The 115,343-nt window shown below is 61.8% G+C and carries 90 protein-coding genes, 16 pseudogenes and 1 riboswitch (2 of these 107 running past the window's edge); of the genes and pseudogenes, 35 read left to right on the top strand and 71 right to left on the bottom strand.

Going from position 1 to position 115,343, the window contains the following annotated elements; translation table 11 throughout:
* The 8 genes and pseudogenes from OMP40_RS21270 to OMP40_RS21235 all read right to left on the bottom strand — a co-directional run.
* Positions 1-153 carry the 5' end (the start) of an alpha-L-rhamnosidase-related protein gene (locus tag OMP40_RS21270; RefSeq protein ID WP_277534354.1) on the bottom strand. The gene continues 1,119 nt to the left of window position 1, outside the view, so the window shows 153 of its 1,272 coding nt (coding positions 1-153); the start codon lies at positions 151-153; its stop codon lies beyond the left edge, outside the window.
* Positions 154-169: 16 nt separating this feature from the next.
* A pseudogene (locus OMP40_RS21265) lies at positions 170-1,054 on the bottom strand (family 78 glycoside hydrolase catalytic domain); the annotation flags it as partial.
* Positions 1,047-1,649 (bottom strand): annotated as a pseudogene (locus OMP40_RS21260) (glycoside hydrolase family 78 protein); the annotation flags it as partial. The pseudogenes OMP40_RS21265 and OMP40_RS21260, both read right to left, overlap by 8 nt.
* 1,288 nt (positions 1,650-2,937) lie before the next feature.
* The gene (locus OMP40_RS21255) at positions 2,938-3,762 is read right to left on the bottom strand and encodes a carbohydrate ABC transporter permease (protein WP_277534352.1); all 825 of its coding nucleotides are present in this window, start codon (positions 3,760-3,762) and stop codon (positions 2,938-2,940) included.
* Position 3,763: 1 nt separating this feature from the next.
* Positions 3,764-4,684 (bottom strand): carbohydrate ABC transporter permease, encoded by a 921-nt coding sequence (locus OMP40_RS21250; protein WP_277534350.1) that lies wholly within the window; start codon positions 4,682-4,684, stop codon positions 3,764-3,766.
* A gap of 87 nt (positions 4,685-4,771) precedes the next feature.
* A complete protein-coding gene (locus tag OMP40_RS21245; RefSeq protein ID WP_277534348.1) occupies positions 4,772-6,028 on the bottom strand; it encodes an ABC transporter substrate-binding protein in 1,257 nt (418 codons plus the stop codon).
* Between the two features lie 276 nt (positions 6,029-6,304).
* Positions 6,305-8,047, bottom strand: a complete 1,743-nt coding sequence (locus OMP40_RS21240) for a response regulator (protein WP_277534346.1) — start codon at positions 8,045-8,047, stop codon at positions 6,305-6,307.
* Complete coding sequence (locus OMP40_RS21235) at positions 8,022-8,777, bottom strand: sensor histidine kinase (RefSeq protein WP_277534344.1); 756 nt, start codon at positions 8,775-8,777, stop codon at positions 8,022-8,024. Before OMP40_RS21235 ends, OMP40_RS21240 begins: the two co-directional genes overlap by 26 nt.
* Here OMP40_RS21235 and OMP40_RS21230 point away from each other — a divergent pair.
* The gene (locus OMP40_RS21230) at positions 8,731-9,816 is read left to right on the top strand and encodes a hypothetical protein (RefSeq protein ID WP_277534341.1); all 1,086 of its coding nucleotides are present in this window, start codon (positions 8,731-8,733) and stop codon (positions 9,814-9,816) included. The two genes, OMP40_RS21235 and OMP40_RS21230, sit on opposite strands and share 47 nt — an antisense overlap.
* Before the next feature lie 110 nt (positions 9,817-9,926).
* On the opposite strand, the gene OMP40_RS21225 is transcribed toward OMP40_RS21230, so the two are convergent.
* The 15 genes and pseudogenes from OMP40_RS21225 to OMP40_RS43150 form a co-directional block, all read right to left on the bottom strand.
* Positions 9,927-10,928, bottom strand: coding sequence for a Gfo/Idh/MocA family protein (locus tag OMP40_RS21225; RefSeq protein ID WP_277534340.1), 1,002 nt, complete (start codon positions 10,926-10,928; stop codon positions 9,927-9,929).
* 52 nt (positions 10,929-10,980) lie between these two features.
* Complete coding sequence (locus OMP40_RS21220; RefSeq protein ID WP_277534339.1) at positions 10,981-12,690, bottom strand: hypothetical protein; 1,710 nt, start codon at positions 12,688-12,690, stop codon at positions 10,981-10,983.
* Between the two features lie 93 nt (positions 12,691-12,783).
* Positions 12,784-14,256, bottom strand: coding sequence for an extracellular solute-binding protein (locus OMP40_RS21215; RefSeq protein WP_277534337.1), 1,473 nt, complete (start codon positions 14,254-14,256; stop codon positions 12,784-12,786).
* A 340-nt stretch (positions 14,257-14,596) separates the two neighbouring features.
* Positions 14,597-15,205: pseudogene (locus tag OMP40_RS21210) on the bottom strand (carbohydrate ABC transporter permease); the annotation flags it as partial.
* A gap of 282 nt (positions 15,206-15,487) precedes the next feature.
* Positions 15,488-16,339, bottom strand: coding sequence for an ABC transporter permease (locus OMP40_RS21205; protein WP_277534335.1), 852 nt, complete (start codon positions 16,337-16,339; stop codon positions 15,488-15,490).
* 201 nt (positions 16,340-16,540) lie between these two features.
* A complete protein-coding gene (gene bglB, locus OMP40_RS21200; protein WP_277534333.1) occupies positions 16,541-17,632 on the bottom strand; it encodes a beta-galactosidase BglB in 1,092 nt (363 codons plus the stop codon).
* 53 nt (positions 17,633-17,685) lie between these two features.
* Positions 17,686-17,820 carry a PLP-dependent transferase gene (locus OMP40_RS42080; protein WP_420872029.1) on the bottom strand — a complete coding sequence of 45 codons (135 nt, stop codon included), beginning with the start codon at positions 17,818-17,820 and terminating at the stop codon, positions 17,686-17,688.
* Between the two features lie 52 nt (positions 17,821-17,872).
* A pseudogene (locus OMP40_RS21195) lies at positions 17,873-19,003 on the bottom strand (trans-sulfuration enzyme family protein); the annotation flags it as partial.
* A gap of 375 nt (positions 19,004-19,378) precedes the next feature.
* The gene (locus tag OMP40_RS21190) at positions 19,379-20,149 is read right to left on the bottom strand and encodes a heparinase II/III domain-containing protein (RefSeq protein WP_277534933.1); all 771 of its coding nucleotides are present in this window, start codon (positions 20,147-20,149) and stop codon (positions 19,379-19,381) included.
* A 127-nt stretch (positions 20,150-20,276) separates the two neighbouring features.
* Complete coding sequence (locus OMP40_RS21185) at positions 20,277-21,272, bottom strand: hypothetical protein (protein ID WP_277534329.1); 996 nt, start codon at positions 21,270-21,272, stop codon at positions 20,277-20,279.
* A gap of 520 nt (positions 21,273-21,792) precedes the next feature.
* Positions 21,793-23,571, bottom strand: a complete 1,779-nt coding sequence (locus OMP40_RS21180; protein ID WP_277534327.1) for a sensor histidine kinase — start codon at positions 23,569-23,571, stop codon at positions 21,793-21,795.
* Between the two features lie 21 nt (positions 23,572-23,592).
* A pseudogene (locus OMP40_RS42075) lies at positions 23,593-24,513 on the bottom strand (glycoside hydrolase family 88/105 protein); the annotation flags it as partial.
* 200 nt (positions 24,514-24,713) lie between these two features.
* Complete coding sequence (locus OMP40_RS42070) at positions 24,714-25,109, bottom strand: helix-turn-helix domain-containing protein (protein ID WP_420872028.1); 396 nt, start codon at positions 25,107-25,109, stop codon at positions 24,714-24,716.
* A gap of 910 nt (positions 25,110-26,019) precedes the next feature.
* Positions 26,020-26,349 (bottom strand): annotated as a pseudogene (locus tag OMP40_RS42065) (response regulator); the annotation flags it as partial.
* A gap of 33 nt (positions 26,350-26,382) precedes the next feature.
* Positions 26,383-27,288: a helix-turn-helix transcriptional regulator gene (locus tag OMP40_RS43150; protein ID WP_277534326.1), complete on the bottom strand. Its 906-nt coding sequence runs from the start codon at positions 27,286-27,288 to the stop codon at positions 26,383-26,385.
* Positions 27,289-27,491: 203 nt separating this feature from the next.
* Here OMP40_RS43150 and OMP40_RS21165 point away from each other — a divergent pair, with 203 nt between their 5' ends.
* Positions 27,492-28,322, top strand: coding sequence for a phytanoyl-CoA dioxygenase family protein (locus OMP40_RS21165; RefSeq protein WP_277534325.1), 831 nt, complete (start codon positions 27,492-27,494; stop codon positions 28,320-28,322).
* 264 nt (positions 28,323-28,586) lie between these two features.
* On the opposite strand, the gene OMP40_RS21160 is transcribed toward OMP40_RS21165, so the two are convergent.
* Positions 28,587-29,429 carry a phytanoyl-CoA dioxygenase family protein gene (locus tag OMP40_RS21160; RefSeq protein ID WP_277534323.1) on the bottom strand — a complete coding sequence of 281 codons (843 nt, stop codon included), beginning with the start codon at positions 29,427-29,429 and terminating at the stop codon, positions 28,587-28,589.
* Between the two features lie 191 nt (positions 29,430-29,620).
* Between OMP40_RS21160 and OMP40_RS21155 the strand changes: the two genes are divergently transcribed.
* On the top strand, positions 29,621-30,517 hold the full coding sequence (locus OMP40_RS21155) for an AraC family transcriptional regulator (RefSeq protein ID WP_277534322.1): 897 nt from the start codon (positions 29,621-29,623) through the stop codon (positions 30,515-30,517).
* 697 nt (positions 30,518-31,214) lie between these two features.
* Here the strand turns inward: OMP40_RS21155 and OMP40_RS21150 are convergent.
* Positions 31,215-32,003, bottom strand: a complete 789-nt coding sequence (locus OMP40_RS21150) for an HNH endonuclease (RefSeq protein ID WP_277534320.1) — start codon at positions 32,001-32,003, stop codon at positions 31,215-31,217.
* The gene (locus tag OMP40_RS21145; RefSeq protein ID WP_277534319.1) at positions 31,987-32,571 is read right to left on the bottom strand and encodes a hypothetical protein; all 585 of its coding nucleotides are present in this window, start codon (positions 32,569-32,571) and stop codon (positions 31,987-31,989) included. Before OMP40_RS21145 ends, OMP40_RS21150 begins: the two co-directional genes overlap by 17 nt.
* 430 nt (positions 32,572-33,001) lie before the next feature.
* On the opposite strand from OMP40_RS21145, the gene OMP40_RS21140 reads away from it, so the two are divergent.
* Positions 33,002-33,490 carry a hypothetical protein gene (locus OMP40_RS21140; RefSeq protein WP_277534318.1) on the top strand — a complete coding sequence of 163 codons (489 nt, stop codon included), beginning with the start codon at positions 33,002-33,004 and terminating at the stop codon, positions 33,488-33,490.
* Here the strand turns inward: OMP40_RS21140 and OMP40_RS21135 are convergent.
* From OMP40_RS21135 to OMP40_RS21120, 4 genes and pseudogenes are all read right to left on the bottom strand, one after another.
* A complete protein-coding gene (locus OMP40_RS21135) occupies positions 33,487-34,656 on the bottom strand; it encodes an ATP-dependent DNA helicase (protein ID WP_277534316.1) in 1,170 nt (389 codons plus the stop codon). The two genes, OMP40_RS21140 and OMP40_RS21135, sit on opposite strands and share 4 nt — an antisense overlap.
* 193 nt (positions 34,657-34,849) lie before the next feature.
* A pseudogene (locus OMP40_RS21130) lies at positions 34,850-35,104 on the bottom strand (ATP-dependent DNA helicase); the annotation flags it as partial.
* A 1,061-nt stretch (positions 35,105-36,165) separates the two neighbouring features.
* Complete coding sequence (locus tag OMP40_RS21125; protein WP_217593482.1) at positions 36,166-36,450, bottom strand: alpha/beta-type small acid-soluble spore protein; 285 nt, start codon at positions 36,448-36,450, stop codon at positions 36,166-36,168.
* A gap of 125 nt (positions 36,451-36,575) precedes the next feature.
* Complete coding sequence (locus OMP40_RS21120) at positions 36,576-37,568, bottom strand: ABC transporter substrate-binding protein (protein ID WP_277534314.1); 993 nt, start codon at positions 37,566-37,568, stop codon at positions 36,576-36,578.
* Positions 37,569-37,904: 336 nt separating this feature from the next.
* On the opposite strand from OMP40_RS21120, the gene OMP40_RS21115 reads away from it, so the two are divergent.
* Positions 37,905-38,294, top strand: a complete 390-nt coding sequence (locus tag OMP40_RS21115) for a hypothetical protein (RefSeq protein WP_277534312.1) — start codon at positions 37,905-37,907, stop codon at positions 38,292-38,294.
* 23 nt (positions 38,295-38,317) lie between these two features.
* Positions 38,318-38,662 (top strand): hypothetical protein, encoded by a 345-nt coding sequence (locus OMP40_RS21110; RefSeq protein WP_277534311.1) that lies wholly within the window; start codon positions 38,318-38,320, stop codon positions 38,660-38,662.
* A gap of 272 nt (positions 38,663-38,934) precedes the next feature.
* On the opposite strand, the gene OMP40_RS21105 is transcribed toward OMP40_RS21110, so the two are convergent.
* The 3 genes from OMP40_RS21105 to OMP40_RS21095 all read right to left on the bottom strand — a co-directional run bounded on the left by OMP40_RS21105 (position 38,935) and on the right by OMP40_RS21095 (position 42,179).
* Positions 38,935-40,116, bottom strand: a complete 1,182-nt coding sequence (locus OMP40_RS21105) for an NAD(P)/FAD-dependent oxidoreductase (RefSeq protein WP_277534309.1) — start codon at positions 40,114-40,116, stop codon at positions 38,935-38,937.
* 36 nt (positions 40,117-40,152) lie between these two features.
* Positions 40,153-40,584, bottom strand: a complete 432-nt coding sequence (locus OMP40_RS21100; protein WP_090117143.1) for a DUF1641 domain-containing protein — start codon at positions 40,582-40,584, stop codon at positions 40,153-40,155.
* A 236-nt stretch (positions 40,585-40,820) separates the two neighbouring features.
* Positions 40,821-42,179 (bottom strand): CynX/NimT family MFS transporter, encoded by a 1,359-nt coding sequence (locus OMP40_RS21095; RefSeq protein WP_277534303.1) that lies wholly within the window; start codon positions 42,177-42,179, stop codon positions 40,821-40,823.
* Between the two features lie 261 nt (positions 42,180-42,440).
* On the opposite strand from OMP40_RS21095, the gene OMP40_RS21090 reads away from it, so the two are divergent.
* From OMP40_RS21090 to OMP40_RS21055, 8 genes and pseudogenes are all read left to right on the top strand, one after another.
* On the top strand, positions 42,441-42,734 hold the full coding sequence (locus OMP40_RS21090; protein ID WP_277534301.1) for a carbohydrate ABC transporter permease: 294 nt from the start codon (positions 42,441-42,443) through the stop codon (positions 42,732-42,734).
* Entirely contained in the window at positions 42,661-43,335 is a 675-nt protein-coding gene (locus OMP40_RS21085) for a carbohydrate ABC transporter permease (RefSeq protein WP_338131220.1), read from the top strand. Before OMP40_RS21090 ends, OMP40_RS21085 begins: the two co-directional genes overlap by 74 nt.
* A gap of 184 nt (positions 43,336-43,519) precedes the next feature.
* Positions 43,520-44,164 (top strand): carbohydrate ABC transporter permease, encoded by a 645-nt coding sequence (locus OMP40_RS21080; RefSeq protein WP_277534299.1) that lies wholly within the window; start codon positions 43,520-43,522, stop codon positions 44,162-44,164.
* A 54-nt stretch (positions 44,165-44,218) separates the two neighbouring features.
* A complete protein-coding gene (locus OMP40_RS21075) occupies positions 44,219-45,196 on the top strand; it encodes a cache domain-containing protein (protein WP_277534296.1) in 978 nt (325 codons plus the stop codon).
* A 17-nt stretch (positions 45,197-45,213) separates the two neighbouring features.
* Positions 45,214-45,585 (top strand): annotated as a pseudogene (locus OMP40_RS21070) (sensor histidine kinase); the annotation flags it as partial.
* A 16-nt stretch (positions 45,586-45,601) separates the two neighbouring features.
* Positions 45,602-46,015, top strand: coding sequence for a sensor histidine kinase (locus OMP40_RS21065; protein WP_277534295.1), 414 nt, complete (start codon positions 45,602-45,604; stop codon positions 46,013-46,015).
* A complete protein-coding gene (locus OMP40_RS21060; RefSeq protein WP_277534294.1) occupies positions 46,008-47,543 on the top strand; it encodes a response regulator transcription factor in 1,536 nt (511 codons plus the stop codon). The genes OMP40_RS21065 and OMP40_RS21060 overlap by 8 nt, the downstream gene beginning before the upstream one ends.
* 306 nt (positions 47,544-47,849) lie before the next feature.
* Positions 47,850-49,196, top strand: a complete 1,347-nt coding sequence (locus OMP40_RS21055; RefSeq protein WP_277534292.1) for an ABC transporter substrate-binding protein — start codon at positions 47,850-47,852, stop codon at positions 49,194-49,196.
* A 209-nt stretch (positions 49,197-49,405) separates the two neighbouring features.
* On the opposite strand, the gene OMP40_RS21050 is transcribed toward OMP40_RS21055, so the two are convergent.
* Positions 49,406-49,546: a hypothetical protein gene (locus OMP40_RS21050; protein WP_277534291.1), complete on the bottom strand. Its 141-nt coding sequence runs from the start codon at positions 49,544-49,546 to the stop codon at positions 49,406-49,408.
* Positions 49,547-49,548: 2 nt separating this feature from the next.
* On the opposite strand from OMP40_RS21050, the pseudogene OMP40_RS21045 reads away from it, so the two are divergent.
* From OMP40_RS21045 to OMP40_RS21020, 6 genes and pseudogenes are all read left to right on the top strand, one after another.
* A pseudogene (locus OMP40_RS21045) lies at positions 49,549-50,088 on the top strand (immunoglobulin-like domain-containing protein); the annotation flags it as partial.
* Between the two features lie 40 nt (positions 50,089-50,128).
* On the top strand, positions 50,129-51,982 hold the full coding sequence (locus OMP40_RS40290) for a discoidin domain-containing protein (protein ID WP_420872004.1): 1,854 nt from the start codon (positions 50,129-50,131) through the stop codon (positions 51,980-51,982).
* A complete protein-coding gene (locus tag OMP40_RS21035) occupies positions 51,969-53,027 on the top strand; it encodes an immunoglobulin-like domain-containing protein (protein ID WP_277534289.1) in 1,059 nt (352 codons plus the stop codon). Before OMP40_RS40290 ends, OMP40_RS21035 begins: the two co-directional genes overlap by 14 nt.
* Entirely contained in the window at positions 53,011-53,643 is a 633-nt protein-coding gene (locus OMP40_RS21030) for an S-layer homology domain-containing protein (RefSeq protein WP_277534288.1), read from the top strand. Before OMP40_RS21035 ends, OMP40_RS21030 begins: the two co-directional genes overlap by 17 nt.
* Positions 53,644-53,775: 132 nt before the next feature.
* Positions 53,776-53,946, top strand: coding sequence for a hypothetical protein (locus OMP40_RS21025; protein WP_277534286.1), 171 nt, complete (start codon positions 53,776-53,778; stop codon positions 53,944-53,946).
* A gap of 74 nt (positions 53,947-54,020) precedes the next feature.
* Positions 54,021-54,152 (top strand): DUF4023 family protein, encoded by a 132-nt coding sequence (locus OMP40_RS21020; RefSeq protein ID WP_277534284.1) that lies wholly within the window; start codon positions 54,021-54,023, stop codon positions 54,150-54,152.
* Between the two features lie 106 nt (positions 54,153-54,258).
* On the opposite strand, the pseudogene OMP40_RS21015 reads toward OMP40_RS21020, so the two are convergent.
* The 5 genes and pseudogenes from OMP40_RS21015 to OMP40_RS21000 all read right to left on the bottom strand — a co-directional run.
* Positions 54,259-54,994 (bottom strand): annotated as a pseudogene (locus OMP40_RS21015) (ChbG/HpnK family deacetylase); the annotation flags it as partial.
* A 109-nt stretch (positions 54,995-55,103) separates the two neighbouring features.
* A pseudogene (locus OMP40_RS40285) lies at positions 55,104-55,169 on the bottom strand (hypothetical protein); the annotation flags it as partial.
* Positions 55,169-56,476: an MFS transporter gene (locus tag OMP40_RS21010; protein WP_277534282.1), complete on the bottom strand. Its 1,308-nt coding sequence runs from the start codon at positions 56,474-56,476 to the stop codon at positions 55,169-55,171. The gene OMP40_RS21010 and the pseudogene OMP40_RS40285, both read right to left, overlap by 1 nt.
* A gap of 255 nt (positions 56,477-56,731) precedes the next feature.
* The gene (locus OMP40_RS21005; protein ID WP_277534281.1) at positions 56,732-57,199 is read right to left on the bottom strand and encodes a MarR family winged helix-turn-helix transcriptional regulator; all 468 of its coding nucleotides are present in this window, start codon (positions 57,197-57,199) and stop codon (positions 56,732-56,734) included.
* A gap of 185 nt (positions 57,200-57,384) precedes the next feature.
* Positions 57,385-57,894 (bottom strand): ester cyclase, encoded by a 510-nt coding sequence (locus OMP40_RS21000; protein WP_277534279.1) that lies wholly within the window; start codon positions 57,892-57,894, stop codon positions 57,385-57,387.
* A 950-nt stretch (positions 57,895-58,844) separates the two neighbouring features.
* Between OMP40_RS21000 and OMP40_RS42050 the strand changes: the two are divergent.
* Positions 58,845-59,271: pseudogene (locus OMP40_RS42050) on the top strand (DUF1284 domain-containing protein).
* A gap of 5 nt (positions 59,272-59,276) precedes the next feature.
* Here the strand turns inward: OMP40_RS42050 and OMP40_RS20985 are convergent.
* From OMP40_RS20985 to OMP40_RS20975, 3 genes are read right to left on the bottom strand one after another with little or no spacing between them, the layout of a single operon-like run.
* A complete protein-coding gene (locus tag OMP40_RS20985; protein ID WP_277534274.1) occupies positions 59,277-59,975 on the bottom strand; it encodes a hypothetical protein in 699 nt (232 codons plus the stop codon).
* A complete protein-coding gene (locus OMP40_RS20980) occupies positions 59,972-60,868 on the bottom strand; it encodes an ABC transporter ATP-binding protein (RefSeq protein WP_277534272.1) in 897 nt (298 codons plus the stop codon). Before OMP40_RS20980 ends, OMP40_RS20985 begins: the two co-directional genes overlap by 4 nt.
* Positions 60,865-61,236: a GntR family transcriptional regulator gene (locus OMP40_RS20975; protein WP_277534270.1), complete on the bottom strand. Its 372-nt coding sequence runs from the start codon at positions 61,234-61,236 to the stop codon at positions 60,865-60,867. Before OMP40_RS20975 ends, OMP40_RS20980 begins: the two co-directional genes overlap by 4 nt.
* A gap of 149 nt (positions 61,237-61,385) precedes the next feature.
* Here OMP40_RS20975 and OMP40_RS20970 point away from each other — a divergent pair, with 149 nt between their 5' ends.
* A complete protein-coding gene (locus OMP40_RS20970; RefSeq protein ID WP_338131196.1) occupies positions 61,386-61,877 on the top strand; it encodes a VOC family protein in 492 nt (163 codons plus the stop codon).
* A 96-nt stretch (positions 61,878-61,973) separates the two neighbouring features.
* Here OMP40_RS20970 and OMP40_RS20965 read toward each other — a convergent pair whose 3' ends face one another.
* Positions 61,974-63,467: an HD domain-containing phosphohydrolase gene (locus OMP40_RS20965; RefSeq protein WP_277534268.1), complete on the bottom strand. Its 1,494-nt coding sequence runs from the start codon at positions 63,465-63,467 to the stop codon at positions 61,974-61,976.
* Positions 63,468-63,693: 226 nt separating this feature from the next.
* Here OMP40_RS20965 and pepT point away from each other — a divergent pair.
* From pepT to OMP40_RS40275, 3 genes and pseudogenes are all read left to right on the top strand, one after another.
* Positions 63,694-64,933 (top strand): annotated as a pseudogene (gene pepT / locus OMP40_RS20960) (peptidase T).
* The gene (locus tag OMP40_RS20955; RefSeq protein WP_338131195.1) at positions 64,926-65,723 is read left to right on the top strand and encodes a lipoyl protein ligase domain-containing protein; all 798 of its coding nucleotides are present in this window, start codon (positions 64,926-64,928) and stop codon (positions 65,721-65,723) included. The pseudogene pepT and the gene OMP40_RS20955 overlap by 8 nt, the downstream one beginning before the upstream one ends.
* Positions 65,698-65,937, top strand: a complete 240-nt coding sequence (locus OMP40_RS40275) for a hypothetical protein (RefSeq protein ID WP_338131194.1) — start codon at positions 65,698-65,700, stop codon at positions 65,935-65,937. The genes OMP40_RS20955 and OMP40_RS40275 overlap by 26 nt, the downstream gene beginning before the upstream one ends.
* Before the next feature lie 159 nt (positions 65,938-66,096).
* Here OMP40_RS40275 and OMP40_RS20950 read toward each other — a convergent pair whose 3' ends face one another.
* Positions 66,097-66,972, bottom strand: a complete 876-nt coding sequence (locus OMP40_RS20950; protein ID WP_338131193.1) for an NAD(P)/FAD-dependent oxidoreductase — start codon at positions 66,970-66,972, stop codon at positions 66,097-66,099.
* Between the two features lie 147 nt (positions 66,973-67,119).
* Positions 67,120-68,160: an HD domain-containing phosphohydrolase gene (locus OMP40_RS20945; protein ID WP_277534265.1), complete on the bottom strand. Its 1,041-nt coding sequence runs from the start codon at positions 68,158-68,160 to the stop codon at positions 67,120-67,122.
* Positions 68,161-68,399: 239 nt separating this feature from the next.
* Between OMP40_RS20945 and OMP40_RS20940 the strand changes: the two genes are divergently transcribed.
* Positions 68,400-69,092 carry a class I SAM-dependent methyltransferase gene (locus tag OMP40_RS20940; protein WP_277534263.1) on the top strand — a complete coding sequence of 231 codons (693 nt, stop codon included), beginning with the start codon at positions 68,400-68,402 and terminating at the stop codon, positions 69,090-69,092.
* A gap of 59 nt (positions 69,093-69,151) precedes the next feature.
* On the opposite strand, the gene OMP40_RS20935 is transcribed toward OMP40_RS20940, so the two are convergent.
* The 15 genes and pseudogenes from OMP40_RS20935 to OMP40_RS42040 all read right to left on the bottom strand — a co-directional run bounded on the left by OMP40_RS20935 (position 69,152) and on the right by OMP40_RS42040 (position 92,032).
* Positions 69,152-69,622, bottom strand: coding sequence for a 2-thiouracil desulfurase family protein (locus OMP40_RS20935; RefSeq protein ID WP_277534261.1), 471 nt, complete (start codon positions 69,620-69,622; stop codon positions 69,152-69,154).
* A gap of 3 nt (positions 69,623-69,625) precedes the next feature.
* A complete protein-coding gene (locus tag OMP40_RS20930) occupies positions 69,626-69,952 on the bottom strand; it encodes an MGMT family protein (protein WP_277534259.1) in 327 nt (108 codons plus the stop codon).
* A gap of 120 nt (positions 69,953-70,072) precedes the next feature.
* Positions 70,073-73,618 (bottom strand): 5'-nucleotidase C-terminal domain-containing protein, encoded by a 3,546-nt coding sequence (locus OMP40_RS20925; RefSeq protein ID WP_277534257.1) that lies wholly within the window; start codon positions 73,616-73,618, stop codon positions 70,073-70,075.
* A 463-nt stretch (positions 73,619-74,081) separates the two neighbouring features.
* A pseudogene (locus OMP40_RS20920) lies at positions 74,082-74,777 on the bottom strand (metallophosphoesterase); the annotation flags it as partial.
* 491 nt (positions 74,778-75,268) lie between these two features.
* Positions 75,269-75,760, bottom strand: a complete 492-nt coding sequence (locus tag OMP40_RS20915) for a hypothetical protein (RefSeq protein ID WP_277534256.1) — start codon at positions 75,758-75,760, stop codon at positions 75,269-75,271.
* Positions 75,761-76,753: 993 nt separating this feature from the next.
* A complete protein-coding gene (locus tag OMP40_RS20910; protein WP_277534254.1) occupies positions 76,754-78,391 on the bottom strand; it encodes an O-antigen ligase family protein in 1,638 nt (545 codons plus the stop codon).
* A 69-nt stretch (positions 78,392-78,460) separates the two neighbouring features.
* Positions 78,461-79,054, bottom strand: a complete 594-nt coding sequence (locus OMP40_RS20905; RefSeq protein ID WP_277534252.1) for an S-layer homology domain-containing protein — start codon at positions 79,052-79,054, stop codon at positions 78,461-78,463.
* Positions 79,014-79,700 carry a hypothetical protein gene (locus tag OMP40_RS20900; protein ID WP_277534251.1) on the bottom strand — a complete coding sequence of 229 codons (687 nt, stop codon included), beginning with the start codon at positions 79,698-79,700 and terminating at the stop codon, positions 79,014-79,016. The genes OMP40_RS20905 and OMP40_RS20900 overlap by 41 nt, the downstream gene beginning before the upstream one ends.
* 131 nt (positions 79,701-79,831) lie before the next feature.
* The gene (locus tag OMP40_RS20895) at positions 79,832-80,728 is read right to left on the bottom strand and encodes a hypothetical protein (RefSeq protein ID WP_277534250.1); all 897 of its coding nucleotides are present in this window, start codon (positions 80,726-80,728) and stop codon (positions 79,832-79,834) included.
* Positions 80,718-83,072: a hypothetical protein gene (locus tag OMP40_RS20890; protein ID WP_277534249.1), complete on the bottom strand. Its 2,355-nt coding sequence runs from the start codon at positions 83,070-83,072 to the stop codon at positions 80,718-80,720. Before OMP40_RS20890 ends, OMP40_RS20895 begins: the two co-directional genes overlap by 11 nt.
* A gap of 504 nt (positions 83,073-83,576) precedes the next feature.
* The gene (locus tag OMP40_RS20885; protein ID WP_277534247.1) at positions 83,577-85,718 is read right to left on the bottom strand and encodes an alpha-galactosidase; all 2,142 of its coding nucleotides are present in this window, start codon (positions 85,716-85,718) and stop codon (positions 83,577-83,579) included.
* A gap of 109 nt (positions 85,719-85,827) precedes the next feature.
* The gene (locus tag OMP40_RS20880) at positions 85,828-87,171 is read right to left on the bottom strand and encodes an extracellular solute-binding protein (protein WP_277534245.1); all 1,344 of its coding nucleotides are present in this window, start codon (positions 87,169-87,171) and stop codon (positions 85,828-85,830) included.
* Positions 87,172-88,122: 951 nt separating this feature from the next.
* On the bottom strand, positions 88,123-89,937 hold the full coding sequence (locus OMP40_RS20875; RefSeq protein ID WP_277534244.1) for a response regulator transcription factor: 1,815 nt from the start codon (positions 89,935-89,937) through the stop codon (positions 88,123-88,125).
* Between the two features lie 263 nt (positions 89,938-90,200).
* Complete coding sequence (locus OMP40_RS42045) at positions 90,201-90,974, bottom strand: sensor histidine kinase (protein ID WP_420872026.1); 774 nt, start codon at positions 90,972-90,974, stop codon at positions 90,201-90,203.
* A gap of 113 nt (positions 90,975-91,087) precedes the next feature.
* Positions 91,088-92,032, bottom strand: a complete 945-nt coding sequence (locus tag OMP40_RS42040; RefSeq protein ID WP_277534242.1) for a hypothetical protein — start codon at positions 92,030-92,032, stop codon at positions 91,088-91,090.
* Between the two features lie 132 nt (positions 92,033-92,164).
* On the opposite strand from OMP40_RS42040, the gene OMP40_RS20860 reads away from it, so the two are divergent.
* Both OMP40_RS20860 and OMP40_RS20855 read left to right on the top strand, forming a co-directional pair.
* The gene (locus OMP40_RS20860; RefSeq protein WP_277534240.1) at positions 92,165-93,052 is read left to right on the top strand and encodes a carbohydrate ABC transporter permease; all 888 of its coding nucleotides are present in this window, start codon (positions 92,165-92,167) and stop codon (positions 93,050-93,052) included.
* Complete coding sequence (locus OMP40_RS20855) at positions 93,052-93,885, top strand: carbohydrate ABC transporter permease (RefSeq protein WP_277534238.1); 834 nt, start codon at positions 93,052-93,054, stop codon at positions 93,883-93,885. The genes OMP40_RS20860 and OMP40_RS20855 overlap by 1 nt, the downstream gene beginning before the upstream one ends.
* Positions 93,886-94,288: 403 nt before the next feature.
* Here OMP40_RS20855 and OMP40_RS20850 read toward each other — a convergent pair whose 3' ends face one another.
* The 11 genes and pseudogenes from OMP40_RS20850 to OMP40_RS20800 form a co-directional block, all read right to left on the bottom strand.
* Positions 94,289-94,654 carry a hypothetical protein gene (locus tag OMP40_RS20850; protein WP_277534237.1) on the bottom strand — a complete coding sequence of 122 codons (366 nt, stop codon included), beginning with the start codon at positions 94,652-94,654 and terminating at the stop codon, positions 94,289-94,291.
* A gap of 1,285 nt (positions 94,655-95,939) precedes the next feature.
* Positions 95,940-96,272 carry a DUF3502 domain-containing protein gene (locus tag OMP40_RS20845; protein WP_277534236.1) on the bottom strand — a complete coding sequence of 111 codons (333 nt, stop codon included), beginning with the start codon at positions 96,270-96,272 and terminating at the stop codon, positions 95,940-95,942.
* A gap of 68 nt (positions 96,273-96,340) precedes the next feature.
* Complete coding sequence (locus OMP40_RS20840; protein WP_277534234.1) at positions 96,341-97,129, bottom strand: hypothetical protein; 789 nt, start codon at positions 97,127-97,129, stop codon at positions 96,341-96,343.
* Positions 97,130-97,468: 339 nt separating this feature from the next.
* Positions 97,469-98,230 (bottom strand): response regulator transcription factor, encoded by a 762-nt coding sequence (locus OMP40_RS20835; RefSeq protein ID WP_277534232.1) that lies wholly within the window; start codon positions 98,228-98,230, stop codon positions 97,469-97,471.
* Between the two features lie 3 nt (positions 98,231-98,233).
* Positions 98,234-99,964, bottom strand: a complete 1,731-nt coding sequence (locus tag OMP40_RS20830) for a sensor histidine kinase (protein ID WP_277534229.1) — start codon at positions 99,962-99,964, stop codon at positions 98,234-98,236.
* A 155-nt stretch (positions 99,965-100,119) separates the two neighbouring features.
* On the bottom strand, positions 100,120-101,619 hold the full coding sequence (locus tag OMP40_RS20825) for an ABC transporter substrate-binding protein (protein WP_277534227.1): 1,500 nt from the start codon (positions 101,617-101,619) through the stop codon (positions 100,120-100,122).
* A gap of 108 nt (positions 101,620-101,727) precedes the next feature.
* Positions 101,728-102,657, bottom strand: a complete 930-nt coding sequence (locus OMP40_RS20820; RefSeq protein WP_277534226.1) for a carbohydrate ABC transporter permease — start codon at positions 102,655-102,657, stop codon at positions 101,728-101,730.
* A gap of 14 nt (positions 102,658-102,671) precedes the next feature.
* Positions 102,672-103,618 (bottom strand): annotated as a pseudogene (locus OMP40_RS20815) (ABC transporter permease).
* Between the two features lie 213 nt (positions 103,619-103,831).
* Positions 103,832-104,734, bottom strand: coding sequence for a DMT family transporter (locus tag OMP40_RS20810; protein ID WP_277534224.1), 903 nt, complete (start codon positions 104,732-104,734; stop codon positions 103,832-103,834).
* A complete protein-coding gene (locus OMP40_RS20805) occupies positions 104,664-105,866 on the bottom strand; it encodes an MBL fold metallo-hydrolase (protein WP_277534222.1) in 1,203 nt (400 codons plus the stop codon). The genes OMP40_RS20810 and OMP40_RS20805 overlap by 71 nt, the downstream gene beginning before the upstream one ends.
* Before the next feature lie 157 nt (positions 105,867-106,023).
* Positions 106,024-107,241 (bottom strand): branched-chain amino acid aminotransferase, encoded by a 1,218-nt coding sequence (locus tag OMP40_RS20800; protein ID WP_420872003.1) that lies wholly within the window; start codon positions 107,239-107,241, stop codon positions 106,024-106,026.
* 173 nt (positions 107,242-107,414) lie between these two features.
* Between OMP40_RS20800 and OMP40_RS20795 the strand changes: the two are divergent.
* The 7 genes and pseudogenes from OMP40_RS20795 to OMP40_RS20765 form a co-directional block, all read left to right on the top strand.
* A pseudogene (locus OMP40_RS20795) lies at positions 107,415-107,937 on the top strand (LysR family transcriptional regulator); the annotation flags it as partial.
* 57 nt (positions 107,938-107,994) lie between these two features.
* Positions 107,995-108,561 carry a LysR family transcriptional regulator substrate-binding protein gene (locus tag OMP40_RS20790; RefSeq protein WP_277534924.1) on the top strand — a complete coding sequence of 189 codons (567 nt, stop codon included), beginning with the start codon at positions 107,995-107,997 and terminating at the stop codon, positions 108,559-108,561.
* A gap of 12 nt (positions 108,562-108,573) precedes the next feature.
* Positions 108,574-108,766: riboswitch (cobalamin riboswitch) on the top strand.
* A gap of 871 nt (positions 108,767-109,637) precedes the next feature.
* Complete coding sequence (locus tag OMP40_RS20785; protein ID WP_277534219.1) at positions 109,638-111,743, top strand: S-layer homology domain-containing protein; 2,106 nt, start codon at positions 109,638-109,640, stop codon at positions 111,741-111,743.
* A gap of 37 nt (positions 111,744-111,780) precedes the next feature.
* Positions 111,781-112,722: a DUF4430 domain-containing protein gene (locus tag OMP40_RS20780; RefSeq protein WP_277534217.1), complete on the top strand. Its 942-nt coding sequence runs from the start codon at positions 111,781-111,783 to the stop codon at positions 112,720-112,722.
* Entirely contained in the window at positions 112,719-113,609 is an 891-nt protein-coding gene (locus tag OMP40_RS20775; protein WP_277534215.1) for an energy-coupling factor transporter transmembrane component T, read from the top strand. The genes OMP40_RS20780 and OMP40_RS20775 overlap by 4 nt, the downstream gene beginning before the upstream one ends.
* Positions 113,582-114,349, top strand: coding sequence for an ABC transporter ATP-binding protein (locus tag OMP40_RS20770; protein ID WP_420872002.1), 768 nt, complete (start codon positions 113,582-113,584; stop codon positions 114,347-114,349). The genes OMP40_RS20775 and OMP40_RS20770 overlap by 28 nt, the downstream gene beginning before the upstream one ends.
* Positions 114,315-115,343: the 5' portion of an ABC transporter ATP-binding protein gene (locus OMP40_RS20765; RefSeq protein WP_277534922.1), read on the top strand. It continues 48 nt past the right edge of the window; 1,029 of the gene's 1,077 nt are visible here — the first part of the coding sequence; it begins with the start codon at positions 114,315-114,317; its stop codon lies off the right edge, out of view. The genes OMP40_RS20770 and OMP40_RS20765 overlap by 35 nt, the downstream gene beginning before the upstream one ends.

Below are 115,343 nucleotides of genomic sequence, written 5' to 3'. Positions count from 1 at the left end.
CGGCGGCGCGTCCGCCCAACCGGACGAGGCCGTGTGCGTGTAGGTGAAGTCGTTGTCGAACTCCGTCTTCGGCCCGAAGATGAACGGCGCGAAGTCGGTGTACGCCCCGGTCGGCCGCTGGCCGTCGTCGAGGTCGGTCAGCCACTTGGCCAAAAAAAGCGGACACGTCCATGTTGTACGCCGCCGTCCGCGCGAAAATTTGCGCGTCGCCCGTCCAGCCGTGGCGCTCGTCGCGCTGCGGGCAGTCGGTCGGCACGCTCATGTAGTTGGCCCGCTGCGTCCAGCGGATGTTGGAGAGCAGCCGGTTCACGAGCGGGTCGGACGTCTCGAGCGATCCGGTCTCGGGCAGCGCGGAATGCACGACGACGCCGACGATGTCCTCGGACTTTGGCGTCGGGCCGCCCGAGATCTCGACGTAGCGATAACCGTGATAGGTAAACAGCGGCTCGAACGTCTCGCGCCCGCCGCCTGCGCAGACGTAGGCGTCCGTCTGCCTTGCATAGCGAAGGTTGGCGGTGTACAGCTCGCCTTGCTCGTCCAGCGCTTCCGCGTAGCGCAGCGTATACTGAACGCCCTGCGCCGCTTCGAAAACGACGCGCAGGTAGCCGCTCGTCATCTGGCCCATGTCCACGAGCGCGCGGCCTTCGGACAGTTGCCGCACCTCCCGCGGCGCAAGCTCCTGCGTGACGCGAATCGGCGGCGACATCTGCGCGACGACCAGGCCGCGGTAGTCGTACATGCGCGTCGCCGGGGACCAGGCCTCGTCTACGAACGCCGGCTCCTGCCACTGCGGCTCCGCCAGCCGGGCGTCATGCGTCTCGCCCATCTGAATGTCCGCGGCGACGATCGGACCGTAGCTCGCGCGCCATGTTTCGTCGGTGCATACGGACTGCGTCGTCCCGTCCTCGTACTCGATGTTCAGCCGGAGCAAGAAGGACGGGTCCATCCCGTACTTCTGATAGCCGTACATGCCGATGTAGCCGGTGTACCAGCCATGCCCGAGCGCGACGGCCAGCGCATTGTCCCCCCTCGTGCAGCAGCTCCGTGACGTCATACGTCTGGTATTGCACGCGGACGTGATAGTCGGTCCATTCCGGCGCCAGCGCGTCTTGGCCGACGCGCGTTCCGTTCAGGCGCAGCCGGTACAGCCCGAGCGCCGTCGCGTACACGGTCGCGCGCCGCACCCCCGCGCGCGATGCGAAACGGCGACGCAAATAAACCGCGGGCAGCGGCTGCTCGCGGGTCGGCTTGCGGCCGATCTTGCGGCCGATCCAGATGCCTCCCCATTCGCTTCGGCTCAGCAGGCCGACCGACCAGCGCGCGCTGGCGCTCCACGCTCCCCAGTCGCCGCGCTCGTCCCGGATTCGCACCTTCCACCAGACCTGCTGTTCGGCGCGCAGCGCAGCGCCATCGTAGCGGATATGAGCGGCGGCCTCGGAAGTCACAATGCCGCTGTCCCATAGATCTCCTTCGCCGGCCGCGAGCGTCTCCTGCGAAGAGGCGGCCAGTATGCGGTAGGCCGTCTGCGCAGCCCCGCGCCTGCCGTCCCCGTCCGTCAACGTCCATCCGAGCCGCGGCGCGAGCGTATCGATGCCGAGCGGGTCCTCCAAATATTCCGTTCGAAGACGTACGGCTTGCAGCGTCGTCATGATTGATCCTCCTTTGGAGCTTTTGATTTATAATGCTGGCGACGCTCCTGGGCGCGCTCCTTGCCGCGCCCGGCAAGCGGACTCAGCGGGCGCTATTTTAGCGATCGTCCTTCCTTTTTCACACACACCGGACTCCAGTGCCGTTATTCCTCCAAAACCGCCCGTTTCCACGTCGCAAATCGAGTAATAGCGGCCACTGGGTCCGCTAGAAGCTCTAAAAGTACATAGTTTGTTAAAATAGCGGCGCTGGAGTCCGTTCGGGCAACGGGCGTGCAGGCGACGATCCTTGCGCATGTCTTGGCGCGCCCGGCAAGCGGACTCAGCGGGCGCTATTTTAGCGATCGCCCTTCGTTTTTCACACATGCCGGACTCCAGTGCCGTTATTCCTCCAAAATCGCCCGTTTCCACGTCGCAAACCGAGCAATAGCGGCCCTTGGGTCCGCTCGAAGCTCTAAAAGTACATAGTTTGTTAAAATAGCGGCGCTGGGGTCCGTTCGGCCAACGGGCGTGCAGGCGACGATCCTTGCGCGTGTCTTGGCGCGCCCGGCAAGCGGACTCAGAGGCCGCTATTTTAGCGATCGTCCTTCCTTTTTCACACACACCGGACTCCAGTGCCGTTATTCCTCCAAAATCGCCCGTTTCCACGCTGCAAATCGAGTAATAGCGGCCCCTGGGTCCGCTCGAAGCATCAAAACAACCTTGTTTGTTAAAATAGCGACGCTGGAGTCCGTTCGGCCAACGGGCGTGCAAGCGACGATCCTTGCGCGTGTCTTGGCGCGCCCGGCAAGCGGACTCAGGGGCCGCTATTTTAGCGATCGCCCTTTGTTTTTCACACACACCGGACTCCAGTGCCGTTATTCCTCCAAAACCGCCCGTTTCCACGTCGCAAACCGAGCAATAGCGGCCTCTGGGTCCGCTAGAAGCATCAAAACAACCTTGTTTGTTAAAATAGCGACGCTGGGGTCCGTTCGGCCAACGGGCGTGCAGGCGACGATCCTTGCGCGTGCCTTGGCGCGCCCGGCAAGCGGACTCAGGGGCCGCTATTTTAGCGATCGCCCTTCGTTTTTCACTCATGCCGGACTCCAGTGCCGTTATTCCTCCAAAATCGCCCGTTTCCACGTCGCAAACCGAGCAATAGCGGCCACTGGGTCCGCTCGAAGCTCTAAAAGTACATAGTTTGTTAAAATAGCGGCGCTGGGGTCCGTTCGGCAGCCCAGCTCTCAACCAAAGCAGGTAGCAGAAGGGTTTGCCGGGTTTGCCGTAAATGCGTTCCCGCCGCTCCCCGCCATCAACCCTTCACGCCGCCCGCCGCCACGCCCTCGATGACGCGGCCGGAGAAGAAGAAGAACAGGATGAGCAGCGGCACCGTCGCCATGACCGAGCCGACCAGCGCGAGATCCATGTTGTACAGCACGTTGGTCGTGAACTTCATGATCATGAGCGGGATCGTCTTGCGGCTCTCGCTCTGCAGGAAGATGAGCGGCACGAAGAACTGGTTCCAGATCTGCATGGACATGATGATGCAGACGCTGAAGGTGACGGGACTCGCCAGCGGGAACATGACGCGCGTAAAGGTCGTCCACTCCCCGGCGCCGTCGATTTTGGCCGATTCGTACAGGTCGTGCGGCAGTTTGGCGAAAAAGGTGGTCAGCAGAAATACGGGCATCGACAGCCCCGAGGCGAGCACCAGGATGACGGCCCACTGGCTGTTCAGCAGATGCATGTCGCGAATGAGCAGGAAAATCGGGACGATGCCGAGCTGCACGGGGAACATGAGGCCGATCAGAAAGTAGAGCAGCAGCCCGCTTTTAAAGCGGAAATTGAACTTGCCGATCCCGTACGCGACCATCGTGGACAGCAGCACGACGAGGACGAGCGAGCCGAACAAGATGAGCGCGCTGTTGAGCAGGTAAGTGAAGAACCCCGCCTCCGCGAACAGCTTGCGGAAATTGCCGAAGCCCAAATGCTTCGGCATGCCGAAGGTGGCGGAGAGCAGCTCCTTTTTGGGGCGCAACGACTGGTAAGTCATATAGCAGAGCAGCAGCAGCGTCAGCAGCGCGTAAATCCAGAGGAAAGCCGCGCTGACGGGCGTACGCTTCGGTCGCAGTCTCATGTCAATCCTCCGCTCTGCGGTAAGTGAGGGCCACCTGGACGAGCGCGACGGCGAAAACGATGACGAACATCACGCAGGCGATCGTCGTCCCCATGCCCATCGCGTTCACGTTGGTCGTGCCGCCCACCGCGCTGTTGTCGCCGAACGAGATCCGGTAGAAAAACAAGGCCATCACGTCGACGCTCCGATTGATGCCGCCCGACGCGCCGCCGAGAATGAAGCTGTAGTCGAACAGCGTCATGGCGAAAATGTACGTCAGAATCAGCATGTTGAGAATCGTCGTCTTGATCTGCGGCAGCACGATGCGGAAGAACCGTCCCCAGTAGGAAGCTCCGTCGAGCAGCGCGGCCTCGATGATCTCGCCGGAGATCATTTTCATCGCGCCGAGGAAAAAAATCATGCCGACGCCGATGCCCGACCAGGCGACGAGCAGCCAGACGATGTAGATGCCGAGCTCGGGCAGGCCCATCCACGGCCGCGTCCAACCGCCCAGACCGACCGTCTCCAGCAGCTTGTTGAACACGCCGATGTTGCCGTCGAACACGAGCGTGCCCATGAACACGATGACCGGCGTCGCTATGAATTGCGGGGAGAAGATCATCGCCTGAAAAAAGCGGTGTCCCCGGATTTTGCCGTAGATAAGATAAGCCAGGTAGAGCTGCGCGGGAAGCACGACAAGCGCGTTCAGCGCGAAGATCGTGGCGCTGTGTCCCAGAGCGTTCGTCAATTGGCGGAACAGCTCGGGGTTCGAGAACAGCTCGCCGTAATTGCCGAAGCCGACAAACTTCTTTTTGCCGATGCCGTCCCAGCGGGTCAGGCTGATCTGGATCGCCGAGAAGATCGGATAGACGGAAAAGAGCGAATAAAGCAGGAAGCCCGGCAGAATGAACCAGATAAACGGCTTGCTGCGGATCCAGGCCATGGCGGCCACCTTCCTTCATGCGCGGGACGCGCGGGCGGCGATGCGCCGCCGCCCGGACGTGCCCGGATTTCGTGGAGAATCGTGCCCTTACTGACCTGGATACTTGGCTGCTTTGTCGAGGATGGCCGCGCCTTCTTCGCCCGTGATCGCCCCGGTCATCAGCTTCGGAATGACGTCCTTCATCATGATGTCCGCCGGGTTGGACTCCGGCGTGGACAACGCGGTCAGCACGGAGTAAATGTTGAGGCCGGCTTCGTCGAATACGGCGAGCTCCTTGACGCCTTCATCCTTCGGCGTAATGTCCTTGATCGTCGGCACGAGGCCCGTCGCGTCCTCCATGATCTGCTGCGCTTCCTGGCTGCTGAGGAACGCCAGGTACTTGACCGCTTCGTCCGGATGCGCGGACTTGGAGGATACCGCGTAGGTCATAAAGTTGCTGTAGCTCGACTGCACGACGCGTTTGCCGTCCTTGTTGGGCACCGGGAAACGGCCGAGGTTAATGCCCGACGCCACGTAGGTGGCGTTGTTCCAGGTGCCGTCGATGATGGCCGCCGCCTTGCCGTTCGTGAAGGCGAACTGCGCGCCCGCCATGTCCTGGGCCAGGAAGTCTTTGCCGAAATACCCTTTGTCGGCGAAGTCGCGGAACGCCTGCAGCGTCTCGGCGACGGTCGGATCGGTCAGCTTGCCTTGTCCGGCCTGCGCCTTCTGCAGCGCGGCGTTCGCGAACGCCGGGGCGAAGGCGAAGATCGGCCAGGCGCGGTCCCACTCGCTCTTGCCCGCCAGCGCGATCGGCGTGACGCCCGCCGCCTTCAGCTTGTCGAGGCCCTGGACGAATTCGTCCCAGTTGGCAGGTACGCTCAAGCCGTTTTTATCGAACAAGTCCTTGTTGTAGTACACGACGTTCGTATCGAAAAAGGACGGGAGCGAGCAGTAGAGCTTGCCGTCTACGGTGCAGTAGGCTTTTTCCGGGTCGGCATTGCGGCTGAGGTCCATGTTGTAGGACGTCAGGTCGAGCAGAAATCCGTTTTTGACCATCTCGCCCATCTTCGACGTCTTGTCGCCCTGCACCCAGAACAGGTCGGGCAGCTCGTTGGCCTGGAGAGCCACGTTCAGGCTCTGGTCGTTTTGCGCGAAATCGTAGGTCAGCTTGATGTTCGGGTACTTTTGCTCGAAGGCCGCATTGATCTTTTTGAACGGCTCCTCCAGCACGGCCTGGTTGCCCAGGTCGCCCCATACCTTGAGCGTGACGTTCTCCCCCGGACGAGGCGGCGGCGCTCGGCGATGCCGATGCGGACGAGCCGGAGGAGGAGGATGCAGGCGCGCCGGAAGACGCGCTGCCTTCATTGCCGTCGTTGCCTCCGCAGGCTTGCAGCGTCAACGCGAGCAGGGCGGTTGCGGCGAGGACGGCGAACGGTTTGTTTTTTTGCAAGATGAACCCCTCCTGAATAAACGAATCCTTGGATTGTGGCGCAAGGTAGAGCGGATCGCGATCTGGCTTTATTGTAAGCGTTACCACGTTATCCGTTCCATGCACGCCGCCCCGCGTTCCATGCCATAAAAAACGGAACCCGCCGTGCCGGATTCCGCGCGATGCCAAATTCAACGAATCTCGTTCCACGATCAACGCCTGCCCTTGAAATGGCTGATGGTCTGGCCCGTGGCCCGCTTGAACACCTTGACGAAGTAATTCGGATTGGCGTAGCCGACGCGCGACGCGATCTCCTCCGTCGACAGCTCCGTCTCGCGGAACAGCCGGACCGCCTCCTTGATGCGCACGTCCGTCAGATGGTCCGAAAAGGACTTGCCCGTCTCCTGCCTGAACCGCTGGCCGAAGTGGTTCTCGCTGAACCCGGCCAGCTGGGCCATGTCCTCCAGGCGGATCGGATCGGCATAATGCGCCTCGACGTAGTCCCGCACCCGCGCGACCCAGCCGTCGCGCGCCTGCTTGCGCGCGACCAGCTCCGCGGACTTCGCCGCGATGGCGCCGATCGTCCGGCGCCATTCTTCCGCCGTGCGGACGCTTCCCGCCGCCTCCGCGAAGGGCCACAGGGGGCCGAACCGCTCGCGCAGCTCCTCCGGCGCCGGATTGTACCGCTCGATCAGGAAGTCCGCGAGCTGAGAGACCGCCGCCACGCCGAGCCGGATCCACTCGGCCGGCTTGTAGCGCTCGCCGCGCTCCGCGCGAAGCGCGAGCAGATCGTCCGCGAGCGCGCCCGGCTGCAGCAGCCGCAGACGCTGCTTGAAGCTCTTGTACAGCGCCAGCCATTCGGCATCCGGGATCGCGCCTAGCTCTCCCGCCGTCTCGCGGAAGCGGACGCCGCCCTCGAACAGCGCGACGGCCGCTGCGGCCTCGGCGCCGCGCCTCGCAGCGGTCCAGTCGCCGCCGATATCCTGCGGCGCGGAAAACCCGATGGCCAGCGTCACGTTGAGCTTCTGCTGGAAGGCGGCCGCCCACTCCCGCGCCATTCTGGCCGCGGACTCGCGGTCGGCCGCCAAATCCGCGGCAACCGGGACCGCCTTCACGCCCCCCTTCACGACCGCCTTTACATCGGCAGCCTTCTTAAGGTCCGCATTCGCGTCGACGGACATGGATGCAGTCGCGCCCCCGGCCTCGGGCGAAGCGGGAACGGCTGCGGCCTCCTCGCAAGCATAGCCGCCGTGCAGCATGTCCTCGCTCTCGCCGAACAGCACGGGAAGGCGCAGCCGCGCGAACAGCTCCTCCGCCAGATGCAGCATCGCCCGCCGCTCCGCCGCGGCATAGCCGCCCTCGCGCGGGACGGGCTTCAGCGCCGCCCAGCGGAAAAGACGGCCGCGGCCGGCCAGCGCGACCGCGAGCGCCGGGCACGCCGCCGCATCCGCCGGCGGCGCCTCTACGGCTGCCGCAGCGCGGACGTCCGTGCGCTCCAGCAGCAGCCGGGACTCGTTGGCGAGCGCGGCCTCTCCGCCGCCGTCAGGCTCGCCGACGTTGCCGCGCGCCTCCGTTTCTTCCGCCGCTTCGAATTCGAGTCCGCCCAGCACCCGCAGCAGCTCCTCCGGCTCCATTTCATACTTGGAGATGTAATCTTGCACCCCGAGCCGGATCGCCTGGCGCGTATGCTCGAAATCGTTGTAGCTGCTCAAGATGACGACCCGCGCGGCAGGCGCGGCCGTCCGCAGCCCGCGGATCAGCTCGAAGCCGTCCATGCCGGGCATCCGGATGTCCGTGAGCACGACGTCGAAAGCTTGCTGCGCGCATGCAGCCAACGCCTCCTCGCCGTTTTTGAATACGCCCGCGATCCGGAATCCATGCGCCTCCCAGTCGATCATCGACTGCAGGCCGATCCGGACGAGCGATTCGTCATCCACGATCATGACGCTGCGCATCGGCTTCTCCCCCTTCCTCCCGCAGCAGCGGCAGCCTGACCGTCAGCGTCGTACCTTCGCCCGGCGCGCTCGCGACGCGCAGCCCGTACTGCGCCCCGTAGTGCAACTGCACCCGCTCGTGCACGCTCCGCAGCCCGATCCGCGCGCCGCCCTCCTCGGGCCGCTGCCGCCCGTCGCCGCCATCCAGGCTCGCGACCACCGCCGCGTGCCGCTCGGGCGGCATGCCGACGCCGTTGTCCGACACCGTCAGCACGAGCGTCCTGCCCGCAGCCGCGGCCGCGACCGAGATTTCTCCCGGCCGGTCGGCGTCCGCCAGCCCGTGCAGCAGCGCGTTCTCGATCAGCGGCTGCAGCAGAAACTTCGGCACGAGGGCATCCTCGAGCGCCTGCGGAACCCGCGACTCGAAGCCGAAGTGCTGATACCGCACCTTCTGGATGGTGACGTAGCTCTGCAGCATCGCCACCTCCGTCCCGAGCGGCACCGGCCCGCCGCCGCCGCGGAGCGCGTACGTCAGCAGCCGGTTCAAGGAGTCGACCGTCTCCTTGATATTGTCCTGCTTCTGGATCATCGCCATCCAGCGGATCGAGTTCAGCGTATTGTGCAGAAAGTGAGGAGACAGCTGATTTTGCAGCACGCGGATCTCCGCATCCTTTTTCTGCCGTTCCTGCCGGGACGCTTCCTCGATGAGCCGCTCGATCTCGTACATGACGGAGATAAACGTATCGTTCATCTCCACGATCTCGATCGCGCCCCCCGAACCGATTAAGCCGGCCGGGCCGCACGCCTTTGATCCCTTGCTTCATGTTGACCATGAGCCGACGGATCGGGATGACCAGGTCGATGACGAGCAGCTGCGTCAGGACGAGACCCAGGACGATGCAGCCCAGCACGATAAACGTCGCCATGCGGGCCGTGCGGTAGATCGGCTCGTACAGCTGGTTGAGCGGGAGCTGCGCGGACAGCTGCCAGCCGTTGCGGATGCTGTCCCGCGAGTAGGTGAGCAGCTGCCGTTCGCCCGCCTGCGCCGTTTTCCCGTTGCCCAGAATCTCCTCGCCTTTATCCGTCAGCAAGCGGATCGCGGCGTTTTCCCTGAACTTCGTCTGGCTGAAAATATCCGTGACCGCGTCGGTCCTAATGACGATCGTGAGCGTACCGAGCGCATTCAGCTTCTTGTCCCGGATCGACCGGCCAAGCCGGAACGCGTCGAACGATGCATAGCCGTCGCTGTAAGCTTCCGGGCGGAACCAAACGGCCCCGCCCTTCATCTCGGCCACGCGCGCCCGATAATCGGCGTCGTCCGCGCCGAAGCCGTCGATCGCGTCGGTGCCGTACGTATACTCGGCGTCCGGCGTCGTCAGCTTGATGGCGCGGATATAGGCGTTCTGGTCCGAGCCGAGCCAGAACACGTTGAGACGCTCGTTGATCGCGTTCTGGATCTCAAAGCGCTCGTACACCGAAGCGGGCTTCACCGCAAGGCGCGACAGCAGCTCGTCGTCCGTCATGATCTGCTTGCTCAGCTGTTCGTAGCTGCCCAGCCGGTCGTCGATCTTTTGCGCCATGAGCGCGAGCAGGTCGGTCGCATACTCGGCGGTCCGCGCCTTGGACGAAGCCGTATAGCTGTCGGTCAGAATATAGATGCCCGCCAGGGCGGGCAGCAGGATCAAGGGCATATAGACGAGCGGCAGCTTGAAAGGCAGGCGAATGCGGCGCCATCCCGGCGGGCGCAGCTTGAAGATGTTCATGGCGACTCTCCCGTCCGATCGCGCTAGTCTCTCTTGTAAGCGCTATCGCCAACATTCTAACATAATGTTCGATCGCAGGGCGCGCCGCCTTCGCCGCTGTTTCCAGCAGTGCCTTCGATCCCCTTATCAGGGTCCTTTTACAACCGGATCGCCCGCCTCTCGTCAGCCGACTCGTTCGCCCGCACGACCAGCTCCAGGGATTTGGCCGCATCCGCGTATGAAGACCGGATGCCGGAAGGATCGCCCGAGCGCACCGCTTCGAGGAAAGCCGCCGCCTCGTCCACGTACATGTTCTCCTCCGGAAAATGCGCGGACACCTCTTCGCCGCGGAAGTCCCCGTACAGCCGGCTGCCCAGTCGGGATAGATCGACCGTGAGCCGATAATCCCGGCCCAGCAGCTCGATCTCGACCCGCGGCCGCTCCACGCCCCACGAATGCGTATGCGTCTGGACCGTGCCATGCGCGTAAGCCAGATTGACGACGAAATTATCCTCGACCGTATAGTCCCCGCTCTTGGGCCGCTGTACGTTGGCGCCGAAAGCGTGGATCGCCTCGACCTCGCCGCCTTGCGCGCCCGCGATATACCTGGCGGCGTCGATCAGGTGGATCGCCTGGTCGAACATCGGCCCGCCGGACTTGGCCTTGTCGAGCAGCCAGCGCGGCGTCGGCGCTTCGGGCAGGCCGGCTGCGCAGGCATGCACGCTGCGCACGATCGGCACCGGCGCGCCGCTGCTCCGGATCAGTTCTCTAGCCATCGCTACGGCGCCTGCGTAGCGGTACATGAAGCCCACCGCGCATACGATGCCGCTCTCGCGGACGATCGCCGCGATCTCCTCCGCCTCGCTTACCGACCGCGCGGGCGGCTTCTCGACGAAGCAGGCGATGCCGCGCCGCGCGGCTTCGAGGATCGGTCCCTTGCGCACGCCCGGCGGCGTGCAGACGAACACCGCGTCGAGCGGCGTGCGCTCGAACAGCAGCCGGTAATCCGTAAAGGACTCGGCTCCGTATTCTCCCGCGATCCTGGCCGTCTTGCCGGCGTCCGTACCGCAGACGGCGGCGATGCGGACGTCGTCCCTTTTGATCAGATTGCCGATATGCCTTAAGCCGATTACGCCAATGCCGATGATGCCGATATTCATGGTAAAGCGCTCCCTTCTTGTCATGCCAAGCCGTGTTCATTCAAGCCGCTCGTTACCGTTCCTTGCCGTCCGCCTCTTCGAATACGATGCCGCGCACGCGAAGCGTCGCGTCGGTCGGCGTGCTCCAGTTGACCATCACGGCGCGCGTGCGCGCGTCGGGCGGATCGTTGCGCATCGCGATCTCGTCATGCTCGGACGCGCCGCCTTCGATTCGAATGGCGTACCGTCCGGCGCTGTATAGGGCCGCGCCGCTCGACAGACGCATCGTCAAAGGCCCCGTCGCTTCGAGTCCTTCCCCGCTTAGTTCTCCATCCTCCGGCGGGAACAGACAGACGGCCTGCAGGTAGATGCCGCGCGGATCGTCCGAGGCGACCCGCAGGTCCAGCCCGTCCTCCAGCAGCGTCAGCTCGATGTCGACGGCCGTGCGCACGGTGCCGATCCGGCGGCGCAGATGATTCGGCATGTCGACGTAGCGGCCGCCGGCGTGCAGCGTATGCTCGTCCGCGAGCGGACCGAAGTAGCAGCCCTCCAACTCCGCGCGGAGCAGGTAGCGGTCGCCGCCGAGCGGCTCGATGCCCGGAAAAGAGACCGCGCCGGCGCCGAACCAGCCGATGCCCAGCTTCAGCCCGAGCATTCGCGCCTCGCCGTACTGGACGTACAGGCATTCCGGCTGTCCCGCCATCGCGGTGACGCTCAGCGGTCCTCGCCGGTGACGCAGGACGGGCGCGCCGTGCGGATGCTTGACGACCGGGCCGAGATAGGGCACGCGGTCGGGGACGGGCGCGCGATTTCCTTCGCCGAACAGCACGGTGTACCGTTCGCTTGGCGGGGCAGGCGCAACCGTCGGCGTCATCCGCTCGGGCGTGAGCATCCAGTGCAGCAGCGCCACGCTCCCGCGCGGCGCCGTCCGTTCCGCGACCGCCGCAAGCGCGGCCAGCTCGGGGTCGCGCTCGCGCGCGGCAATCAGGTGGAACGCCGCGTAGTAGCGGTCGTCCATGCGGGCGACCTGCCCGAGATCCTGGCGTCCGGAATATTCGGTCGCGATCGTGTCTCCCGGATGCAGCATGTAGCGCATCATCCGCAGCGTGCTCGCCGCAGCGTCCAGCGCAGGCGCATAGCCGAACACCGTACCGACGTCATAGAGGTAGTAAGCGCAAATCGCGTTGTAGATCGAATTGCTCCGCTCGGTCCATTCGCCGTAGTCGGTAATGTCCAGGCCCTCGTTCAAAAACTCGAACGCCCGCTCGCGGTAGGCCGCCCCGCCGAACAGCTCCTCCATTTTGGCCAGCGCCGACGCCATCACCCAGCGGTGGTTCGGCGTATGAATGCCGCCCTCCAGCAGCGCCGGAGAGGCGCGACGCAGAAACGTCAGCACGGCGTTCGTCGCCTTCGCCGCTTCCTGCCCCGCGTCCCGCAGCAGCAGCTGCGCGACAAGCGCGACCAGATGCGACGTAAACGCCGTGTCGGGGGGCGAATCGATGTTGCAGTTGTAGAGCGATACGTTGCCGCTCGGCAGTTGGATGCCGAGCAGCTCCTCCGCCGTCTCCTCCAGCGCGGCCAATAGCGCCGGATCGCGGAAATACCGCGACCGCGGCTGACAGTAGAGCACCGCCAGCAGCGTCAGCCGGCTCAGCTCCCGTCCCTGCACCTTTATCCGGCGGACACTCCGCTTCTCGGCCTCCATCCGCTTCCATTCCTCCGCGAGCCTCGCCTCCTGCAGCCGGACGAGCTCGCCGATTCGCGCTTCGACAGTCGTTTGCACAAGCATCCTCCTCTCCGCCCCGGACAGGCCGAAGGACGGACGGTTCGCGGACCGGTCCGTCCTTCGGCCTGCCAGGGCGTGCGCCCCGAGCGTTTATTCGTTCGTCGTCTTCCAGTTCATGGCGACCAGGTTCTGCGTCACTTCGGCGTCGTATTCTTCGCCGCCGTTCTTCTTCCAGCCGGACACGACGTTCTCCCATTCCGCGTCGAAGTCCTTGGCGATGACCGCCTTGGAGAGCGCGTCGTACAGGAACTTCGTGATGTTGGCCACGCTCTTGTCCGATACCGGACGCGGCGTGTCGATGAGCGGCCCTTGCTTGCCGAACTTCTCGAACGATTTGAAGTAGGGGTCAAGAATATCGGCGATCTCGTCGGGATTCGGCTCGTTGGCGAACTGCTTCTTCATCTGATCCTTCGTCGGATTGCCCATGTAGCCTTGGGTGAGCAGATTCAAGTCCTTGAAGTACCAGTCGATCTCCTCCGCGTTTTTGACCGGATCGATCGCCACGTACAGGCCGTCTTCCTCCTTGAAGTGCACGCCTTCGATGCCCGCCTGGACGAGCTTGATGTTTTTCGCCAGGACGTTCAGGTACTTGACCGCGGCCGCCGGATTTTTGGACGACTTCGGAATCATGTTGAGCAGTCCGTATACGTTGGCCTCGGTCATCGCCTGCGTGCCGTTCGGCCGCACGAGGGGATCGAGCGTTACCCACTTCGCTTCGGGCACCGTTTTGCGCGTTTCCTTGGTGACGGTCCACGGATCTTCGTTCGAGTCCATGAAGCCGGATACGCCGGACGTGTAGTTCTGGATGAACTGCTGCGAGTTGACGTCGGTGACGAATTCCTTGGAAATGAGCCCTTCTTTGTACATCTTGTTCAGGAAGCGGAAAAATTCCTTGCCCTCGTTCAGCGCGACCGCGGAGTGGAATACGCCGTCCGTGAAGTTGCCGCTCGGCATATACATCTCGGTAGCCGGCCCGTCGATCGCCACGCCCGCGCCCCACATCGGGCCGAAGAAGAACCCCTTCATGCCCTGCGAGATCGCCGGCAGCGCCCACGGCACGACATTGTCCTTGCCGACGCCGCCCGGGTCCTTTTCCTTGAACGCCTTGAGCGTCTCGTACAGCTCGTCGAGCGTCGTCGGCGCCTTCATGCCGAGCTTGTCGAGCCAGTCCTGGCGAATCTTCATGTTGGAAGCCGCCGCCGTGCTCATCCGCATCGCCGGAATCGCGTAGCGCTTACCCTTGTACGTGCCGGCCGCCTCGAGCGACGGGCCGATCAGCTTTTTGATGTCCGGGCCGTACTGCTCGAGCAGATCGTCCAGCTCCCACAGGCCGCCCTGCTCCGCCCACTTGAACATCGCGTTCATATCGTACGTGATAATAATGTCGGGACCGCCGCCGGACGCCATCCAAATGTTGTTTTTCTCGCTTTCCTGCGAGCGCGGCAGAACGACGTATTCGACGTCGAGGCCTTCCTTGCGGGCTTCCTCCTGCAGCTTTTTGACGATGACGGTGTCCTCGAGCTTCTGGCCGTTGGGCGAATTCGAGCGGTCCCACAGCGACACGCGCACCTTTTCCAGCTTGCCGTTCCCCCGCTTGCGTCGCGCCGGCGGTTCCGCCGGTAGGAGCAGCGCTCGATGCGCCGCTATTGTCGTTATTGCCTCCGCATGCCGCGAGCGGCAGCGTGACCAGCGCGATCGCCAGCGCCGTCTGCAATCCTTTTTTCCAACTCCCCATCATTCCGGTTGCCTCCTTGGTAATCAAGACTGAAGTAGCGCTATCGTGAACCCGAACGGCGCGGCGCCGCGCAATCCGGACGTTCAACCTTTTACGGAGCCGAGCATCGAGCCTTTGACGAAGTACTTTTGCAAAAAAAGGGTATACGATCAGGATCGGCACGGTAGCGACCACGATGACGGCGGCCTTGAGCGATTCCTGGATGACCGTGAACTTGCTCTCCATCGTCATCTGCTCCAGCGACGTATCCATTTGCGACAGCAGCAGGATGTTGCGAAGCTTCGCCTGCAGCGTGAGCAGATCGGGATTGTCGATATAGAGCACCGCGCCGAAGTAGGCGTTCCAGTGGCCGACCGCGTAGAACAGGCCGATCGTCGCCAGCGACGCCCCCGAGAGAGGGAGCACGATCCGGATCAGATAACGCATGTTGCCGCAGCCGTCCATGACCGATGCCTCCCGCAGCTCGTCGGGAATCGTCTGGAAAAAGCTTTTCATAATAATGACGTTAAACGCGCTGATCAGTCCCGGGATAATGAGCGCCCACAGCGTATTTAGCAGATGGAGCGACTTCACGACGAGGAACAGCGGGATCATGCCGCCGCTGAACAGCATCGTGATCACCATGAACCGCATGAAGATCCCGCGTCCCTTGAGATCCCGGCGCGACAGCGGATAAGCCGTAATGATCGTGAACAGCAGGTTCAGCGTCGTGCCGACGACCGTCAGGAAGACGGTGACGAGCAGCGACCGAATGACCGAGCTGTCGGCCAGAATCATCTTCATCGAACCGACCTGAAACTCGACCGGCCACAAGAGTACTTTGCCCGTCTGGATCGCGGTGCTGCTGCTAAATGCATTTGCAAGCGTATTCAGAAAGGGAAACAGACAGATGAACGTGAACACGATGAGCGCGCTGTAAACGAGGGTGTCAAAGACGACTTCCCCCCGGCGTGCGCTTGGCCCTCCTCGGACGCGTCGCGGGAGCGGGCCGGGCGCGTTCGCCCGTCGGCTTCGCCTCGCCCTTTGCGGAGCTGCTTGCCGGGCTGCTTGCGGTGCCGCTTACCATAGTCCCTCGCCTCCCGCCCTTTTCGCAAAATGATTGGCCGCGACGACAAGACACAGATTAATGACCGACTGCACCATGCCGACCGCCGTCGTCAGCCCGAATTCGCCCTGCTTGATGCCGACGCGGTAGACGTACGTGCTGATGACCTCGGAGACGTCGCTGACGACCGAATTCGCCAGCGCGAGCGGCTGCTCGATACCGATCGACACCATGTGGCCGACCGCGAGGATGAACAGAATGACGATCGTCGGCATGATGCTCGGCAGCGTGACGCTCGCAATCTTGCGGATGCGGCCCGCGCCGTCGATGGACGCGGCCTCGTACAGCGCCGGATCGATCGCCGTGATCGCCGCCAGATAGATGATCGTCCCCCAGCCCGCACTCTGCCAGACAGCCGACAGCGTGTAGGTGATCACCCACCACGTCTGATCCGCCATGAAGTAGATTTCTTTCAAGCCCAGCCAGCGAAGAATCTGGTTGACGACGCCGTACTTCGGCGACAGCACCGCGTACACGATGCCCCCGAGCACGATCCAGGACATGAAGTGGGGCAGGTAGAGCATCGACTGCGAGATTTTCTTCAGATAGCGGGATCGCACCTCATTCAGCATGAGCGCGAGCAGAATCGGCGCCGGGAAGCAGACGAGCAGCCCGAGCAGATTCAGCAGCAGCGTGTTGCGCGTGATCCGGAAAAACTCGGGAATCGAAAACATCTCCCGGAAATTGGCGAGCCCGGCCCAATCGCTGCCCCAAAGGCCCCGGAACAGGTTGTAGTCCTTGAACGCAATGACGAGCCCGCCCATCGGGATGTAGGCGAAAACGATGAAAAAGACGACGGCCGGCACGAGGAGCAAGTAGAGATCATAGTTTTTTTTTCCATTCCTTCACGGTCCGCTCCCTCCTTGCGTAATGCCGAAGCGTTCGGCGGCTTGAGATGTGGCTGTCGGTAAGGCTGGTCATGTCGATGTTGCTGATTTTGTCGATGTTGCTGAGTTTAGTGTAGAGGGATTTGTAAGCGTTTTAAATGCGGAAAATTGGACGTTTTATTAGATTTCTTGCACCGGTTCGGCCGCATGCTTGAGACTCTCCGCCAGCATGAGCAGCGCCATCGATTGGCCGTAAGGCATCGGACAGCGGGGAATCTGCCTGTAAAAGTCCAGCGTGTGCCCCATCCGCGTGCCGTAGGACACGTCCTGCACGGCGCCGTCCGCGTCGATCCGTCCGACGACGGCTTGGAGCGCGCGCAGGCCCGGCTCTCTGTACCGCGCGTCCAGATACCCTTTGCGCACCGCCTTGAGCAGCCCGTAGGCGAAGCCCGCCGTCGCCGACGTCTCCTCGTACGAGGACGGATCGTCGAGCAGCGTGCGCCACATGCCGGAAGGCTCCTGAAGCTCGGCCAGCTTGGCCGCCTGCCGCTCCAGCGACGACAGGAGGAAGCGCCGTACGCCCGGCGATACGTCCACGATGTCCAGGTAGTCGACCAGGCCGGCCGTGTACCAGGCGTTGCCGCGCCCCCATCGCGCCCGGGCGAAGTTGTGATTCTCCTTGAACGTCCAGCCGTGGAAAAACAGGCCGGTCTCGGTATCCGTCAAATATTTCAGATGCACGAGAAACTGGCGCACGCTCTCCTCCACGTAGTCTTCGCGGTTCAGCAGGACGCCCATGCGCCCGAGGAACAGCACCGTCATGTACAGCGTGTCGTCCCACAGCTCGCCCTCGTTCGGGCTGTCCACCGCCGTATGGGCGATGCCGGACTCCGGCGTGCGGGGCATATGAACGGCCGCATAGTCTGCCCATTCCTGGCAAACTTTGAGGTAATCCTGCTTGCCGGTCTCCTCGTACAGGTAACTCAGCGTGAGCAGCGGGCACATCGTATTGACGTTTTTGCCGGGCAGCCCGCATTCGAGATGGCGGTCGAACCAGGACGTCAGATAATTCAGGAGGTCGGGATCGCCGGTTTCCTTGTAATAGAGATACAGGGAAAACAAGCCCACGCCCTGCGACCAGTCCCACACGTCCATCGAGATGATGCTGTCGGCCGTATCCTCCCGGATCGCGACCTTCAGTCCCCGCATGCCCGCGATGACCCGCTCGATCAGCGCTTGCGCCTCCTGCCTCTCCAGCTGTCGTACGCTCATGGCTTCCACTCCCGTTTTGTATGTTTGTAGGTCTGTATGTCTGAAATTAGGGCTTAGGCCCGCCCGCGGCGCATACCCGCCAACGCTTGATCGATATCAGCCGTCAATGCGTCCGCATCCTCCAGCCCGATCGAGAGACGGACGAGCCGCTGCGGCATCCCCGTCCGCCGCGACGTCTCCTCGTCGATGCCGAGTCCCGGCGTGTTGACCAGGCTCTCGAAGCCCCCCCCAGCTCGGCCCCTCCTCGAACAGCGCCAACCCCTTGACGAAGCCGACGATCTGCTCCGGCGTGCCGCGAGGCACGAAGCTGAGCAAGCCGGTGCAGCCGCTCATCTGGCTGCGGGCCAGCGCATGCTGCGGGTGGCTCGGCAGGCCCGGGTAGAGCACGCGCTCCACGAGCGGGTGCGTCTCGAGATGCGCGGCGATCCGCATCGCGCTCTCCTGATGCTGCCGCATTCGCAGCGGCAGCGTGCGCAGACCCCGGATCAGCAGCCACGCCTGATGCGGATCCATCGCCGCGCCGAACAGCCCGCGCTCTTCGTGCGTCACGCGCTCCATCCGCGCCAGGCTACCGACCATGACGCCCGCCAGTATATCGCTGTGCCCGCCCATATACTTGGTCGCGGAGTGCACGACGATATCGATTCCGAAGGCGATCGGATTCTGGTAAAGCGGCGTCGCCCACGTGTTGTCCGCGATCGTCGTCACGCCATGCGCCTTCGCCAGCGCCGCGATCGCGCGCAGGTCCTGCAGCGTGAACACGTTCGACAGCGGCGTCTCCAGGTAGATCGCCCGCGTATTCGGGCGGAGCGCGGCTTCGATCTCGGCGACGTCCGTACCCGACACGAACGTCGTCTCCACGCCGAACCGCCGCATATAGACGTCGAGGAAACCCTTCACCGGCGGATAGACGTTCAGCGGGCAGACAATATGGCAATCTTTCTCCATGACGCTCATGAGCGCCGCGGAGATCGCCGCCATCCCGGAGGAAAAGCAGCGTGCCGCCTCCGCCCCTTCCAGCGCCGCGATCTTCCGCTCCGCGATCTCGGTCGTCGGATTGGCGATCCGAGTGTAGGTATAGCCGTGATTCGTCGTCTTGCGGGTGAACAGCGTATTCTGAAATATCGGCGGCACGATCGCGCCGAGATGGCGGTCGTAATCGTCGCCGAGTTGCAGGCAGATGTCCTGCTTGCTGAGCGGCGGCTTGAGTGAGGACGACTTGGCCGGAAGCGGCTCGCCGGAGGCAAGCGACTCGTTTAAGCCCGGTCCGCCGGCGCCTGCCACGTGCGTATCCCGCTCGCTCAGGTGCTGTCGCTCGTCCGTTCCGGCGTTCGCCTCCGTCCCACGCCCGCCTAAGGTAGCCTCGTCCATTTTCTTCGCCTCCCGTCTCGGTCAGTTAGAGTAACCACGCATCGCATCGCCGCGCACGCTTGACTGGACGCCTTTGCGGCAAGCCATTGCCGCATGCCATGCCAAACGCCTTGCCCAACTCCTTGCCCAACTCCGTACCGCATTCCGTTTTAACGGTATCCCCCTTCGCACAGGTACGGGCATTTTCGCACTGCCGGACGCCAGCAGCTCACTGCCAGATCTGTAATCTCAATTTGCGGTTAGCGCGATTCAAGGAAGGCTGAAGCGGACACGCCGCCCCGTCCGCCCCCCTGGGTTCCTGTTCGAAGGGGATATTGTTCAAACGCCGCGGAATGCCCCTTTGTGCACGCATAAGCGGCGCTGCGGGAGGTTACTTCAACCCTCCGTCTGCCAACTATAGGTCGCCAGATACTTCGCTTCCCGGCCCGTCCGCCGGACCAGCACGCCCCAACGCAGCTTGTCGAGCCGATGCTCGTAGCCCTTGAACAGATAGACGACGGTGCCGGCCTCTCCCGTCATCCGGAGCGTGACCCGCTTGTCGGCGAGCGTCCAGACCGCCTCCCAGTCGCCGTCGACGTCGCAGCGCGCCGTCTCCAGCATGAGCGAATAGCCGTCCTCGACGCCCGGCGGATCGCAAGGTTCGAAGGCAAGCGCAGAGCTGAACGCGCCCGCGCAGTGGAACAGCCAGTCGAATTCGTGCACGCCTTCGTGCCCGGCAGCGGGCCTGACCTCGAACGCGTCGTGCAGCCTGTCCGCCTCCAGCCGCAGCGTACGCGCAAATCCGATGCCCGGATACACGTCGTCCGCGGATACCGCGCACAGGTTGCGCTGCGCATCGAACCGGTCCATGCGGCCGTTCGGACGGTTCGGTTGGTTGCGCCGGTCGACCATCAGCGAGTTGTGCGCGATCGTTTTGCGCTGCCACTCCCTGAAGAGTGCCGATCCGTACCCGCTGTTGGAAGGGTCCCGCGACACGATCTCGTCTTTTACGAACAGCTCGAAGTCCATGATATCCGCGTGCGCATGCCCCTCGATGACATAGCCGTACTTGAGAAAAACCGACGCCTCCCCGGCATGCAGCTGCGCGAAGTAAATATCCTTGTCGTAGCGGGACGTTCCGTCCGGAAGACCGCTTCCGGCCCGCACGTCGTCGAAGCGCTCGTTTTCCCAATCCCGGCCGAACAGCAGCCGCGCGAGACCGCCGATATTGGCGCCCGGATGCGCCTTGTTCGGCTCGTCGTAGCTGCGCGACAACGCGTAGCGGAACGGCGCTTCATCCTGCACGGCGCGGATCCACTCGTATTGGTGGGCGTAGTTGCCGAACCGCAGCAGCGGCCAGCCGTCGTTCGGATTCGGAAATTCGCCGCTCGCGAAGGCGTACTTGACCGGGTACCGGTACATCCGCAGCAGCGCGTCCTCGAGGATCGGGAAGTCGTAGCCGTACAATTTGCAAAACGCGAGGTAATAGGTCATTCCTTCGGCGCAGTAGAAATGGTAGTGGAAGGAAGCTTCGTACCAGAAACCCTCCGGCAGCAGGCCCTCCGCCAGCTTGCGCTTGATGCCGTGCTCGCCTTCGGCGGCCCGTTCGCACCAGATCGTTTCGCCGAAAAACAGGCCGATCATGCCCGCCGCCGCTTTCATCCAGCAGATGATGTTGGGCGTAACCCCCCACCTTCTCGATGAGAAAGGCCGCCTCCGGAATGAAGAAGGTCTGCTTGTAATGCTCCATCTCTTCGTCCGTGAACGATCCCTTGACCAGCTCCATGCCGTTAAGCAGCCAGATGACGGCCACGCCGTCCGTCAAGTCGCAACCCGTGAATTTGCCCTCCTGGCCGGGAGGCGTGCGCACTTCGAAGCTGCCGTAGTGATCGCACAGGAAGCCGAGGACTTTGCCGATAAACGAAAGATAGGCCGGGTCGCCGTACAGGTTGTAGAGCACGGCCGCGTGAAACACTTGGGTGCAAGCCGAAGTTCTGTATATATAGCACCAGGCGTCGTCGGCTTCCTGAGCGATCCGGAGCTCGCCGCAGCCGCTGCAGCGGTGCTCGCCGGGCTTGCCGGGATCGAATATCAGCGCGGCGAAGCATTTGTCGCAAAAATAATGATGTCCCCAGCCCGCGACGCGCGAGGCATCGTCGGCATAGTTTGCAACCCACCAGTCGGTATCCGGCTTGAAGCCGTCGACGATTCCGCGTGCCCAGTCGAAGCTCGCGATCTTTTCCCTTACCGCCTGCCAATCCTCCACCATCTTCTTCGTGCGGTTCGTCATCGGCTGCACTCCTTCGGATAGCCTTGCGCCGGCAAGGCGATTCGACGGGCGCGGCCCCGGGCCGCTCCGCGGCGGTCGGCGGGGCGGGCTCGGGGCCGCGTCTGTCGCATGTTTATTGTCGCAATTGGCGGAAGCGCTTACTATGGGGTGATTTTGCGATTATATTAGCTATTTTGACTTCGGGGCGGCGGGCGGGGAACATGGAAACGGGAGCGTGGCGGGACGATAGTGCCCAAATGCGCTTATCTCCGGGGCTTTGAGCGGTTTGATGGATGCGATGGTGCCAAAATGCGCTTATCTCCTGGCAATCGGGCGGTTTGATGGGTGCGATAATGCCCAAATGCGCTTATCTCCTGGCAATTGAGCGGTTAGAGGGGTGCGATAGTGCCCAAATGCGCTTATCTCCTGGCAATTGAGCGGTTTGATAGGGACGATAATGCCCAAATGAGCTTATCTCCTGGCAATTGAGCGGTTAGATGGGGTCGATAGTGCCCTAATGCACTTATCTCCCCGTCTCTGCCTACTCGTCCCGCCTTACGGCCGGCAGCCTGACGGTCACGGTCGTTCCTTCACCGGGGCGGCTCGCGATGGACAGTCCGTAGGCGTCGCCGTGCAGGATGCGGATGCGCTTGTGCACGCTGATGACGCCCACGTTGGTATGCTTGCCCGAGCTCTCTCCCGTATCGCCGTACAGCTCGGGCCGTAGCAGCCGCTCCACCTTTTCCCGCTCCATGCCTACGCCGTTGTCCGACACTTCGAGCACGAGGTCCCCGTTCTCCGCCCGGCAGGCGATGCGAATCAGCGCCTTGCCCGGCTTTTCCTCGATGCCGTGCACGATCGCGTTCTCGGCAAGCGGCTGGAGGATGAACTTCGGGACGCGGCACTCGGCCAGCGCCGGGTCGTCGTCGATCCGCACCTCGATGCGATCGCCGTATATGATCTGATGGATGGCGAGGTACCTGCCGACGAATTCGAGCTCCTCGCCGAGCGTGATATCGTCGCCCTTTTTGCCGAGACTCTCGCGCAGCAGCCTGCCGAGCAGGTAGATCAGCTCGCCGATCTCCTCCTCGCCTTTGAGCTTGGCCATGCTGTAGATCGTCTCGAGCGTGTTGTACAGAAAGTGAGGGTTCATCTGCGCCTGCAGCGCTTTGTAGTCGAGCTGCAGCGAACGGTATTCGGCCTGCTGGACGAGCATCTTCTCGCGATAGACGGAGTGGAACAGATCGTCGATCTTCTCGGCCATCGAGTTGAACCTGGCGGCCAGCATGCCGACCTCGTCGCGGCTGCGGGGGACGATGATCTCGTGCTTGGAGTCGAGCGTGAACTTGGACATGCTGTGGAGCAGCAAGCGGATGTTCGCGGTGATGCTTTTGGAGATTCGGGCGGCCATGAGAAAGGCCAGCAGCAGCGCGGCCAGCAGCGTGCCGATCGTCCAGTACTTGAGACTCTCGGTCCCGCGCGTAAGACGGCCTACGTCGATAATCTGCACGATTTTCCACTTGTCGTAATCCGTGGACAGGACGCTCGAGATATAATGCTTGCCGGCGTACTCGAAGTCGCTCTTCGCCTTGCCGGACAAGTACAAGTGCTGATCCAGATAATGCTCGGCCGCGCCGCTAAGCGCGCCCGAGACGAACAGCTGGTCGAACTCGTTCAGGATGAGGACGTCCCCATCCATCAGATTCTGGACGTTCGCCAGGATATCGCCGACGTAGTCGCTCTCCAGGCCGATCGCGATGACCCCGACATAGCGCGACGTCTCGATATCGTACAGCGCCTTCGCCATATACAGGGTATCCTCTCCGTCCCTGACCCAGAGCGCCCGCCCGCGCATCTCCCGGACCTGCGCCAGATCGATCCGCGCCATCAGGTCCTCGTTGTCCTTCACGGCCTTGCGCTTGATGGAATACGGCCGGCCCGCGGCATCCAGAATGGAGACGGACCGGTAGTAGTCTTCAAAGAACAAGAGATCGCTCAAAAAGTCGCTGATGTACCGGTTCCGCGCGTACGCCTCCGCTTCGCTGTCCGGCTCCCGGCTGAGCGTCTGGCTGAGCGAGGAGTTGCGGAACTGCTGGAAGGCCGCCTGCTCGACGTCCGTCGTCAGCTTGTCGACGTTGATGCCGATCTGGCCGATCAGATATTGCGAAAATTCGCCGGAATTGCGCTTGATGACGCCGAGCGATACGAAATAGTTGATGCCGCTGATGAGCGATACCGTGATCATGACGATAACCGTGAACGCCAGCAGGAACTTCGTCCTGAGCTTCGCGTCCGCATACAGGCGCCTGATGCTGCGCATCGCGTTCACCGTCCCCCGTCGTTATTGCGGATCGTCGACATGGTGAAGCCCTTCCACCAGCATGAGCAGCGCCATCGACTGGCCGTAGGGCATCGGGCATCGCGGTACGGTCCGGTAAAAAGACTTGGTCGTCCCGAGCCGCGTACCGTAAGACACGCCCTGCACCCGCCCCACGGCATCGATCTGCCGGATGACGGCACGCATCGCGGCCATGCCGGCGGCGCGGTATTCTTCGCTGATATAACCTTTGCGCGCTGCCTTCAAAATGCCGTAAGCGAAGCCGGCCGACGCCGACGTCTCTTCGTAGCTGTCCGGATCGTCGAGCAGCGTGCGCCACATGCCGCCGTCGGTCTGCCATTTTACGAGCTGGCGGACTTGCTGCTCCATCGACGCGATCAGGTACATCTCGATGCCGAGCGGAAGCTCGACGATATCGAGATAATCGACCAGGCCCGCCATGTACCAAGCGTTGCCCCTTCCCCAGAGCGCGCCCGCGTAGTGGTCCCGTCGTTCGAACGACCAACCGTGATAAAACAGCCCCGTCTCCCGGTCGGTCAGATACTTCAGATGGACGAGAAACTGGCGTACGCTCTCCTGCACGTAATGCTCCTGCTTCATCGCCATCCCCATGCGCCCCAGGAACAGCACGGTCATATACAACGTCTCGCTCCGCAGCTCCTCGGCGTTCAGCCCGTCCAGCGTCGAGTGGGCGATGCCGAACTCCCGCGTGCGCGGCATCTCCTCGGCCGCATAGCTGGCCCATTCCTCGCAGACGGCCAGATATTCGGGATTGCGCGTCTCCTCGTACAGGTAGCTCAGCGTCAGCAGCGGACACATCGTATTGACGTTTTTGGGCGGCAGCCCTTCCCGGATGCGATCGTCGAACCACCTTGTCAGATAAGCCAGCATGCTGTCGTCGCCCGTATTTTTGTAATACAAGTAAAGCGAGAACAAGCCGACTCCCTGCGACCAGTCCCACTCCTCCATCGAAATGATGCTGACCGGCGTATCCTCCTCGATCGCGATCTCCAGCCGCTGCATGCCCGCGACGACCTTGCCGATCAGGTCCTCGAGCTCCGCTCTCTCCGGTTGCACGGACGCCATCGCCTTTCCTCCCCCCGACTGTGCGGCTTCTAAACGAATCATTCGCTGCGGTTCTTGTACTCTTTGGGCGATACGCCCTCGACCTTCTTGAACACTTGGTAAAAGTAGGCGTACTCCTTGTACCCGACCATCTCGCCGACCTCGTTCACCTTGAGCCTCGGATCGCGCAGCAGGCGCTTGGCCGCCTCGATCCTCGCCTTCACCACCAGATCGACGAAGTTGATCCCGGTCTCCGCCCGCAGCAGGCGGCTGAGATACCCCGAGCTGAGACCGAAGTGGTCGGCGAGCGAGGTCAGGCTGATCGTCTCGGCGAAATGCGCGTTGATGTAGTCGATCGACTTCTTCACGACGAGGCTGTAGTCCTTGTCTCCGCCGTCCAGCTTGTCCTTGACCGTCCGGATCAGGGCCGCCACGTACTCGGAGGCTTCCTTCATGTCCGACAGCCGGTACACGTCCTCCAGCATCTCGTCGATGCTCTTGCCGAAGCCGAGCTCGTCCCCCCGTCGTCCGGTAATAGTAGCGCGCGGCGGCCAGGCAGATCTCGGACAGCAAGCCCTTCGCGACCCGGATATTGCCCTCGCTGTACAGCTGGACGCGCGCCAGAAACCGCTCCAGGTGTCCGCCCATCTCCTCGGCCGTCGATTGCTCCAGCATCCGGTTGAATGTCTCCAGGTCCCGGACGATCGCGAACCTGCCGCCTTCCGTCCCCGATTCCTCTGGAGCCGGCAGCAGGACGGGCTCCTCGGTGCGGAAGAAGCTCGTCTCCATCAGCGCCGAGGCTTCGGCGAACGCTTCGCCGAGCTCCTCCAGCCGCTTGTACGTCTGGCTGACCGCCATGCAGCACGACAAGCCGCGGCGCTCTCTGGCCAGCTCGATCAGGTCGTGGCAAAAGCTCTGCAGCTTCATCCGCAGCTCCCGCGGCGTGAGCGGCTTCGGGAACAGGCAGGCGAGCGCGAGGTCGTCGCGCACCCCGCCGTCGATCGTCTCGAAGTCGCGCCTCTCCGCGGCCGCCCTCGCCAGCGCCGCCACTTCGTCCCGCAGGCGCGGATCGATGCGCTGGCTGCGGTCCCCCCGCGCGGCGTCGGAAGCGCGCTTCGAACGGACGATGACGACGGCGCAGCGGCTGCAGGCCACGCCGAGCTCCGCCGCGTTGTTCGCGAGCTCGTCCCGGTCCGGCCCGCCGCCCGCGATCAGCTCGGACACCAGCTTGCTGCGCAACGTGGGCAGCGTGCTCTGATGCCGCTCCGACAGCCGGCTGTACGCCTCCTCGCGTTCGGCCCGCCGGGACAGTTCCTCCCGCTCTCCGGCGATCTCGTCCACCGCCTGTCCGATGACGCGCTCCAGCTCGTCGTTGCGGATCGGCTTCACCACGATCTCCTTCACGCCGATGCTGACCGCCCGCTTGGCGAACTCGAAGTCCTGGTAGCCGGTGATGAGGATCGTCTTGGAGAGCGGCAGCTCCGCATGCATGTGCGCGGCGAGCTCCAGTCCGCTGACGCCCGGAATCTTGATGTCCGTAATCAACAGATCGGGACGGCACTCGTCGATCACCCGCTTGCCTTCGACGCCGTCCATCGCCTGCCCGACGACGGTGCAGCCCAGGCGCTCCCAGTTCACGGTACGCACGATCGATTGCAAGATCAGTGGCTTGTCGTCGATGACCACGACCGTCATTTTCACGGCCTATTCCTCCTTCCCGGCTACGTCCTATGAACTGCAACCGCTTGCAAATAGGGCGACGCTCGCTATTCCAACGGCACGGCCGCCGGGGCGCGCTTGCGGTAGCCGCTCGGCGATGTCCCGGCGTAAGCCTTGAACAGCTTGCTGAACGAATACAAATCGGCATAGCCCAGCGCCTCCGCGATCCGCGTGACCGGCATGTCGGACTCCGCCAGCAGCAAGCCGTGCCCGTTCCATGCGCAGCGCCGCCGCATAGGACTTCAGCGTCCGGCCGGTGTGACGTTTGAACAGCTGGCTCAAGTATCGCTGCGAGACGCCGGCCTCCGCGGCCACCGCCTCAAGATCGGCCTCCGCCCATGCGCCTTGCCGGAGCGAATCGCTGGCTCTCCGCACCAGTTCCCGATGGCGAACGGACGCCCTGCCGGCGGGCTGCGTCTCCCGCTCGCTCCGGTACAGCTCCAGCAGGAGCAGCTTGACCGTATAGTCGAATTCGACCTCCGACCAGAGCGGCGGCATGTCGCGCAGCTCCAGCAATCTGCCCATGAGCGCCTCGAAGCGCGCCCCGTCGCGTACATCCACCCGCCGGCGCGGGGGCGGGAAGCTGCCGGCCTTCTCGTCGTCGACAGCCACGCGAAAATGGCAATAGATGACCGTCAGCCGGTCGTCCGGGTGCTGCTCCACGTCGATCCGATCGCCCGGGCGCAGCGTGAAGCAACATCCGGGGACAACCGGGTATCGGATGCCGTTGACGGTCATGCTGCCCGTTCCCGCGAGCACATGCCAAAAATCGTAATCCGGCATCGCCTGCACGTGCCAGCTCCAGCCCGGCTCGCAGCGCGCCTTGCCCATGATCCGGCCCGGTTCGAACGCGACGCCGTGCAGCGGACGGGCGTCCCGGAATGCCGGCTGTTCCTCGTTGGCTCCCCATTCCATGGCGCCGCTCCTTTCCGCGCCGCCATTGGGCGTGCGAGGTTCGTCCTTTGCCTAACATTATACCGAAGCCCGCGAGAACGTGAAGACCTCCCGCGGAATAATTTCATGCGTCGCGTTTTCATACAAATCGGCTCCGCTCGCTCCATTCCGGCGTTTCCGGCGAGCCGCTATACTGGCTGCAAAGACCAAAAGGAGTGATCGCGATGAGCCTCAAACCGCTCGATCCGCAGGAAATCAACGAAAAGCTGTACAAGCACCGCGGGATTCACGCCGCGCTGCAGGGAATCGATAGCCTTCTCGACGAAGATTATCTTCATTACCGCACGCAAGGCTTCATCGCCGTATCCGACATCCTGAGCGCCGCCGAGGTGTTGGCATCGTCCGATGCCATCGAGCGCATTATTTTTGATCCGGACACGCAGGCGAAGGTCCAATTCACGAAACCGCAGCGCGAGCTGAAGGATGACACAGAGCGGGAGCTCGCCGTCCGGAAGGTATACGAGTTCGTCGGACACGACGAACAGCTGCGCGCCATGGCTTACCATCCCAACATCCTGTCCGTCGTCGAGAAGCTGCTCGGGGGCAAAGCGAAGCTTGTGCAGGATATGGCGCTGCTGAAGCCGCCCACGGGCGGCGGGGAAAAGCCGTGGCACCAGGACATGGCGTACGGCCCGCTGGCGTTCCACCAGGCGGTCGTCGGCGTCTGGATCGCGCTCGATGCGGCCGGATTGGACAACGGCTGCATGCACGTCATCCCGCGCTCGCAAATGTCCGGCGCCGTGCCGCATTACGCCGTTCGCGACTGGCAGCTCTGCGACGAGGCGGTGCCCGTCGAGCGCGATGTCGCCGTGCCCCTCGCGCCGGGCGGCGCCCTCTTTTTCCACGGCCTGCTCTTCCACGGCACCCCCAACAACACGTCCGACAAGCGCAGGCGCGCCCTCCAGTTCCACTACGCCCTGGAGACGTCCGATAAGATGTCGCCGCAGGAGTACAAGCGCGTCTTCACCAACGAGCTGACCGGAGCGGAGTGCTGATCGGCAAGCGCCGGGACGCTCGTGAGGCTGACGGCCAGTTTGAGCCGGGACGCTTGTGAGGCTGACGGCCGACATGCGGCGCCGCGCCTCGCGCGTGAAGTTGCGCGAGGCACGGCAGCCAATCGATAAAACGAACGCGACAGCCGTGCGCCGGTATCGCCCATTGCGGCGAAAGACCGTTGCACGGCTGTTGGACTGTCGGGCTGTTCGTCGGCTAAGCGCCGGGACGCGCATTCGCCTGCCGCCGCTCGTTTCGCCGGAGTCCTATTGGGTCTGCTTGACCTCCGGCGCCTCTTCCGTTTCGAATGCCCCATGCATGTGATACTGCTGCGACGACGGATCGATCGGGTCCTCCGCGCGTTGGTACCTGAATTCGAGCGAGACGCGCAGCCGGTCCTCGGTCCGGTTGTCCAGCGCCTTGTGCAAGGTCAGCCCGTGGAAAAGGAGCAGGTCGCCGGTCTTGAAGTCGGTCGTCAGCCAGGGCAGTCCGAGCGCTTCGCATTTGTCGTGCGGTACGCCGTGGCCGCCGGTGCCCGGCATCGGCTCGTGCTCGATATAGCCCAGATGGTTCGTGCGCGGCATGACCGCAAGGCCGCCCAGCTCGGCAGGACAGTCGCCTGCGGCGATCCAGCAGGTGTACGTATCGGGCGTTCCTTTAATATAAAAGTAGTCCTGGTGCGGAGGCGTCGTGTTTTTGAAGCTCTGCGGGAACGTAATGCGGCCGATCCGCCTACGGTGCTCCAGGATGGGGCCGTCCAGCAGGCCACCGTACAGCAGCGTCAGCACGGGGTTGCGGCCGAAGGCATTGAACCGGGGCAGCTCCAAGATCTTGCGGTAGAGCGGCGACGTCTCGAACTTGCGGGAAGCCGGGAACGTTTGCCCCGAATAGATGCCCGCCGGCAGCGGTCTGTCGCGGTTCACGAAGCCGGCTTCGTCGGCCAGCTTCAGCATGTCCTCGCGAATGGCGAGCAGCTCGTCCGCGTCCAGCAGGCCTCTGAAAAACAAATATCCCTCCTCGTGCAGCCGCCTCCGCAGCGCGACGATATCGTGCAGCAGTCCCATCGAATCCACCAGTTCTCCAAGCGCTTTTTGGTTGTCGTCCGGCATTTCCGAATCCTCCTCCTGTTCGCGGCGGACACGCCGGCGTTCGGCCTTTGACGCGTGCCGCTTCTGGACATTGACTTGTTCAACGATGTACAGGATCATCATAGTACGTCGATTCAAACGCGTATTTGATGCAAGTTTACGAAAATTGATCTTTGCAAAGACGTTTTTGAACGCGGGCGGGGGGATGAAAGATGGAGCTGAGAATCGGCTGGGAGGCGCTGAATCCGGTCGTCTCCTATGCCAACAGGCTGGCCTGCGGGCCCGGTTTCGCCTTCGGACCGCGCTTCGTGAGGGATCACCAGTTCATCTATACGGCCGAGGGGAAAGGAAAGGCCGAGATCGGCGGAAGCGTCTACGGTGCGGGACCCGGCGATCTGTTTTACTACGGGCCCGGGGTGCCCCACCGGTTCGAGGCAGACGACGAAACGCCTTTCGTCCTGTACGGGCTCCACTTCGCGCCGGTCGGCGAGCTGCCCGCGACGGGGGCCGTCCCCTACGAGCTGCCCGTCGACATAAGGCGTGGATCGGACTTGCCGCCCGTCGCCGAGGCGCGGCTCGTATTGGGCGATGCCGCCGGCGGGTTCGCGGTCCCCGAACACATCGCGCTGCCTCCTGCGTTCGCCGAGCCCTTCTTCGCGTCGGCCGCGCAGTATTTCCGCATGGCGGACGCCTTGCATCATCTGCGCGGGAGAGCGCTGCTCGTCCGCTTCCTGACCGAGCTGCACGAGCGCATCAGGCAGGCCCGCGCCGAGCAGGACCCGGCCGCTTCGCTGCTCGAGACCGTCAGGACCAGACTTCGGGAGCAGGCCGGGGAATCCTACCGGAGGGAATGGCTGTCTGCGTGGACCCACTATCACGAAAACCACGCTGCCGCCCTGTTTGGGAGACTGTACGGCCAATCGCCGCACGAATACTTTCTCGGCTGCAAGCTGGAGCTCGCCAAGCAACTGCTGGCGGACGAGAACCTGAGCGTCCTCGAGACGTCAGAACGGCTGCACTTCGGCTCCGTCCACCACTTCACGCGGCTGTTCAAGCGCCGGGTCGGCTGCGCGCCGGGCGCCTACAGGCGGATGGGGAGGATGGTATAGAAGCGGGCCAGCCTTGCTGGGGGGGATGGATGCGAGTCTGGCGATGTGGCGCGGTAGGGCGTGACTTCGGGCCGCTAGTGCAGCACGGCGCAAATCAAACACGCTCATCAGCGTCGCTGACCGGTCCAAATGGTGCTGGAAGGGAAAAAAGTTACTCTACAGCTTCGCGGACCGGTCCAAATGATGCTGGAAGGGCAAAAAAGTTACTCTACAGCCTCGCGGACCGGTCCAAATGATGCTGGAAGGGCAAAAAAGTTACTCTACAGCCTCGCGGACCGGTCCATAGGGGGGCTGTAGAGGCAAAAAGTTACTCTACAGCGTCGCTGACCGGTCCAAATGGTGCTGGAAGGGCAAAAAAGTTACTCTACAGCCTCGCGGACCGGTCCAAAAGTTGCCGTAAGGGCAAAAAGTTACGCTACAGCTTCGCGGACCGGTCCAGCAGGTACTTCATACCCAAACTTCTTATTTGATAGATCAATGATTTAAGCATGCATGTACTAGGTGGTGCGGGGCGGCCATGTGGCGTTGTACGGCGTTACTTTAGCCGGTAGGTGGTGTGGGGCGGGCGAAGTAACGCTGTATGGCGTTTCTTTGTGCCGCTGGGAATCGTCCGTCGAGTCGCTAACGATAAATAACCGCCGGGGCTTTTGCCCGACGGTTGTTTATCATGGTCCGATGCGTTGTCGCTTCCTATTCGTTACTCAAGGGGTTTGACCGGAATACCCGCCGCCACGAACTCGTCCAGGTCGCGGTTCGCCTTGGTCTGGTTGCACAGGTTGCAGGCGCAGACGCAGTTGTCCGGCGTCGTGTGCCCGCCCTTGGAGCGAGGCAGCAGATGGTCGATCGTGTCGCCGTAGTCGCCACAGAAATAGCAGGTATACTTGTCCCGGTTCAGGATCATCATCCGAAAATCGCGATTGCTCAGCAGTCTGCGGATCGTATGGCGGTTGACGACGACGGCCGCATGCTCGCGCACCAAGGTAACCGCCATCTCCAGGTCGATCTCCTGGTACCAGCCGCGTCCTTTGTCGGTCCTGCCGCGCATGCGGACGAAACCTTCGCGCGTCGCCTGGAGCTGCGACGCATCGTGCGGGTCGATGCCGCGCGCCGAGCCGCCCGGCGCCGTCGCGCGGGCGCGGGCCGAGCCGCGAGGCGGCACCCGCGGCGCAGCCTCGCCGGCCGGCGCTGCCTGGCGCGCCTTTTGCGTCCTCGCGGCGGCCGCCTTCGGCTGCGGCGAGGACGCCCGGGCGGGCGCCGGCTGCGCAGCCGGCAGCACGGCGGCCTGCGCCGCGGGCCGCGCCGGCTCCGGCGCCGCAATCGCGCCGGCGCCCGCTGCGGCCGACGTGCCCGCGCTCGCGCCGGCCGCGAGCGACGCGCCGCGTTTGCGCCGGCCGCGCCGCTTGCGCTTCGGCGCCCCCGCTGCTGCGGGCGCAGCCGGCTCCTCCGCCGGCGCCGCTGGCGCGTCCCGCTCAGGCGCGGAGGCCACGCCCGCGCCCCCCCGCGCCTGCCGCGGCGCGCTTGCGCCGGCCGCGCCGCTTACGCTTCGGCGCGCCGCCGGCCGCGGGCGCCGCAGGCTCTTCCGCAGGCGCAGCCGTCGCAGCCGGCACCGGTTGCGGCGCATCGCCGGCCGCGGCGTTCGCGCCCCCGCGCCGACGCCGCCGCTTGCGCGCGGGCCGCGGCGCCTCCTCGGGCGCGACCGCGAGCGCAGCCGCCTCGTCGAGCGCCGCCTCGGGCGCAGCCGCCGGCAGTCCGCGCCGACGCCTGCCCCGCTTGCCGCCAGGCGCCTGGCCTTCGGCGAAGGCGCCCGCTGTCGCGCCCGCCTCGGCCGCGGCAGCCGGAACGTCCGTCTCGTCTGCCGCGCGATCCGCGCCGGACGCCGCCGCGGGCAGCGCCGCCCTGCACTGCTTGCAGATGCCCCTGCGCGCGTTCGCCCCCGCCCGCCGTCCCGATCTGCGGCGGAACTCCGATATCGGTTTAAGCGCGAAGCAGCTCACGCATTGCTTCAATTCCGCGGATGCCGCCTGGCCCTCCGGTGTCGTCGTCGGCTTGCTCAACGCTGTCAGCTCCGTATCTCGTTCGTAGTGTTAGGTCCATTATACTTGATTTCCCAACGTTTGGCTCGGCCGCAGCCAAGCCTCCCGCCAAGCCGCGCTCTTCCGCACGCTCTCCAGCCTCCCTTGGATCGCCGCTGCTCGCAGCTCCGCGTCATTTATCCGCATTACATTTCACATGACTGCGGTAACTTACCAATTACTGCTCCCCCGTGCCACAATATGCCATAGTCGAGCCCGCTCGCGCGGCGTTCGAGACGGAACGAACGAAGGAGAGATCGAAAGATGAAGTTCAACAAAAACGCGCTGCGCCTGACCGCGGCGGCGGCGCTGGCCCTCGCGCTCATCGCGCCCGGCGCGGCCCAGGCCGCCGACGCGGTCGTAAAATCCGACAGCGAAAAAAGGGTTCGCCGCCCTGCAGGTCGGCAACCGCGTGTTCGTGCACGACAGCGAAAAGCAGCTGTTCCAGACGAACGGCAAATTCCACGACGGCAAGCTGATCGACCTGTTCACGCTGCCATACGGTCCGGCGACGATCCCGCTGATCCTCGTCTACAACGACAAGGCCGGCTTGACGGTGTTCAGCGACCTGTGGCCCGAGTTCGCCAAAGGCAAGGAAAAGAACACGACCGAGGAATACATGAGCGGCCATATCTCCTTTAAGCCGATGAAGAAGGCGGCCAACCGGACGAACCACAACTATGCCGAGCAGGTCGGCGACACCGTGCACGTGTATACGGCCAACGACTTTGGCGATCTGAAAAAAGGCTATCATGAATCCTACGCGGTCAAAGGCACGCTGCGCGGCCTGATCCTTTACGATTGCTGCCCGTACGCGGTGCTCGAAAGCCCGGACGGCGGTCTCGACGTCTATCATGCCGGCAAGGAAGGTCCGATGAAGGCCGGACATATCAATCTCTAAAAATTCCGATCCGCAGACCTGCGCGCCCGCGCTCCGCTGCGGATTTTTATCGTCCGTCGCGACCTTCCGCCCCCCCACTCCCCGGGCAGTAGCCGCCGGTACGGCGCGCGTCCGTACCGGTCGTCGATCAGCACCAGCACGCCGCTGTCCGACTCGGTCCGGATGAGCCGCCCGCCCGCCTGGAGCACCTTGTTCATCCCGGGATAAACGTAGGCATAGTCGAACCCGGGCAATCCGGCAGCGTCGAAATGCGACCGCATCAGGTCCCGCTCGAAGCTCGGCTGCGGCATGCCCACGCCGACGATGACGACGCCCTGCAGCCTGTCGCCGGCCAGATCGATGCCCTCCGAGAAGACGCCGCCCAGCACCGCGAAGCCGACGAGCGCCTCGCCGCCGTCCGCCTCGAACGCGGCGAGATAGCCGGCACGCTCGTCCTCGGTCATCTCCGGCCGCTGCAGCAGCGTGCGGAGGGCGTCGCCGCCTTGCTCCGCGAAAGCTTCGTAGACCGCGTTCATATAAGCGTACGACGGGAAAAAGAACAAATAACGCCCGGGACGCCCGCTTGCCAGCGCCAGCATGGCGGCCGCGATCCGATCGCGGTTCGTCTCCCGGTCGGCATAACGCGTGGACAGCGGGACGATCTCGGTCTCCCACTGCTCGGCGCGGAAGGGGGAAGGCACCGACACGGAATAATCCGTTTCCTCTGCGCCCAGCAGCTCCATGTAGTAGCTCAGCGGAAACAGCGTCGCCGAAAAGCAGATCTGGGAGCGGTAGCCCTTGCGCATCTGGCGCAGCAGGCGAGACGGGTCCATGCAAAAGATCTTGATCCTCAGATCCGCGCGCTGACGCTCGGCATAGACGACGTGGCGTTCCGGATCGAACAGCTTGACGGTCCGTATCCAGCCTAACGCGGCAAAATAAGCATCGAGCAGCAGCTCGTGCGGATCCGCCGGCGCCTCGGCGCCTTCTTCGGGCGCAGCGGAAGCGTCCCTTGACGCGTCGAGATCGCCGTCGCTCACTTCGGCGGTTGCATACGCTACAGTCCCCGCCGAGTCTGCCGGCATCTCCTCGCCGCCTTTGAAGCCCCCGCCTCGCTCCGCCATGACCAGCGCGCCCTCGGCCGCCTCCGCGAACGCCTCGACCGCTTCGGAGAGCGCCTCGGGCACCCCTTCGGACAGCAGAAACGCGCCCTGTCCCTCCCCCCCGCTTGCGCACGGCGAACAGCGCGGCGTCGACCGCCTTGGCGGCCGCGCGCACGGCGGCGTCCTTGCCTTTGAAGGCGCGGACCAGGTTCAAAAAATCCCGCTTGGACAGCTCCGCCGAGTACATCTCCCTGGCGCGGTCGGGCAGGTTGTGCGCTTCGTCGACGAGCAGCGCGCAGGCGGCCTTCCATTCCGCGGCGACGCGCTTAAGCGAGATCCGCGGATCGAAGATGTAGTTGTAGTCGCAAATGACGGCATCCGCGATGTACGCGATCTCCAGCGACATCTCGAACGGGCATACCCGATGCTTCCCGGCATACCGCAGCAGCTCGTCCTTTCCCATCAGCGTCTCGTTCGACAGCAGGTCGAGCACGGCCGCGTTGATACGGTCGTAAAAGCCCTCCGCATACATGCAAACGCCCCCCGGCGCATCCGGGACCGCCCGACTGCGCGGCCGCGGCCGCGCAAAGCTTGTCCTTGGCGGTGATCGTCACCGCGTGCAGCCGCAGTCCGCCGTCCTGCATGCGACGCAGCGCGTCCTCGGCCGAAGCCCGCGTCGTCGTTCGCGCGGTTAGGTAGAACAGCCGCGCCAGCTTTCCTTCGCCGATCGACTTCACGGCGGGGTACAGCGTCGACATCGTCTTGCCGATGCCGGTCGGCGCGCGCGCGAACAGCTGGTGGCCCGCCTCGATGCTCCGGTAGACGGCGCCCGCCAGCTTGCGCTGGCCCGCGCGGTACGCCGGATACGGGAAGGCGAGGCCGGCGATGCTCTCGTCCCGGGCTGCGCGATGCCGCAGCTGAAGCTCCGCGAACGGCGCATAGCGCTCGACGTAGTCCATGACGCGCCGCTCCAGTTCCGCGTAGTCGGCCGTCCGCTCGAACGACCTCCTGGCTCCTCCGTCCCCCCCGCGTCTCCACGTAGGTCATTCTCACCCGGATCCGATCGATGCCCTCCACCTTGGCGTGCATGTAGGCATAGCAATAAGCCTGCGCCCAGTGCACCTCCGGCGTCTCCGCCTCGGAAGCCGGCAGGTCCCCGCCCGTCGACTTGATCTCCTCGATCGTCGCGCTGCCGTCTTCGCCCGCCAGCAACCCGTCGCAGCGACCCTCGATGACGAACAGCAGATTCCCATGCTCGATCTCGGTGCGCAGTTGAACCTCTTTGCGATCCTGCTCCCCGTAAGCCTCCTGCACCTGCTGGTGCGCCTTGACCCCGTCGGCCAGCGCGGACGCCTGGCGGAAGCCGCTCGCCAGATCGCCGCTCCGCAGCGCGTATTCGACCAGCGGCCTGACCGCGATCGTGACCGTTCCCCGCATATCGTCCGTCCCCCAAGCCGTACCGCCCTTTTACGCCGGAACATTTGTTCTCTCATTGTATCACGAAGCTTGCGGCATAGGAAAAGACGGCCATAACAAAACCCGCCTGGACGCGGATGCGCCGGCGGGCTTCGTTATTTGCGGATGGCGGACCGGTCAAGGCTGTCTTTGCGACAGCTTTTCCTGCGCCATTCGGATCATCTCGCGCACCATGGAGCCGCCGATCTTGCCGCCCACATGGCCGGCGTCCTCCGTCGTGAGGTGACCGTTGTCCCCCGGCGTCAACGGCACGCCTAGCGACTTGGCGACCTCGTACTTTACGTCGTCGGGATGTGCCGGATCTACCGTATAGCCTTCCTTGCGCATAACCTCCGCCTTGAACGCATTGACGCCCTGCTCGGCGCCGGGAACGGCGAGCCGTCTCGATCTTCTTCTGGACATGCTTCGCACCACCTTTTTATCGGATAATGCTAGCTTGCGCGATCGAAGCTTCATTATTCCGAAAAGAAAAGGAGCGGACAGCAGATGCTGGCAGCTCCTTTATGCGACTTTATTTGCTCAGCAGCTTAACGACATCGCGCAGCTGCCATTGCAGCGCAGCGGCGCTGAAATCGTTCCAGTGTCCGCTGTCCACGAGGTACACCTGGTTTTTTTTGAACCGCCGGAATGTTCTTCCAGGCCGATTCCTTAAGGGAATTGTAGGTATCGATGTCGGCTTGGCCGTCGACCATGATGAACAGGCGATCCGCATCCGCCACGTTCGTCGGCACGGCCTCCTGGGTAACCTCGGTCGTGGCGGTGAGCGTCTTGACGTGCTCGGTCGGCAGGAAGCCGATATCCTCGTACAGCGGCGTGAACACCTTCGTCTGATGCTCGTAAATTTTCTTACTCCAAAATTGGAGAATGCCGACCTTCTCGCCTGCGGCGATCTTACCCTTCAGCTTCTCCTTGGCGTCCGCGGCTTCGGCCTTGAAGCTGTCCAGGAACGCCTGCTTCTGCGCTTCGACGTCCAGCAGCGCGGCCAGATCGTCCAACTGCTCGTACGGCGTGCGGCCGAACGTAGTCGCGTAGGTCGGCGCGATCTTCTGCAGCGCGTCGACGACTTCGGGCTTGAAGTAGTTGCTTACGATGATCAGGTCGGGCGTCGCCGCCAGTACCTTCTCGTTGTCCGCTTCCTGGTCGCCAACGCTTTCGATGCCGGCGACGGCTTCCGGCTCGTCCTTATACTTGTCGAGGTAATAGTTGATCGTGCCGACCGGTTTGACGCCCAGCGCCAGCAGATCGCCGAAGTTGTTAAGCGCGACGACGCGCTGCGCCTTGACGGGCACCTCGATCTCGCGGCCCATGCCGTCGGTGACCTTTTTCGTCGTCGCGCCGTCGTCGGACGATGCGGGTGCGGATGCTGTCTGGCTCGCGCTGGCGGAAGCCGACGCGCTCTCGCTCGCGGACAGGGATGCGCCCGACGAAGCATTGTTGTTTTTGCTGCCGCAAGCGGTGACGACACTGACCAGCAGCAGGATGAAGGTGAGGAGCAAGCCTGATTTGCGAAGCTTAGACATGTAGGTATTCTCTCCTTGGAGGGGTTAGTTTGTGCTAGGCGGTATGATTATACTTGTTAACGATAACGATTCTCAATCTCACTTGGACTATGATACCGGAATACTAATAAAAAAGGCAAGATGATGATATTCGTTTTACGAAGTAACTGATATCGTTAACTCGCTTCATACCACGAGGCCGTATAAAACAAATTAATATCATCTGAATAATTTTCATAAACTTTATTCTAAGTGTAATTTTAGGAGGATATTCCCAAATTTATGATCATTTTTGATCATTTATCCATTCGCAGTCAATAGTAAAATGTAGTAGAATTCTAAATTAGGAGGTAAATTATGAGGAAAAAGGTTTTTTCATTGATGGCGGTAATGGCATTAAGCATGTCTTCACTTGCTTCAGCCTACGTAGACACATCAAGAGATATTTGGGTTGATGGAAGCTGTTCCTCTATGATTTATGTTCAAGGCTCCGTCTCCGGGATCGAAAATGGGTTTTATCCAGAGACCTCGCTAGGAAGATCCTATTTCGATTGGTATACAAATGGGCAATTTGTAGGCAGCAAGTTATCGCAAGATACTTCCGCTCCAATCTACACCGACGCTAGAACAACCCCGTGCACTCATAACGCAAGTAACACTCATACCATGGCTTGGAGTCAATATTTTGAATTTGATCTCTTTACCGATCCAGCCGATTTTTCTGGTGAGGTCGTTTATAACCCTTAATCAAGTTTAAGGAGGATAACTTTATGAAAATCAAAAAACTAATTGTGGTTTCTGCTCTGGCGATATCAATTACTGGAGCTGGTATACTGGCCACCAAAGTTACGGATGCATCAAATGAGCCAAACTTGGCAGAGAAATTTGAGCAAGGAACCGCCCATATCAACTATGAACAACCCATGTTTGACCGTATCAAGGACAAAAGCGTCGTAAAGAAAATCCAGGACAGCTGGGACCGCGCACTCAAAGTGCTTGAAGCAAACAAGATAGAAGCTGTACAAGACGACAAAGCTTGGGAGCTCATCAACAGCGGAGATGTGGATATTGAGTTTACCAATCATTTAACGCAAAAAAGAAGCCTTCTCATTTAATGCTGCCTTTAATTCTGAAGTAAAGAGAGAAGCATTGAAGCCTGGCGATTATTGGCCGGCACTGCTTCTTAACAAATCCGAAGGAAAAGCGATACTGTTCTGGGAGCGAGTTAACGGCGAGGTGGTCGTCGTGAATTTAAATCAAAATCTTAGCAAGGGTGCGACACCGAGTTGGTCAGTGGAAGGCCCGGCAGTGGAGTACAAATAAAAAAAGTCGTTCCTAGTCCGGTATTATGCCGGACGGGAACGACTTTTTTTCTGACCCGTTATTCCTATTCAAGCACCGCGAACAGACCCTTGATATGCGTCAGGTAGCGGATGTTGCTCATTTCCTTCATCAGCGTCGCAGGGAAGCCCTTGAAGCGCGTGTTGCTCGCGCCGACGGTGCCGACCGCGTCCTTGCGGCCGAGGCTGCCCAGCGTACCGGAGAATACCGGCTGGAACGTGTCCTGCACGCCGCCCTTGATCACCGCTGCCAGGTTGTGGCCGATGAGCTCGCCCATCTGCCAAGCCAGCTGTGCCGTCGGCGGGTAAGGACGGGCGCCTTCGCCCGGAATGACGACCGCGCAGTCGCCTGCGAGGTAGACTTCAGGGTGCGAGGTCGACTGGAGCGTATCGGTGACCGATGCGCGGCCGCGGTTCACTTCGATGCCGCAGTTGGCGACGATCTCGTGACCCTGGACGCCGCCGGTCCAGATGATCGTGTTGGACTTCAGCGTACGGCCGTCCTTCAGGGAGACGGTGTCCTTGGAAGCTTCGGTGATCGCTACGCTGATGATAAACTCGACGCCGCGCTTCTCGAGGCTCGCTTGCGCGCGGGCGATGAGCTCCGGCGGGAAGATCGGCAGAATCGCCGGGCCGGCTTCGACGACGTAGAGCTTGATGTCGGCCGGGTCGATGCCCTTGGCGCGTGCGACTTCAGGCAGCTTGTCGGCGAATTCGCCGACGAGCTCGATGCCCGTCAGGCCGCCGCCGCCGACGACGATCGTCGCGTCGGCCGGGTCCTTGGACGCCTTGTAGGCGTCAAGGCGCGCGTGAACGTGCTCGCGGATCTTGTTGGCGTCGCTCACGGACTTCAGCACGAAGCTGTTCTCCTGCAAGCCAGGGATGCCGAAGTAAGCCGTCTCGGAGCCGAGCGCGATGACGAGGTTGTCGTACGTGTACGTGCCGCCGCCGGCCGTCGTCACCTTTTTGTCGTTCGGCTTGATCTCCTTGACCGTATCGATGATCAGGTTGATGCCTTGGTTCTTCAGCAGCTTGGCAAGCGGCAGCGCGACAGCCGGTTCGCTGATCGTGCCCGCAGCCAGACGGTGCAGCTCGGTGATGATCTGGTGGGTCGGATAACGGTTGATGACCGTAATCGCCGCTTCGTGGACGCTCAGGTGCTGACGAGCCGTCAGCGCGCTCAGCAACCCGCCGTAACCGCCGCCCAGGATCAAGATTTGTTTAGCCATGGTCCATCCTCCGTTCGTGAGTCAGTGGTTTGGGGATTAGCGTTGCTGCTGGCGCTCCGCCAGTACGTTCAGGAATGCTTGGGTATAGCGCAGCGTCTTCTGCACTTGCGGATCCTTCAGCATCTTGAGCAGACCGAACAGGCCGACGGCCTGCGTGTCGGCTTCGGCGCGGTCGCCCGCTTCGATGGCCGCGGATGCGAGACCCTTGGCCTTGTCGACGACCGGCGTGAAAAACTCGACGATGCCGGCCTTCGTATCGTTGATGAAAACTTGGTCCTTCGCGAGGCCGGAAGCGAAGTCGTACGCCGCGGTCAGCGTCGTCACCATCTCGGTCAGCTTGGGCAGGTTGTCCACCAGCGTAGTGAGCGATTGTTGAACTTCCGGCTTCATCAGTTGATCCAGCACATCCTGGGCCTTTTGCGCGTCGACGGCTTGCTCGGCGCCTTGCGTTTGCGGTGTGGTAGTCATGAGACAAAGTCCTCCTTTACAGTAAGGTCATGCGGTCTCTTGCGATTCTCCGTCTCGGCGGACGAAGGGGCTGGGGGAGGCGGGCGACATTTGTACCATTTTTCACATAAAAAAGGCGTGCCGCTATTCCTTTGGCTTCTTCGTATTCGATCCGGAAGGTCGAAATGAACCCTTGTTCCCCATTTTACACCCGTTTGCGTCCCAGATGTAAAAAAAATAAAAAAGGTTAATTGTGTCTATTTTGTGTCGCCGCCTGTCGAATTCGGGGAGATTCCCGCGGACGCCGGCGAAACATAGGCGGCCCTGCTCGATCCCAGCCCGAAAAGCGCGGCCAGCGCTACGACGACGACCATGACCACGAGCGGCGTATGCCACCCGCCGGAGCTGTCGTGCACGAAGCCGATAAAAGCGGGGCCGACCGCGGCCACGAGATAACCCACGAACTGGGCCATGCCGGACAGCTCCGTCGCCTCGGTCGCGGTGCGGGTGCGCAGCGAAAAAAACACGAGGCAAAGGCTGAAGCTGGCGCCTGCGCCGATCCCGATCAGGAGCACCCACGCAACCGTTAAAGGTCCCGCGCCTGAATCGAAAAGAAGGCCGGCATAGCCGACGAGCAGCATCGCCATCACGACCGTCATGATGCCCCGCTGGCTCGGACGCCGAGCGGCGAGCACCGGCGCGAGGAAATTCGCGGGCAGGCCGACGATTTGCATGAGCGACAGCATCCAGCCGGCAGTCCCCGGGCTCATGCCGCGGTCCTGCAAAAGCTCGGGCAGCCAGGTGACGTTGACGTAAAAAATAATCGATTGGAAGCCCATGAAGAGCGACACCTGCCACGCCAGCGGCGACCGCCAGGGGCGCGCGGATGGCGACGCCGAGCTGCTTGCACTGCGCCCCTCGCGCCGGCCGCGGCTCACCTGCGGCAGCCAGGCGACCATCGCCAGCGCCGAGGCGAGGCCCCATACGCCGAGCGCGCCGCGCCAGCCGAAGCCCGGCGCGTCCGCGATCGGGATGCTGACGCCGGATGCGATGCCGGCGACAAGCGTCAGCGCGACCGAGTAGATGCCGGTCATGAGGCCGGCGCGGCTAGCGAAGTCCCGCTTGATGAGCGCGGGCACGAGCACGTTGCCCAGGCCGATGCCGACGCCGATCAATAAGGTGCCCGCGAATAACAGCGCCGAGTACGGCACGGCTCGCACGATGACGCCGACCGTGATCAAGGCCATGCCGGCGAGCAGCGTGTTCTCCGCGCCGAAGCGCCGCGACAGCTTGGGCGCGACGGGCGAGATCGCCGCGAAGGCGAGCAAGCCGAGCGTCGTCAGCATGCCGGCGCCCGCGCCGGACAGGCTCAGGTCGTCCTTGATCCGGCCGACCAACGGACCGACCGCGGTGAGGGCGCCGCGCAGGTTGGCGGCGATAAGCACGATGCCCACGGCCAGCCAGAGCAGCCGCCCGCGCTTCGCTTTTTCCGCGCGCTCGCGTTCCTGGGCAAGCTCAAGCTCGAGCTCGCGACCGGACTGGGCGCGTTCTTGTTCCGAATGCGAGTACGCATCCTCCGCCGGCCGCGAACGCTGCATATTCGTTCGTTTGTTCAATTGATTCATCCTCCAGCACGTCCGCGACTCGCCCAAATAGCGTGCGCTTCCGTCCGTCATGCGATTCAGTCTTCGGGCGAAGCCATTCGGTTCCGCTTCGCATTGTAACACAACGCCCTCCTCCGCGAATTTCAAAAAAGCCGAAAAAAAAGAGAAGCAACATGAATTTTACATCATTTTGAATCGTCTCCCCCCGCTTGTATGCTAGACGTATTCAAGCCGCCCGCCGCTCGCCGGGCGGCGCGGCAAGGAGAGATGGAAGTGGCAAAATGGTCGCTCGGCAAAAGAGAGCATGCAAGCTGGGCCTTGTTTATCGCACCGGCGTTTCTGATCTACACGATTATCTTTTTGGGACCTGTCGTCACCAGCTTTTATTACAGCATGACGAACTGGAACGGGCTGTCCAAGACGATGGACTTCGTCGGATTGCGCAACTTCGCGCACCTGGCGTCGGACGCGGCCTTCCTCAAGGCGCTCCGCAATACGTTCCTGTTCACGGTACTCGTCGTCCTGCTCCAGAACGGACTGGCGATCCCCCCTCGCGCTGGCGCTTGACGCCAAGCTGAAGACCAAAGCGCTGCTGCGCGCGGTGTTTTTCTCGCCTGCCATTCTAAGTCCGCTGGTCGTCGGCTATACGTGGCTCTATATCTATCAGCCGCAGAGCGGCCTGCTCAACAGCCTGCTTCGGGCCGTAGGCCTGGGAGACTGGGAGCAGCCCTGGCTCGGCGATCCCAAGTTCGCCCTGTACGCCATCGTGCTGATCGTGCTCTGGCAATATGTCGGGTACTCGATGGTCATCTTCGTAGCCAATCTCCAGTCGATTCCGGGCGATTACTACGAGGCCGCGGATATCGACGGGGCCGGCGGCTGGCGCAAGTTCAGATCGATCACCTTCCCGCTCATGGCGCCGTCGCTCACGATCAATATCGTGCTGGCCAGCATCGGCTCCCTGAAGGCTTTCGATATCATTTACGTAACGACGAAGGGCGGACCTTTTCAGGCGACGGAGACGATCACGACGCTGCTGTTCAGCACGGCCTTCTCCCGCAATCAGTTCGGCTACGGCACCTCGATCGGCGTCGTTATGTTTTTCCTCGTCCTGATCGTATCCGTCCTGCAGATCTTCCTGCTTCGCAAAAGAGAGGTGACCGCCTGAATGAAAACCGCGCGACGCAACACCGTCGTCCTTGAAGCCGTCATGATCGCCGCGGCCATCGTCTTTTTTATCCCGTTCTACTTCATTGTCGCCATGACGTTCAAATCGCCCGAGGAGATGGCGGGGTTCCCCCCTCTCCCTGCCCGGCTCGCTCCGGTTCGACAACTATGCGGACACCTGGCGGATGATGCGGTTCCCGACCGTGCTCGGCAACACGCTGCTCATCACCGCGAGCGCCGTGGCGGTTCTCGTTCTGTTCGGCTCGCTTGCCGCCTACCCGCTTGCCAGGAAAACGAACCGAATTTATAATTTTCTGTACATTTATTTTATCGCGGGCATTATGGTGCCTTTCCAGCTGGCCATGGTCCCGCTGTACCGGTTCGTCAACGCGCTGCATCTGGTGAATACCTACCACGGCGCGGTGCTGATCTATTCGGCGATCAACCTGCCGATGGCGATCTTTCTTTATGCCGGATTTCTGAAGGCCACGCCCAGAGAACTGGAGGAGGCGGCCTGGATCGACGGCTGCTCCCGCTTCAGAGCGTTCTGGGTCGCCGTGTTCCCGATCGTCAAGCCCGCGACGGCGACGGTCGCGGTGCTGTGCTCGCTCAGCACGTGGAACGATTTTATCATCCCGCTGCTGTTCCTCCAGGATCAGGACCGGCGGACGATCACGATCGAGCTGTACATGTTCGTCGGCGAGCATGTCACCAACTGGTCCCTGCTGTTTCCCGGCATGGTGCTGTCGGTGATTCCGCTGCTGGCCGCTTACCTTTTCCTCCAAAAGTACATTATTAAAGGAATCGCCGCCGGCTCCGTCAAAGGGTAGGCGGGCAAGGCGACGCTCGTTCAGCAGGTTCATCATCCTCAGGGGGGCGACGCCATGAATCCGCGGCCCTTCCCGATCCGGGAATGGAATCTCAACGCCAAGCTTATCTCGCTCTATTCGGTCACGATCATCGTGCCGGTCATTCTGCTGACGATGTTCGGCTTCCAGCGCTACAACGAAAACTTGCAGCGCAAAGTCGGCGAATACGGCCTGAGCCTTACCGATCAGGTGAGCAAAAATCTCGACACGTACGTACAGCAGATCGATCGCATGGCCTCGACCTTTTATCTCGACGTCTGGGACACGATCAGCCCCAAGATCGACCGCGGCAACCCCGCCGACGCCTTCCGCGAGAAGGTGATGGTCGATCGCGCGCTCCGCAATATTTTACTGGCCATCCCCTTCTCCGATCTGCTCGGCGCGTACTGGATCGGGGACGGCCAGGTGATGTACTCCCAATACGGCACCGGGGAATGGATCGACCATACGGGCTTCGAGGCGGCCGGCTGGTACGAGCAGGTGCTGAAGATGGACGGCAAGGGACTGTTGATCCCGCCGTACAAGGTGAATACGAGATCGGGCGAAAAATTCGTGCTGTCCTATGCGCGCAGCATCGTCAACGTGAGCAACCGGCAGTCCTACGGCGTCCTTCTGCTCGATTTTTCGACGGACGGCCTTAAAGACCTGACGGAAAATCTGAAGAGCTCCGCGGCCGGCACGCTGTTCATTCTCGACGGCAGCGGACGCATCGCCTACCATCCGGACCCTGCGCGCATGCTCCAGCCCTTCCCGCTCCAGACGGATGCTTCCTACGGCTACTACAAGGACGATATCGGCGGCGTCGCCACGATGATCCACCATGTCCGTTCCCCCCGCGACCGGCTGGACGCTCGTCAACACGATCGAGGTCAGCCATCTGTCCAACGAGCTCGTCATTCTCCGCAGACTGCTGTGGAATTCGGCCATCGTGCTGCTGCTCGTCTCCATCACGCTGACCGGACTGCTGACGACGACGATCAACCGCCCCCCTGAAGGAGCTGAAGCGCCTGATGCACAGGGTCGAGATGGGCGACTACAACGTCAAGTTCCAGACGCGCTCGAACGATGAGATGAACCGGCTCGGCCGCAGCTTCAACGCGATGGTGGCCAAGCTCAACGAGCTGGTCAACCATGTGCTTCATATGAAAATCTACCGCCAGCAAGCGCAGGTGTCCGTGCTGCGAAGCCAGATCAATCCGCACTTTTTGTACAATACGCTCGAATCGATCAACATGAAGGCCGAGATGAACGGCGACTACGAGGTCGCCGACATGGTGACGCTGCTGGGCAAGCTGTTCCGGCTCTCCCTTCGCTCGGAGGCCGAGACGGTTCCGCTATTTCGCGAGCTGGAATATGTAAGCGTGTTTATGCGCCTGCAGCGCATCCGGTTCCCCCCGCATGACGTTCGAGACGGACATTCCGGACGGCTTGCTGGCGCTGGACGTTCCGCAGTGGATCGTTCAACCGCTCATCGAGAATGCGATCATCCACGGACGCGTACCCGCCCAAAAAGAGGGCTGGATTCGAATTCGGGCGAGGGCCGGCGCAGGCGGCGAATTGACGATCTTCGTGGAGGACAACGGCACGGGCATCGCCCCGGACCGGCTCGAGTGGCTCCGCGTTCGCCTGAGCGCGGCGGAGACCGAGGAGGCGGATGACGGCGAGCATATCGGCCTGCGCAACGTCCATCGCCGGATCCGGTTCCTGTGCGGCGACGCCTACGGGCTGTTCGTCTCGAACCGTGCAGAAGGAGGAACTGTCGTGGAGATTCGGCTGACCGACATCCATAAGGAGCGTGATCGCGGTGCCTAAGCTATTGATCGTGGACGACGAGGAGATGATCCGGGCGGGACTGTCGCAGATCGTGCCCCGGCTGCTGCCGTCCTGGCAAGTGATCGGCGCGTGCGAGGATGCGGCGTCCGCATGGTCGGCCATCGCCGCAGAACGCCCGGATCTGCTTATTCTCGATATCGGCATGCCCGGAGAAAGCGGCCTCGCGCTCGCCGATCGTCTGTCGCGCGAGAAGCCGGATATCGCGATCGTCATGCTGACCGGCTTCGACAAGTTCGATCACGTTCAGGCCGCGCTCCGCAGCGGCGTCAGCGACTATCTGCTCAAGCCCGTACAGCGCGACGAGCTGAAGGCGGCGATTATGAAGGCCGAGGAACGAATCGAATCGATGCGCCGGCAGCGCGACCTGCTGTTCGTGCAGGCGCTCGGCGAATGGATTGTTGCAGGCAAGCCAGAGCGGCTTCAGTCCCTCAACCGCTTGTTGGCCGAGGACGGGCTCCTGCGGCCGGGCGCGAGCTTTAATTTGAAGCTGACGATCTACTTGCGGGACGGCGACGACGCCTGTGCGTCCGATCCTGTACCCGGCAAGGGGCTTCGCCAGGCGCGCGTCGAAGCGGATCTCGACGCACTTCGGCGCGCGGGCGCCGTCGTCCGCAAATGGGTCGTCGTGCCGCTCGCCGAAGCGTGCGACCTGCTGTTCGTCGCGGGCGAGGGGCTGCCGGGCGCCGCGGAGCTGCCGGTGACGGAAGACGAACGGACGACGGGCACCCTGTCCGGCTGCGGTGACCCCGTCGCGGATCCCGCTGATCTGCCCACGTTGTTCAGGACCGTCCAGGGACGCCTGCTAAGCGAAACGACAACGCTGGAGGCGGCTTCCGAGGCGGAGTCCGAGCACGCCGCCCGGTTGACGGCCGCGCTGGAGGCGAACGATCCCGCCGGCGCAGCGGCGGCTATCCGCCAGTGGGCGGCCTGGCTCAGGACGGATGCCGCGCTGACGATGCAGGGCGCCTTCCGTCTGATCTCGTTCATCACGGGACCGCAGATGAACCGCGGGATGAATCCCCTGATCCGGGCACTGCAGCCTGAACTGGCAGGCTTGACCGGCCGACTGCTCTTCTCCCGCGATCCGTCCGCGCTGCTGGCCGAGATCGAAGCGTTCGCCGGGCGGATCGGCTCAACCCGGCATGCCCTGCCCGAAGAGCGCAAGATTATCGGCAAGGTGAAGGAGATGATTCGGCGCGAGTATGCCAAGCCGAGCTTTACGCTGGAGCAAGCCGCGACGAGCGTATACTTGAACCCGACCTACTTGAGCGAGCTGTTCAAGGCGTCCACCGGACAGAAGTTCATCGATTACATCACGGACGTCCGTCTGGACGAGGCGCGCCGCCTGCTGCAGGAGACCGACATGAAGATGTACGAGGTATGCGAAGCCGTCGGCTATACGAGCTCCAAATATTTCAGCACGCTGTTCCGCAAGCGCTTCGACAGGACGCCGACGCAATATCGCGAGCAGGCGGGCTACGGCGGACCCGCACGCGAGGAACCTTGACGCGGTCCGTCGGCTTGGAATCGACGGCGCTCCGATACGAAGCGGTGCGCAAGCATTCCTCCCTAATCCCTACGTGGACCGGATATGCCGTCCTGCGCAGCCGCGCATACGGTTTGTCCGGTTCATTTCTTTTATGAGAAACGTTCGAAATTCGCTGCCAACCGCATCGCCCGTCTGCGCGGCGCGGCCGACGCGGCCGACATCCGAAAATAAAGGAACAAACACGAATTTTAAGTCATAGGCTTTCGCCGCCATTTTCCCTAGCATGGAATTGTGCCTTATCCCATTCGAACCGGAGGAGTAAATATGAGAAAAAAAGGGTTGGTTATCGGCTTGTCGGTGTTGATGGCGGCGTCGCTCGGCGCATGCGGCGGCAACGAAAAGAATAACGTTGCGAACGGCGGCTCCGCCTCCGCTTCGGCCCCGTCGTCGAGCGCGTCCGAAGCCGCGGGCACCGCCGCGACCGGCGGCAAGGGCGAGCAGACGGAATTAAAGGTGACGGGGTTCAAATCCGGCGCCGAGCTGGGCGCGATCCCCGAGCTCAACGACAAGTTCATGCAGGAAAATCCGGACGTCAAAGTCGTCTACGAGGGCATGCCGGGCGGACAGTTCAAGGAGTTCATCAAAACCCGGTTCGCGGCATCCGACGCTTCGGACGTCATCATGCTGCATCCCGGCCTGTCGAACGTCATCGCTTACGGCAAAGCCGGTTATCTCTACGACCTGTCCGGCGAGTCCTGGATCGGGAATTTCACGGAGGCATCGCTCAAGGCCAGCTCGGACGGGGGCAAGGTTTACGGGATTCCGAACGACATGAACGTCCTCGGCGTCTTCTATAACAAAAAAATGTTCGCCGACCTGTCGATCTCCACGCCCACGAGCTGGGACGAATTCACGGCGGCCGCCGAGAAGATCAAGGCGTCGGGCAAGCTGCCGATCTCGATCGGCAACAACGACGGCTGGATGACGCTGGCCGCGATGTACACGATGGCGCCGGCGCTCGTCTATGGCGCGAATCCGGCGTTCGACGCGCAGCTCAACGAAGGCAAGGCAACCTTCGCCGAAGGCTGGAAAGACATGGCCGAAAAATGGTATGCGCTGAACGACAAGGGCTACCTGACGGCGAAAAGCACGGGCGTCAGCCTCGATCAGGCGCAGCAGGCGTTCGCCAAGGGCGAAGCCGCGATGTACATCGACGGCAGTTGGTCCCTCTCCGGCATCAAGAAGACCAATCCGGACCTCGAAGTAGGCATGTTCGCGATGCCTTCCAACGCCGCGGGACAGGATGTCGTCGCTTCGGCGGCCGTCGGCACGACGTTCGCGATCAACAAGGATACGAAGGTGCTGGACGCAGCCAAGAAGTATCTCGAGTTCTGGAGCCGGGCCGAAAATCAAAAGGTTTGGGCCGCCAGCCAGCAGGCGTTCATGACGATCAAGGGCGAGACGGGCGACCTGGACCCGGCGTTCGACGAGATCGCGGCCGTCGTGGCGGCAGGCCGGAGCTATCCCTTCCTCGATCAGGGCTGGGTATACGGAGATGCGGCGAACGCGGAGCTGATGACTTCCGCGCAAGGGGTCTACCTGAAGGCGATCGCGCCTCAGGCGATGCTGGAGAACATGGATAAGTCCTGGAAGCAGGCGGCAGGTCAATAGATTCGACGGCGGGCGGCAGGCCGCCGCTCGCCTTAACGAGTCCCCACTGGAGGTCAACCGATGAAAAGACCGATCGGCAAAACCCATATGCTGCTGGCGCTGGTCGCCAGCCTGCTCCTATCGATGCTGCCCGCAGGCATGCCGGCAGCCCGGGCGGAAGCGTCGCCCGTGAATCTCGCGCTCGGCCAGACCGTCACTTCCTCGAGCAGCTACGAGAATACGGCGGAAGGATGGGCGCGCAGCAATCTCGTCGACGGGTACAAGACGGGCCCGCGCGCGCCCGGCAAGACCGAGAACGGCTGGACGACGATGCCTTCCCCGTCGCAGCCGGCCGCGGGCTCCCCCTGCATGGCTGGCCGTCGATCTGGGCGCCGCTTACGATATCGACGAGGTCGTCTTGTGGCCGCGCAGCGACGACGGCACCGCGAATATCGGCCTGGGCTTCCCGGTCGACTTCACGATCAAGGTATCCGCGGACGGCTCGGACTGGACGACCGTCGCGTCCAAGACGGATTATCCGAAGCCGACCGCGAGCGCCGCCCAAAGCTTCGCGTTCGACTCCGTCCGCGCGAGGCACGTCCGGATCGAAGCGACCAAGCTGTCCACGGATCCGAACAATACGAAGGTGTTCCAGCTCCGCGAGCTGGAGGTGTACCAGACGATCAGCGGACTGACCGATCAAGCGTCCGCGGATACCGCCGCCGCGGCCCTCGACCCCGGCGATCTGTCGGCCTTGTACCGCAATCTGTCGCTGCCGCGCATCGGACTGGAGGGCACTTCGATCGCCTGGACCAGCTCCGATTCGTCCTATGTGACCGATGCCGGCCGCATCGTGAAGCGGCCGGCGCCCGGAGAGCCTGCGGCGGCGCTGACGCTGACCGCAACCGTGAGCAAGGGGGGGCGCCTCCAAGGAGCGAGTATTTCCCGCGTCGGTGAAGCCCCGGGTCCCCGCGAGCGCGGAGCAGGACCGCTTCCTGATCGGCGCGTTCTGGCCGCCGGTCTGGTCGTTCACCAACGACGAGCAGTACGCGGCGATGAAGGAAGCGAATATCGATTATGTGCAGAACGTGCTGGGCTCGGAGCTGGATTCGGAGCCGCAGAATTTGAAAATGCTCGATCTGGCGGCTGCTCACGGGCTTAAGGTGTACGTCGCGGACCCGCGCGTCAACGGTTCGGACCTGGATATCGAGACGATGGTGCAGACGTATATGGATCATCCCGCAACCGGCGGCTACTACATCAAGGACGAGCCGGGTATCGGCGGTCTGCCGGACGCGGCCGCGCGCTATGCGAAGATTCTGGCCGTCGATCCCGACAAGGTGCCGTACGTGAATCTGCTCCCCGAGCAGGCGGTAGCCAACTACGAACAGGATTACGTGCGAAGCTGGATCAAGCAAGCCGGCGCCGGCAAGCTCAAGTATCTCAGCTTCGATCACTATCCGCTGCTCGCCGCCGGCGGCTTCAGCGCGGGATACTTCAACAATCTGGACATCATCCGCCGCGCGGGATTGGAGGCGGACGTGAAGACCTCCTCCTACCTCCAATCCGTCGGCATCCCAGGCGGGCTTCGGCGGCCCAACGAAGCGGAGATGGACTACGTCGCATACGCGAATCTGGCATACGGCATCAAGAACGTCGTCTGGTTCACCTACTGGACGCCGACCAATCGCGGCGAGCCCTTCACGAATGCGGTCATCGACCCTCAAGGCAACAAGACGGACCTGTACGAACCGTTCAAGGCGATGAACGCCCGCATGACGCAGCTGGGCAAGACGTTGATCCACCTGGACGCGACGCAGGTGTATCATACCGGCGCCTCGCTTCCCGCCGGCACGGCGCCCGTGCCGTCCGACTTTATCGCGCAGCCCGCGAACGCAAGCGACGAGTCGATCGTCACTTATTTCACGCACCGCGAGACGGGCAAGCACTATCTGATGATCGTCAACAAAGCTTATAAAGACGCGTCCGCCAAGACGCTGAGCTTCAAGCTGGACGGCATATCGGGCGTGTCCGAGGTGTCCGCGGAGACCGGCGAGCCCGTAGCCGCCGACTACGACGCCGCCACCGGCCTGCTGAGCGGCGCGTTCGCGCCGGGCGAAGGCAGACTGTACGCGATCGAGGACGACGGCTACGAATACGTCGGCCCCCAGCAGCCCGTGACGGCGCCCGCCGACGCGCCTCCGCTGAGCCCGATCGGCAATATCGCCTTCAAGAAGTCCGTGCAGGCGTCCTCGGACTATCTCGCCTACGGCTGGAATAAAAACCTGCTCGTGGACGGCATCAAGATCGGCATCAACTCCGACAACGGCGATAAGGGCTGGACCAGCGTCCCTTCTAATACGCCTCCTGCCGCGCCGGAATGGATCCGCATCGATCTGGCCGGAGAACACCAGGTCAATCGGGTGAAGCTGTGGCCGCGCAACGATCAGAACACGCATGTCGGCGAAGCGTTCCCGCTCGACTTCCGCGTCCTCGTGTCGAAGGACGACGCGAACTGGACGGAGGTAGCGGCGCGGACGGCGACGCCGAAGCCGACGGACGGCGCCCCGCTCGTCATCGATATCGACAGCGTTCCGGCGCGGTACGTCAAGATTGAATTCACCCAGCTGCGAAAAGAAGGCGTTTATCTGGTCCAGTTGGCCGAGGTCGAGATCTTCGCCGATCCGCCCGCATCGCTGTTGGAGCTGGCGCTTACGCCGAAGGCGCTGTCCGTCGGGGGGAAGCGGCCGCCTGTCGGTGCGCGAGTGGCTAAGCGAAGCGGAGCTGGCTCCCGTGGCATCGGCTGAGTTCGCCAGCTCCGACGAGCGCGTCGCTACGGTCGACGAGTCGGGCCTCGTCCATGGCGTCGGGCCCGGCACCGCCGTCGTCACCGTCAAGGTTCCACGCGAGTCCGGCATCGACGAGAAATCCGTCGAGGTCGTCGTACGCGCGCTGCCCGAGCCCTGGCGCCTGAAGCTGAACGGTTCGGGCACCGGCACGGCCAGGTACGAGGAGAGCATGCTTCATCTGGAAGCGAAGGCCGCCGGCATCGAGGATGCCGTCCAGGTCGCCCGCGACGCCGGCGATACCGCAAATCAGACACTAACGACGACCGTAAGCTCGCATATCGTCCCCGATACGGCCGCCGGACTGGACAGCCGGATCGGCCTGTACCTGGCCGCGGCCGGCGAAGGACAAACCGGCTCGGTCGCGCTCACGCTCGATCCGACCGGACGCCTCACGCTGTCGGCCGGACCGGATCAGATCGTCACGGGCAAGTACACGGTCAAGCCTGCCGCCATCCGGCTGGAGCGCGACAAGGACGTGTTCACGGCTTACGTCGAGCGCGGCGGCAAATGGCTGCCCATCGGCAACACGAAGGCCGCCTCGCAAGTGACGCTCTCCTGGTCCGGCGATACTGAGGCGGGCGCGCTGCTGTACGCGGGCGACGGCGGTCGTTATGCCATGGCCGATCTAGCGCTGCCGGAGCTGACGCATTGGAACGTGCCGAATTCGGCGGAGCAAGAGGTCGCCGCGGCAGCGGATGCTTTGAAGCTGGAAGGCCTGGACGCCGTCACGGCCAATCTGCAGCTGCCGCGGGAAGGCCTGCACGGGACTGCGATCGCTTGGTCGAGCTCCGACAAGCGCTATATCGACGATGAAGGCGTCCTGCTTCGCCGCCCCACCGCCTCGGAGGGGGATGCGAGGCTGACGCTGACGGCGACGCTTTCCAAGGAGGGCTTCGCGAAGAGCCGCGATTTTGAAGCGACGGTTAAAGCGCTCCCGCCAGAGGGCAATCCCGAATCCGGGCAACCCGGAGAATCCTCCTGCCAATTTGGGCAATTCGGGTAATTCGGGTAATTCGGGCAATCCGAACAATCCTGACAATCCGGGTAATCCAGGAAATCCAGGAAATCCGGGCGGCAACAACGGCGGGCCTCGCGCGCCGCTTAAGGATACGGCCGGCCACTGGGCGAGCGCTGCCATAGACAGCGCTTTGCAGCTCGGCTTCGTGAACGGCTATCAGGACGGCACGTTCCGGCCGGACGCCGCCGTCACCCGCGGCGAATTGGCGGCGATGCTGGCCCGCGCGCTCAAGCTGCCGGACGGCGCCGGCCTTGCATTCGCCGATGCGAATGCCGTCCCCGGATGGGCGCAAGGTCCGATGGCCGCCGCGGTGCAGGCTGGCTTGTTCGGCGGATTCGAGGACGGCACGATCAGGGCGCAAGGACGCATGACCCGCGCCCAGATTGCCGCCATCGTCGTTCGCGCCAAAGGGCTTGCACTAGACCCGTCCGCACCGCTCGCATTCGCGGACGCCGACGAGGCGCCGGCATGGGCGCGTACGTATATCGCCGCCTGCGCGAAAGCCGGCCTCGTGGCCGGACGCGGCGGCAACCGGTTCGCGCCCAATGAAGACGTAACGCGCGCGGAAGCCGTCGCGTTGATCTTGAAGCTTCTTGAATAATGGTTTTTTCGCCGACCGGTCCTGCCCGCAGGACCGGTTTTTTTTGCCGATATCGCTCCCGATCGCATATTCTCGCGAGGACATCGGGAAGCTATCCACGTCAGGCACTCGGCAGCAAAGGAGGTGGACAGGATGACCGGACGCAACAACAAACCGGACAACGACGGACCTGCGGGGCATCCCGGCAGACTGGATCAATTCGGGGACAAGCTCGGCTCCCGCAACGACGAAGAATTTCGCCAGGCCGCCGATCAGAGCTGCGGGACGAGCGACGAAAGCGACGGCGGCGGCAACGACCGCTGACCCTCTCCGATCGGTGCAAGTCCGCAGCGCATGCAATGAAACGCAATCCATCACAGCGTGAAAGGAGCCCGACAATGAGCGACACGCATGAATTCGTCGAGCAGGTCCAGGATCGCCAGCGCAAGGACAAGCGCAACAAGGCGCATCAAGGACAAGGCACCCAAGGACAGAAGGTGTCCTCGAGACAGCACAGCACGAACAAATGAAAATAAAAAAACGCGCCCCGAACCAATTGCGTTCGGCGGCGCTTTTTTCCCTCTTGCTCCTAGCTTCGTAACACCCACCAAGTATCAGTCTACGTCAACACATCGATCAGAAGAGCAGCCTGGCCAGCCTCAACGCGGAACCGAGCCGCGGCCTTCGCAGCTTTTCCCCCACATACCGGTAATCCGTCAGTTGTACCCCCGCATCCTTCATCGCCGCCGCGAAGTCCGGGTCGAGCATAAGTTTGTACTCCCACACCCGCTTTTCCCAGTGCGGAATGCGCGCGCCGAGATCGGCGTCCGGTACCGCCGGATGGATGTAGGTCTCCACGACGCCTTCCGGCAGCTTGTACAGCTTGGCGATCAGCATCGCCTTGAACGATTCGTACGTCTCCCCCGGCTCCATCCCGTAGGAGTGGCTCAGCAAGTAATCCGGCACCGCCACGCCGAGCGTGTCGCAAAGCGCGACGGCTTTGGCCAGCGTGGCCTCGACGCCCGGCGCGTTCGCCGTCAGCGCTTCCGCCGGATCGATATGGCGGAACAGCCGGAAGGGGAGCCCCCTGCGCGAGCACTGCCAAAAAAACCTGGGGCAAATAGCTGCGCCCCGCCGCGACGCCGTACAGGCTTCCCATATGGTTGTCCGCATGCGTCACGGCGATGCCGGCGCGCGCGACGGCGTCGAACTGCGCGTTCATCTCGGCGACGACGTCCGCCTTGAAGGAGCCGCGCTCGAACGCTTCGACGGTCTTGTACATATAGCCGTCCGCGTCGTGCAGAGACTTGCGCCCCGTAAGGCTCGAGAAGCGCACGGCCTCGTACTCGCTCGTGAAGGTCAGATGCAGGCCGACGCTCGCTTCGGGATGGCGCCTGCACCAGTCGGCGGCCTGCTCGAAGCCGGGCGCGGGGGGTCATGATCGTGGCGGACGAGACGCGGCGCTCCTCGAGCAGGTGCATGATGGCTTCGTTCGCGGGCGCGCTCTGGCCGAAGTCGTCGCAATTCAAAATCAGCAGCTTGGCCATCAGGCGTCGATCCCTCCTTGCGCATGCGGGATGGAAGGAGCGGGCTGCGGCTTAAGGAACAGCGAGACGACCAGCGAGACGGCGAGCAGGCAGAGCGGTACGATACAGATCAGATAGCGGAACGTCTCCTCCGGATGCGGCCCCGGCTCGTCGCCGCTCACGTAGCCGAACATCTGCCCGACGACGAAAAAGGCGAGCGCCGAGATCAGTCCGCTCGAGCGCGTGAGGAAGCCGCCGACCGCCGTGTACATCCCTTCCCTGCGCCGTCCGGTCCGCAGGGCGTCCCGGTCGATGATCTCGCTGCCGAGCAGCGCCGGCGAGACGAGGAAGCCCGCCAGGCCGAAGCCGAAGCAGATGCCGGCCGCGATGCCGGTGCCCAGATCGTTCGCGAACCAGAGCGGGATGACGGACAGCCCGTAGACGACGAAGGCCAGGCGCCAGCTGCGGTAGCCGCCGAGCTTTTTCACAATATAGAACCACACCGCGACGAGCGGAATGACGGACACGAAGACGGACGCCATCAGCAGCGTGACGTCGCCCTCCTCGACGCCGAGCGCATACTTGGCGTAGAAAGGGATCATGGAGCTCACGAGGCCGTTCACCGTTTGGGCGAAGGAGCCGGCCACGTAGAACAGCCAAAGCTCTTTGTTCTTCAGCGTCTCGCGGAACGCCTGAACGAGCGGCAGCGGCTCTTCCTTGGCGAACGATTCGTTCTCTCGAACGTTCAGCACGAACAGGGTCATAAAGAGGCCGAATACGGCCGCGTATACGACGGACATCGTGCCGAAGCCAAGCGCTTCGTAGAGGATCGGCGTGAGCGCCGTACCGATGAGGATCGCGACGATCTGGTAGGCCTGCTGGACGGCGGAAGCCTTGGCTCTCAATCCGGCGCCCGTGAACAGCTCGGGGAACAGCGCGCCGTAGTTCACCCACAAAATCGTGGCGATCGCTTCGAAGAGGATGAGCGCAATAAGGAACCAGGTAAATAAAGCGCTGTCATGAAGGCTCGGCGGAACGGCGAAAACCATAACGAAAGCCAGCATGAACAGCGGGATGGACGCGAAAATCCACGGTCTGCGGCGGCCGTGCCGCGAGCGCGTGCGGTCGGACAAATAGCCGGCCATCGGCTGGTTGACGGCATCCCAGATGAGATAAATCGTCCGTGCGAGCGTGGCCAGACCGACCGCCAGCCCCAGCTTTTCGACGTAAAAATACGTGTAAAACGAACTGAAGGCCTGGCTGGGCACCATCATCGCGAACATCCCGAGCGCATAAGCGGTCGGGGAGTTCAGGAACTTCCTGCTCATCGGCATTCTCCCGTCGCATGTAGATTCGCTGCCCGCTCCCGCGGCCCTGAGACGTCTTTCGGCGACGTCAAGGCCCGGCTCGGCTTGCTCCTACACCATTCTACGGGGGAACGACAAATTCCTCCAATCCTGCAAATCGCCGGAACGCGAGGGATTCGGTATGCAGACGGAATTTCCAGACGAGGTTTTCCAGACGAGGTTTTCCAGACGAGGTTTTCCAGACGAGGTTTTCCAGACGAGGTTTTCCAGACTGAATTACCAGACCGGCCTGAACTTCGCGGTTCCCTCGCCGAAAGACCGGACGATATCCCGCATGCTCTGCGTCAACCGCTCCGCCTCTTGCTCCCCCAGCCGCTCGCGCCATCTTCGCTCCATGGCGACGAACTGCGCCTCGGTCGCCCGAATGCAGGCCCAGCCCCGCTCCGTAAGCACGACCAGCTTGCCGCGCCCGTCGCTTGGATGCGGACGGCGCTCCACGTAGCCCCGCCCCTCGAGGTAATCGATCATCTGCGTAGCGGCCTGCTTCGTGATGTCCAGATGCTCGGCCAGCTCGATGCCCGTCGCTCCGCCGAACGAGAGCTTCTGGAACGCGTAGCCGTGCGACGGACGCACGTCGTCGAAGCCCTGCGCGGCCAGCTCCCGGTGGAGATCGTCTACCGCCGCGCGAAAAGCCGTCGCGAACAAAAACGTCAATTCGTAACCCCAGGCGCCCGCTTCGGACATGGTTTTTCCTCCCGATTCCTGTTGCTGCTTGTCGCTGTCCATTGTAACAGAAGGGGCCGGGCGCGGGGTAGCCGCGGGCGAGCGCTTGGCATTACAGAATCGGGACGCTGTACCGCGGGGGCGACTTACCGAAGAACGGCTCGCGGCAAGCTTCCAAGCGCCCTCGCATGTCTTCTTGTCTTCAGCTACGCCTGCGCCAGCGCTCCCGCGCCAGGGATGCGGCAGGCAGGCTGTTCGTTCAGCTCCGCGCCGATCTGACGCAGCAACGAAGCGGTGTCGAACAGCGCCCAATGCTCGGCGATTCGGCCGTCCGCGATCCGGTATTCCCGGTACAGCCTGGCATCGATCGGCAGCCCCGTAGCCTCCATCCCCCTGAAGGTCCCCAGGTGGGTGCCCTTCATCCGAAGACGAACGACGACGCGGTCTCCTTCCACCGTGACGCTTTCGACCGTCGACCGCTGATCGGGAAACGCGGTCCGCAGCCTTTCCGCCATCGCGAGCAATCCTTCAGCGTTACCTGGCTCGTAGGCATGATCGACATAATTGTCCGTCAGACACGTCGCGATGCAGGAAGCATCGCCTTCGTTCCAGAATCGTTCAATGAAAGCTAACCCCACCTCAGCCGAACTCGTCAAACCTTGCCGAATAACCTCATTTTCGCCGAATGAACTTGAAGCTTGCGGTTGCTGTTTCATAAACCTTTGCCTCCTCCGCTAATTAGTCAATTCAATTGACTAATTAAGAATAGCACGAGGAAGGTCATTTAGTAAAGTTAATTGACTAAATTCTTTCGACGTTCCGTGTCTCCATTTGCTTTCCCTGAAAAGCACATCGCGGTCCCTCGGCATTACGCGGCCTCATCTGCTTTCCAGGGAAAGCACTTCGCGGTCCCTCGGCATTACACGGCTCCATCTGCTTTCCAGGGAAAGCACTTCGCAGTCCCTCGGCGTCAGCTGCCCCATTTGCTTTCCCTGGAAAGCACTTCGCGGTCCCTCGGTATTACGCGGCTCCATCTGCTTTCCAGGGAAAGCACTTCGCGGTCCCTCGGCATTACGCGGCCTCATCTGCTTTCCAGCGAAAGCACTTCGCGGCCCCTCGGCATTACACGGCTCCATCTCCTTTCCAGGGAAAGCACTTCGCGGTCCCTCGGCATTACGCGGCTCCATCTGCTTTCCCTGGAAAGCACTTCGCGGTCCCTCGGCATTACGCGGCCTCATCTGCTTTCCCTGGAAAGCACTTCGCGGTCCCTCGGCATTACGCGGCCTCATCTGCTTTCCCTGGAAAGCACTTCGCGGTCCCTCGGCATTACGCGGTCTCATCTGCTTTCCCAGGGAAAGCACTTCGCGGTCCCTCGGCGTCAGCGGCTCCATCTGCTTTCCAGGGAAAGCACTTCGCGGCCCCTCGGCATTACGCGGCCTCATCTGCTTTCCAGCGAAAGCACTTCGCGGTCCCTCGGCGTTCGCGGCCTCATCTGCTTTCCAGGGAATGCACTTCGCGGTCCCTCGGCATTACGCGGCCTCATCTGCGTTCCAGGGAAAGCACTTGGCCCTCGCCACGCCACGCCTCCCCCTCCGACCAGCATGCACGATCGTTAACCGAGTGCTATAATATTGGTTAACAATCAAAAAGCAAGGATGGATGACGGATGACGATCAGATTGCGCGGGCATCATCTGCTCTGCCTGTTGGGCTACCGGGGCAAAGGGTACTCGGCAGGGTTCTGCGCGAACATGACCCGCGTATACGAACGGCTCCGGACGGAGCCCGGGACGGAGATCGAGCTGATCCTCGGGCCCGACGACATTTGCGCCGCGTTTCCCCCCGGACCAGGAGCCGCACTGCGAAAATGCGAGCGTGTATCGCAAGGACGAGGAAATCGCGCGCCGAATCGGCATCGCGATCGGAGAGCGGCGCGCGTGGTCGCAAGTCGTAGCGGACGTCGCAGCGCGCGTGAAGCCTCATGACATCGGCTCCCTCTGCAGCGATTGCAGATGGGAGCCGTATGGGTTGTGCCGGGAAGGCGTGGCGCATATTCACTTGTCGCCCCAGCTGCGGGAGCTGCCTCCCGCCTGACGGCCTCAGACGGACGTGCGGCGCAGCAGCGCGTAGGAAAGCGCCATGTACAGGAGCGTCAGCGGCGCGGTGCCGCCGGCGATCTCGAGCATCGTCCGGTCCGCCAGCCATTGTCCAAGGTCGATCCACCAGCCTTGCTGCGTCATGACGTAGCTCCAGACCGTGCCGATCGCGAGGACGGCGATGGCGAGGATGAACATGCCGTTCTTGCCGAAGCGCTTGGCGACGCAGGCGATCAGGAAGCCGAGGTAGAACAAGAAGACGATCAGCAGGAAGTAGACCAGGAACTGAACGGCCACGGAGCCTTCGCTGACGTAGGGCAGGTGGAAGAAGTAAAGTCCGACGCCCCAACCGTCGAGCCACTCGCTCTCGACGTACGACAGCAAGCTCAAGCCGGCTGCGCAGATGACGCCCACCAGGCCGATGACGCCGCCCGTGCCCCAGAAGTAATCGGACCTGCGGACGCTGAAGCCGAGCAAGAAAGGCAATGTGTTGGACACCGACATGATGCCTGCCGCGAACATGTAGATGTATAGAGACGCGACGCCTCCAGTCGTGATTTCTCCATTGGCGAAGTAGGCGGTGATCAGGTTAACGACGAAGCTCGACCCGGAGATGATCCAGGGCAGCAGGAACCAGCTGAATCTGTCCTTCAGAATCGTGGACGCGACCGCCTTCATTCTTCCGCTTTGGACGATATTCATAACTTGATCGCCTCCCTTTCGTCTTTGGTGCCGCTCGTCAGATGCACGATCAGTTGCTGGAGCGACACCGGCGCGAACTCCAGTCCGCGCTCCGCGGCCTCTCTGCGCTCCTGCGGACTCGCCTCGCCCAGGACCGTCGCCGAAGCGATCGCGCCCATGGCGTCCCGCGTCAGCAAGCTTTTCCCCGACACGAACGAATCGATTCTGGCGGCAGCGCCAACGACGCTGTAAGCCATGCCGGACAGCCGTTCGACGTCCCGGTCCAGCAGCAGCTTGCCTTGATCGATCAGCAGCACGTGCTCCAGCAGGCGGCTCACCTCGTCGATCAAGTGCGTCGACAGGATGACGGTCCGCGGATGCTCCGCATAGTCCTCCAGCAGCCGGTCGTAGAACAACGTACGCGCGACCGCGTCCAGCCCCAGATACGGCTCGTCGAAGATCGTCAGCGGCGCCCGGCTGGCCAGCCCGACGACGACGCCGGCGGCGGACAGCATGCCCCTGGACAGCTTCTGCATCTTGCGCTTCATCGGCAGTCCGAACGCTTCGGCCAGTTCGGCCGCGTATGCCGCGTCCCAGTTCGGATGGAGCGACGCCGATACCTCCAGCACGTCCTTCACCGTGAACATCGGCGGGTACTTCTGGCTCTCCTTGATGAAGCAGACGCGCCTCAGCACCGACTCGTTCTCGTAAGGCGCCTCGCCGAACACCTCGATGTCCCCGCCCGACGCGAACTGCTGCGCCGTCAGCATGTGCATGATCGTGGTCTTGCCGGCGCCGTTGCGGCCGAGCAAGCCGTAAATTTTGTTTTCCTCCAGCTCGAAGCTCACGCCGCGCACCGCCGCCGTATCGCCGTAGGACTTGGTCAGGTTCGTTACCTTTACGATCGCGCTCATGACTGGCTCCCTCCCTTGCGGACCATGTCCGCGAGCTGATCCTGCGTAATGCCGAGCTTCTCCGCTTCCCGCATCATCGTCACGACATATTGCTCGAAAAACTGCTCCTTGCGCTTCTCGACCAGACTTGCCTTCGCCCCCGCCGCCACGAACATGCCGATCCCTCTCTTCTTGTAAAGGATGCCTTGCTCCGTCAACAGGTTGACGCCCTTGGCCGCCGTCGCCGGATTGATCTGATAAAATGCCGCGAACTGATTGGTCGACGGCACCTGGGATTCCTCGGGCAGCGCGCCCTCGATAATGTCATTCTCGATGCGTTCAGCGATTTGCACGAATATCGGACGGCTGTCGTCGATCAGCAGGCTCATCGTTAACCTCACCACCACACTGGTTAATTACTTATGTAACTAACCATACAACACACTCAGTGTTGCGTCAAGCCGCGAACGTCTATTTCCGAATAAAGATTCGAATTCGAGCAATGGAAGAGAAATCCCGGCAGGGGCGGCGTGCTACAATGGAGGCGAAACGAGGCATCGGGTACGTGGACCAGCTTAGAGCGAATCGGCCGCGAGCCATGGAGGAGACAGCCATGACCAAGGAATTGTGGATCAACCTGCCCAGCAAGGATCTGGCACGCGCCAGGCAGTTTTATCGCGACATCGGCTTTACGTTTAATCCGAACTTCCCCGGCGGCGATTCGGCCGTCAGCCTGCTTGTCGGCAGCCCGGCGATCGTCGTGATGCTGTTCCCCGAGGAAACGTTCGCGGGCTTCGCTTCGAGCGGCGCCTCGGATGCCCGCTCGGCGGCCGAGGTGCTGCTGTCGATCGGGGCGGACAGCCGCGAGGAAGTGGACGCGCTGGCCGCGAGAGCGGCCGCCGCGGGCGGCGAGGTGTATGGCAAGCCCGGAGAGAGCCAGGGCTGGATGTACGGATGCGGCTTCGCCGACCCGGACGGGCACCGGTGGAACGTGCTCTACATGGATACGGAGAAAATGCCGGGGAGATAACCGGGGGAAGTGTTCCGGACCGGCAGCGCCACGACGAATACCGCCCTAGGCGATCGCCCGGGCGGTATTCGTCGTTTTTCGTTTCGGCGGTCCGGTTCATCGCCCTCGCATGCGGGTGACGAAATGCGCCACGTATGCCGGGTCCCACTGCGTGCCCTTGCCCGCTTCGAGAATGGCGAAGGCTTTGTCGAACGGCATTCCCTTGCGGTAGGGCCGATCCGACGTCATGGCATCGAACGCATCCGCCACCGCGATGATACGGCCGGTCATTGGGATGCGTTCGCCGCTCAGACCGTCCGGATAGCCGCCGCCGTCGTAGCGCTCGTGATGCGAGCGCACGCCTGGCAGCAGCGGCGCCATCGCTTCGCGGGGCTCGACCTGCAGCAGAATGTTTTCCCCCAGGACGGGATGCTGCTTGATCTGCTCGAACTCCTCGTCCGTCAGCTTCCCTTCCTTGAGCAGCACGCTGTCGCGGACGCCGATCTTGCCGATGTCGTGGAGCAGCGCCGTCTTGTTCAGCACGTCGAGCTCGTCCGCGGCGAGCCCCGCCGCGCGTCCGATAACCGCGCTGTATTCCGCTACCCGCTGCGAATGCCCCGCCGTATAGGCGTCGCGGGCGTCCAGCGCCGCGGCCAGCGTGGCGTAATAGCTTTGCAGCAGCTGCGCGTTCATCCGCTCGCGAGACCGCAGCCCGTCGACCATGCCGTTGAACCCCGCGGTCAGTCTGGCGAACTCGTCCGAGTACACGTCGGACGCCGAAGTCTGCAGCCTGCCCGCCTGCACCTCCGACATGGCCTCGTACAGCTCCCGGATCGGCTGCTGCACGTCGCGTCCAAGCAGCCAGGCGCCCAGCGAGGAGAAGCCGACGCCCGTCACGAGGATGAGCCCCGCCCACCGCCAATAGTCGTAGCCGAGATCCTCCGACCAGCCGTTCAGGCGAATCTGCGTCGCCAGGCTGAACAGGATGACCGGGAATGTCCCGATCAGAAAGGCGCTCAACTGAAACTTGCGTTGGATCGAGACGAGGACGCGCCCGTTCAGGGAAAGATCGGCGCCGTACACCTTCCGTCCGGCCTCTCCCAAGTGCGCGAGCAGCGGGCGAATGGCTTGGGCCGTCAGGAAAAACTCGATCAAGGCGTGCATGCACGCGACGAGCATCGCGCCCGCGGACGCCAATCCGATGTAATAGTATGGCAGATCCGCCCACCCAAGCCGGATCGCCAGCAGCGCGAGCGCGCTCGCGGGCAGCGACAAGCCCAGCAAGTGCGGGCCGAGCGTGCGTGCGACGGCAAGCGAGGGCAGTCTGTGCGCCCTCAGGTACGCCGCTTCGATCTGCGCCAGCGAGGGCCGGTCCGACCGGAACAGCTCGCGGATCGGCGCGATATGACGGCGGAAGGCGAAATATTCGGCGGCGAACATCGTCATAAGAGCGATCATGAGGATCGCCTGCAGATTGAGCAGTTCGGCCCGCGGCAAGCTAAGGCTGCCCGACAAGATCGCGCCGCCCACGCCGAGCACCGCGACGACCGAGCCGATGATGTAATTGCGGATAAGCCGGACGACGAAGGACCTGTATAGCGACTGCTCCATGCCGGGAATGCCTCCTCTAAACGTCTCTCTCACTATGAAGGAGAGCCCTGCGCGCGTAAAGGCCTAACTTGCGGCGCATCGCGGCGCTGCCGGGATCGCCCGGCATCCCGCCGGTCTCGGCGTCGGCAGGCGGCTCGCTTGTTTTCCCGGGCCCGCCATTTGGGTTATGATGTGAACATATGCAGCTTGGCGCCATAGCGAGCGCCAACTTGAGGAGGTGCCTGCCGTGAAGCAGGAATTAATCGATCGGTTCGTCAAGTACGTGCAAGTGGATACCCAGTCGGACGACAACAGCCCGTCGTGCCCGTCGACGCCGGGTCAATGGACCTTGCTCCGCATGCTGGAGGAGGAATTGAAGGACATCGGCATGGAGGAAGTGTCGATCGACGACAACGGCTACCTGATGGCGACGCTGCCTTCGAATACCGATGCGGACGTGCCGACGATCGGCTTTCTGGCGCACGTCGACACCGCCACCGACTTCACCGGCGCGAACGTCAAGCCCCAGCTCGTCTATAATTATGCGGGCGGAGACATCGTGCTGAACTCGGCGCTTAAGCTCGCATTGTCGCCAAATATGTTCCCCGATCTCGCCAAGTATGTCGGCCACACGCTTGTCACGACCGACGGCACGACGCTGCTCGGCGCGGACGACAAAGCCGGCATCGTCGAGATCGTGACCGCGATGGCTTATTTGATCCGCCACCCGGAGATCAAGCACGGCCGCATCCGCATCGCGTTCACCCCCCGACGAAGAGATCGGACGCGGCCCGCACAAGTTCGACGTGGCGGCGTTCGGCGCGAAGTACGCTTATACGATGGACGGCGGACCGCTCGGCGAGCTGGAATACGAGAGCTTTAACGCCGCGGGGGCCGTCGTGACCGTCAAAGGGAACAACGTGCATCCCGGCACCGCGAAGGGCAAGATGGTGAATTCGGCCAAGATCGCGATGGCCTTTCACGCCCGGCTGCCTGAGGCGGAGGCGCCGGAGTTCACGGAAGGCTACGAGGGCTTCTATCATCTCCAGTCGATCGAAGGCGACGTCGAGCGGACGACGCTGCGCTATCTGGTGCGCGACCATGACCGGAATCTGTTCGAACGGCGCAAGCACGCGCTGGAGAATATCGCGGAGGAATTCCGCCAGACCTACGGCGAACACAGCATCGAGCTGACGATGAAGGATTCGTACTACAACATGCGGGAAAAAATCGAGCCTGTCATGCACATCGTCGACATCGCCCGGGAGGCGATGGAGAGTCTCGGCATCGCGCCGGTCATCAAGCCGATCCGCGGCGGGACGGACGGGTCGCAGCTGTCCTATATGGGACTGCCGACGCCGAACATATTCACGGGCGGCGAGAATTATCACGGCAAATACGAGTTCGCGTCCGTCGACAACATGGCGCAGGCCGTGAAGGTCATCGTCGATATCGTCCAGCGTTACGAGCGGCGGGCGCGTGGATAACGGGATCGACGGACAGGCGGGCCGCCGGGATGACGGCGAAGGCGCAAGCGCGGAGCGCGTGGATAACGGGAATCGCGCAGGAACGATAGCGTCCGGTAACCCGGGGGCGCCGGCCGGCGGACCGGCCTACGATCGCGCCTGGATGTCCGGGCTGCTGATCCTCGACCGGACGGACCGGCTGGAGGCGGCAGACCCGCTGCATGCGTTCGCGCTGGACGAGCTGCTGTGCCGCGCGGCAGGCGCCGGCGGTCCGGCGATCTGCCATCTGTGGCGGCATCCCCGGGCGTTCGTCATGGGCCTGCGGGACAGCCGGCTCCCGCGCGCCAGGGAAGCGGCCGAACGCCTGGCCGGACTCGGCTACGGCGTAGCGGTCCGCAATTCCGGCGGCGCCGCCGTGCCGCTCGATCCGGGCGTCGTCAACCTGTCGCTCATCCTTCCGAAGGACCGGGCCGAAGACATGGCTTTCCACGGCGACTTCGAGCGGATGTACGACCTGATTCGCCTCGCCGTCAGGCAGCTTGGCGGGGAAGCCGCCAAAGGCGAGGTCGTCGGCTCTTACTGCCCAGGAGACTTCGACCTGTCCATCGGGGGGCCGCAAGTTCTGCGGCATCGCCCAGCGCAGGCAGGTGAAGTCCTACAACGTGCAGGCTTTCGTGATCGCCGAAGGCGAAGGCGCCGCGCGGGCGGACGCCGTACGCGGGTTCTACAAGCTGGCTGCCGAAGGCGCCGATCCGTCCGCTTACCCGGACGTCGGCGTCGATCGGATGGCGAGCCTCGCCGAGCTGACTGACGCGGGCAGCGGGGCAGGCGGCGCGAGCGCCGGGACCGGCTCGTACAGTGCCGGTCCCGGGCTTGCCGCGCGCTTCGCCGCCGCGGTGAAGGACGTCATCCGCGCGCATCAGACGCCGGCCGGCATCGCGAGCGCCGAGGCGGCGCTGCGCTTGCCCGCGCCGGCTGAGATCGAGGAGATGGCGGCTTCGCTGCGGAAGCGCTATGGCTTGTAGGTCATGGTCGGCGTTGCGGTCGGCGGCCGGCTGAAAATTGGCCTTCTAAACGCAAGCGGCCGAACGATCCGCCCGTCATGAGCGCGGATCGTTCGGCCGCTTTTTTTTCGTTTGCGAGTGGACGCCCGCCATCAAGCGAACGCCTCGTCCGTCATATCTTCATTCATTCCGATCGCGGCGCGAACGCCTTCGGCGGCGGCTACGACGAGCTGCGCCGGCATGATGCAAGCCGCATCCCCCCGCCGCGTATACGCCCCGCACGCTCGTCCGGCCGGCGCCATCCGTCTCGATGCCGCCGTACGGCGTCATCGCGCATCCGAGCCGTTCCGCGAAGGGCGCGGCCTGACGCAGCCGCTCGGCGACGATGCCTCCCTCGCGGGCAATCTCCTCCCCGTCCGCGAAGCGCACGGCGGACAGCCGGCCCGCTTCGCCCACCAACCGTCCGATCGGTCGATGATCGATCCGGATGCCGCGCTCGCGCAGCGCACGCTCCTCCGCGGGCTCCAGCGAATCGTAACCGTTGGTGCAGACAAGCAGGTCCTTGCTCCAATTGAACACCGTCTTGGCCAGATGGAACGTGTGATCGTTGCCCGCGACGAGCGCGAGCGGACGATCCCGCATCTCCCAGCCGTCGCAATAAGCGCAGCAGAACAGACTTCTGCCATAAAGTTCGCGAAGCCCCGGAATCTCGGGCAGCAGTTCCTTCAACCCCGATGCCAGCAGCAGCCTCGCCGCCCGCCAGCTTTCTCCCGCCGCATCCGTCAACCGGAAGCCGCCGTCCGAATCTCGTACGACTTCCTCCACCCGGCTTCCCCGAACGCGCACGCTCGGATAGACGGCCAGCTCGTCATGCGCGATTTTTCGTATCGCAGCCGGCGAGGCCCCGTCTCTCGTCAAAAAGCCGTGCGACGCAATCGCAACGCGGTTGCGCGGCTTCCCTTCGTCGAACAGCGCGACGGTTCGCCGCGCTCTGCCGAGCACGAGCGCGGCGTTAAGTCCGGCAGGACCGCCGCCTATGATTGCGCAATCGAACAAGTTCGCATCCTCCTCCGTCATCCGTCCGTTCCGATCGCCGTCATTTTCTAATCAAGGTATTATACCCACAGACGTCAAAAAAGCCCCGCCGCACGGGCAGGGCAGCAACATACGTTCGTTAACGGCAAGCCGGACCGTCCGCTCCGTTCAGGACGAGACGGGCAGCTCTAACACGCCGAGGAAGGCGTCTACGACGACCGGATCGAAATGAACCCCGCGCTGCGCGAGAATCTCGGCGATCGCCTCCTCATGCGTCCACGCTTTTTTGTACGGCCGCTCGTGCGTGAGCGCATCGTAAAAGTCGGCGATCGCGACGATGCGTCCCGACAACGGAATATCCGCTCCGCTAAGTCCCTTGGGGTATCCGCCGCCGTTCCATTTCTCGTGATGCGTCAGCGCGATCTCTCCCGCGATCCGCAGCACCGGGAACGAGCTCGTCTCCAGTATCCACGCGCCGATCAGCGTATGCCGCTTCATCTGCTCGAACTCTTCGGCCGTGAAGCGCCCGGGCTTCAGTAAAATATCGTCCGCGATGCCGATCTTGCCGATGTCGTGCAGCGGCGTCGCCTGCTCGATCAGCTCGACCTCCTGCTGCGGCAGTCCCAGCGCGACGGCGACGTCGCGCGCCATGCGCCCCACGCGCTGCGTGTGCTGGCCGGTCTCGTCGTCGCGATATTCCGCCGTACGCGCGAGCAGATGCAAAATCTCCAGCTTGGCCTGCTCCAGCTCGGCCGTCCGCTCCTGAACCCGGCGTTCGAGCGACTGGTTCTGTTCCTGCATCTGCAAGTAAAAATAGCGCGTATTGAGCAAGTTGTCGATGCGGAGCACGACCTCGGACGCGTCCAGCGGCTTCGTGATAAAATCGTTGGCGCCCAGATGAAGCGCCTCTTTGCGCGAGCTCGGGGAGTCGTCGGCGGTAAGCACCACGACGGGCAGGAAGCTGCTCTCTCCGATCAGCGGACGCAGCTGCCTTAGCACGGCGAACCCGTCGACGACGGGCATGTGAAGATCGAGCAGCACCATATCGGGCGCCAGCTCGCCGAAGAGCCGCTCGACCTCGGCAGGGTCGGTCGTGCTGTGCAGATTGTTGAACCCGCCTCTTCGCAGCACATGCTCCAGCAGCATGATATTCGTGGGCTGATCGTCTACGATCAGGATTTTGGCATTTTGCGTCCACGCACGATTCATGGCCATCTCTCCTCGGCATATGTACCGTCACTGCCGTTTTTAAAGATCTCTTCCGATTATAGGCGATCGTCGCCGCGAAAGGCAGACAGGATTCGCCATATTTCGCAGCATTCCCCGAACGTCGGCCACTTTCTTTACCCAATAGTCTCCGGCTATAAACATAGTATATTTTATATATTTCCCTATTCTGAAGAAGCGGATCTATGATAAGAGCAGTCATCAAACGAGGAGGTCCTGCGATGAATCCGAACGTGAAAAAACAATTCGACGACGCCGCAAGCCATTACGACGAGCAAAGAAGAGGGCTCATCCCGTGCTTCGACGAATTTTACGGCATGGCCGTGTCGCTGTCCGAGAGCGCGGAAGCTGCGCCTCGCGTGCTGGATCTGGGCGCAGGCACGGGCCTGCTGGCCGCGATGGTGCGAAGCAAGCTGCCCGGGGCCCGCCTCTCCTTGATCGATATGAGCGAGCCCATGCTGAACGTCGCCCGCGAGCGGTTCGCCGGCGATCCGAATGCCGAATTCATCGTTGCCGACTACTCCGATTATACGTTGCCGCCGGGAAGCTGCGACCTCATCGTCTCGTCGCTCTCGATCCACCATCTGACCCATGCGTCCAAACGGGACCTTTTCAAAAAGCTGTATCGGGCGCTGGCGCCCGGCGGCGCATTCGTCAACGCGGACCAGGTCGCCGGCACGACGCCCGCCGCGGACGCCTACTATCGCAAAAGATGGCTCGCCGAGGTCGCCGCCAGCGGCTTGCCCCGATCGGCCATCGACGCTTCCGTCGAGCGGAGAGGCGTCGATATCAACGCCAAGCTCGGCGACCAGATCGCCTGGATGGCGGAAGCGGGCTTCCAGGACGCGGATTGTATGTATAAATATCTCGACTTCGCCGTTTTCTATGGCTCCAAGCCTGCATCGGCGTCTTAATCGACGAGCTCGCTATAATCCGGACGCGGTAGGCAATCCCGGCGCACTGGACGCGACCTTCACCGTTCCCGTTCCAGCCGGGCGAGCTCGCGCTCGGCTTCCTCCAGCTGGTCCTCACCGAAAACTTTGAAGCCGTGCTTGCGCAGAAGCGCCGCCGTCCTGCCCTCGCCCGGGCGCTTTGCGCCGCTGAACGTACCGTCGTAGACGAACAGGCTGCCGCAGGAAGGGCTGCTCTGCTTCAGAATCGCCAGCGCCACGCCATGCGCCCGTGCCGCCTGCAGCGCGATCTCCGCGCCTCGGTCGAACGCCTCCGTAAAATCTTCTCCCTGTTCGGTCACGACCCGGTCGCCCCGAATCTGCGCCGGCGGCCGCGGCGTCGGCAGCCCGCCGGCCACTTCGGGGCATACCGGCACGAACCGGCCTTCAGCCTGCCAGCGCGCGAACCGCGGATCCTCGCACAGCTTGCCGCCGCCGTCGTAGCGCACCTGCTGCCCGAGCAGGCAAGCGCTGACCAGTATTTTCACCGGCATCCGCTATCCTTCCCCTTCCGGGCTCGCGCCGTCCCATCTGCACTGCGCGAGGTCTACGCGGTAGTCCCCGTCGAACAGCACGCCCTCTTCCTCGAGCAGCGACCGCTGCGTATACCGCGCCTCGTCGCCCGGCAGCGCGATCTCGCCTTTGGCGTTGACGACCCGATGCCACGGAAGACCGTGCGCTTCGCTCAGCGAATGCAGCACCCAGACGACGCGCCGGGCGCCTCGCGGACTGCCCGCCGCGGCCGCCACTTGCCCGTACGTCATCACCGTGCCCGGCGGTATTGCTTTAATGACTTCGACTACGCGCGCCGTATATGGCTGCATGACGTCTCACCTCTACGTTACAGCTTATAATAGTTCGCATAAAGACGCCAAGCCCCCCGGGGCCGAAGCGCCCGGAAGCTTGATGACTCAGCCGTATTCGATTCGTTCGAAAAATGCGCGTTAGAAGCCTCCGCCCGACTCCGCCGCGACCAGCAGACCGTGAACGACCTTCGCCGCTTCGGCGCGCGTCGTGAAGCCTTGCGGCGCGAAAACGCCGTTGCCGCGACCTTGCATGAGGCCTTCGTCCAAAATCCGGCCGACCGCCCCTTGCGCCCAGCCGCTGATCTTGCCGCCGTCCTTGAAGCCGGCGGTGCCGGTCGTGCCGCCCGACTTCAGCGCCGGGATGCGCGCGAGCATGACCGCCATCTCCTCGCGGGTGATCGGCGCGTTCGGCGCGAAGCTGCCGTCGCCCTTGCCCGTAATGAGCCCGTTCGCGGACGCGACACCCACGACTTCGGCATACCAGCTGCCGGACGCGACGTCCGTGAACGAGGCCCCGGCGCCTTGGGCTTGCAGCCCGAATTCCTGTACGAGCAGTTTGGCGAATTCGGCGCGCGTGATCTGGCGCTGCGGCGCGAAGTTCGCCGCGTCCGTGCCGTCGATGAGCTGCTTGGCCGCCAGCTCGGCGATGACGTCCTTCGCCCAGTAGGACGCAGGCACGTCCGCGAAGCTGCGGTCGTAGGTCAGCGCCGCATACGTGCCCGGCTGCGTTACTTCAGCCGTCAGCGTGCCGCCTTGCAGCTTCGCCTTTACGTAGACCGGCTTGCCGCCGTCGATGCGGTACAGGTTCGTCAGCTTCGCGTTTGCGCTGCCGTCTACCTGGATCCCGATCGAGACGGGCTCGGCGAAGCCGCTTAGCGTACCGGCCGTCGTGCCGTCCTTCGCTACGGCCGAGAGACCGAGCTTCGTGACCGCGCCCGCAGGCTTGATGCTCAAGTTGGCGTTCTGCGAACCGGCGAGCAGCGCGTTCGCCGCGTCGGACGTCAACCGGCTGTAATTCACCGACAACGTCGCGTCCTTTGCCGCGTCGCCCGTGACGAGCTTCGCCGCGTCCTCCAGCACCTTGGCCGGCAGCGACAAGGTCACGCCGTTCAACGCAAGCTTGACCTGGCTGCCTGCGCCGGCCAGCTCCGCGATGTTCAGCGGGAGCGAGATGGCGACGTCGCCCACGCCGTCCGGAATCGTCACCGGCAAGTTCACGACGCCGTTCTCCGCCTTCGGCACGTCCTTCCCATCGACGCTGATCTTCACCGGCGCGCCAGGCGTCGGGGTCGGCGTAGGCGTCGGGGTCGGGTTGCCTGGCGTAATCGGAGGCGTCACCGGCGTGTTCGTGTTTACGATGCGTCCTTCGATCTTCGCCGTGATGGCTCCGCCTTTGAACGTATCCACGATATATTGATAGAAAATGTCCAGATCGGTCGGACCGACGACCGACTCCTTCGCTTCCGTAAGCACCTTGTAGTTGTCTCCGCCCGCAGCCATGAAGTTGTTGACGACGGCCGTATATTCCTTGTTGTCCTCGATCGGCGTGCCGTCCGTCTTCGTCAGGCTCGTGACGCGCTGCGCGATCGGAAGCGCCAGGTTGGCCGCGTACTTCAGGCCTGAGATTTGCAGCGTCTTCGTATCCGCCGTGCCGTCCGCCTTGACGCCCCACTGCTGCTGGAGCAGCGTGCGGATCTGGGCGCCCGTCAGCGTCAGCTTCACGAGCGTGTTGCCGAACGGCTGCACCTTGGCCAGGTCGCCGAACTTCACTTCGCCTTTCGGCAGGTCCGCGCGGATGCCGCCCGGGTTCATGAACGCAAAATCCGAGCCCGGGAACGCGCTGCGCATGGCGTCCGCGATCAGGTTGCCGAGCGGCGCCTCATTGTTGTAGGCGTCGGTCCGGACGACCGATCCGTCGGTCGTGCCCACCGGATTTTTAAGCTCGGGATGCAGGTCGAGATATTTGTTCACCAGCTTCTCGGTGTCCGCGTCCGGCGTCACGCCTTCCTGGAACGTCGTCGTGACGGTCGCCGACTTGCTCGCGATATCGCCCGTCGCCGGATCGATGACCAGCTTGACGTCCTCGAAAGCCGTGCCGTACGAGTAGGCTTGCACGATGAGCTTGCCGTCCACGAGACCGTTGGCCAAGGCATGGTTGTCGCCGGCCATGATCACGTCGACCTCGTCGTCGACGCTGTTCGCAAGATCCGCGGCTTCGCCCGTCGTCAGACCGGTCGTTGCATTGGTGGATGCAGGGTCATGGGCCAGGATGACGATGCTCTTGATGCCTTGTTTTTTCAGCTCGTCTACCGCCTTGTTGACGACCGGCGCCTGATCGACCAGCTTGACGCCTTTCAGTCCTTCGGGCGACACTTTGGTCACCGTCGCCATCGTGACGACGCCGATGAAGCCGATCTTGACGCCGCCGATCTCTTTCACTACATAAGGCGCGATAATCGGTTCGCCCGTTTTTTCGTCCACGACGTTGGCATTGATATAATCGAAGTTCGCGCCCTTGTGCACGATCTTGCCGCCTACGGGATCGACGCCCCCGTTCAGCTGCGCCTTCAATGCCGCCACGCCTTGGTCGAACTCATGGTTGCCGAGCGTGCCGATATCGAACTGCATCAGATTCATCCATTCCAGCGTCGGCTCGTCGCGCTCGAGCGAGGAGACCGGCGCGGTCGCGCCTACGGAGTCGCCGTTATGAACGAGCAGGCTGTGCGCGTACTTGGCGCGCGTTTCCTTGATGTACGTCGCCAGCGTCGCCGCGGTGCCCGCCGGCTTGCCCCCCACGACCGAAGTCGTATCCAACTGCCCGTGAAGGTCGTTGATGCCGATCAGATGCACTTCGACCGGCTCGGTCGGCGTCGGCGTCTTCTCGCTCAGCTGCAGATTGTAGATCTCGAAATCTTTGTCGTTCGTCTTGCCGCTATCCGCGATCTTGCCGTTCGTCTCCGCCGCGTACTTCGCGGCCGCAGGCGAGCTCGTGAAAGTCACGTTCACCAGGCTTTTGATCGGCTCGATCGACCAGTTGCCGTCCGCGCTCGGGCTGACGGTGCCCATTTCCGAGATATAATCCATCAGCACCTGACGGTTCTCGTCCTGGGAATCGACGGCCAGCGGCGAGCCCTTGAGCCCCGGAAAGTTGCCGCCGCCGCTCGCGCGGTAGTTGTTCGTCACGACGATAAATTCCTGCTCGGGATCGATCGGCTTGCCGTCGAATTCGAGGTTCACGATTCGGCTGGACGACGCGTCGTTGATGCTGCCGTCCGGCTTGTACTTGGCCGGCTTCGTCACGTCGATCTGGTAGGTGACGCCGTCGATGACGTCATAGTTATAGACCGCGAAGGCCGGATTCAGCAGCGGCTGTGGCAGCGACTTCGTCGGATAAATCCGGTTGAAGGCGCCGGCGGACATCTCCAGCCATTCCTTCACCGTCGCACCCTTGATGACGACCGCCTTCAGCGTATTGTCGTACAGATACAGATCGCTCGCGCTGCGGATCGTAAGCGGGCCCGCGTCGATGTCCGTGTACTCGGAAGGTCCGTTGCGCCCCGCCTTGAACGGCGCGCCCGCGCTCAGGATCGGCAATCCCTCGTATACCGTGCCTGCCACCGACTGCTCCGCGTACCACTTCTGCGCGTCCGTCACGATCTGGATCGACGGATCGTCCTGCACCATCGCGAAGTAGCTGTTGATCGGCGCGTCCGTCTGTCCGAGCTCTTGCCCGGTATAGGCGATGGTCGCTTGATGCTCGGCATCTACCGCCGCTACGACCGCCGGGTCTGCGTTTACGTCGGCAATATTGACTTTGTCGACCGTGCGGTAGATCGAACGCGTGAAAGACTGGGAGCCGTTTTTGTCCACCGTCCATTTGCCGTTCGCGTCCTTGACGAGCTTCAGGTCGATGAGGCCGAGGTTCGCGCCCCCCGAAGCCCGCTTGCACGGCGAACACGCCGTTGATCGTGCCGCCGCCGGGGCCGTATACGTTGTTCACGACGCTGCTCGGCGAATTGTACGGCTGGTTCGTGGCCGGGTCCTTGAACAAGGCGTCCAGCGACGCGTTGCTCGCCGTCGGGAAGATTTTGTGCGTATGGGAAAACGTAATCGCGTCGATGCCGGGCACCTTGCTCAGCGCGTTGACGTCGTTTTCCGAAAGATCGCCTTCGACCGCGTTCGCGTCGAAGCCCGTATGCGCCAGCGCCACGACGATGTCCGCGCCGTCCGCCTTCATGAGCGGCACGAAGTGACGCGCCGTAGCCGCGATGTCCCGCGTCACGACTTCGCCGAACAGATTGGCCTTGTCCCAATCCATGATCTGCGGCGCCACGAGGCCGATGACCCCGATCTTGACGGTCTGGTCGACGCCCGCTTCATCCTTGAACGTACGGGTCAGAATCTCGTAGGGATCGTACTTGTTGGTCGTCTCTTCGGGCTGCGCGACGCCGTCTTTATTGTCGTCCACGTAGATATTGGCGTTCACGTACGGCAGCGGATCGCCCGCGCCGTCCTTGGCGCCCGAGATGGCCTTGTCCAGGAAATCCAGTCCATAATTAAATTCATGATTGCCGAAAGTCGCGGCGTCGTAGCCTAGGAGGTTCATCGCTTTGTACATCGGATGGACGCTGCCCGGGCTCGATAGCTTGTCCACTTTGGCCATATAAGTGCCGAGCGGCGTGCCCTGGATCAAATCGCCGTTGTCGAACAGCAGCGCATTCGGCTGCTCGGCGCGCGCCTGCCTGATCAGCGTCGCCGTCCGGTCCAGCCCCACCGCCACCGTCTCTGCGTTTTTAAAATAATCGAAACCCCGCACGTTGGTGTGCAGGTCCGTCGTCTCCATGATACGCACGCGGAGCGGCGCTTCCGACGGCGCTGCCGAAGCCTTGTCCGCCGCCAGCAAGCCGAATCCCCCGAACACCTGAGAGACCAACACCGCCGCGGCCGTTACGGTCGACGACCTCTTGCTCCAGCCAGCCTTCCTGTTCAACATGCTCGCTCTCCCTTCGGTTCGCATTCCCTGCAAGTATAGTAAATGATATCGATAAATGATAGCTTAATTTGTAAAAGATATGTAAAAGATCAAGAACAAGGGTTCCAAAGAGGGGGGCGCGTAACGCTGAAGGAGAGCGGGATGGACCTCCAAAGAACGACCGTCGATCAACCGTTGGCGCGTTCGCCGGGGGTGCGACGCTCGAAGTGTGCACGTAGGTTGATAGTTGGTGCGTTCGCGGATGGTGGAATACGAAAAGAACCATCTCCCAGGTCATCCAACAATGACCTGGGAGACAGTCCATGCGCGCATGACTCGAAACACCAGCCTGATCGGCACGATTAAATATACTGAACACTCGATTGCGTCCCGAGCGGCAGCAGCTCGTAGAGATACAAGCCGATAAGCTCCCGCTCGATCGGCGAGATCGGAAGCGTCGATCGGATCGTTAGATAAACAACGGCGTTCGTCCGATCGTAGCGATCGAACGAGATCCGTCCGCCGGCCAGCATGCGGTCCACGACGTCGATGATGTCGTGCAGGTCGGAGCCGCGGTTCATCGCGGCTTCTCTCACATCGTCCGGCACTTCGGGCGCGGCCGGCACGCGTTCCTCCCTCGTCTGCCCGTACGGCTTGACGTTAAAACAGACGAACGGCGTCAGGTAGGCGGAGGCGAACTTCAGCAGATTCGCCCGGTCTTCCTCACGCAGCTCGAGTTGGTCGTCCCAGGCGTAGATCGTCGCCGTCTGCTTGCCGCTCGTATGAATCCTCACGTATCGCAGATGAGGAAACCGCTCCCGAACGAGCGACTCCGACAACAATCGCGTACTCATCGTGGGCCGCCTCCTTCTATTCGTTTTATACGGTCTGCTTGATTGCGCTTTCACAAAAAAAAGGATCTTTTGACCGAGCCCTATCTCGGTTGCCCTCGCGCTTCCCGCCGATCAATATGGACCGCGACGGAAGTTATTCCTTATTGTATTCCGCATGTCGTGCGATGTATGTTCGCGAGCCTAAAGTTGCCGCGGAGACAGGATGCGGGGCGCGAAAAGGCCGCCGCCCGCCTTTGTTTGCGCAATGGCGCGCAGCGGACGGACTCAGGAGCCCTTATTTTTGTTCCGATCGCGCTTTGCAGCCCGCTCGCGGACCCAGGAGCCCCTATTGCGGGATTAGAGACTATTTTAGTCTTGATCTGGGTGAATAACGGCTCTCCAGTCCGTAATGATCACAATTGCACCATTTTTTTACGAAATAGCGTCATCTGAGTCCGGTATCTTCGCTCGACTTGCCTTCGGTTACTCCCGCAGTTTTCATTTGCATCTCACGCTTACCTTTCCGCTTAACGTCATCGTAAGGTTAGCAAGTGAAGCCAGCGAGGGCGATTGGATGCCGCCGCTCCTGTTCGCAATATGCCTGCGCGAGGGATAACCTATGAATCCCTGCAAAGGATGGGCAGGCATTTCCGCCTCGGCTCGTCCAATCGGCTGGAAAGCTTGCGTTATCCAGCTTTCCCCTTTCTCCCCTCGCGCGACGATGAGAGAGAGGGGCGTAAGGCGCTGAAAAGCGTTACCTGTCGGGACTATGGCGTATTTCGGGCCGAATAGGCACTGTGTAGCGTTACCTGCCGATTTTATACTTTCTATTATGTGAAACAAACGATGAAGCGACGCTTTGGAAAGCATCACGGCGCCCCTTTACCAGCCGCTCTAAGCTTAAGCTCTTCGCGCCAGCGGGCCATAAACCGATCGCGAGCGACCAGCTCCTCAAGAATCTCGGCAGACTCTTGTCGATCTCCCTGCTCCCAAAGAATATCGCTCTTTAGTTTTTCATACCAAATTTGTTCGGGGTGGAGCGACAGCGCCTTTTTTATTCTCGTCTCGGGCGACATCGAGATAACGACGATCTCCTCCGCTCTCAAATTCGCTGAGGTAAAGCCTGGCCTTCCGATCGTAGATTCGATCCGCAAAAATGGCCATCTTCGCGCTTCTGTCGAGCAGGTCTACTGCATCCGCCTTTCTTTGCTCCGCGATCGCTCGTACGGCCGACTGCTGCAGGCGATCCGATATAAATAGCAGCGTTGCGACCGTCAGCAGGGACGCAGCCGCCAGTGCCGCAACAAACTTGGCGACGATAGGCACGGCAGAAATTGCCTTGGCTGCGTTTGTCTTGACTATCGGAGTATTAGCCGGAGCTGTTCCAATGATTATCAGCAATCCTAACAAATAAGGGAAAGACAGCGTGAAATCTACTAAGCTATGCACAAGCAGCACGCAGCAGGCTATTCCTCGAACCGCGTCAAAGTCGGAGTGGACTCCCTCGTTGCGTCTAGCCGAAGATAGACAGCGTCCAACCAAAAATACACATATTCCGATGAAAAGCAGCAGACCGAACACCCCGGTCTCCGTCATCACCTGCAGCGGTTGACTATGAATGTACGCGGTAAAGTACGCTGCGGTCTGGTAATGATATTGCATGTACATCCAAGCGCCCGCGCCAAATCCCCAAAGCGGCGAGTCCATGAACATCATCCAGGCATCCCGATAATAAACGAGCCGGGTAGCCCCTTCTCCCGTGCGGGAAGCGATCGCGCTCCAGCGATCGGCCATGCCGGAACCGAACCATATGGCACCGGTACCCAGGAGCGGCGATACGACGAGCAAAGATATCCGTACAGCCCGCTTCGATGTCTCCGATTCTGGAATCCGATATAGAAGCATAAAGATCGCTGCGACTGGAAGCACAAGCCATGGCAACCAACCGTACATCACTCCGGCAATAAGTCCCAGCGCTACGCTTGAGCTGGTGCGCAGCCACAGCATTCGATGCGCTCGTCCTTTCAGGAAATACAAGACGGCGAAGGAAGCGAAGAGCAGAACCAGTACGGTCCGGGATTCCGTCAGGTACGTTCCTGCGGCGCCAAGGAAAATCGGAATTTGCAGCAGATTTCTTCTGATCGATGGGGACGCCGCAGCCGCTAAGCCGTATGCGATTAGAACGCCGACCAGCAGCAGGATGGCATATCCGTTTGCATAGTCGATGAAGCCCGCGAGTCTTCCGTCCACGAATCTATCGGCCGCGATCGAGATGGGAACGGACAGGCCGAGGAGCCATGTCCAAGCTTCCCAAATGCGCGCCATAACGGTCGCAGAAACAGCGCGAACGAATACATAGAGCGGCGCCAGCAGCGATACTTTTAGCAAACTTAACAACGACTCGTGCCGATCCGCGCCATACCCGACGCTCGCCGCATATAGCACCGTCAGCGCAAGCAGGAGGTACAGAATGATATCGCCCCTTAGCCTCGCCCGCAACAGGAATACGAGAAAACCAAACAGAACGACAATCGCAGCTCCCGCAAGCTCGGATTCGAACATAAAGCCATGGACAAAAGGGCCGGTGCATAAAAATAGAAACAGTATAATCGTGCCCGAATCGAAGGTTCGGACGTTCGCCTGCTTAGGCATCTTATTTTCATCCATTTCCGATTGAGAATAACGGAAGGGACCCGATCGCTCGGGTCCCCCCTCGCTTCCTTATTGTGCCGTACGATTTAGCAAGTTGACAAGCATTTGCGCGGCTTCTGCGCGAGTCGCCATTCCCTTCGGATTGAACCCGCCCATGCCGTCGCCCTTGATCAAGCCATTGGCCGATGCGAGACTTACCGCTTCCTTCGCCCAGTTGCTGATCTTGGCCGCGTCCTTGAACGCCATCGCCTGCGCCGAGGTTGCGGAAGGATCTGCATACTTAAGCGCGTTTGCCATGATGACAGCCATCTCCTCGCGCGTGATCGATCGGCTCGGCGCAAACGTATCCGCGCTGCTGCCTTTCACAAGCCCGCTCTCGAAGGCCGCAGCTACGGCCGACGCGTACCAGGCTGTGCCCGGTACGTCCTTGAAGGCGGCTGTCTTATCCATCTTCAAGGCGAGTGCATGCACGAGCATCGAAGTAAATTCGGCGCGCGTCACCTTACGGTTTGGCTCGAACTTATCGGCGGTCGTGCCACCCACGATCTGTTTCGCCGCCAGCTCACGGATCGCCGCATACGCCCAGCTCGAGGCGTTGACGTCCGCGAAGTCTTTTTGGATTTCAAGTACGCCGTATTTGCTGAAGTGCGTAACCTTGGCCACGAGCGAACCATCGACCCATTTGCCAGGTATGAACGTCAGACTGCCGTCTTCTGCAATGTAGAATACGTTGGATAAGCTTTTTTACAGCGTCTGCATTAACCTCGAAGGTAAGCGTAATTGGCTCGGCGAAGGACGACAGCACGTTCGCTTGACCATCCTTAGCCTGGATCGACAGTTTGAAGTCAAAGACAGAGCCTGCAGCCTTTGCGCTTGCGCCAGCCGGTGTCTTAACTCCTGCCAACGCCTCGCTTGCGCTAATAGGTACGATCGATAGCGAGACTTTCGCGTCTGTCAGTGCATCTTTTCCTACTAGCGCCGCTAATTGCTGAAGCACAGCCGGCGAGATGGATACCTTACCGTGGCTGCCCACAAACTCCAATCCGTTTTTGGCGCCTTCGCCGCTCAGGATGCTCGCGGGCACTGTCACCGTTTCGCTGTCTTTGATCTGAAGCGTAACGACACCCTTGGCGGCTGCAGGAATATCTTCGACCTTGAAGACTGTGGTCTTCGGCGAATCGGTGCCGCCAGGCTCGCTAACACTGCCACCGCCGCCTCCGCCGCCAGAACCACCTCCCGAGCCGCCGCCTCCGCCGCTTGATCCTCCACCACTGTTTGTTCCATCCGTTACAGTGAGGCTTTTGTTCAATATGGTTGACGTCCCTGGCCCTGTCGGCATTTGGTAAGTCAGCGTATAGTTGCCCGGATCAAGTTTGGTAGTCAACGTCAGATCATATCCGGTGCCATAAGCGACACCTGCATATACCTTTTTTATTGCTGCTATCTCGGATCGTTATGATTCCCGGTGCATAATAACGGTAGTTTCCACTCGTTATAGCTGCGTTCATTAGGACCAATTCCCCCGCTGGCCAACTCCGGTTTAACACTGAGTATTGAATTGCCGCCACTCGAGATTTGCGTTACGGTCATCGAAGACTGAGAATCTTCCACTTTACCCGTGAAAGAAATGGTCTTTTTGCCGTCGATTGACACTTCATCGCGCGTTCTCCAGTCTAAGTACCAAGCCCGTTCATCTTTGCTGAAGACAGGCGTTGAGATCTGGAGTGCTTGTCGTCCGGCGGGTACGTAGGCTTTGTCAATTATCGTGAATGCATCGTCATAGCTAATTTTGTATGAGAACCAATCATTCGTAAAAGCTTGAATTCCGTAGAATGGCTGTCCTTGCTGTAATTGAAGCTCGTACGTTGGCTCATTGACTGCTTTCCACTCGCCGTTAGCGTTGACATGCACTCGCTTTCTAAGGTCGTAGCCGGTAGAGCCGCCATCAACACCATACAGATCTAACGTAAAATCAGTCTGTGATGTAATCAGCGTCGATAGATTTGCGCTCTTGCCGAATGCTCCCCGCATCCGATAAGCAATGCTGAACGGATTCTTTCCGTCGGCGGCAGAGAACGTGAAGTTTGCGTTCGCATTATGCAAGTACGCCGGCAAGTCATTAAACTGCATGTCTAACTTTTGAGCATTAATCGGGAAACCGATGCGCTTTTTTTGCAACAAATCAGCACCGGTGATTTTCATCTGGTGGTAATAGGTCATGTAGTTAAAATAGTTCTTGGGATCAAGCTTGTACAAGACCATGTGAAGCACGTATGAACGATTCGTCTGAAGGGCAATATCGTTCGGGATAAGCAATCGACCGCCTTCAATCCCCAAAGAACGCGAGACATCGCCCCCCTCCGGACTCTTGAAGCACTGCATATCCGTTAGATTGCTCGTCAAACCCGTAATTGCTTGGCATCTCTAGCGGAATCTCAAGCGCACCCTCGTAATAGCTGCCCTCAACTAAGATCTTCTCTTCGCCCGCTAGTTTAACGAAGCTATCGGGGAAGTTCTGACGCACCAGACGGAGGGTATACGCTCCTGCCGGAAGCGGCGCCTTAAGCCAGATGCTGTCCACGTCCTGTGCGGATATCGGATCTCCGACCGGCTGATTGGCTGAATTATATAGCCTATAATCCACCAGACCTCCGGATGCAACGCTATTTAGCGAAGCATCGTTGTATCCAATTGCAGAATAACCGTACCCTTCGGACGCAGGCTCGAGAGCAATCGTTCGAAGAGTGCCTCCATCGTTTAACTTAAAAGTAATGTTGTTGCTTGTCATGCCGCTCACGATGGTGGAAGCCTCTATCGGAGCTACTCCCGTTAGCCGGTTGTCCTGAGAATCCCAGTAGTTGGTGTACACCTTTTGATTCACGTAACCGGCCGAATATACCTGTTGGACCGGCGTTTGATTCGTAAAGGTGGAGCCAAGAGCCAGCGTCCGCTTCTCGGTAACTGGACCGAGGTATTTAGCAAGCGAGTACCGGTAGCCATCTTTATCAATATCATAATATGCAACGGCATCCAGACCTTTAGTGACGAAATAATGCTTTGCAGCAAATCGGTCTTTGTACCAGCTGTAATTAATGTCTAGTTGACCCGTGTAGCCGGAAGGAAGTGCGACCTCTACTAGATTGCCGTTGAGATCGATCGCAGTTTCGGCATTCTGAAGCTTTATCTGTTTATTCAAGAAATAACCGTTTTCTCCGTCGGTTAACTTCGTAAAAAAGTCTACCGTATGCGACGTTTGAATCCATGCTTCCGCAGTTTGTTCGATAAACGGAATGGACCACGGATAACTCGCATCATCACCCTGTTCATTAAGCAGGCCCACGAGCACAGGATCGCCGCTTTCGGCTTGGTTCGCATGCAATGCGACGTGCTTCAAATCTGCCGCCGTAAAACGCACGCGCTGATCGTCACGGGTGACGCTGGCCGTATACAGTACGCCGGATCTACCCTTAGATGTATCTCCGGAGACAACGACTTCGTAGTCGAACCCCTTCATGAGATTGTCATAAGGAATGACTATCGCACCGTCTTCGAGTCTCCAACTGCCGACTCTGTAGGTCTCATTAGCCTTAATTCCTTCATTAGCATCGTCTATATAGGGAGGCTGTGTCCTGTACAAGGTCGCAGTGCCTCCGGTCAACGGCTTGCCTTTTTCGTTTTCAGCAGTGACGTAAATCCCTTTGTCAGCGTAGTCTTCTGCATGCTCTACCCGAAAGGTATTCGTCACCGTTAGCGGCTGAGCAAGTCCCGGGTAGGAAATCGTAATCTCTGCCTTATAGAGACCGGTGGTTAACTTGGGCGAAAGCGACGCATTGATGTTCAACCATTCGTTGGATTGAGGGCGAGAGTCATATACGACTTTGTTATCGGCGTTTGTAATGCGCAGCCCGTTCTGAATGAGATTGGTAGGGTCATCTTCCCGGCTGTACACGCCGGTTAATTGAAAGTCCCCGTTGCGGATCTGCAGGCTAGCTGTAAATCTGCTGTCCGATGTATTTGCTGTTAACAGACTTAGGACCGGCGAACCGAAAGAAAGTGTATGTTCGGTCGTCAGATCCAGGGTGTCTGAATACCAATTGCTTGTATAGCCTTGGGCATCGATGGTTTGAAGAATGATTCCATAAGAACCTTTGGTTGCTCTGAACTGATTCACTTGCTCAAACATAGCGATAGCATAATTTTTGATAAGATTGACTGAGCCGCTGCCTGACGGCACCGACAGCCTTGCTGTATTGGCCACGTCCTCATCGGTAAACATCCAGGTAGCTCCGGCAGCAATGGATACGGGCTTGCTCAGCAAGTAGCCCACGCCATCCGACACGCCTGTAGCATTCAGTACGGCCGTACCTGGCTTAGCGATCAGCGAAAAGGATCCGTTAAAGGTGCTTGCCGGGAAAGCAGAACCTTCGTAAGCCACTTGATAATTAAACGTAATGCCTCCGCTTACAGTCGAGCCTTGCATCGTTGAACGAACGGCTGTGTCGCTAATCCGCCAAACGCCCCTAGTCTGCAATTGGCTCCATTTCATCGTAGCAGAATCCAGGTAGAGCTCCGCATTGTCGGCTTGCAATGCGAACACGATTTTTACTTGCTGGGCAGGGCTGAAGGATAACCTCGAGAGGTCGATGACTCCGTCGTTAATCGATGCGTAATAACCGTTCACATAAGCGATGCCACTTCCAGGTAGATTCGTGCCGTCCGTGCTCTGAATCTGAATGGACTGCACCTGGGAAGTCAAAAGAATAAGTGACCGAAGAGACACTGCTCGAACCTTTGTCTTCGTCCGGCAAGGGGAGTTCTTGCGGCGTCGCAGGGACGTAATCGGGCGCGAGTACACCCGCTTCGTCATTCAGGCTTTGTTCTGCATACGCTGGCATAACCATAGCAAAACATAATAAGATGGCGAGAATACTTGTCCAATTTCGTTTACGCATTTCTTTGGTCCCCCCACTATGTTCTTATTCAACAGTACTTTCGAATCATATCATGCTTATCCGGCAGCATTTGTCGAATAATGTAGATGAATACTAAAAAAGCAGCCCGGCTCACCTAAATAACTAGATGAATTCCGGAAACTGCTTTTCAGTCAAATCTTATTAAGATCTATTCGTTAAAATCCGTTTGTTCCGTTCAGCCTGAATTAATCGTCATCAAATGGGCAGCTTCATTAAAAGACACGCAGCTCTACCAGCCTTGCCGTCCGCTCGCGCGGCAGCTTCACGCGCAGCGTGCCGGTCTCGGCGTCCCAGGCGGCGGCGCTGCCCTCATGCGCGGCCGGGTAGGCGATACGCGCACGCACTTGCACGGCGCCTGCTGCGCCGGAAGTGCCAGCGCCGCCTCCGCCCTCCGCCGCCAGCCACGGCAGCGGCAGCGCGATCTCGGCCGCTTCGCCGCCGAGGCGCCAGACCGCGACATAGGCTCGGTCGTCCGCGCGGATGCCGAAGCAGATCCAGTCGTCCTGCTGCGTCGGCAGGCCGAGCGGCCAGAACGGCAGGCCCGCTGCGATGTCGGCGCGCATCGTCTTGTAGTAGTCGAGCGCTTCCTTGACGAGCGCGCGGCGGCGCGGACTGAGCTCGGCGACATGGCCGCTCTGGTGGACGCGGAGCAGCATGGCGTTGACCATGTTGAACACGACTTCCTCGTCGTCGCCCTCGCGCAGCGGATACGACCAGATGGCCGACTGCTCCGGCGTCAGCGCGGACGGCGAAGCCGCGGCGATGGCCGCATATTTTACATAGTCCTCCTGGTCGCTCGTTGACTGAATACTGTGCCTGCTCAGCATGGCGTAGTCCATGCGCATGCCGCCGCTGGAGCAGTTTTCGATAACCAGGTCCGGATACCGCGCGAAGATGCCGTCCAGCCAGGCGAGATACGCCCGGTTGTGCTGCAGCAGGCCGTCGCCGAAGCTGTCCGCGTCCGTCTCGGTGCCGATGCCTGCATTGATGTTATAGTCCATTTTAATATAACCAACCCCATAGTCTTCGACGAGGCGCCGAATGACTTCGTCCGCGTGCGCGACGACGGCGGGGTTGCGGTAGTCCAGCTGGTAACGCGAGCGGTCCTTGACACGCTTGCCGTGACGCATGAAAAACCAGCCGTCGTCGGCGTCCGCCAGCTTCGGACTGTTGATGCCCATGACCTCGAGCTCCAGCCAGAGACCGGGAATCATGCCTTTGCCGCGGATATAGTCGAGCACGAACTTGATGCCCTCCGGAAACCGCGCCTTGGAAGGCAGCCACTCGCCAACCCCGTCCCACCAGTCGCCGTCCGCGTACCAGCCCGCGTCGATGCAGAAATACTCGCTGCCGATGTCCGCGGCCGCGTCGATGAGCGGGAGCAGCTTTTCGGTCGTCGGCTGGCCCCAGAGGCAGTTCATGTAGTCGTTAAAGATGACGCGCAGCAGCCGGTTGTCTTCGTTGGGACGCCGGATCGCTCTCCGGTAGCGGGTCAGCTCGCCGATCGCCGCGTCGAAGCCGCCACGCGTCGCGCCGACCGCCGCCGGCACGGAGACGAACGACTCGCCCGGCGCGAGCTCGCGCCACCACTGATTGTCGTGCTCGGTCGGCCCGCTCACGAGCAACGTCAGACAGTCGAACTGGTCGATGATCTCCCAGTGCCAGGAGCCGTTGTGCTCGATCTGCCAGAACAGCTGCGTATTCGTTTCGAAGTTGTCCAACACGGCCATCGGGATATGTTCGGCCGCCGCCCAGGAGCCCGTATTGCTGCAAGTAATGCGCTTCGAGCTGCGGTCGGTCATATGCGAGAGGCCAAGCTCGGGCAGCGAGTACGTCCGCCACTGGAGCTCGCTTTGCCAGCCGCTATGCGGAATGGAGACGGACATCTTGTCGTCGCGGTCCAGCGCGCCTTCTTTGTCGAGCCCCGTCAGGGCGAACGTAGACACGTACTCGACGCCCAGCGGCGAGGCGCCCTTGTTCGTCAACGTCGTCCAACAGCGCGTGACGGCAATGCCGTCGTAAAATTGGAAATGCGAAACTGCCTCGAGCCCCGTCTCGGGGTCGGCCAGCGTTACTTCGAGCTTGCGGCCCGGGCCGACGCGCGCATCGCTGTGCGACCGGTATTGCATGCGCAGCCCCGGATAGGTCGCTCTATGGGTGCGTCCGTGGTACTCGGCGCGGTCCTCGCCGGTTAGTTGCAGCTCCAGCAGGCGGAAGCCGGGAGCTTGCTTGTCCGACACCGTACCCGGCCGGTACGGCTCGGGTCCGAAATGCATCAATCGCGCGTCCCCTTGTTCCGTCACGTCTATATGCAGATGAAGGCCGTTTTCGGCGATTTCGATCGTCTTGTTCATTTTCGGCACACTCCCTCAGGTGTTCATAAACGAGCAGAACCCAGTCCCCGGGAGGGCTGAGTTCTGCTGCTGTCGGATGCCGTCTATGCGGCGTTCGGCGCCAATTCGATTATTGAGCGGAGCCCAACTGCGTCCAGGCTTGCTGAATCTCGGTGATTGCCTGGTCCTTCGTCTTGCTCTTGCCGACATACGCCTGCATGATCTCGCCGAACTTCTGGTGGAACGTATCGAGCGAGTAGTTGACGGACAGATCGCCGGACTTCTCAGTCTTGAGGATCTCGTCCATCGCCTTCGGCATTTGCAGATCCGGCAGCGGGGCGTCCTTGATCGGCGGGATGACCTTCGCGACGTTCGAGAACCAGCTCTTGCCGTAGTCGGACGTGTACAGCCAGTTGAAGAAGTCGATCGTCTCGCGGGCGACCTTGGAATCCTTGTTGATGCGAAGCGCCTGGTCGGCGCCCGTGATGATGACCGCTTGCTCGGGTTTGTCGCTGACCGGATAACCCATGATGCCGATCTGGATGTCCGGCGTGATCTTCTCGATCGCTTCTTCGTCCCAAGCGCCCTTGCCGGTCATGATGGCGGCCTTGCCTGCGGCGAAGTCGCCGACTTCGGCGTTGCTGTCGCGCTCAAGCGGCTTGTCGGTGCCGTGCGCGATCGTCGTGTCGACGAACTTGAAAAAGTTGTCGGCCAGCACCGGATGATCCTTGAACGTCGTCTTGCCGGCGATGAAGTCGGCGACCAGCGTCTTGGCGTCCGTGCCCGAATCCTGCGCTGCGGCGTCCACGAAGTGTTGGAACACGTGCTTCCAGGTCCACCATTCCTTGTAGGCGTTGGCGAAAGGCGTGATGCCCTTGGCTTCGAGCTTGGCGATCGCGTCGTCGAGCTGAGCGGTCGTCTTTGGCACTTCGGTGATGCCTGCTTCCTCGAACAGCTTCTTGTTGTAAATGAGCGTGAACAGGTTGCCCTTGACAGGCAGACCCAGCACTTTGCCGTCGCTGGACGTCATGTTGCTGCGAACGGCGTCGGTCATCGCTGCCGCGAGCGGTTCGTTGGTCAGGTCCGCGCTGTACTCGGCGAAAGTGTCGATGTCGCCGCCCGCCGTCGTCTGGAAGACGTCCGGCGTATTGCCGGAAGCGATACGGGACTTCAGGACCGTGTTGTAGTCGGACTGCATGATCTCGAGGTTGATCGTGACGTTCGGCTTGACCTTCTTGTATTCGGCGATATAGGCGTTAAAAGCGTCCGTGTACTCCGGCGAAGCCGTGAACATGTTGATGGTAACCGGCTTGTCAGAGGTACCCGCAGATGCGCTCGCAGACGAGCCTGCCGAAGCGCCGGCCGATGCCGACCCGCTCGATGCCGCGTTGTTGTCGTTGTTGCCGCCGCATGCGGCCAGCAGACCGGCCATCATCACTGCGCTGACGGATACGCCCGCAATCTTTTTAAGCATGTATGTTGCCCCCGATTCGTTAGTGATTTTGCGCTACGATGCTTATATTAAAGAACCGAGGCCGGCAACCCAATGCATTTAAGTAATCTCTTAAGGGTAAAAAAAGCGGCCTGGCCCGCGGTTCGCTTTTTTACCCTTCTCCCGAATACGGAAAGTTATACGCACCTGTACCATGCGCTCGTCGGAGGGTGTTGCGGTGACTTCAAGGGGCTGAACTGCTCAGAGTCGGGGCGAGAGCCGCGGCGGGACGCGGTTGATTCGTGCACAATTATTGTGTACGATGGCTGTCCTCGCGACGGCCGCGGCGGGACGCGGTTGATTCGTGCACATTTATTGTGCACGATGGCTGTCCTCGCGACGGCCGCGGCGGGACGCGGTTGATTCGTGCACATTTATTGTGCACGATGGCGATCCTCGCGACGGCCGCGGCGGGACGCGGTTGATTCGTGCACATTTATTGTGCACGATGGCAGCCCTCGCGACGGCCGCGACGTGATGCGCTCGTTTCGTGCACATTTTTTGTGCACGATGGCTGTCCTCTCGACGGCCGCGGCGGGACGCGGTTGATTCGTGCACATTTATTGTGCACGATGGCGATCCTCGCGACAGCCGCGGCGGGACGCGGTTAGATTCGTGCACATTTATTGTGCACGATGGCGGTCCTCGCGAGAGCCGCGACGGGACGCGGTTGATTCGTGCACATTTATTGTGCACGATGGCTGTCCTCGCGACAGCCGCGGCAGGACGCGGTTAGATTCGTGCACATTTATTGTGCATGATGGCGGTCCTCGCGAGAGCCGCGGCGGGACGCGGTTGATTCGTGCACATTTTTTGTGCACGATGGCTGTCCTCGCGACGGCCACGGCGGGACGCGGTTGATTCGTGCACATTTTTTGTGCACGATGGCTGTCCCGCGAGTTCAGGGGCGGCTCGCGCCCGCCAATCCCGAACCTATGGCGCTCCAGCGCCCTGCGCCCGGTATTCCGTAGGCGACAGCCCGACGTAGTTGCGGAACGCCTTGGAAAAGTAGTTCTTGTCCTTGAAGCCGAGCATCTCGGAAATCTCCTGAATCTTCAGCTCCGGCCGGTCGAGCAGCGCCTTGGCCTTGTCCATTCGCACCTTCTGCACGTACTCGTGGATGCCGTAGCCGTAGTGCTGCTTGAACAGTTTCATCAGGTATTCCCTGCTCAGGAAGTACCGCTCGGTGAACATGGAGATCTTGATGTCCTCGAAGTAATGCTGCTCGATGTAGCGCTTGATCTCGCCCACGTCGAACGCTCTCTCCGGCGACAGCGCGGCGCGCGCCAGATCGGCGTACCGCTCGCAAATCCCGCAAAGCAGCATCTCGTACTCGTCGAAGCCGGCATAGTCCGCGGACAGTCCGAGCGCGCCCAGCGGCCCGTCGCCGCGGATGCCCGCCACGGCGGCAGCCCCGCCGTCTCCGCCCGAGCCCCCGCGACCCTCCGTGCCGGCAGCCGGCAGTCCCAGCTCGAGCGCCACCTCGCCGAGCAGGAAGAGCAGTTCCTCCAGCAGCCGATCCGCCTGCTTGAGGCTGAAGCGGCCCCGATCCCGCACGCCTCCCAGCAGCTGCTGGACGACCGTACGCGCCTGCGCGGCGCTGCCCGCCTCGATTGCCGCGCGCAGCTGCGGCATGCGCACTGCAAAAGAAACGGCCGGCGCGCCCGCCTCCTTACGCTCCGCTCCCGCCTCCTTACGCTCTGCTCCCGCGTCCTTGCGCTCCGCCCCCATCTCCCTACGCTCTGCCCCCGCGTCCTTACGCTCCGCCCCCATCTCCCTACGCTCTGATCCCGCGTCCTTGCGCTCCGCCCCCGCCGGCTGAAGCGCGTCGCCGCGGAACAGATCGACGCCGTCCGCCGCCTCGGAAGCGGCGTCATAGGCGTCCGCCAAGCCGCCGACCGCGACGCCCGGCCCGCTCAGTCCCGCCGCCGTGCGGAGGCCGAACAGATCGTGCAGCCCCTGCGCGATCTTGCGCGCGAAGTGCGCGGCGCGGAACGCGAGATCCTCGGGATAACCTCCCGTCATCGCATGGATGACGATCAGCTCCCGGTCCCGCTTCGGGTTCGCCAGCCCGAAGCTCTGGAAGCCCGCCTCGGCGAATTCGCCGACGACGTTGGCCGCCGCGTAGTGCAGGAGCGCGGTCTCGCCCTTGAACCGGCCGGCCGCGACCGCGTCCAGGTTCAGCAATCGAAGTACGGTTACGCCGAAGCGCGTCCCCGGATCGTCCGCGCCGATCAGGCGCAGGTACGCCTCGCTGCTGCCGGCTCTGAAGGTGCGCGCCAGCAGCGACAAGTAGATGTTCTCCTTGAGCTTCGGCAGCGACATGTTGAGCGCGATATCGCGGTCGATATTGCCGCGCTTGGCGTCCCGCCGGGCGTCCAGAACGCCCGCCGCTTTGGCGAGCGCCTGGTTAAGGTCGCCCCGGTTGACCGGCTTCAGCAGGTAGTCGACGACCCGCGCGCGGATCGCCTGGCGCGTATAGTCGAAGTCGTTGTAGCCGCTGATCACGATCGTGAACAGATCCGGATAATCCCGCTCGACGACTTGGAGGAACGCGAGCCCGTCCATGACCGGCATTTTCATGTCGACCAGCACGAGGTCCGGCCGCTCCCGCTCCAACAGCGCCAGCCCCTCCTGGCCGTCCGCGGCCTCCAGCACCTCGCCGATGCCGTGGCGCGGCCAGTCGCCCAGGATGCGGATCGCCTCGCGCGTCGGCTCCTCGTCGTCAATGATCAAAGCTTTATACAAGACGTCCGCCTCCCCCCTCGAGCTCCTCATCCCAGCGCCCCGTGCCCTGCGTTCCGCATCCGGTTCCCTGATCCTTCGCGGCCGTTCGCCGCCTCCTGCGACTCTCATCCGCATGCCCCGTGCTCTGCGTTCCGCATCCGGTCCCCTGCTCCTTCGCGGCCGCTCGCCGCCTCCTGCGACTCTCATCCTCATGCCGCGTCCCCCGCGTTCCGCCCCCGGTCCCCCGCTCCTTTGCGGCCCCTCGCCGCCATGCATCCGGACCCTCATCGCGATCCCCCCGCGGGAATACGCATGCGCAGCTCCGTGCCCGCTTCGAGCGCCTCGATCTCGAGGCCCGCTTCCCCGCCGTACAGCAGCTTCAGGCGCGCGTCCAGATTGCGCAGGCCGATGCTCTCGCCGCTGCGGTCCTCCCAGGCCTGCCCGAAGGAAGCCTGGACCTCGCGCAGGCGATCCGGCGCGATGCCCGGTCCGTCGTCGCGCACGGCGATGACCGCCCGGTCTTCCTCCATATAGACGGACACCGCGATCTCGACCGGACGCTGCACCTTTTCGACGCCATGCTTGATCGCGTTCTCCACGAGCGACTGGACCGACAGCTTCGGAATCGACAGCTGTAGCAGCGCTTCCCCGATGTCGTACGTCATGACGACGCGACTGCCGAATCTCGCCTTTTGCAGCATCATGTACCTTTCCACGTGCTTCAGCTCCTCATTCAGATAGACGACGTCCTTGCCGCTGATGCAGTAGCGCAGCGTCCCGGCGAGCGCATCGACCATGTCCGCCACGTCGTCGTTGCCGCTCTTGAGCGCCTTCGTCGATATCGCCTGCAGCGCGTTGTACAGAAAATGCGGATTGATCTCCGCCTCCAGCGCCTTCAGAATCGCGCTCTGCTCCGTCAGCTTCATCTTGTACCGTTCGTTGATCAACTCGTTCGTCCGCCGCGCCATGAGATTGAAGTGCTTGGACAAATACGCGATCTCGTCGCGCCCGCGCACCTCGGTCACCGTCTCGAAGTCGCCCGCGCCGAACCGGCTCATCTCCTTGGACAGCCGCTTGAGCGGCCGCGTGATCGCGTTCGAGGTCAGGATGACGAGCCCCACCGCGACGACGAGGAAACCCAATCCGATCCAGAGACTGATGCGCCGCGCCTCTACCGCCGTCCGGTAGATCTCGCTGAACGGAATGGGCTTGACGAGCCGCCAGCCGTCCCGCGCGTCGACGTTTTCGACGACCAGATAACGCCCGTCCGGTCCCTGCCAGTTGAATCTTTCCTTCGCCTCCTCCGCGTGGAGCGCGCGGACGAAGTCTTCGTCGTCGGCTTGCCGCCGAATAGAACACGGGATCGTCGACGTGAAACGGCGTGTCGTCCGCATCCAGCAAAATGGCGTGCTCCCCCCTCGGTCTTGGGCATGTCCGCCATGATCGCGTTTTTGGCCGAATCGTTCACGTAGAAGCTGAGGACGGCGCGCGCCTGCCGGTCCCTCAGCGAACGCAGCACCCGGTGATACGCCATGTACACGCCCTCCGGCGCCGTGCCGTACCCGGTCTCGCGCGAGAGGACCAGCGACTGCACGCCCCGGTTGTGCGAATCCGCCATCGCCCGTTTGTACCAGGCCTGCTCGGGGATGCCGTCGTCCAGGGCGGCGCGCACCGTCACGTTGTACCGCTCGCGGGTCACGTACAAATACTTGCGTTCGTCGACCAGGTACAAATAGATGCTCTGCAGGTCGGATCTCGCGTAAAAAAGCGAACGCAAATAGTCCTCCAGGTAGAGCCGGGAGGCGTAGTCCTCGCCCTCGCGCTCGATGGCGCGCATGAGCGGATCGTAGGCGATCTGCGGCAGCGACAGCTGTTCGAGCTCGCTCATATACTTGGCGTAGTTCTGGTTCACCAGCTTCAGGTTGCTCCGGTTGCTCGCGATGCTGTTCGCCACGGATTCCCGTTCGATGATCTTGTACGCGATGAACGTCAGGCTCGAGACGATCAGAATGATGATGGAGGTGAACAGCAAGATCAGCTTGTTCACCAGCCTGCGGGACGGGGCCTCTCGCAGCCGGCGCCCCGTCTGCCGCAGCCATTGCGGAAATATATGCATAAGCGCCTCCGGTTCCAGTTCACCTTATTACCCTTAAGTGATTACTTAAATCCATTTAGGACGTATTCGACGCCGTTTTATAATGCATTATAGCCTAAACCCGTCACACCACAAGAGAGAAGAGGTGCCGCTATGGCCTCGTTTTACCGCAAATGGCGCTCCAAGATGGAGTTCGGCCTGTTCACGCTGCCCGTTCTGATCTGCGTGGCCGTCGCCTTTTACATTCCGTTCGTCATGACCGTCCGCTATTCGCTGACCAAGTGGAACGGCATTTCCAAACATCCCAAGTTCATCGGCCTGGACAACTTCAGACAGATCTTCACCGGCGACGCCAACTTCACGAACGCGGCCTGGTTCACGGTCAAGTACGCCGTGCTGTATATCGTGCTCATCAACGTGCTGGCCATTTTGCTGGCGCTCGTCCTGGACGCCAAGCTGAAGTCGAAGACCTGGCTGCGCGCGGCCTTTTTCATCCCGTACATTCTCAGTCTCGTCATCGTCGGCTTCATCTGGAAGTTCATCTTTATGCAAGGCTTCGAGTCGCTCGGCAGCAGCACGGGCTGGCATATTTTCAAAATGAGCTGGCTCGGGGAGCCGGGACTCGCCTTCATCTCCGTGCTGTTCGTGTCCATCTGGCAGTCGATCGGGTTCTATCTGGTCATCTACATCGCGGGCCTGCAGTCCGTGCCGGGCGACCTCAAGGAAGCCGCCGTCGTGGACGGCGCCGGCCCCGTCCGCCGCTTCTTCAGCGTGACGCTGCCGCTGCTCGCGCCGTCGATCACGATCGCCGTCTTCATGGCGCTGACCAACTCGATCAAGGTGTTCGACGTCATCCTGTCCCTCACCGGGGGCGGTCCGGGCGGCACGACGTACAGCGTGGCGTACGACATTTACCGCGACACCTTCACGAACAACCTGTACGGCTACGGCACCGCCAAGGCGCTCATCCTGTTCGTCGCCGTCCTGATCATCACCGTCATCCAGCTCACCATCTTCAAGCGCAGGGAGGTAGAGGCCTAATGTCCGCTTCGAACAAAGCCGCTCGCTGGATCGGCGAGATCGTCATGGTCCTGCTCTCCCTCGCGTTCCTGTATCCGCTCTTCCTGGCGATCTTCAACTCGTTCAAGAGCTTTCAGGAAGTCATGTCGGACGTCATCGCGCTGCCGCATCATTGGACGTTCGCCAACTATTCGTACGTGTGGAAGTTCATCAACTATCCGCGCCTGTTCCTGAACAACACGATCATCACCGTGCTGGGGCTTGCGGGCATCGTCCTCGTCTCGTCGATCGCCGCCTACAAGCTGGCGCGCACGAAGTCGAGACTGAGCGGCATCGTCTACTTCATCTGCATCATGCCGATGCTCATCCCGTTCCAGTCGATCATGCTCACGGTGCTCAAGACCGCGCGGTTCCTGCACCTGTCCGACAGCACCTGGGGACTCGGCCTGCTGTACTGGGGCTTCGGCGCGCCGCTCGCCGTCTTCATCTATCACGGGTTCGTGAAAGGCATTCCGAAGGAGCTCGACGAGAGCGCCATGATCGACGGGGCTTCCGGCTTCGGGCTGTTCTTCAAGATCATTTTCCCGCTGCTCAAGTCCGTCACGGCGACGATCGTCATCATCGACGTCATGTGGATCTGGAACGACTTCCTGCTCCCGCTCCTCATGGTCAACGGCTCCCCGACGACCAAGACGCTGACGCTCGCGGCCTACACGTTCGTCGGCCAGTACACGTCGGACTGGCAGTACGCGATGACCGCCATGGTGATGGCCGTCCTGCCGTCGATCGTCGTGTTCATGTTCCTGCAAAAGTACATCGTCAAAGGCGTCGTCGCCGGCGCGGTGAAAGGTTAAACGAAAAACGTAGAACGAAGAAGCCGCCATACGAAAAGCCGAAATCGATCAAAAAAGACATCTGCCCTCGAAAACGGGAGCAGATGTCTTTTTAATCGATTTTCTGTGAAGCTCGGGAAGAGTTCTTCAGTGCCTTCCCCCTGTATTAAGGAGCTTTAGTTATATATGTGGTTTTCATACCAAAACCGAACCACAACCAGGCACCTCTGATTGTGGTCTAGTCGGTCGTCATTACTTTTCTCTGCTTACGGCAATTTCCCGGAGAGCTTGTTTGGCTTCGGTCAGTGCGGCAAGCTTTTTTAGCGTCCAACACCTTTAAACCGCTTTTCGCAGGCGGAATGCGTGTCCCATTCAACTTAAACGGCGTGTACGGTGATTTTGCTCCCATAACAGCGGCCTCCTCTTAATCAGATTGTACAATAAAACTCCGCATCTCGTCCATGAAACCCAGCGTAGTGATGATATGCGCTACTTGGGGGAAAACTTCTTCGGCAAATCCCACGTCATACTCTTTAAGAATTGCGATGTATAGCCCCAGACGAAAACGACCAGGGTTTCTAGTAAATAGCACAATTTTTGCATCACTAAAAGGAACTTCGGGAACAACAAGCTCTGTTTGCTCTTGTTGCAAGCAGAGTCTGATGAGCTCTAAATCTTTCGGATAGAAACTAGTCGGATCAAGCTTGCCTCGCATTACTAATTCATGTTGTTTACCGACACGATATCCGGCAATTTCGCCCTGTCCCGGCTTTTCTGTAAAAAACATCATTCTGTAGTCTTTTTTTTCTTAGACCAAGATTAACAGCTATTGTTTCAGTAACAGTCAGTAAGAGGTCATGAAAAGCTTCCTCTTTATCATTTGTATTTACTGAAAAATCCATCGCTTCTGTTGCGGCTGCAAACTCTTCCTTATACAGCACCAACGGTGTAACGGGCTCGTCCTCAATTTTCGCTATCCACATGTTCCATATGTAATTACCCAATTTAATCAATAGTACGAGTAAACCCACATACGGCCAAAACAAGAAATTGAATTGCAACCACTTCCCGAACTCCGAGGAAGGCACCCATGTGACGAGCCATTTATATGGATTAAGTAAGTATACATTAAGATCCGTTAAAACGTTTCCAAATGCACCTGAGATGATGCTAAATACATTTGTGAGTAGGTATAACGCAACAATAGAGCTGGTCATTTTGTTTTTTGAAATTCTTTGGACAATTTTTTTCCTTATCGACCGATGGTGGCGTAGTTGTCTCCTCGTAATCCTCACTCCCAAACGCAAAAATACGTTATCAGACCAAAATATTTTAACAAAATATGGATTTATGAGCAATTATAATTTAAGGATTTTTATTCCGCTTGTAGCTGGCTTGATCGGATGTTCCACTTTGGCAGTAAAAAAACTGAATACGAGTGTCCCCCTTTATCTTTCCGTGCTTCGCCTTATAACTCTTTGAACCAATTCTTTTAGATTTCATAGAAACCATGCCTCCTTCTTTATTTCTGATAGAAAGCAGTGTTGACAATCTAAGAGACAAATAAACAAGATTGAATGACTGGATGCAAGCAGGTGATTGAGCGGTTGGGGACTGTGAGATCAACCGAAAAAAATGCCCCCGCTTGGCCACGTCGACCGAGTGAAGGCAATCCTTTTCTTTCTTTATATGAGATTTGATTCCCTCAACAACCGCTGCACGATTATGGCAACTTCGGCGCGGGTTATGTTCGCAACAAAAACGAGCACGGTGATCATGGTGATGAGAGGGGTTCGAGCCCCGTTATTTTAGTCGTTAACGTCATCGTTCAACCCCGCAGCCGCAAAATCTCACTTCCGTCTGGAACAACCGCGCCAAAACGCGAAGAAGAGGGGCTGCAACCCCCCCCTCTCCCTTCCGGCACAGCTATTGGTATGATCCTCTTGGCTTGTTTTGATACCTGCTCTTAAGCGCATTCTTCTATATTCTATACGCGATAACTTCCAGGTAAACAACACGTCGCTGTGGAGGACTAACAGACGAACAAGGGGATCGATCTTGCAATTGATTGCCGGCTACGGATGGAGCTTGCGCCAGGCATCGAGCTGCTTTTGCACCTCCGCCCGCACCTCGTCCAGCCCCGCCTGCCGGAGCTCCGCGTTGAACTTGGGCAATACGGCTTCCACGTCCACGCTGCCGGTCATCAGGCCCGGATAGTACTTTTCCCACACCGTTCGGATATTGTCGAGCTGGACGGACATGCCGGCCAGATCCGGCGTGAAGCCGAACAGCCTGGATTTGACGTTGCCGGCGTTGGCCGCCCGGTACCGGTCCCATTTGTCCAAAGGATCCGGATACTCCCCGCCGAGCGTCTTGAGGATAAACCAGTTGCCCTGGGTGTACTGCACCCCTTCATAGCCGACCGTCCCGCCCGGATCGTCCCCGTCCCCCCGACGACTTCGGCAGCACCTGCCCGTTAGCGTCCAGCGTGTAGTGCACGCCCTCGATGCCGTAATTGAACAGATTGCGCAGCTCGGGATCCGTGTTGAGCAGATTCAGAAACTTGACGCTCTCGGCGGGATGCGCGGAATTGGCGTTGACCGCCATGATCCCGCCGCGAACGGATTCGGTCGTGATCAGGGGCGGCGACACGGGATGGGCGACGACCTCGTAGCCGCGATCCTTGCTCCAGCTGTTCTCCGCGAGCGGACCGCCTCCGGCGGGCTTCCAGAATACCCGGTCCCCCCCGCTTCAGGTTCTGCCCCTCCCGCAAGGCCGCATCCTCATTGATGTAACCCTTGAGATAATAGCTGCGCAGCGTATCCAGCACGCGCCTGGCTTCCTTCGTTTCGAAAATGCCGACTACCGGCGCTTCCGGCTCCAGCGAACGGACCATGAGCGGCAGCGGCTTGTCGGTTATATATTCGTAGCCGTCCAGCGCGAAAAAATTTTGCGAATCCTTGTCCAGCTCCATCGGCTGGTAGCCGGGCTCCTTGTCGCTGATCATCTCGAGCAACGGCGCCAGCGACTCCAGCGTGTCGTACCGGGCGATATCGATGCCGTACTTTCGCACGAGCGACTCCGGGTACATCCACTGCATCCGGACCGCGAGCTCCTTGTTCGTCGGCACGCCGTAGATCCCGCCGTCCTCCATGCGGACGCCCTCCCACAGCACGGGGTCGATCGCTTCGTACATTTCCCGTCCGGGCCCGGACAGCGCCTCGTCCAGCTTGAGCCAGGCCCCCCCGCTGCACGAAGCCCGCATAATCGGTGGCGAACGCGATATCGAACGGCGAGCCCGTCGAGATCAGCGTATGGAGCCGGTCGCTGTATTCCTGCCAGCCTACCTTTATATAGGTAATCGTGACCCCGATTTTTTTTGGCCGTCACTTCATTGATCTTGTCGTTGACCCGCTTCAGGTCGGGGTCGGGGCTGCCGATCGTATAGTAGATCAAATTCACGGCCCGGCTGTCGCGCATCGGCTGATCGCCCGCGGCCGATCGGGTTATGCAGCCCGATAGCGACAGCGGCAGCGTCAGCAGCGCGGCAAGCATGGCCGCCTTGAACGACGGTCTGCGGATTCGCCGATGCCGCATAGGCGCGTTAATCCTTTCTCCGCAGGTCCGAAGGCGACTTGTGAAAGTAAGCGTTGAAATGCGTATAAAAGTAGTTCAGGTTGGCGTATCCGACGGACTGGGCGATCGTCGCGATTTTCTCGTCCGTCGTCTGGATGCGTTCGCGCGCCCGGAACATCCGGTAGGCCATCAGGTACTCCGAAAATTTCATTTGCGTTTCCTTCAGGAAGAGCTGGCCGAGGTAGGTCCCGTTCATGCGAAAGCGTTCGGCCACCGTCTTGAGGTTGAGATTGTGCCCGTATTCGGCTTTGACCATCTGCAAAATGCGGTTGGTCAGCTTGGACAGGCCGTCGTAGCGCACGCCGAGAATCGGATCCGCGTCGCGGTCGTCCGGCTCCGCTCCTTCGATCGTACCGTTCAGGTCCTCGACGATAATCCGCTCGACGAGCGCCTGCAGCTTGGCGCGCTCGATGGGCTTGAGCAGATAATCCTTGGCGCCGCAGTGAATCGCCTGCACGGCGTACTCGAACTCCTCGTAGCCGCTCATCATAATGTAGGCGGCCGGCAGCCGGATTTCCTTCAGCCTGCGGATGGCGTCGTAGCCGCGTTCCTTGCCGATGCAGACGTCGAAGATCGCGAGGTCCGGGCCGAACGCCACGGCTTTGGCGATGGCGCCGTCGTACGTCTCGCTCGTTTCGATTTGCGCGAAGCCGAGCTTCTCCCAATCCAGCGTTCGCTTCACGCCCTCCAGAATTTGCGGCTCGTCGTCCACGATCAGAAGCTTGTACATGCCTTACGCCTCCTTCGCAAAGGTTAAGGTGATCTTCACGCCCGCTTCCTCATTGTTATCGATTTGCATCGCAAAGCCTTTGCCGTGGAAAAAGTGCAGCCGCGTGTACACGTTCCGCAGTCCGATGCTCTCCGCGGGGGAGTCCTCGTTCACCGACAGAAGGCGGCGGATCTCGGCCAGCCGCTCCTTCGAGATCGTGGCGCCGTTGTCCACCATCTCCAGCACGTAGGCGTCCGCGCGCGCCGTGCCGTTCACGACCAGCAGGTTGAACTCGCGGTCCGGATCGAAGCCGTGCACGAAAAAGTTCTCCGCGAGCGGCTGCATCCAGAACTTGACCGTCGGCAGCGACAGCAGCGCTTCGTCCACGTCCAGCTGGTAGAAAAATCGGTCCGGGTATTTGAATTCCATGATCTTTAAATATTTTTGCAGCAGGGCAAGCTCGCTGCCCAGCGGAACGATATTTTCGTTTTTGACGATCTCGCGATACAGCGCGCCCAGCGTCGCGATCGCTTCGGCCGTATCGTCCGAACGGCCCGACAGCGCGGAGGAACGGATGATCTCCAGCGTATTGTACAGAAAATGCGGGTTGATCTGGTGTTGAAGCGCCTTCATTTCCGTCTCCTGCTGCTTCAGCTTGAGCAGATATTCCGTCTGAATATGCTTGTTGAGCTGCAGCGTCATATCGTCGAGCTCCGCCGCGATCATCCCGTACTCCTTCTTCCGGTAGCGCGCGGGACTGACGGGCGTGAAGTTGGCGGATTTGACCCGTTCGATCGAATGAATGATGCGGCGCAGGAAGCCGGCGGCTTCGCGCAGATTGTAGGCGGCGAGCAGGAGGACGCTGCCCATGACCGCCCATACCACTAAATAGACGATGAGCAGGATACCCGCTTTTTGCCGGACGAGCACCGACAAGTCGACGACGCTTACGAATTGATAGTCGAACGTCTGGGAGCGATAGGCGACGTAAAACGCGCGGCCGAATCCGCCGAGCCGCATGAACCCCTGGCCGCGTCCGTTCGCCGCGGCTTTGCGGAACAGCGCCTCGCCCGCGCGATCCGCGCCGCCCGGGAGATAGACCTCGCCCGCAGGGCTGACCGCTGCGGATGCCATTCGCCGGTTGTTCTGCACGTTCGCGAACAACGCGTCGCTGCCGACGAGAAAACGGAATTCGCCGAGCTGACGCGAGATCTGATTCGGATCGAGCAGCTGCTTGCGAATGACGAAGCCCCTTCGGATCGTCTCCCGGAACAACTCGTCCGCGTTCGGCACGTTAAACTTGAAGCTCGTGCCGCCGCTGCTGCCGAAGCGCACGACGTTGCCTTGCTCCGCGGTATGCAGGCTTACCTGCACGATGCGATTTTGCCCGCTGTTGCCCAGAAAGGCCTTCATGTCCTCCGGAAACGAGACGAGCGTCTGATCGTAGCGGCTGTTCTGGAGCCTGACCGTCAGGTAGCCTTCCGCGCTGTTGCCGAGAAAATAGCGGACGTCGGCCACGAGGCCGGCGTTGGAGTATACCCGCTGCAGATAGGCGTCGATTCGCTCGGAATCGTTCTGAAGCGCGCTCTCCACCCGCGAAAAGGAGTCCGCCGCCTGGCTCTTCGCGTTTTCGAGCCATTGCTCCAGCAGTACGTAGGTGGCCAGCGCGCTTAAGCCAAGCCCCATGAGCAGCGCAAAAACCGCGAAAGCGATGAATTTGCCGCGATAGATTTGAATTTGGAAAAAGGAAAACATGCGGCGCTCCCCTGCTGTCGGACTTTATGGAAGTCATGGTTTAACCATATACCGTATGCTTCGGATAAATCAATCCTGACGCCGGCCGATGCAAGACCGGAAAACCCGAACGTCCTTGGAGGCGCGTTCGGGCTCGTTATTATCCTGCTCTCTTCTTAGGCCTTGAAGTAAGCGTCGATTTGCGCCTGCGCGGCTTGAATGATCTTATCCATGCCGGCCTTCTTCAGCTCGTCGGCGATTTTCGGCACCTGCTTCTCCGGATCGGACGCGCCGGTGACGAGCTCGTAGCTGTATTTGCTCCAGACGGACTTCACGTTGGCGACTTCCGTGGCCAGGTCGGTAATATCGAGCGCGAATCCGAGAATCGTGGAGGAGGTCGCCGCTTCGTTCAGCTTGCGGACCTGCTCCCACTGGTCTTCCGGCGCGCCCTTGGTGACGGCCAGGTTAAAGAACGTGCCTTGCGTGTAAGCGGCCAGCGGCCACGTATCGGTTTTCCGTTCGACGACTTTGTCGCTCACATAATCGAAGTCGACGCCTTCTTCGCCGAACGCCAGCATGTTGCGCAGCTTGGCGTCGGTGTTGACCAGCTGCAAATACTTCAGCGCTTCTTCCTTGTACTTCGAGTTGGCGGAGATCGCGTTCATGGAGCCCTGGATCGTGCTGGTCGTATAGATCGGCCCCGATATTTTCACCATGTCGTATTTCTCGATGCCCGCGTTGATCTGCCAGTTCACTTCGGCGCCGGGGAACGCCTGCGCGCTGAAGAACGGACGGTATGGATCCGCTTCGATCTTGGTCGGCGCGTCCGGATTGATGATGCCGTCTTTGTACCACTGGTGCATCAGCTTCAGGTTGGCCATCGTATCGGCCTGCTCCAGCACGGAGACGACCTTGCGCGAACCGTCGTCGGTCTTGACGCCGATCGGCGCGAAGCCGAGCGTCATATCGTCGTAGGCGTTGAAGAAGCCGTTGAAGCCCTCGCCTTGCGTCAGGGACAGCGGGTAGTAGCTCTTGCCTTCGCCGGCCTTGATGTCGCGGAACGGCTTATCCAGATCCTGCATCGTCTTGATGCCGGCGAGGTCGATGTTGTACTTCTTGACGAGCGCATCGTCGAATACCCAGTACTGCGTCGCGGACGAGTCCTTGTAGGTCGGCACCGCGTACACTTTGCCGCCGATTCTCGTTCCGTCCCACACCATTTTCGGCACCAGGCCGTACAGATCCGGGGTCGCGCTCTGCACGAGGTCGGTAATATCGGCGAACGCGCCCATGTTGACCTGCTGGCTGTACTTGCCGTTGTTCGTGAACATGATGTCGAACGGTTCCCCGGAGTTGACGATCGTGTTGATCTTCGTATCCCATTCGCCCCACCCGGCGACGCGGAGATCGATTTTGACGCCGATCTTTTCGGCCGTATATTCGTTGATCTTCTCGATGGCCTTGTCGTAGTTGGCCGGTATTTGCCCGCCGATCGTCCACCAGACGAGCGTCGGCACCTCGCCGGACTTCGTGGCGGGAGCGCTCGACGAAGCCGATGCCGCGGATGACGCGGAGGCTGCCGGAGAGCTGGCTGCCGCGCCGCTTGCGCCATTGTTGTTGTCCGATTTGGCGCACCCGGCCAGGCCGGTCAATGCCAGCGCGGCGGCGCCGATCAACAGGGGGGGATTTCGCGAATGCTTTCATCTTTTTTCCTCCTCTTATCGTTTACGCGTGTCAGGTTTGGGGCTGATATGATAAACCCGATCGATCCGGGCTTATTTCGGTTATCCTTTGACGGCGCCAACCGTCAGACCGGAGATGAAGTATTTCTGGAAAAACGGATAAGCGAGCGCTACGGGCAGGACGATGATGATCGCGACCGCCATGCGCGCGGATTCCTTGGGCATCGTGGCGACGAGCTGCGCGTAGCTGACGCCCATCGTCGAAGCGTTTCTCGCCAGGGCGTCGACGTTGCTCATCAGGCTGTTCAGCAGCGCCTGGAGCGAGTACAGGTTCTGGTCGTCGATGTAGAGCAGCGATTGGAACCAGTCGTTCCAGTAGGAGAAGCAGAGGAAGAGTCCGATCGTCGCCAGCACGGGCAGCGAGATCGGCAGCACGATCGTGAAGTAGATGCGGAACTGGCCGGCGCCGTCGATCTCGGCCGATTCGATCAGTCCGTCCGGTATCGTCGATTTGAAAAACGTTCTGCAAATGATGACGTTAAAGGAGGACACGGCGAGCGGGAGGATGAGCGCCCAGATCGTGTTCTTCAGCCCCAGCAGCGACGAATTGATATAGTAGCTCGACACCAGGCCGCCGTTAAAAATCATCGGGATGAACACGATCCACGTCAGCAGCCCGTTCAGCTTGTAGTTCGGACGCGACAGCACGTAGCCCATCGACGTGGTGAGCAGGACGCCGATCAGCGTGCCCGCCGCCGTGACGAACACGGAGACGCCGAGCGCCCGCGTCATCATCGAGCCCTGCTTCGCGATATAATTGTAGGCATCCCCGGATAGCGCCGTCGGCAAAATGTGGTAACCGCTCTCGCGAATGGACGACTCGTCGGACAGCGAGATGGAGAGCACCACCACGACGGGAATGAGGCACAACAGCGCCAGCAAGATAAAGAGAAGATGAAAAAACACGTTCGTTGCTTTGCCGATTCGGTTGAACTTGTCGAGTCCCGATTCGTAGCTTGTCTGCGCGGACATAGCCAGCCTCCTTTCTAGATCATCGCGCTGTCCGGATCGACTCTGCGGACGACCCAGTTCGCGGTCAATATCATCGCGCACCCGAGCACGGATTGCAGGAACGACGAAGCGGAAGCCATGCCGACCGTCGCCGTCTTGAGCTGCTTGAAGACGAGTACGTCTACCGTCGTGGTCACGTTATACAGCGAGTTGGAATCCCGGGGCACCTGGAAGAACAGGCCGAAGTCCGTGGAGAAAATGTGGCCGACCGCCAGAATGAACATCAGCACGATAACGAACTTCATCAGGGGGGGAGCGTAATGTACCGGGTCTGCTGCCACTTGGTCGCGCCGTCGATGACCGCCGCTTCGTAATAAGTCGAATCCATGCTCGTGATCGTCGCCAGATAGATGACCATCCCGTATCCGAGGCCCTTCCACATATTCATGAAGACGAGGAAATACGGCCAATAGGACGCTTCCATGTACCAGTTCTTGGGGTCCCGGCTGAAGTCGGACAGCCATTGGTTGAAAATGCCTTTATCATAACTCAGGAACGCCCAGACGACGGCGGATACGACGACCCAGGAGAGGAAGTAAGGCAGGAACATCATCGTTTGGTACACCTTGGCCGCCTTGCGGCTGTGCAGCTGTCCGACCATCAGCGCGAGCGTGACGGGAACGGCGATGCCCAGGATAATAAAGATGATGTTGTAGCCGATCGTGTTGCGTACGACGATCCAGGCGTCGTTCGATTTGAACAGGAATTCGAAATTTTTGAAGCCGACCCATGCGCTGTTCAGGACATTGTCGACGAAGTTTCCGTGGATCTTGAAGTTTTTGAACGCGATAATGACGCCGAACATCGGCAAAAAGCAGAACAGAATGTACCAGACCGCGGTCGGGAGCGCGAGCAGCGTCAGCTCGGTGTCATGCTTGCGCCAGCGCGTTCGCTTCCTCTTGCGTTCGACCCTTGCGTCCATGAACGTCTCCCCTTTCTGTAAAACGCTTTCATTTTCCTGTTAGTTGTAATTCTAAAAAAACGGCCGGGCGCTTCCTAGACCAAAAACGAGAGACCATAGTCAAAAAACATTAGATTTCGGAGACTTTTCGGATGAATCGGCGCTGTTCGGCAACGAAAACGACAGCGGCCCCGCCCAGTCCAAGACTGGCGAGGCCGCTGTCGTTTGTTGGTTTTATGCTTTGGCAGCCGGCTGCGCGGGCAATGCCCGCCGCTTCCGCCCCGCCAGGTACACGCCGCCGAGGATGACGACGAGCCCCGCGAGCATGTTCCAGCCGATACGCTCGCCGAGCAGCGTATACGCCCAGACCAGCGCCGTGCAGGGGACGAGGTAAGTGACCATCGTGGCGATCTCGGCGCTCGCCGCCAGGATGATGTAGTAGAACAAAATGTAGCCGACGCCCGAGCCGAAGACGCCGAGTCCGAGCAGCATGAGCAGGTTCGTGCCGTCCGCGAGCCGCTCGACCGGGAACGGTTCGGCGACGAGCGCCATGATGCCGCTCGCGATCGTGCTGCACAGCAGCGTGCCGAAGGTCAGCTGGTACATGGAATAGCCGGTCAGCACCCGCTTGGACAGCTGCGAGCCGAGCCCGTAGCACAGCGTCGCCGACAGCATGAGCAGCAGCCCGGCCGCGTCGATCGACGAGACGGCGGACGGCGTGATGCCGAGCAGCAGCGCGACGCCGGCGAAGGCGACCGCGATGCCCAGCCACTGGTACCGGTTCGAGGACGCGCGGAACGCGGATACGCCGATGACGATCGTCCAGATCGGCGTCGTGGCGTTCAGGATCGAGGCTAGTCCGCTGTCGAGCCGCGTCTCGCTGTGCGCGATGAGGAACCAGGGCAGCGCCGTGTTCACGATCGCGACGAAGGCCATCGCGGGCCAGCGGACGCCGCGCAGCCCGAACGGCTTGCGCATCGCCAGCATGATCGCCGTCACGGCGGCGAGCCCGAACGCCGACCGCAGGAAGGAGACGCCCCACGACCCGAAGTCCTCCACCAGCACTTTAATAAAATAGAACGAGCCGCCCCAGATGAGACTGAGCAGAATCAGCGCGGCATAGACAAACTTGGGCATAGGACGCCGTCACCTCCACCATTCCGCGGCCGCGCCGGCGTTCGCATCGACGTTCGCGCCGCCGATCTCGACGGTCTCCCCCGATACGCGGAGCGATCATCCGCACGCCTCTGCGTACCGCCTCGGCGGCTGCCCTGCGAACCGGATCGTTCCAGTCGTGCATCGCAAGCGTGAACGCGCCCCAGTGAATCGGCAGCAGCGTTCCGCCCTTTACGTCGACATGGGCCTGAACGGTCTCCTCCGGCGACATATGGATGGCCGCCCAGCGCGGATCGTACTGTCCGCATTCCATCAGCGCGAGATCGAACGGCCCGAAGCGTTCGCCGATCTCGGCGAAGTGCGGTCCGTAGCCGCTGTCGCCGCTGAAAAACACCTTTTGCCCGCCGCCTTCGATCGCCCAGGAGCACCAAAGCGTCGCGTCCCGCCCGGTCAGCCCTCTGCCCGAGAAGTGCCGGGCCGGCAAGCACGACAGCCGCAGTCCTTCCCATTCGAACGTCTCGTGCCAGTCGTGCTCCTCGATGCGGCGCTCGTCCACGCCCCACCTGCGCAGATGCGCGCCCACGCCGAGCGGCACGAAGAAGCGGCCGACCTTGGCATGCAGCCTGCGTATCGTGCCGTAGTCCAGATGATCGTAATGGTCGTGCGAAAAAACGACCGCGTCGATCGGCGGGAGCGCCTCGATCTCGAAGGGCATCGTATCGGCGTAGCGCTTGCCGCCAAAGCGGGGAAACGGCGACGGCGCGCGCCCCAGCATCGGATCGAGGAGCAGCGTGCGGCCGCCGAGCTCGAGCAGGGCGGCGGAATGGCCGAACCAGGTGACGCGAAGCGGCCCTGGACGGCCGATCGAAGACGTATCGAGCTTCACGACGGGGAGACGGCCGGGCGCTGGCCGCGCGTTCGGCCGCCGCTTCGCGAAGTCGCGCAGCATGGACAGATAGTCCGCCGCGGACGTCACCATCGCGGTCGGCAGCGGGTAGCGGAATTTGCCGTCCTTGAATTGCGGCGACCGGTGCAGGCGATGTCCGCGGTCCCGGTAAGCCTGTCCGCCGAACACCGGATCGAGGGCGAGCACGGCATAGACGGCTGCCGCCAGCAGCAATACGACGGCAAGAGCGACGATGAGCGTTATCATAGAAAAAACAGACCTTCTCTCTGGCTGCAGCCGGACGATGGGCCCGAAGGCCTTCTACATCGATGATATCATCGCCGGCCTTCGTCCGCCACGGCTGCAGGAGGCACGGGCGCCATCCAGCGGTGCGGGTCCGGCAGCTCGCCGCGCTGAATGCCGGTCAATGTCTCGTACAGCCGCTTTGACAGCTCGCCGGGCTCCCCCGTCGCCGACGGTTCGCCGTTCCCCGCGCCAATGCAAGCTGCCGATCGGAGAGACGACCGCGGCGGTGCCCGTGCCGAACGCCTCGCGCAGCGTGCCGTCCAGCAAGCCCGCCGCCACCTCCCCCGATCGCGATCGGACGCTCCCGGACGGAGACGCCCCAATCGCGAAGCAGCCTAAGCGCGGAATCCCGGGTGACCCCGGCGAGAATGCTGCCGCCGAGCGGCGGCGTGACGACCTCGTCCCCGAAGCGGAAAAACGCGTTCATGCTCCCGACTTCTTCGACGTATTGCCGCTCCACGCCGTCAAGCCATAGCACCTGCGCGCAGCCCAGCCGCGATGCCGCTTCCTGCGCTTGAAGTCCCGCCGCATAATTTCCGGCCGTCTTGGCGTCGCCCACGCCGCCGGGAACCGCGCGCACATGCGCCGTTTCCACGTAAATCGGAACAGGGCGGACGCCCTCCGCATAATAAGCGCCGACCGGCGAACAAATCGCGACGAAGCGGTACGACCGGGAAGGCGCCACGCCGAGCCGCGTCTCGGTCGCGACGACGAACGGACGGATGTACAGCGAAGTGCCCGGCGCGTCGGGCACCCAATCCGCGTCCGCGGCAACGAGCCGCTGCAGCGCGCCCAGCAAGCGCGCCTCTTCGATCCCGGGCACGCACATGCGCGCGCAGGAACGGTTCAGCCGGCGGACATGGTCCCGCGGTCTGAACAGCCGTATCCCGCCGTCCCGCCATTTGAACGCCTTCATGCCCTCGAACACCGTCTGTCCGTAGTGGAAAACCTTCGCGGCCGGGTCTATCGTCAACGGCCCATACGGTACGATTCGCGGCCCGCCCCAGCCGGCCCCTTCCTCGAAATCCATCAGCAGCATATGATCGCTAAAATACTGTCCGAAGCCAAGGCCGCCCCGGCTCGCCAGCAGCTCGCGAAGCTTGCTGGCGGCTTGGGACGGAGGCGGCGGCAGCGCGTCCGCAGCCGCGGTCGTAGCGATATCGCCGATTGCGCTCGCCGTCCCGTTTCCGCTCGCGCAGCCGACGCCCGCTTCGTTCCTCGACGGCGTCCTCCCCTTGCGTTTCTTCCTCGCCGGCGGCTTTTGACGCTGAAGCTCCCTGATTCCGTTCATGGACATGCCGTCCCGCGCGCTCCGATCCATCCCGTTCCGTTCCATCCCGTTCCCTCCCGCCAAGTGTTGCTTGTAGAATAGCGCGATCGGAAATATATTTAAAATATCTGTTTTGTACGATTAACATACCTTGAAGGTATGTTAGGACGAATCGGGCGGCGGGAGGATGCCGAGGGAAAGATTACGAAGGAACGGATTAGAAGGGGGGGATTCGAACGATGGATGTCAGGCAGCTGCGTTACTTTTTGACGGTGGCCGAAGAGGGCCAGATCACGTCCGCGGCCAAAAAAGCTTCATATGGAGCAGCCGCCGCTGAGCCGGCAGATGCGGCTGATCGAGGAGGAGCTCGGCGTCGCGTTGTTCGACCGTTCCGGCAAGCGGCTGCGGCTGACGCCCGCCGGCGAGCGGCTGCGCGAGCGCTCGGCCGGACTGCTCCGCCAGTTGGAGGAGACGGTGGCGGAGGTGCGGGAGCTGGACGAAGGCGTCGGCGGGGTGCTGTCCGTCGGCGCCGTCGTGTCCTGCACGTCGCTGCTGCCCGGCCCGCTCGGCCGGTTCAGGGAGCGGTATCCAAACGTCGGCTTCAAGCTGAGCGAAGGCGACCACCACTTTCTGGCGGAGGGGCTGGACCGCCGCGAGATCGAGCTCGCCGTCGCGCGGTTGCCGTTCGAAGCTCCCGGCGGCGCGGCGCGCTACGAGATCCGGCAGCTCCCTTCGGACCCGATCGTCGCGCTGCTGCCTGCGGCGGCAGGGAGAGCTGCGGAGGATGGCGCGCGGGCGCAAGACGGTCCGGGAGGCGACTTGCCGGGAGGCGACGAAACGGGACAGGCCCTGCGGAGGGACGACGAACCTGGACAGGACTCGCAGGGGTACGACGGAGCGCAACGGAACTTGCCGAGGGATGATCGAACGGGACAGGACTTGCGGGAGTGCGACGGGGCGGGACGGGACCTGCGGAGGGAGGATGGACCGGCCGTCAGCGCGGGCGCGGAACCGCTGTCCCTCGCCGAGCTGGCGGCTTACCCGCTCGTCTCGCTGAAGACCGACCGCACGGTCGTCATGCACGAGACGATCATGCGCGCCTTTGCGGCCGCGGAGCTTCGTCCGCGCGTCCTGTGCGAATGCGCCAGCGTGGCGATCGCGCTCACGCTGGTCTCGCATGGCTTCGGCGCCGCGCTGCTGCCCAAGTCCGTCATGTCGACGTTTCCGCTGGCGGGCATCGAATGCCGACCGATCCGGGATGCCGACCTGCTGTCCGAGGTCGGTCTCGTCTGGCTCAAGGATCGCTATCTCACCCGGGCGGCGCGTCGCTTTATCGCCATGTTCGGCGCTTCCGATGGACAAAGCGGCGGCGGGGGTCTATCATAAAAAGGAATCGAATAGCCGAATGACGGCAAGGCGCCCCGACGCGAAGCGCGGACGGGCTTAATAGGGAAGCCGGTGCGAATCCGGCGCGGTCCCGCCACTGTAATTGCGGAGCGAAGCGGCTCATGCCACTGTCCCAACGGACGGGAAGGCGCCGCGTCAGCGATGAGGCAAGAGCCAGGAGACCTGCCTTGAACGTCGGTTTCTCTTTCTTCGGGGGCTAAAGGAAGGGAAGACGCCGCGGCGTTATTGCGCGCTCGTCTCGCGCGGCGAACGCATGCGCGGCTTGACTTCGGCACGGCTTTGCATGTCAGCCCCTGTTAACGGCAGGGGCTTTTTTAATTGTCGGGCATCGTCGCCTGCGATGTGACGGTTGGCACAATGTCCGCGGCATTTCCTCTGCGGCGCGGGCGCAAGGCCGAGGCCGGAACCGCCAAGCAGGTTCGCGGCGGCACTCGCGTCGTTACGCCAAGCTATGCTTCCTTTAGACTAGCTGTCGCTCGCTATGTTGCTTGCCGAGAATACGGTACTGCTTTAGAGTAACTTTTTTCCTTTACAGCACCATTTCGACCATGCCGCGAGGACTGTAGAGTAGCTTTTTGCTCCTACAGCTCCGAATAGCTCGCACTTCAAGGCTTTAGAGTAACTTTTTTCCTTTACTCCGACCGTTATCTCGTATCGCGAGCCAGCGGAGCCTGCATGCAGAGGTTTTAAAAAGCACTGTTTGCACAACGATTGCTCCAAGACCCTTATTTCCTATAATCGCACCCTTTTGGGCCGCCGATCACGCGCTATCGTGCAAAAGTACATCATCCAAGGGCGGGATGGCGGGTTTGTGCGATCGATCGCGCAAAAGTGCTCGGTAGCTCGCCTCTTTAAGCGAGAACCTGAATGTGTCGAGTAAAAATCCTGCACTTTTGCGCGATAGGCGGAACGACGAACGTGTGCGCATCCCCATCGTGTACTTTTGCGCGATAGTCCCGGGTATGTCTCTTCACTTTGAATCATTTGAGAATTGACGCCGTACTGTGATAGCTCCCCCCTGCCGCACCCATCTTACCGGAAACGAGGTTCGCTCCATGCCGTACATCCGATCGTTATTTCATTGTCCCTTATCCCCTTCGCTCAGAAAGTATCGTGCATGGCCGCTGACACTCCTGCTGATCATCGCGATGCTCGCCGGTTTGGCAGCGCCTGCCGCAGCAGCATCGGACGTCGGCAATAACGGCACCGCTGCCGGCACCGTCGTGCTTTCTGTTATCGGCGACGCCAAGCGCGGCACGCTGCTCCCGGCCACGCAGGTCGTGCTGCAGGATGGAGACACGGCCTATTCCGTACTTGAGCGGACATTGCCGGGCAGGGTCCAATCCTCCGGTTCGGGCGAAACGCTTTACGTGAGCGGCATCGACGGGCTGTCGGAACTCGATCTCGGGCCGAAAAGCGGCTGGATGTACGAGGTCGGCGGCGCGTATCCCGCCGGAAGCGCCAGCATGTACCGGCTGAAGCCGGGCGATGCGGTCGTCTGGCGCTATACGCTCGATCTCGGCGCCGACGTCGGCGCGCCGGATCCGGGGAATAGCGGAAATACGGGCGGTGAGGCTGGCGGAGAGGGTAGCAGCGGAGGCACTACGGGCAACGGAGATGCCGGAGACGGCGGGAACGCGGGCAGCGACGGCGCTCCAAGCGGCGGGGCGGCGGGCGCCGCATACGGCGACGATATTGCGGCGCTCCGCAAGCTTCTGCTCGCCAAGCCGGCGACCGCGCTGTCCGAATGGGAAGCCTTCGCGCTCGCCCGCTCGGGCGGCGGCGTGCCGGACGCCTACCTGGCGGAGCTGGCCGCGCAGGTGAAGGCGGCCGGCGGTACGTTCCGCAAGGCGACCGACCTGGAGCGCATCGTCCTCGCCGCACGGGCGGCCGGCGCCGATCCCCGCGCGTTCGCGGGATACGATCTGGTCGCGGCGGTGTACAATCACGCCAAGCTGACGCTTCAGGGCGCCAACGGCCCGATCTTCGCGCTGCTCGCGCTCGACAGCGGCGGCTACGACGTGCCGGCCGGCGCGGTATGGACGCGCGCCAAGCTCGTCGACTGGCTGCTGGCGCTGCAAAACGCCGACGGCAGCTTCCCGCTGTCCGCCGGCGAAGCCGGCAATGCGGACATCACAGCGATGGCGCTGGCCGCGCTCGCGCCTTACGCAATCGTCGCCGACGGCGCGGACGCAGGCGCGGTCGCGAAAGCGGAGGCCGGCGCTGCGGAAATCGGAAGCGTCCGCGCCGCCTCCGCAGCTTCGGCGATCGACCGCGCCGTCCTGTATCTCTCGTCCGTTCAATTGCCGGACGGCGGCTTCAAGCTCGAGCGCGACGCGAACAGCGAGACGGCCGCGCAGGTCGTCATCGGCCTGGCCGCGGCGGGACGCGATCCCGCCGGCTCCGCCTTCGTCAAAGCCGGCGGCAGCCTGCCGGAAGCGCTGCTGGCGTACCGGACGACGGACGGCCGCTTCGCGCACGCGCCCGGCGGCGCGGCCGATCCGATCGCGACCGAGCAGGCGCTGCTGGCGTTAATCGCTTACGACCGTTACGCAACCGGGGCTTCCCGTCTTTACAGAATCGCCGCCGAGCGGTTCGCGGACGAACGGCAAATCGCCGGCTGGGCTTCGGATGCCGTTCATGAAGCCTATGCGGCCAAGCTGCTCTCCGGCACGAGCGCTTCCCCGCTCCGCTTCGAGCCGAAGCGCGGCATCACGCGCGCCGAGTTCGCCGCCCTGCTCGTCAGGCTGGCCGGCGACCGGCTGGCCCCCGTGGCCGAGACCGACTCCGTGGCGGATAGCAACGTCTCGTTCGCCGATGTTCCGCCGTCCGCCTGGTATTATGCGGCCGTCGTGCGGGCCGCCCGGGCCGGCATCGTGAACGGCGTATCGGCTTCCGCCTTCAAGCCCGGCGATCCGATCACGCGCGAGCAAATGGCCGTCATGATCGGCCGCGCGTTCGGTCTCTCCGAATCAAGCAGCGGTACGGCCTGGCGGGATGCCGCCAGCATAAGGGCGGCGGCGCTGCCTTACGTGAACGCGGTCGCGGACAAGGGCATCCTGCTCGGCGCCGCGGGCGCCTTCGATCCTGCCGGCAAAGTGACGCGCGAGATGGCCGCCATGACCGCCCTTCGCCTTAAAAATCTAACTTTGGCTTCATAAAATATACATCATGCGCATACGCAAGGAGGGACAGGAAGTGAAGCAAACTCGCATATTCCGGCTCGCGGCGTTGTTCGCCCTGCTGGCCGCGATGCTCGTCGCGGCCGGCTGCAGCAGCGCCGATGACGGGTCGGCGTCCGGGTCCGTCCAGGCGAGCGTCGCGGCACCGTCCGCGCCTTCGGAACAGACGCAGACGGGGAGCGCCGAGGCATCCGCGGGCACGGACGCAAGCCAACGATCGCCCGCGACCGAAATGGCGGCGAGCGGCCCGAGCGGCGCACCGGCAGACGCCACGGCATCGTCCGGCTCGGCATCTCCCGACACGGCATCTCCCGATACGGCATCGTCCGGCGCGGAATCTTCTGACGCGGCGTCTACGGACGCCGGCACCGCCAAGCCGTCCGACGTCGAGCCGGCGGGCGGCAAAGCCCCGACGTCGACCGCCGATGACGGCAAGGCGCCGTCCAAGCCGACGCCGTCGGCGAGCGCGACCGCCAAGCCTGCCGCGACTTCGGCGGCGACGAGCGCAACGCCCGGCGGCAAGCCATCGGCAGCTGCGCAGTCCGGCCAGGCGACGCCGAGCCCCTCTCCTGCCGCGACGCTGGCGCCGCAAAAGGCCGAGATCACGCTCTCGATCGTCGGCGACAGCGATACGGGCACGATCCTGTCTTCCGCCGCGGTCGAATTCAAGTCCGGGGACAGCGTGCTGGACGTGCTGAAGCGCGCGACCCGCAGCCGCAAGATGCAGATGGAGTACCAAGGCAGCGGCGCAGCCGCCTATGTAGAAGGCATCGATAACCTATACGAATTCGACAAAGGCGCGAAGAGCGGCTGGCTGTTCCGGGTGAACGGAGAGTTCCCGGGCAAAAGCGCGGGGGCCGTCAAGCTGAAGGCCGGCGACGTCGTAGAATGGCTTTACACGCTCGACATGGGCAAGGACGTCGGAAAAGACGCGGACGTCAAGGAGGGCGGGTCGTGAGCGCAGGCGGCTTCGCCGGACTTCACCCGCTCGTCTGCTTTACCTATTATGCCGGCGTGATCCTGCTCGGGCTGATGCTGGCGCATCCCTACTATCAATTGGCGTCGCTCGCCTTGCTGACGGCGCTCCTGCTCCTGCAGCGGCAGGGCCGGGCGCTGGCTCGTTCGCTCCCCTACTACCTGCTGGTCGGCGGGCTGTTCGCGATCATTAATCCGCTGCTGTCCCATCGCGGACGGCATATTCTTTTTTATCTGATGGATCAGCCGATCACGCTCGAAGCCGTCCTCTACGGCGCCATGATGATGATGACCATCCTCGCCGTGCTGCTGATGTTCGTCTCCTATCGCGTCGTGATGACGACGGACAAGTTCATGTACTTGTTCTCCGCCGTTCTGCCCCAGACCGCGCTGCACGCGTGGATGACGCTGCGTTTTATCCCGCTGTTCGCCCGCAGATTCCGGCAGATCGAGCTCGTCCAGCGGTCGCGCGGCATCGACATGCGCACCGGCGGACCGGTTCGCAGGCTGAAGAACGGCGCGGCGCTGCTGCGCATCCTCATGACCTGGTCGCTCGAGGACGCGATGCGCACCGGCGATTCGATGAAGGCGCGCGGCTACGGCACGGCGCGACGGACCGCCTATTATCCGTACCGGATGGACCGGCGGGACCGGGCGACGCTCGCGGCGCTCTGCGCGCTCCTGCTGCTCTCGCTCGCCGGCTGGCGCGAAGGGTGGGGCCTGCTCACGCTGTTCCCGCGCATGGAGCCGATCCGCCTCGGTTCCCTCGAGTGGGTTCACTTCGCCATAACCGCGTCGTTCGTAGGTTTGCCGATCTTATTCGAAACGAAGGAGAGATACCGATGGAAATCGTCGCGGCGCAGCGCCTGACCTTCCGCTATCCGGACGCGGCGCGGCCCGCGCTTGCGGAAGTGGACTTGTCCGTGCGCAAGGGCGAGTTCGTCGTGCTGTGCGGCGCCTCCGGCTCGGGCAAAACGACGCTGCTCCGTCACTTCAAGCGCGAGCTCGCGCCCGTCGGCGAACGGTCGGGCAGCGTCCGCTACGACGGCTCGCCGCTGGCCGACCTGCCGGACGGCCGCGCGGCCGAAGAGATCGGCTTCGTCTTCCAGCATCCCGAGAGCCAGATCGTGATGGACACCGTATGGCACGAACTGGCTTTCGCGATGGAAAACCGGGGCTATCCGGAGGTGGTCATGCGTCAGCGGCTCGCCGAGCTATCCAGCTTCTTCGGTCTGGAGCCGCTTATGCAGCGCTCCGTTCACGAACTGTCCGGCGGCCAGACCCAGCTCGTCAATCTGGCTTCCGTCCTCCTGCTCCAGCCGCGGCTTGCTGCTGCTCGACGAGCCGACCTCGCAGCTCGATCCCGTCGCCGCGCGGGAGTTCGTCTACCTGCTGCGCCGGCTGAACGAAGAGTTCGGCGTCACCGTCGTCGCGAGCGAGCACCGGCTCGACGACATCCTGCCGCTGGCGGATCGGCTGGTCGTCATGGCGGACGGCCGCGTCCGCTACGACGGCGCGCCGGGAGATGTCTGCCGGCGAATCTGGGCGACCGGCGACGCGCGCGAGCGGCTGTACGTGCCGTCCGTCTCCCGGCTGCTGGCGGCGCTTGATGAAGACGAAGGGAACAGCAACAGCGCGGACGCATCTGCCGTCGTCTCGCAGTCGCCGCTGCCGCTGACCGTCCGCGACGCGGTCGCCGCGATCGACCGGCTGGCGCAAGGCCGCTCGCCGGCTTCGGACAAAAGGACACATGAAGCGGTTAAGACTGGCGATTCCTCCGTCGAGTCGGCCGCCACCGGCCCCGATCTCCCTCGGCTTCCGGCACCGAGCGGCGTCTCGCAGCTGCGCAGCCTGCTTCGCCTGAAGGCAGGCCGGGACGTCGAAGCCCCGTCCGAAGCGTTGACCTGCCGCGAGCTGTACTACCGCTTCGAACGAGACGCGCCCGACGTGCTGCGCAGGCTGAGCCTCCAGGTGCGCGAGGGCGAGCTGCTCGCCGTCCTTGGCGGCAACGGCGCAGGCAAGTCTACCTTGCTGCAGCTCATGGCCGGCCTTCGCAAACCCCAGCGCGGCAAGATTGCGGTCGCGCCGGGTCGCAAGCTCGGTTACCTTGCGCAAAATCCGATGCTTTACTTCAGCAGCGACACGGTGCGCGAAGAGTTCGCGCGGACGGCCGGGCACGCCGGATACAAGGGCGGCGCGGCCGAGACGGAGATCGCCCGCTGGTCGGACGCCTTCGGTCTCGGCGAGCTCGCGGACCGGCATCCGCACGATCTCAGCGGCGGCCAGCAGCAGAAGCTGGCGCTTGCGCTCGCCCTGCTCCCGCGGCCGGACATCCTCTGCGTCGACGAGCCGACCAAAGGGCTCGATCCGAATGCCAAGGAAGCCTTCGCGGCGCTGCTGCTGCGGCTTCGGGAAGATGGCATGACGATCGTCATGGTGACGCACGACATCGAATTCGCCGCCATCCACGCCGACCGGTGCGCGCTGCTGTACGACGGGGAGATCGCGGCCGCGGCGGAGCCGCCGCTTTTCTTCGGCGGCAACTATTTCTACACGACTTCCGTGAACCGGGCCGTCAGGCACCGCTACCCGGACGCCGTCACG

The organism is Cohnella rhizosphaerae, from assembly GCF_029525575.1.
Lineage (GTDB): Bacteria > Bacillota > Bacilli > Paenibacillales > Paenibacillaceae > Cohnella > Cohnella rhizosphaerae.
Note: the sequence above shows the minus strand (reverse complement) of the source record. Positions and strands in the feature narration are given on the sequence as shown.

Bases quoted from the DNA above. Each gene is read 5' to 3' on its own strand.
- OMP40_RS21255 (WP_277534352.1), bottom strand. From the start codon at position 3,762: ATGAGACTGCGACCGAAGCGTACGCCCGTCAGCGCGGCTTTCCTCTGG.
- OMP40_RS21250 (WP_277534350.1), bottom strand. From the start codon at position 4,684: ATGGCCTGGATCCGCAGCAAGCCGTTTATCTGGTTCATTCTGCCGGGC.
- OMP40_RS21245 (WP_277534348.1), bottom strand. From the start codon at position 6,028: ATGAAGGCAGCGCGTCTTCCGGCGCGCCTGCATCCTCCTCCTCCGGCT.
- OMP40_RS21240 (WP_277534346.1), bottom strand. From the start codon at position 8,047: ATGCGCAGCGTCATGATCGTGGATGACGAATCGCTCGTCCGGATCGGC.
- OMP40_RS21230 (WP_277534341.1), top strand. From the start codon at position 8,731: ATGAGCCGCTCGATCTCGTACATGACGGAGATAAACGTATCGTTCATC.
- OMP40_RS21235 (WP_277534344.1), bottom strand. From the start codon at position 8,777: ATGAACGATACGTTTATCTCCGTCATGTACGAGATCGAGCGGCTCATC.
- OMP40_RS21225 (WP_277534340.1), bottom strand. From the start codon at position 10,928: ATGAATATCGGCATCATCGGCATTGGCGTAATCGGCTTAAGGCATATC.
- bglB (WP_277534333.1), bottom strand. From the start codon at position 17,632: ATGAGCGTACGACAGCTGGAGAGGCAGGAGGCGCAAGCGCTGATCGAG.
- OMP40_RS21185 (WP_277534329.1), bottom strand. From the start codon at position 21,272: ATGACGAACCGCACGAAGAAGATGGTGGAGGATTGGCAGGCGGTAAGG.
- OMP40_RS21180 (WP_277534327.1), bottom strand. From the start codon at position 23,571: ATGCGCAGCATCAGGCGCCTGTATGCGGACGCGAAGCTCAGGACGAAG.
- OMP40_RS42070 (WP_420872028.1), bottom strand. From the start codon at position 25,109: ATGAAGGAAGCCTCCGAGTACGTGGCGGCCCTGATCCGGACGGTCAAG.
- OMP40_RS43150 (WP_277534326.1), bottom strand. From the start codon at position 27,288: ATGGAATGGGGAGCCAACGAGGAACAGCCGGCATTCCGGGACGCCCGT.
- OMP40_RS21165 (WP_277534325.1), top strand. From the start codon at position 27,492: ATGAGCCTCAAACCGCTCGATCCGCAGGAAATCAACGAAAAGCTGTAC.
- OMP40_RS21160 (WP_277534323.1), bottom strand. From the start codon at position 29,429: ATGCCGGACGACAACCAAAAAGCGCTTGGAGAACTGGTGGATTCGATG.
- OMP40_RS21155 (WP_277534322.1), top strand. From the start codon at position 29,621: ATGGAGCTGAGAATCGGCTGGGAGGCGCTGAATCCGGTCGTCTCCTAT.
- OMP40_RS21125 (WP_217593482.1), bottom strand. From the start codon at position 36,450: ATGTCCAGAAGAAGATCGAGACGGCTCGCCGTTCCCGGCGCCGAGCAG.
- OMP40_RS21120 (WP_277534314.1), bottom strand. From the start codon at position 37,568: ATGTCTAAGCTTCGCAAATCAGGCTTGCTCCTCACCTTCATCCTGCTG.
- OMP40_RS21115 (WP_277534312.1), top strand. From the start codon at position 37,905: ATGAGGAAAAAGGTTTTTTCATTGATGGCGGTAATGGCATTAAGCATG.
- OMP40_RS21110 (WP_277534311.1), top strand. From the start codon at position 38,318: ATGAAAATCAAAAAACTAATTGTGGTTTCTGCTCTGGCGATATCAATT.
- OMP40_RS21105 (WP_277534309.1), bottom strand. From the start codon at position 40,116: ATGGCTAAACAAATCTTGATCCTGGGCGGCGGTTACGGCGGGTTGCTG.
- OMP40_RS21100 (WP_090117143.1), bottom strand. From the start codon at position 40,584: ATGACTACCACACCGCAAACGCAAGGCGCCGAGCAAGCCGTCGACGCG.
- OMP40_RS21080 (WP_277534299.1), top strand. From the start codon at position 43,520: ATGATGCGGTTCCCGACCGTGCTCGGCAACACGCTGCTCATCACCGCG.
- OMP40_RS21075 (WP_277534296.1), top strand. From the start codon at position 44,219: ATGAATCCGCGGCCCTTCCCGATCCGGGAATGGAATCTCAACGCCAAG.
- OMP40_RS21065 (WP_277534295.1), top strand. From the start codon at position 45,602: ATGACGTTCGAGACGGACATTCCGGACGGCTTGCTGGCGCTGGACGTT.
- OMP40_RS21055 (WP_277534292.1), top strand. From the start codon at position 47,850: ATGAGAAAAAAAGGGTTGGTTATCGGCTTGTCGGTGTTGATGGCGGCG.
- OMP40_RS21050 (WP_277534291.1), bottom strand. From the start codon at position 49,546: ATGCAGGGGGAGCCCGCGGCCGGCTGCGACGGGGAAGGCATCGTCGTC.
- OMP40_RS21025 (WP_277534286.1), top strand. From the start codon at position 53,776: ATGACCGGACGCAACAACAAACCGGACAACGACGGACCTGCGGGGCAT.
- OMP40_RS21020 (WP_277534284.1), top strand. From the start codon at position 54,021: ATGAGCGACACGCATGAATTCGTCGAGCAGGTCCAGGATCGCCAGCGC.
- OMP40_RS21010 (WP_277534282.1), bottom strand. From the start codon at position 56,476: ATGAGCAGGAAGTTCCTGAACTCCCCGACCGCTTATGCGCTCGGGATG.
- OMP40_RS21005 (WP_277534281.1), bottom strand. From the start codon at position 57,199: ATGTCCGAAGCGGGCGCCTGGGGTTACGAATTGACGTTTTTGTTCGCG.
- OMP40_RS21000 (WP_277534279.1), bottom strand. From the start codon at position 57,894: ATGAAACAGCAACCGCAAGCTTCAAGTTCATTCGGCGAAAATGAGGTT.
- OMP40_RS20985 (WP_277534274.1), bottom strand. From the start codon at position 59,975: ATGAATATCGTCCAAAGCGGAAGAATGAAGGCGGTCGCGTCCACGATT.
- OMP40_RS20980 (WP_277534272.1), bottom strand. From the start codon at position 60,868: ATGAGCGCGATCGTAAAGGTAACGAACCTGACCAAGTCCTACGGCGAT.
- OMP40_RS20975 (WP_277534270.1), bottom strand. From the start codon at position 61,236: ATGAGCCTGCTGATCGACGACAGCCGTCCGATATTCGTGCAAATCGCT.
- OMP40_RS20970 (WP_338131196.1), top strand. From the start codon at position 61,386: ATGGAGGCGAAACGAGGCATCGGGTACGTGGACCAGCTTAGAGCGAAT.
- OMP40_RS20965 (WP_277534268.1), bottom strand. From the start codon at position 63,467: ATGGAGCAGTCGCTATACAGGTCCTTCGTCGTCCGGCTTATCCGCAAT.
- OMP40_RS40275 (WP_338131194.1), top strand. From the start codon at position 65,698: ATGGCGAGCCTCGCCGAGCTGACTGACGCGGGCAGCGGGGCAGGCGGC.
- OMP40_RS20945 (WP_277534265.1), bottom strand. From the start codon at position 68,160: ATGAATCGTGCGTGGACGCAAAATGCCAAAATCCTGATCGTAGACGAT.
- OMP40_RS20940 (WP_277534263.1), top strand. From the start codon at position 68,400: ATGAATCCGAACGTGAAAAAACAATTCGACGACGCCGCAAGCCATTAC.
- OMP40_RS20935 (WP_277534261.1), bottom strand. From the start codon at position 69,622: ATGCCGGTGAAAATACTGGTCAGCGCTTGCCTGCTCGGGCAGCAGGTG.
- OMP40_RS20930 (WP_277534259.1), bottom strand. From the start codon at position 69,952: ATGCAGCCATATACGGCGCGCGTAGTCGAAGTCATTAAAGCAATACCG.
- OMP40_RS20925 (WP_277534257.1), bottom strand. From the start codon at position 73,618: ATGGTGCAGGACGATCCGTCGATCCAGATCGTGACGGACGCGCAGAAG.
- OMP40_RS20915 (WP_277534256.1), bottom strand. From the start codon at position 75,760: ATGAGTACGCGATTGTTGTCGGAGTCGCTCGTTCGGGAGCGGTTTCCT.
- OMP40_RS20910 (WP_277534254.1), bottom strand. From the start codon at position 78,391: ATGCCTAAGCAGGCGAACGTCCGAACCTTCGATTCGGGCACGATTATA.
- OMP40_RS20885 (WP_277534247.1), bottom strand. From the start codon at position 85,718: ATGAACAAGACGATCGAAATCGCCGAAAACGGCCTTCATCTGCATATA.
- OMP40_RS20880 (WP_277534245.1), bottom strand. From the start codon at position 87,171: ATGCTTAAAAAGATTGCGGGCGTATCCGTCAGCGCAGTGATGATGGCC.
- OMP40_RS42045 (WP_420872026.1), bottom strand. From the start codon at position 90,974: ATGAGCCGGTTCGGCGCGGGCGACTTCGAGACGGTGACCGAGGTGCGC.
- OMP40_RS42040 (WP_277534242.1), bottom strand. From the start codon at position 92,032: ATGCATATATTTCCGCAATGGCTGCGGCAGACGGGGCGCCGGCTGCGA.
- OMP40_RS20860 (WP_277534240.1), top strand. From the start codon at position 92,165: ATGGCCTCGTTTTACCGCAAATGGCGCTCCAAGATGGAGTTCGGCCTG.
- OMP40_RS20855 (WP_277534238.1), top strand. From the start codon at position 93,052: ATGTCCGCTTCGAACAAAGCCGCTCGCTGGATCGGCGAGATCGTCATG.
- OMP40_RS20850 (WP_277534237.1), bottom strand. From the start codon at position 94,654: ATGATGTTTTTTACAGAAAAGCCGGGACAGGGCGAAATTGCCGGATAT.
- OMP40_RS20840 (WP_277534234.1), bottom strand. From the start codon at position 97,129: ATGCGGGCTTCGTGCAGCGGGGGGGCCTGGCTCAAGCTGGACGAGGCG.
- OMP40_RS20835 (WP_277534232.1), bottom strand. From the start codon at position 98,230: ATGTACAAGCTTCTGATCGTGGACGACGAGCCGCAAATTCTGGAGGGC.
- OMP40_RS20830 (WP_277534229.1), bottom strand. From the start codon at position 99,964: ATGTTTTCCTTTTTCCAAATTCAAATCTATCGCGGCAAATTCATCGCT.
- OMP40_RS20820 (WP_277534226.1), bottom strand. From the start codon at position 102,657: ATGTCCGCGCAGACAAGCTACGAATCGGGACTCGACAAGTTCAACCGA.
- OMP40_RS20810 (WP_277534224.1), bottom strand. From the start codon at position 104,734: ATGCCCAAGTTTGTCTATGCCGCGCTGATTCTGCTCAGTCTCATCTGG.
- OMP40_RS20805 (WP_277534222.1), bottom strand. From the start codon at position 105,866: ATGATAACGCTCATCGTCGCTCTTGCCGTCGTATTGCTGCTGGCGGCA.
- OMP40_RS20800 (WP_420872003.1), bottom strand. From the start codon at position 107,241: ATGGAACGGAACGGGATGGATCGGAGCGCGCGGGACGGCATGTCCATG.
- OMP40_RS20785 (WP_277534219.1), top strand. From the start codon at position 109,638: ATGCCGTACATCCGATCGTTATTTCATTGTCCCTTATCCCCTTCGCTC.
- OMP40_RS20770 (WP_420872002.1), top strand. From the start codon at position 113,582: ATGGAAATCGTCGCGGCGCAGCGCCTGACCTTCCGCTATCCGGACGCG.